The following is a 110269-nucleotide window of genomic DNA, read 5'->3' on the forward strand; positions in this document are numbered from 1 at the left end:
GGCGCCGGCTGGCAATGCGGTGGAGGCCGGCATCCGGCCCGAGCACTTCATCATCGGCGAGGCCGCCGATGCCATGGCGCTCAAGGTGGATGTCGTCGAGCCGACGGGCTCCGAAACCCATGTCTATGGCGCCATCGGCACGGATACGGTACGCGCCGTGTTCCGCGACAGGGTGCCGGTAAAGCCGGGCGACCTGCTGCCGGTCTCGGTCGATCCCGGCAACATCCATCTGTTCGACAAGGCGACGGGCCTGCCGCTATAAGGCCGAGAAGGCAACGGCATGAAGACGAAACAACAAACATGAAGACGCCGGCCGACATCATCACGCGGCTGCAACTGATGTCGCAGGACGGCACCAAGTCGGACCGCCGGTTGGCCGGCCTTGTGCTGTCCGATCTCGATTTCGCTTCCAAGGCGGCAATCTCGGAGATTGCCGCGCGCGTCGGCGTCAGCGAACCGACGGTGACGCGCTTTTGCCGCAATCTCGGCTGCGAGGGCCTGCGCGACTTCAAATTTTACCTGGCCCAGGCCATCGCCATTGGCGGCCAGTATCTGTCGCCCGAACCGCTGAGCCGCGACGCGCGTGAGCAACGCATCGCCTCGGCCATCACCGAAGCGGCGATCTCTGCCATCCAGCGCGCCAGCGAGAACCTCGACATGACGACGCTGGTCGCCGTCGCCCAGCGGCTTGCGACGTCGGGCAATGTGCTGTGCATCGGCTCTGGCGGCATCTCCTCGATGATGGCGACCGAGATGCAGAACCGGCTGTTCCGGCTCGGCCTGCCGGTGCTGGCGCAGATCGACGGCCAGCTGCAGCGCATGTATGCCGCCGTTGCCACGCCAGAAACCACGCTGGTCGCCTTTTCGGTGTCCGGCTATGCGCGCTCGGTCATCGAGGCGGTGCAGGTCGCCCAGCAATATGGCGCCACCACGGTCGCCATCACCGCGCCCGATTCGGCGCTGGCCAAGGCCGCCGACACGGTCATCCATTTGCAGCCGCTCGAGGACGGCAACATCTACAAGCCGACATCGTCGCGCTACGCGCTGCTGGCGATCGTCGACATGATCGTCACCTCGGTTGCCGAGACGCGCGGTCCGAAAGTGCTGGAGAATTTGCGCCGCATCAAGCAGAGCGTGAACACGCTCAAGGTCGACGACCCAAGGCTGCCACTAGGGGATTGAGAGGGCGAGCGCGCCGGGCGAAGACCCCCTCACCCGGATTGCCAACCGAATTGCAAAGGGCAATTCAGGACAATCCGACCCTTCCCCGAGGGGAGAGGAGGTAGCCAGCGCCGGCGCTTTCCTCGTCTCCCCCACGGGGAGAAGGTGGCCGCGAAGCGGCCGGATGAGGAGGCACCGCCTAGCAGAGCTAGGCTCAGCCGAGCGCCTCGACGCGCTGCGCCAGCGCCTCCGGATCACCCACGATGCGCACAGTCTTCAGCCGGCTCGTGCCGCCGGCAACCACCGAAACGGACGATGCCGGCACGCCCAGCGTCTTGGCGACCAGTCTCTCCAGCGCTTGATTGGCGGCGCCGTTTTCCGGCACGGCGCGGACCCGTGCCTTCAAATGGCTTCGCCCGTCCGCCGATGTTTCGACGCCTTCCAACCTGTCCAGGGAAGATTTTGGCGTCAGCCGCACGAACAGGTCGATGCCGTTCTCGCGGATGCGGAGCGGCGCGCTCATGCGATCACCGGGCTCAAAGCACCAGCGGCGCCACCGTGGTGAGGATGAACTGCCTGACGAAGAACAGGATCAAGAGCAGGATGATCGGCGAGATGTCGATGCCGCCAAGGTCCGGCATGAAGCGACGGATCGGCCGCAGCGCCGGCTCAGTCAGCCGGTAGAGCATGTTGCCGATGCTGCCGACGAACTGGTTGCGCGAATTGACGACATTGAAGGCGTAGAGCCAGGAAAAGATCGCCGAGGCGATGATGATCCACCAATAGAGGTCAAGCGCCATGACGATGGTTTGAATGAGGGCGAGCATGCCGGTCTCCAATTGTTGCCGACATGTAGCCATTGCGCACGAAGCCGGCAAGGGCCGGCAGCCCGCGCGCCAGGCAACGAGGATTTCGGCAATGCCGCCTTGACAGAAATCAGCCGCGCCCGATAAATGCGCCACTTGCTGGAACGGGGCTGTAGCTCAGCTGGGAGAGCGCATCGTTCGCAATGATGAGGTCAGGGGTTCGATCCCCCTCAGCTCCACCAGCAAAGTGATCGGTTCTCCTCTTTTCTGCCGCGCCGCCAGGGCGCATGGTCGTCCCATGCGGCGTTCAAAACCAATGTCACCCCAAAGAAAGCCACAGGCGACTTCGCGATGTCCCGGGCAAGGCAATTGTCAATTGGACTTATGGCGATGGCTGTTGCCGGATCGCCGCTATTTTTTTTGGAAGCCGCCCCATTAGAGTGGCGTTCTCAAATCAGTTTTTTCTGTGTGTTGTGACAAGGCGTTTCGGCGGGGGCGACCGAAGGCGCTATATGGATTCCTGAGTCGAAATGAAGAATTCGCCTGCGAAAGCAAAGACGTGTCCATTCGCGAGAACCTCGCTGCAAATCTCAGACGGCTCTGCAAGGACCATGCCTCCGTAAGCGCGGTATGCCGTGAGTTGGGTATCAACCGCACGCAGTTCGAGCGCTACCTGCAGGGGCAGACTGTTCCGAACAAGGCCACGGCCAAGCTGATCTGCGACTACTTCCGCATCGACGAAGCCGAGCTCTACCAGGACCCTGGTGCCCCCGAGCACAGGGCACCCGGTCTGCCGCCGATTTCCGAAAGCCTGTTCAACCAGATGATCCGCCCACCCGCCCCTTCGATCGCGGGCGGCACCTATTTCACCTACTTTTCGATCCCTGCCCGTCCCGACCTCTTGATGCGGTCGGTGACCTTCGTGCGTCGCGAGGCCGAGCTGGTCACATTCCGCAGGGTCACCGGGTGGTCGGAGCGCCGCGGCTCGACATGGGCGCGGGCGCGCGGCAACCATTATGGGGTGGCGATCTCGCGCCTGAACTGGATCTATTTCAGCGGCGTCAACCGACGCCAGACCGGCGAACCGTCGCTGATCTCCGTGCAGTGGGCTCCCATCTCCGAACCGGTGCTGACGGGCAAGGCCATGCTTCTGACCGAGGCCGGGCCGGCCTTCGTATCGGTCATCATGCGGCAGGATATTTCCGGTATCCGGCCGCGGCATGCGATCCGCATGGCGCATGTCGTCAGGCTCGACGATCCCGGCATCGATCAACTCGTCGCCAGCCTCGCTCGGGACGGGCTTGGCTAACCGATCGGTTACGCTAAATAAGAATAAGAATATCCCGAAAAAGCGTATGCTAGCGATTGCCTACTCCATATCTGAGAAAAATCGATATTTTAGACTTTATCGACAACAAAGATATTTTAGATCACATTGGCTTTACTACAATTTTAACAAACCATTAACTCTTTCGACCTTACCTTTCCTCATGCGGATCCCGCTGTGGGGGTCTTTCAACAGATCCCATTGGGGGGTCGGGAAAGGGACGAAAATGGCCAAGAAAGTGAACAATGCCCCGAAGCTGACGGTTGCCGCGGGCACGCAGACCGTCTTCTTCTCGCAGGGCATGCACTACAACAAGCGCTGAAGCTTTTCGGCGCCGATGGGCGGTTCGCCTGTCGGCGCCTCGCATTCACAAAACGGCTTTCAGCATCATGAAAATGCGCTCTTCAAAAACGCTTGTCTTCTATCCCGGGACCAACAAGGTCACGGCCTGCAATTTCCTGACCCGCAGCGTCTTCGAATGCAGCCCCGAGGTGATCGGTCTTCTCGCATCCTGGGACGAATGGGCCTCCGCGGCTGAGATCGCTCGCGCCCACGGATGGTTGAAATCCGACCTCGATGCAGTCGTCCCGCAATTGCTTGATTTTTCCGCCCTGGTCACCGCCGGCTCGCCGCTGGCCGAACAGGAAACAGAATTCTCCGGACAGTGGAACTGGGGCATCCCGACCGCGCTGATGCACTTCTGCGTCCAGGACTCGGAGTTCATGACCATTGAACAGGCCGAGGCCCGCCAGATCGAACGCGCCGGTCACGTCGCGCAGCCCGACCTCATGCTCAAGAACGCCGCCGGCGCCATTCGCCTGCCGAACGCACTTGACGACAACGAACTCCTGACCCTGATGGCGCGGCGCCGCACCAACCGCACCGCCGCCGCTCCCACCATCACCGCGCAGCAGCTCTCCGACTGCCTGTTCGCGGGCATGGGCATCACTGGCGAGACCAGCAACTGCGTCGGCGCCCTGCCGCTGGGCATGACCCCTTCGGGCGGCGCGCGCAACCCTTACGAGGCCTATGTGGTTGCGCTTGGCGTCGAGGGCCTTGAGCCCGGCGTCTATCACTATTCCGCAGCCGATCACGACCTCGGCAGGATCTCGGCCAACCATCTGCCGAAGATTTCCGAACTGGTCGGCGGGCAGGAATGGGCTGATGCCATGCCTTGCCTGATCCTGCTTTGCGCCAGGCTCGACCGCACCATGTGGAAATATGAGGATGCCAACGCCTATCGCGTCGTGCTGATCGAGGCCGGCCATATCGGCCAGAACATGATGTTGGCGGCGACCAGGCATGGTCTGTCGGCCTGCCCCACGGCAGCGCTCAGCCATTCGGCGATCAAGCGGCTTCTCGGCCTCGACCGCCTCACCGATGCACCCATCTATGCGTTGACCCTTTCGACCCCGGAACCAAGCCCGCATTCGGCGGGTCAATCTATTAATTAGCCGTCTTAGTATGTCCGTAGCAGCCAGTACGCGTCCCTGAGTTCCACCAGATGACAGGAGAAGCACGTGGCAAATCAGTCCCTACGCCAGTCAGAGATCGATAGCCTTCAATATATCGCGACGATGAGCAACGAGCTCGTGCAGATGGCCGAAGCAAGCCGTTTTCCCATGATCTCCTACCTGCTCGGCATGGCCTATGCCGAAGCCTTCGACGTGCTGCGCGGCGCGCGGCCGGCAAGGCATGCGCAGCTCAGCGGCAACCCGATGCATGCCAAGCCGAAGGACGCTCAGCCACGCAGAGCGTAGCGGATGCAACCCTGTGCGCGCCGGCGCCGTGATCCCTGCCTTGATCGCCCGCGGCCCGCAAATGGACGCCTATGCATAGAGATTCGAGGGGGATCCGCCAATGAACATGATCGTACCCATCAGGAGCGCCGACGCCAGGGAGAGTGTCTTCGGCCGGCTCCAGACCCTGATCGCCGGCCGGCCGGCATCGCCGGATGCCGCACGCGCCGAGGCCCGGCAGCTGATTTCCCTGGCGATGGCCGGCGCCTGGCAGGCCGACAGCCTGTGGGGCGCGGCGGACGCCTTCCACGCCCATTTCGACTTCATGATGCAGACCGTCGAGATCAACGGCGCCGATGACCCGAACCTCAGGATACTGCGCACGAAATGCCGTTTCTACCTGGAGCAGGTCGAAGCGCTGTGCCAGTCGATGAGCCATTGACTGCTATTCGTACAAAGATCGGGCAGCACCGGCATCTGGCCGGCCCTTGCTTAATCCCGCAAATTGAACACGAAGGGCGCCGTGCGGCTGACGCGCGCGCCGAGCTCCGGCGGAGGTGCCGGCACCGTTGCGCCTTGCAGCACGGCCAGCGCGGCGCGGTCGAGGTCAGGATCGCCTGAAGAACGGGCCACGCGCGCCGATTGCACTTGGCCGGATGCGTCCACCGTGAAGGTCACGTTCACATTGCCCTGCGCTCCCCTGGATTTCGCCGCACTGGGATAACGCTTGTGCCGGTTGATCCATGCCGCCAGCCGGGATTCCCACTTGGCCGGGCTGACACCCGAGAACCCCGCAGCCGATTTCGGCGCGGCCGTCCTGGCCGCCGGCCTTGTCTGCGCGCTTGCGGTGGCAACCGTCCTTGCCGGCTCGGCCTTTTCCTTCCTTGGCCGCGGCTTGGGCTGTTCGGCCGGTTTTTTCACCTTGGCCTGGACCGGTTTCTTTTCCCTGGGTTCCTCGACCAGCTTCGGCCGCGGCAGCGGAACGACGACCTCTGGCGTCACGGCCTCGACGATGTCGGGAATGACCTCGTCCGGCGGCGGCTGGTCGACCGGTTCGGCCTTGGCTGTCTCGGTCGGCCGGACCTCATCGGGCGGCGCCGTTTCCGGTTGCTCGGCGGCCGGCTCGGTCTGTTCGGGCACTTTCTCGGGCTCGCCTTCGGCGACCCTCTCGGCCTCCTCGACGGGTTCCGCCTCATCGGGCATCGCCGCATCCAGCATAGCGGCCTGTTCGGGCACGGCCGGCGTCACCACCATCGGTACCATTTCGATCACCGGGGCCGGCGGCCCGCCATCCGTCTCGACCGGACTGAAGCTCTGCACCGCATAGGCGACCGCGACATGGGCGCCGAGCACCAGCGCCGCCGCCCCTGTCCACAAGCCGAGATCTCGCCGGCCGAAGCGCGACAGGTAAGTCGTTGGCAGGGCGGCGGACTGCGTCATGGCGCGGCCGTTCCCGCCGCAGCAGGTGCCGGTGCATCGGCCGCGGGCGCCGTCTCCAGGCCGACCAGCGCGATCTTCAGATAGCCGGCGCCGCGCAGCAGGTTCATCGCCTCCATCAGGTCGCCATAGGCGACCGCCTTGTCGGCGCGCAGGAAGATGCGCGTCTGCTTGTCGCCCCTGGTCCTGCTGTCCAGCACAGCCGCGACGGCCGGGCGCGGCACGGTATCGTTGCCGATCGCCAGCGTAAGATCATCCTTCAAGGTCAGGAACAGCGGCGTTTCCGGCTGCGGCGCGGGTGTCGCCGTCGAGCCCGGCAGGTCGACATTGACGTCCACCGTCGCCAGCGGTGCGGCCACCATGAAGATGATCAGCAGCACCAGGATGACGTCGATGAAGGGCGTGACGTTGATCTCGTGGCTCTCCTCGAGGTCGTCGTCCATGCTTTGGCGGATTCGGCCTCCCATGGCGTCGCTACTCCGCCGCCAGCGCCGTTGCCGGCGCGACCGTGCGGAAATCCAGGTCGCGGCTGACCAGCCTCTCGACGCCCGCCGAGGCATCGGCGAGGATCTGCCGGTAGCCGGCTATCGAGCGGGCGAAGACATTGTAGATCACCACTGCTGGAATTGCCGCGACGAGGCCCATCGCCGTGGCCAGCAGCGCCTCGGCGATGCCCGGCGCGACCACTGCCAGATTGGTGGTCTGCGCCTGCGAAATGCCGATGAAGGCGTTCATGATGCCCCAGACCGTGCCGAACAGGCCGACGAAGGGCGCCGTGGAGCCGATCGTCGCCAGCACGCCTGTGCCGCGTGACATGCGCCGCGACGCCGCCGCCTCGATGCGCGACAGGCGCGAGGTGACCCGTTCCTTCAACCCGTCGCCGCCGACATGGTCGAGCGCGCCGGCCGAGAGTGCGGTCTCTTCTTCCGCTGCCTTGACCAGAAGCGCGCCGGGCCCGCCGCTGCGGCCGAGCGCGCGGCTCGCCTGCTTCAGCGTCGCGGCATCACCGATCGCGCGAACGGCGCGGCGGATACGCAACTTGCCGCCAAGAATCTCCAGCGATTTGGCCAGCCATATCGTCCAGGTGACGAGCGAGGCGAAGGCCAGTCCGATCATCACCGCCTTCACGATGATGTCGGCGGCTATGAACATGCCCCATGGCGACAGATCGTGCGGCAGGTTGAGCTCCATTGGCTTTCTCCAATGCGGCCGCCGATTTCCCATTTCTGGCCTCGGCTGTCCGATGTCAGGGTTGATTATGAAACATGAGTATACAAGTCAACATTGAAGATGACTGCAACAGTCAACACTTCGTTGGGACAGCCTGTGGCGTTCGCCGAAGGCAGGTCGATGCCCGCGACATCCTGCTTCTCCGCGTCACAACCGCGGCCTGAGTGGACGACTTGAACTTCGCCAGTCAGGATGGCTCTCACGACGGCAAGGAGACACTTTCGGATGATCAAGGCAACGCCCTTCGACTTCCCCTATGACGGCAGGCTGGTGGCCGAAAACACGGCACTGATCGTCATCGACCTGCAGCAGGATTTCCTGTCGACCACGGGCTATTTCGCCAGAAAGGGATATGACCCCTCACCGCTGCGGGCGATCCTGCCCACGGTGAACTGGCTGATCGCCGCTTCGCGCAAAGCCGGCGTCAGGGTCATCCATACCAGGCAGGGCTATCGCGCCGACATGGCCGACATGACGCCTTACGAGAAGTGGCGCCGCAAGCGCTCCGGCCTCGACGGCACCGATGTCCTGCTGCGCTCGGGCGCGGGGTTCCAGATCGTTCCGGAGATCGATGTCGCGCCGCAGGACATCATCGTCGACAAGACCTGCAACAGCGCCTTCACCTATACGGATTTCGAGCTTGTGCTGCGCGCGCAAGGCATCACGCACCTGATGTTTTCCGGATGCACGACCGATGTCTGCGTCCACACTACGCTGCGCGAGGCCTGCGACCGCAATTTTCAGTGCCTGACGATCTCGGACGCCTGCGCCAGTGGCGACCAGAAAGCTCACGAGGCGGCCCTGCACATGGTGACGGTCGAGGATGGCGTCTTCGGCGTCCTGGCCGATTCAGCCGCCGTCGTCGATGGCCTGTCGCGGCTTGGCGACAGGCGTTAGACCACAGTAGTCTACAGTCTTCAGCGGGCTACCCGCGTCTCCAGCCCGGCGTGAGGCGCATAGGCGCTCGGCTGGAAAGCATCATGTTCGCGGCGCGCCAGCGAGTTGCGCAGTAGGGAAATCGTTTCCCGGCCGGCCGTCGCGATCTCGCGCGACGTGTCGACGCCGACGATCATGAATTCATCGATCCCGAGCCCGGCATAGGCAAGCAGCGACAAGGCGACCTGGGCCGGCGGCCCGGACAGGTCGACCGCCTTGTGGCCAGTGGCGGAAGCGCCCTGGTGGATCCGCACCGGAAGCGCGAAGCGCAGCTTGCCGGCCCGGCCATGTTCGGCCGCGGCGCCACGCACCCGCTCCATCAACTGCCTGACATCATCGATCGAGCCCGGCGCCAGTTCGAAGACATCGGCATGCCGGCCGGCCACTTTCAGCGCCGTTCCCGATTGCCCACCCATGCGGATGGTCAGGTCGGCGCCGTGCGGGCCTTTGCGCGGCACGTAGCCACCCTTGATGCTGTAGAAGGCGCCTTCATGGTCGAAAGGCCGGTCGTTCGACCAGAGCCGCTTCAAAAGCACGAGATATTCATCGATACGCTGCCAGACGATGCTGTGTCCGACCGGCCGTGACTCGGCATCGTCATCGTTCAACGGCTCGCTGATCATGCGGAGCGCCAGCCGTCCCCCGCTTTTTCGATCGATCGATGCCAATTGGCGCGCCGCCACGGTCGGCTCGACGACGCCCGCCCAATGGGTCAGCACGACCTCGAGCGAAGCGGTGCGGTCGAGCACCTGAGCGGCAAGATCCATATTGGTCAGCAGCCCGGCCGAATCGTCGACGACGATCTTCTGAAAGCCGCCATCCTCGATCAGTCCGAGCTTGGTCGCCGTCTCGGCAAAATCATAGAAAAACGGAATGGCGGCGTCGGCGGTCTTGCCGGGGACATGGGTGAATTCGATCGGCATTGTCATCTCCTCCATCGCTGGAATCATGGATGCGCTGAAATTCGAATCACGGACGCGCGCAAACGCACCGGGATCCGGTTCATTCAACTCCGATTGCCTGAAAACAGTGGGGAAACTAACCCTGTCGATCTGGTACCTTAGGGAATGAGGCCCAGAACGACGGCCCCGGTGAACACAAACGCAAGGGCAAAGACAAGATAGGCGAAAGCTCCGGCATAGGCCGGGCGAAAGGTCTGGGCATTGGCCAGCCTCTGGCCGCTGCTGTCAGTCTGAGCGTTCTGGATATAGGACATATCGACCTCCGTCTCGCCGGTTAATCTATAAAACTTGTAGACTTTGTCGATTGCTATTTTTGAGCTCTAGGCAGAATAATTTTCTCATTTCAGGAGCTAAGTTGGTTGTGAGTTGCTGGGATCGCTTGCCGGGGCGATCGCTCGGCAGGGCATGAGCCTTGCTCCAGACGCACCCGAATGGACCTATGTCCTTGTTCCCCCTGCACCCAATTGGTCCATTGGCCGCCTTGTGCGGGCGCGGTAGCATCGCCCGATAAGCAAACGCGAACTGGATCGAACGGGGAGTAAAAAGCATGGGCGAAAGACTGGCCGGCAAGGTCGCCATCATCTCGGGCGGCGCGACGGGAATGGGCGGCGCGGCTTCTGAGTTGTTCGCGGCCGAAGGCGCCAAGGTGGCGATCATCGACCGCAATGGGGAGGCAGCCGCTGCCACGGCAGCGGCGATACGCGCGCGGGGCCGTGTCGCCGAGCATTTTGTCGCCGACGTGTCCGACGAGGCGCAGGTCCAGGCGGCGGTGAAGGGCGCGACCGAAAAACTCGGGCCTGTCACGGTGTTGTTCAATCACGCCGGCACCATCGTGATCAAACCGTTCCTGGAGACGACCGTGCAGGAATGGGACTGGCTGCATGCGGTCAACGTGCGCTCGATGTTCCTGATGACGCGTGCCGTGCTGCCCGGCATGATCGCGGCGGGCGGCGGCTCGATCGTCTGCACCTCGTCGATCTCGGCTGTGGCGGCAACACCGATGGAGGTGCTCTACGACACCACCAAGGGCGCCTGCCACATGTTCGCGCGCGCCATCGCGGTGGAGTTCCGTGACCGCAACATCCGCTGCAACGCCGTCTGCCCCGGCTTTATCAGGACGCCGCACGGCCTGCGCGAGGTCGCCGACCTCGGCAAGCTCGGCGTCGACGTTTCGGACGCGGCATTGGCGGCACAGCAGGGCCGCATCGGCGAGCCGGAAGAGGTGGCCAAGGCTGCCCTGTATTTGGCCAGCGACGAGTCGAGCTTCGTCAACGGCGCGCATCTGTTCGTGGACAATGGCTTTACGGCGATGTGAGGGCGTCCCAGGCCAGCTTGGCGCCCTTCCTCTCCCCCGTCGATCGGCGGAGAGGTGTCGAGCGCAGCTCGACGGAGTGGGGGTCGACCCTTGGCGCGGTGCAGGAAGATTCTTGCGCCTTAGTGCCCTTTCTATCGTTGGCGACGGCTGCCAGGTGGTTCCCCCACTCCGTCGCTGCTTCGCAGCGCCAACCAAACCGCTTGGCGCTGCGACGGACGCATAGGGGGAGAAGTGTTACCCATGTATCCGGTTTAAAGTGTTACCCATCTATCGGCTGGACAGCACCACTCGTCTACCGCTCTTCCTTGCGAAACGGCTTCAGCAACGCCGAGGGCGCCACCGCGTTGCGTGACATCACAGCCATCGCAACGATGGTGAAGATGAAGGGCAGCATCAGGAACGCCTCATAGGGGATATGTCCGAGCCCGCTCGCCTGCATGCGCAGCTGCAGCGCATCGACGAAGGCGAACAGCAGTGCGGCGCCTGCCGAGCGCCATGGGTCCCAGCGGCCGAACACGACCAGCGCGATCGCCACCCAGCCGCGCCCGGAGACGACGCCGAAGGTGAAGGCGTTGAATTGCGCCATCGACAGGAAGGCGCCGGCCAGTCCCATCAGGGCGCCGCCGAGGATGACGGCCTGGAAGCGGGTGGCAATGACGCTGACGCCGGCCGAATCGGCGGCGCGCGGATTCTCGCCGACCATGCGCACCGACAGACCCCAGGGCGTGCGGTAAAGCACGAAGGCAGCGAGCGGTATGGCGATGATTGCCATGTAGACCAGCGCGAACTGGTTGAACACAGCCGGCCCGAGCACCGGAATGTCCGATAGAACCGGGATCGGCAGCGTCTGAAAACCCTTGATGGCAGGCGGTACCGATTGCTGGCCGAAGATCAGCCGGTAGAGGAAATAGGCAAGGCCGGACGAGAACAAAGTCACGCCGATGCCGCAGACATGCTGGCTGAGGCCCAGCGCCACGGTGAACAGCGCATGCAGCGCGCCCATCAGCATCCCGGTCAGCACCGCCACCAGGACGCCGAGCCACAGGCTGCCGCTGAGGCTGGTGGCGGTGAAGCCGGTCATGGCGCAGAGCAGCATGATGCCTTCGATGCCGAGATTGAGCACGCCGGCGCGCTCGGAGAACATCTCGCCGAGCGTGGCGAAGGCCAGCGGCGTGGCGATGCGGATGATGGCGGCCAGGAAGCCGACCTGGAAGATCTGTTCGAACACCGCGCTCATGAGGCGGCTCCGACGCGGCGAATGCGATAGGCGGTGAACAGCAGCGCCACCAGCATGGCGAGCAAGGCGGTCCCCTGGATGACGTCGCTGAGGAAGGCCGGCACGCCGGTCGCGCGCGACATCGCCTCGGCGCCGGTCATCACGGCGGCGAGGAAGATCGCCGCCGGCACCACGCCCAGCGGATTGAGCCGCGCCAGCATGGCGACGACGATGCCTGAATAGCCGTAGCCAGGCGAGATGTCGCTCATCACCTGGAAATGCACGCCGCCGACTTCACCGACGCCGGCGAGCCCGGCCAGCGCGCCGGACATGAGCGCGGTCGAGAGCAGCACCCGCTCGACGTGGATACCGCCATAGCGGGCGGCTTCCGGGCTCTCGCCGGTGACCCTGATGCGGAAGCCAAGCGTCGTGCGCGCGATGAGGAACCAGATCAGCGGCGCGGCGATCAGCGCCACGATGACGCCCAGATGCAGCCGCGTGCCTTCGATCAGCACCGGGAAATTGGCCGAATCCTCGATTGGCGGCGAGATCGGATAGCCGCTGAAGCTGTCCTTCCATGGCCCTTCGATCAGCGCCATCAGCGCGTAGTAGATGACCGAGTTGAGCAGCAGCGAGCTGACGACATCGTCGACCTTGAATTTGACCCGCAGCGTCGCGGGCACCAGCGCGACCACTGCGCCGGCGGCGGCGCCGGCGATTGCCATCAGCAGCATGGCGAGCGGCCCCGGCATCGGGATCGCGCCGACAAAGCAGCTGGCGACCGCACCGGCCAGCAACTGGCCCTCGGCACCGATGTTCCAGAATTTGGCGCGGAAGGCGACGGCGACCGCCAGCCCGGTGAAGATCATCGGTGCCGCGCGCACCAGCGTTTCGGTGATTGCGTAGCTGTCGCCGAGCGAGGCGGTGAACATCACGCCGTAGGATTCCAGAACGCCGGCGCCGGCTAGTGCGATCAGGCCGCTGCACAGGACAAGCGTCGCCGCGATCGCCACCAACGGGAGCGCGAGATTGAACCAGGTCGGCGTCGAGGTGCGGACTTCCAGGCGAAACATCAGCTGTGACCCTCCGCCCCGGTCATCAGCAGGCCGAGCCGCGCGACCGTCGCATCAGCACTGTCGAGCGTGCCGACAATGCGGCCCTCATACATCACCGCGATGCGGTCGCAGAGCACCAGCAATTCTTCCAGATCCTCGCCGATGACGATGATGCCGCAGCCCTTGGCGCGCATGTCGAGGAACTTTTCGTGAATGAAGCGGGCCGCACCAATGTCGAGGCCGCGCGTCGGCTGCGAGACGATCAGGACTTTCGGGTCGAAGGCAAGCTCGCGCGCCAAAAGCGCCTTCTGCAGATTGCCGCCGGACAACGCGCCGGCGCGCGTCATCGGTCCGGGGCATCTGATATCGTAGGCCTTGATCTGTTCTTCGGCGAAGGCGCGGATCGCATCCGGCTTGAGCAGCCCCTTGCTGCTGAACGCGGCGGTGCCGATGCGTGGCAGCACCATCGAATCGGCAAGCGGCAAATTGGTGACCAGACCGGTCGTCATGCGGTCCTCCGGGATGCGGCCGAGCCCGAGCGCCTGCACCTCGCTCGGCGAAAACCGCGACACCGTCTGGCCGGCGATCGTCATGCGGCCGGCATCGGGTGCGCGCACGCCCGAAATCACCTCGGCGAGCGCCCGCTGGCCATTGCCCGACACGCCGGCAATGCCGAGGATTTCGCCGGCACGAACGGCAAGCGACACGTCGCGCAGCGCCGTGCCCGCATGCGTCGAGGTGGAAATGGCGTCGAGCGTCAGCACCGCTTCGCCCGGCGTCGAAGGCCCTCTGGCTGGCGGCACGATCTCGTGGCCGCACATCAGCTGCGCCATGGCGGCGGACGTCGTGTTGGCCGGATCGTCGACACGGCCGGCGACACGGCCATGCCGCAGCACCGTGCAGCGATGGGTGAGCGCCCGCACCTCGTTGAGCTTGTGCGAGATGAAGATGATGCCGAGGCCCTGCGCCGCCATCGAGCGCAGCGCCGAGAACAGCCCGTCCACCTCGCTCGGCGCCAGCACCGCCGTCGGCTCGTCGAGGATCAAGAGCCTGGCGCCGCGAAACAGCGCCTTGACGATCTCAAGCCGCTGCTGTTCGCCGACCGACAGGGCGGAAACCGGCAGGTCGGGATCCAGCGTCAGCCCATGCTGGCGGCCGATTTCGGCCAGCCGCGCCAGCCCGCCGGCGCGATCGATCCGCCCCGATTTGCCTGGAATGCCGATGAGCAGATTCTCCAGCACCGTCAGCCGCGGCGCCAGGTGAAAATGCTGGTGCACCATGCCGATGCCAGCTGCCAGCGCATCGGCCGAACTCGTGATCCGCACGGGGCGACCCTGGATGAGGATTTCCCCGGCATCCGGCGCATAGGCGCCGAACAGCACGTTCATCAGCGTCGTCTTGCCGGCGCCGTTCTCGCCCAGCAGGCCGAGGATTTCACCGGGCGCGACGCTGAGATCTACAGCCTCGTTCGCCTTGACGGCGCCGAAGCTCTTGGTGATGCCGCGCATTTCGATGAGTGGGGCGGGCGTCGGCAAGGCAGGATCCTGGTGGCGTTGGAGCGGCTCCTCACCCTCCCCCTTGTGGGGAGGGTCGGCTTACGATCGTAGCGAAGCGAAGATCGTGAGACGGGGTGGGGGTACGGCGCTGAAAACCCCCGCCCCGCTCCGCTTCGCGGATCGACCCTCCCCACAAGGGGGAGGGTAAGCAAGCCTCAATCCGAAACCGGCGTGTTCTCGTCGACATCCACCCGGAAATTGCCCTCGAGAATCTCCGCCTTCTTCTTCTCGACCAGATCCTTGACCTCGGCCGGCAGCGTCTTGTCGAACTTGTGGTAGGGGGCGAGGTAGGAACCGCCCTTGGCCATGCGTGAGAAATCGCCATAGTCCTGCGCGGTGTAGACGCCGGCCTTGACCAGCTTGATCGCCTGTTCGACCGTCGGGTACATATCCCACACCGGGCCGGTGATGACCGTGTCGGGGCCGAGGCTCGACTGGTCCGACATGTTGGAGATGGCGAGGATCTTCTTCTCCACCGCCGCCTCGATGACGCCGAAGCGCTCGGCATAGATGACGTCGACCCCGGCATCGATCTGCGCGACCGCGGCTTCCTTGGCCTTCGGCGGATCGAAGAAGGAGCCGATGAAGGCGACCTTCTTCTTGACGTTCGGGTTGACCTCCTTGGCGCCGGCAAAGAAGGCGTTGACCAGCCGGTTCACTTCCGGAATGCCCATCGCCGCGACGGCGCCCACCGTGCCCGACTTCGACATCTTGCCGGCGATCATTCCGGCGAGATAGGCGGGCTCATGGATCCAGTTGTCGAAGACGCCGAAATTGGGTTCGGCCGGACCAGCGCCAGAACCGAACAGCCAGGCGGTCTTCGGGAACTGCTTGGCGGTGCGGCGCGATTCACGCTCGGCGGCGAAGGCGTCGCCCAGCACCAGTTGGTAGCCGCCTTGCGCATATTCGCGCATGACGCGGCTGAAGTCGGCGGTCTGCACCTTTTCCGACCATTTGTATTCGATGCCGAGTTCCTTCTCCGCCTTCTGCAGGGCGACATGGATCTGGTTATCCCAGGGCTCCTCGATCGGCGTGGCGAAGATCGCCGCAACCTTCAGTTTCTTGTCCTTGGCGAAGGCCGCACCCGGCAGCATCGCAGCAGCCAGGCCAAGCGCACCCAGCTCCAGCACGTTGCGCCGCGAAATCCCTTCGCGTGTCGAGGAAAATTTGTTCTTCCGGTTTTCCATTGCAGTCCCCTCTGTTTGACAGCCGTGTCGAGCCGGCCGTTCTAAAAATCAGACGGGGAACTATGGAACGGGTCCGGACTTTTGTCCACATGGTCAAATTTGACGGCGCGCCGAATCCAGCCCCGATTCTCGCTGGCGAAGGGAAGGCGACGGTCAGGCCCGTTCGAGCGCGATGGCGATGCCCTGGCCGACGCCGATGCACATCGTCGCAAGCGCGTAGCGACCGCCGCGCTCACGCAGCTCCAGCGCCGCCGTGCCGGAGATGCGCGCACCCGACATCCCCAGCGGATGGCCGAGCGCGATGGCGCCGCCATTCGGGTTGATGTGCTCGGCATCCTCGGCAATGCCGAGCTGGCGCAGCACGGCGATGCCTTGCGAGGCAAAGGCTTCGTTGAGCTCGATGACATCGAACTGTTGCGGCGTCAGGCCGAGCCGCGCGCACAGTTTCTGCGTCGCCGGCGCCGGGCCGATACCCATGATGCGCGGCGCCACACCGGCGGCTGCACCACCGAGGATGCGGGCAATCGGCGTCAGGCCATATTTTTTCACCGCAGCCTCGGAAGCAACGATCAGCACCGCCGCCCCGTCATTGACGCCGGAGGCATTGCCGGCGGTCACCGTGCCGCCCTGGCGGAACGGCGTCGGCAGCTTGGCCAGCGCCTCGACCGTGGTGCCGGCGCGTGGATGTTCGTCTTTCGAGACCACCACCGGATCGCCCTTGCGCTGCGGGATCGTCACCGCTGTGATCTCCTTGGCCAGCCTGCCATTGGCCTGCGCGGCGACAGCCTTGTCCTGGCTGCGCACGGCAAAGGCGTCCTGGTCGGCGCGAGACACGGCAAAATCCTCGGCGACGTTCTCGCCGGTTTCCGGCATGGAATCGACGCCATATTGCTTCTTCATCAGCGGGTTGACGAAGCGCCAGCCGATCGTGGTGTCGTAAATCTCGGCATTGCGCGAAAACGCCGTGTCGGCCTTGGGCATGACGAAGGGCGCCCGGCTCATCGATTCGACGCCACCGGCAATCATCAATTCCGCCTCGCCGGCCTTGATGGCGCGCGCCGCGATGGTCAACGCATCCATGCCGGACCCGCACAGGCGATTGACGGTCGAACCCGGGATTTCCTTCGGCAGGCCAGCCAGGAGCAGCGCCATGCGCGCCACGTTGCGGTTGTCCTCGCCGGCCTGGTTGGCGCAGCCATAGACGACGTCGTCCACCGCCTGCCAGTCGATACCGGCATTGCGCTCGGCCAAAGCCTTCAGCGGAATGGCGCCGAGGTCGTCTGATCGGACCGAGGACAGCGACCCGCCGAAGCGGCCGATCGGCGTGCGGATGTAATCGCAGATATAGGCCTCGGCCATGTCATGCAGCTTTCTTGTTTCCCGTTCCCTCATGCGCCGCCTTGGTGCGGGCCTGCAGGTCGCGCAATGTGTTGAGTTCGAGTTCGCTTGGCGCCGGTGTTTCGTCAAGCGCCTCGGCGAACTTAACCACCCAGCCACAAGTCTCCTGCACCTGCTGGCGGGTGACGCCGGGATGCAGCGACACGACGGTGAATTCCTTGGTCACCGGATCCGGCTTCCAGATGGCGAGATCGGTGATCAACAGGGTCGGCCCGGCGGTGTCGATACCCAGCCGCTGGCGGTGATCGCCGCCCTCGCCATGGCCGAAGGAGGTGAAGAAGTCGATCTTCTCGACCATGCCGCGCCTGGTCTGCGCCATGGTGATGTAGATCTCCTTCGACGAGGTCGCGATCTCCGGTGCGCCACCGCCGCCGGGCAGCCTGGTCTTGGGATGGACATAGTCGCCGATGACCGTGGTGTTGATGTTGCCGAACTTGTCGAGCTGCGCCGCACCCAGGAAGCCGATCGAGATGCGGCCACCCTGCAGCCAGTAGCGGAACATTTCCGGCACCGCGACGGTGGTGACGGCGGTCTCGCACAATTCGCCGTCGCCGATCGACAGCGGCAGCACGTCAGGCGCGGTGCCGATCGTGCCGCTCTCGTAGATCAGCGTGATCTCGGGCGCATGCGTCAGCCGTGCCACATTGCAGGCGGCGGACGGCGCGCCGATGCCGACGAAGCAGACATCGTCATTCCGCAGCGCACGGCTGGCGGCGATCGTCATCATCTCGTTGGGGGTGAAGCCGAACTCGCTCATGCCGCTTTCCTCAGATGCTCGACACGTCCGGCAAAGTCACCGGCGTTCCTCTCGATGACGTTCACCTGCATCCACGCCCGGAATTTCTCGCGGTCGGCGGCAATCTCGTCCCATTCGAGATAGGCGGCATTGTCGCGCGCATAATAGCCATGGGCATAGGAAGGGTGCGATCCGCCGGGCACGACGGATATCGCCGCGATCGTCCAGCGCGGCAGCACGGTCAGATTGGGGTGCAGATCGTCGAAATTGTCGACCACTTCCTCCACCGTCACCACGGCGCGCCTGGCCGCTAGCACCGCTTCCTTCTGGATTCCGATGATGCCCTCGACCAGCACATTGCCTTTTTTGTCGGCCTTCTGCGCATGGATGAAGGTGACGTCGGGCCGGATCGAAGGCACGGCCGCCAGCACCTCGCCGGTGAACGGACAAGTGACCGACTTGATGTTCGGATTGACCGCGGCAAGGCCGGCGCCGCGATAGCCGCGGAACACCGCGCAGGGCAGGCCGGCCGCGCCCGCCTCATAGGCATTGGCCATGCCGGCATGGCTGTGCTCCTCGACCTCGATCGCCCGGGGAAAACCGTTCTCGATGGAATCGCGGGCACGCCGCAGCAGGCCGACGCCGGGATTGCCGACATAGGAAAAGACGATCTTCTTCGCCATGCCCATGCCGATCATCTGGTCGTAGATCAGGTCCGGCGTCATGCGGATCAGGGTCAGGTCGCGAAACCCCTGGCGGATCGCCTCATGCGCGGCGGCTGTCGGGATCAGATGGGTGAAGCCTTCGAAGGCGACGGAATCGCCATTGTTCAAATTCTCGGCCACGGCCTGTTTGAGCGGCAGGAACTTGACCATCGTCGACTCCCGGTCCAAAAAGTTCGTATTGTGAACATTTGTTTTGTATGCGAAACTTTCTACGCCGGGTGAGGTCGTGGAGTCAATCCTGGCGTCGATGCCCTTTGGCGGAGGTGAGATGGGCGAAGAAGCCGCTTCCCGTGATCATGTCGGCTCGCTCGAGCGCGGCCTTGCCGTCATGGAGATCCTCGCCCGCCACCCCTCAGGCATGACGCTGACGGAAATGGCCGAGCAAGCCGGGCTGACCCGGGCCGGCGCCCGCCGTTTCCTGCTGACGCTTGTCGCCACGGGCTATGCCACTCAGGACGGTCGTATGTTCTCGCTGTCGCCGCGGCTCCTGGCCGTTGCCCGCACATGGCTGGGCGGCGGCTCGCTGTGGAGCTTCGCGGCGCCGATCATGCGGACTGTTGCGGCACAACTGAACGAGGCTTGCTCTGCGGCGATCCTGTCGGGCCAGGATGTCGTCTATGTCGCCCGCATTCCCGGCCGGCGCATCCTCAGCGTGTCGCTCGATGTCGGCACCAGGCTGCCCGCCTATTGCACCTCGATGGGGCGCATGCTGCTCGCCGGCCTGGCGCCGGAGGAACTCGACGAATTTCTGCACCAGGCGACCATCGAGAGACGGACGCCGAAGACGATCACTGACATCGGGCTGCTGGCCGAGGCCATCGGCAAGGCGAGGGCCGACGGCTTTGCCATCGTCGACGAAGAGCTGGAGCTCGGCCTGCGCTCGATCGCCGTGCCGATCCGCGACCGCGCTGGCAACACGGTCGCGGCGATCAACGTCTCGACGCAGTCGGCGCGATTTTCGGTCGCGGAGATGGAGCGGGAAATCCTGCCGGCGCTGCTTGAGGCCAGGCAGCGCATCGAGGATTTCTTCGTCGTTTAGGTCGCTTCTCGCGACCTCAATGCTTGATGCGGTCCCGCATCGCATACCACAGCATGCCCAGCACATAGAGCGGGCCGCGCAGCGCCGTGCCACCGGGGAACGGCAGCGGGGTCAGCGTCGAGAACAGGTCGAGTCGCGAGGCATCCCCCGTGATCGCTTCGGCGAGCAGCCTGCCCGACAGCGTCGACAGGATGACGCCCTTGCCGGAATAGCCATGCGCGAAATAGACCTCGCCATAGTGCCCGACATGCGGCAGCCGCGATGTCGTCACCGACACCAGCCCGCCCCAGGCATGATCGATGCGGCAGCCCTTGAGCTGCGGGAAGGTAGCTTCCATATGCGGCCGCACGAAGCCGGCAATGTCGGCCGGCGGTGACGGCGTGTAGCGCTCGCCGCCGCCGAACAGCAGACGTCCGTCCGCCGACATGCGATAGTAATTGACGACGAAGCGCGTGTCGGAGACCGCGACATTGGCCGGGATGACATTGCGTTTGCCCTCCAGCGGCTCGGTGGCGACGATGTAATTGCCGACCGGCATGATGCGGCTGTTGACGCGCGGCTCCAATCCATGGAGCAGCGCGTCGCCCGCCAGCACGACATGTTTTGCGCGCACCGAACCCTTCGATGTCGAGACGCGGATCGAAGGCTCGCGCTCCAGCTTCACCGCCACTGAATTCTCGTGGATAACGACGCCGGCGGCCACGGCCGCGCGGGCAAGGCCAAGCGTGTAGTTCAGCGGATGCATGTGGCCGCCGAGCGGCTCGTACATCGCGCCGTGATAGGGCGTGTCGACCTTGGCGCGTGCTTCCGCCGCCGAGAGGATCTCGACATCGCGGAACTTCATCACGCTTTCGAGGCACTTGGCCTCTTCCTCCAAATCCTTGAGATCGGAGCCGTTGACTGCGCCGACCAAATGGCCGGTCAGTCTCAGGTCGCAATCGATGGCATGGCGCTCGATGATATCAAGCACCAGGCCGCGCGCCTCGAAGGCGAGGTCGAACAGCACCTTCGCCCGCTCCGGCCCGTACAGCTTGACCAGGCCCTTGGCGCCCTTGCGCAGGCCGGGGATCATCTGGCCGCCATTGCGCCCCGATGCGCCCCAGCCGATCTTGCCTCCTTCGAGCAGCACCACCTTCAGGCCGCGTTCGGCGGCGTGAAGGGCCGCCGACAGGCCGGTGCAGCCGCCGCCGACGACGACCAGATCGGCTACGACATCGCCGACAAGCGCCGGATGGTCCGGCGCCGGATTGGCGGTGGCGATATAGTAGGATTTGCCGATATCGAGACCGGAATTGAAGCCCGTTGAAGATGCCATGATCACACCTTCAGCAGCAGGTGATCGCGTTCCCAGCTCGTCACCACGCTCTGGAACAGGTCGAGCTCGACGCTCTTCACGCGCAGATAGGTCTGGGAGAAATCCTCGCCGAGCAGTTTGCGCACCGGCTCACAGGCGGTGAAGCGGTCGAGCGCCTCCTCCATGGTTTTCGGCAGCGTGCTCTTGATCTTGTAGGCATTGCCAGAAGCCTCGGCCGAGCGCGCCAGTTTCTGCTGGACGCCGAGATAGCCGGCGAGCAACGAGCCGGCGATCGCCAGATAGGGATTGGAATCGGCGCCCGGCAAGCGGTTCTCCACCCGCCGCGCCGAGCGGCCACCCGCCGGCACGCGCAGGCCGCAGGAGCGGTTGTCGTGCGACCATTCGATGTTAGCCGGCGCACTGTGGTTCGGCCGTATCCGCCGGAACGAATTCACGTTGGGCGCGAACAGCGGCATGATCTCCGGCACATATGTCTGCAGGCCGCCAATGAAATGGCCGAACATTTCGGTGTCGGCATCATCATCGCTGGCAAACAGCGCATTGCCCGCCTCATCGACAACGGACATGTGCAGGTGCATCGAGCTGCCCGCCTGGGCCGCGATCGGCTTGGCCATGAAGGTGGCATGCATGCCGCATTGCTGCGCGGCCTGGCGCGTCAGCCGCTTGAATAAAAGCACCTGGTCGGCCAGCGGCAGCGCGTCGCCATGCAGGAGATTGATCTCCAGCTGCGCCGTGCCCGATTCATGGATCAGCGTGTCAAGCGGCAGCCCGGCGGCCGCGGCGTAGTCGTAGACGCGCCGGATCACCGGCTCGAATTCCTCCAGTGCCACCATGTCGTAGGGATGCTGCACGCCCTCGGCGCGGCCATTGGCGCCGACCGGCGCGGTCAGTGGCCTGTCCGGATCGGGGTTGGGCGCGGTCAGATAGAATTCGACCTCCGGCGCCACCACCGCCCGCCAGCCGCGCTGGCGGTAGAGATCGAGCACGGCGCGCAGCACATGCCGCGGCGAGGCCATCCATGGCCGGCCATCCATGTGGAAGGCGTCGGCGAAGACATAGGCCTTCCCCGCCCCGGCGCCCGGCGCCAGGCAGAGCGTCGAAACGTCAGGCACCATGCGCATGTCCGGATCCGAATAGGCAAAGCCCTCGTCGATCGAGCCGGAATAGCGGCCGTCGATGCTGACCAGGAAGGCGCTGCTCGGCAGATAGAGCGCGCGGTCTTCCAGCGCCTTGAGGAATTTCGCCGTCGGCAGCGCCTTGCCGCGCAGCACGCCGTTCATGTCGGGCACCAGGCATTCGACCTCGTTGATGCCGTGCTGTGCCAGCCAGGCCTTGGGATCGTCGGTCGCGATATTCGTCTTCTTATCAAGCATGTCGTTCAAGTCCGTATCAGAGAGAGTATGGCTTGCGCGGCCACGTCCGTTCCGGGTTGCAGCGCCATCTGGGCTGCATTGTCCCTCAGGCGGGCGCGCATGGCGTCGTCGGCCAGCAGGCCGAGAATGGCTCTCTCCAATACTCCTTCGGTCCAGGCATCCCGGCCGATATGGTCGCCGGTGCCGGTCTCGCCGGCGCGGCGCGCATTATCATGTCCGTCCCAGCAATAAGGCATGATCAGCGACGGCACGCCGAAGCGCAGCGCCTCGCAAAAACTGTTGTTGCCGCCATGGTGGATGAACAGGTCCGACTTCGCCACCACCGAAGGCTGCGGAAACCAGGCGTCGAGATAGACATTGTCGGGCACCGCGCGATAGGCGTCGCGCAGGCCGCCGACATTGACGATGAAGCGCGCCGGCAGCCTGTCGAAGACAGCAAGCATGCGTTCGATCAGCCCGACATCCATGGCCCCTAAACTGCCGAAGCTGACATAGACCAGCGGCCCGCCATTGCGCGGAAACACCGGCACCTCGAACGGCCCTTCCGAGCGCACGCAGCCTTCGAGATAGACGAAGCGGGCGGGATCGAGCGGTTCGGCCCGCTCGCGCCGCACGATCGACGGCGTCAGCAGCAGGTTGAGGTCAGGCGAGCTTTCCAGGAACAGGCCCTTCGGCAATGGCGCCAGGCCGGCATCGACGCGAAAGCGGTTGAAGCGGTCATGCGCCGGCGCCGAGGCCGAGAGATAGCGCGCCTCGAACGCCGCGCGTTGCGGGTCGTCGGCAGCCATCCCGGAAAGGTAGGGCGGTACCTCGGCGTCCGGCAGCTCGGTCTCGGCGCAGGAGACGACGCGCACCCAGGGGCAGCCGGCGGCGGCGATCGCCGGGAACATGATGACATTGTCGAGCACCACCGCGTCCGGCTTCAGCCGCGCCAGCAATTGCCGCAGCGGCGCCTCGGCATTGACCGCCGTGTCGACGATCGCCTGCCAGGTCGGCGCGACATAGGTTTCGAGCTGGTCGATCGGGCTCAGCCGGAAATGCGGCAGGTGCCGGCGCACGAAGGCCTGCCAGTAGCTCTGGCGCTCGCTGTCGCTCAGCGGCTCGTCGGTCGGCAGCTGGTATTCCTGGAAACCATAGTCGGCAAAGACCCCGGAGAAACCGGCATGGCAGATGAAGACGGGCCGCGCGCCCTTCGCGCGCAACGCCTGCGCGATGCCGACGCAATTCAACGCGGCGCCGAAGCTTGCTTCGGGAAACAGCGCGATGGTCGGGCTGGCTTTGCGCGTCAATTAATCCTCTTCATTCCGGCCGGCTGATCATGCCGAACAGGGCGGGCGCCCCGCGGCTGGCCGCTTGCGGTCGCTGGTTGCGGGAGAGCCGCAAATGGATGCGAAGCAGATCGGCAGCCACCTCATACTGCCGGCTTTCGAGATGGTCGAGTATGTTCAGGTGTTCCAGCAAGGATTGCCGCAGCCGGAAGACATTGACCCCGGCATAGATGCCCGGCAGCCGGCGCAGGCGGAGATGATCGGCCAGCGCGTCGGCGATGAAGCGGTTGGCTGAGCCCTCGGCGATCATGCCGTGGAAATCCATATCCAGCCGCTGGAACTCGCGCGTGTCGAAGGCCGTGTCCGGCAGCGCCGACAAAGCGTCCATGCCCTGGCGCAACGCCGCCGCTCGCGCGCCGTCCAGCCGGAAGCCCGGCGTCAGGATCGCCGCCGGCTCCAGCAGCAGTCGGAACTCGTAGCTTTCGCCTTGCGCCTCGGGATCGTCGGGCGTGCGCCGGAAAAGCCAGGACTGGCCGGGCGCGCGGTCCAGCAGATTCTCTTCCGTCAGTTTATTAAGCGCTTTTAGTACCGTCTTTCGATCCGAGCTGTAGCGTCGCATCAACGCCGCGGCGGTCACCGTCTGGTCCAGCCTGCGCGCCGAGCGGTCGCGCAGGATCGCCTCGGCCAGCTCGTCTTCCTCCGCGCTGGGAAGCTCGGCTGATATGGCCGGCTGCGCGGCGAGGTCGACCGCCAGATGATAACCGGTATCCGCCTCCCAGCGCACGACGCCGCGTTCTGCCAGCAGGCTGAGTGCCGCCCGCACCGGCGTGCGCGAGACATTGCACAGCGAGGCGATCTGCTGTTCGGGCAGGCGCGCGCCGGGCTCGAAGCCGCGCTGGCGCGCCACATCGAGGATGCGCTGCGCCAGGTCGAGATGGTTGGTGCGAGGACGTCGGGCTGCGGTTTGCATGACTTGTCTCGGCGGACGGATATGACCGCATTGGTTTGGCCGATCGCCGGCAGAAGCGCAATCGGCCAGATTCCCCGGTCGGTTGGCAAATTATGGATTGACGTACTTTTTTCTGCAATAGTACTGTCAGGGCAATCGGCGACAAAAAAGACCGAGGGAACAGGATCGAAGGCAGCGGCATGGGTCGCGCCCGGTCCAGCACAGAATTCGACGATCAACCGGAATGGGAGTCTGCCATGATCGCTACCAGCCCGCGGCGCCGTGCGCTCAAGGTGTCTTCAATCGCTCTCGGCCTTGCCCTCGCGCTGTCGGCGCCGGCAATGGCCGCCGATCTCGTCATCTCCAACTGGGACGGCTACATGGCGCCCGACGCCATGGCGGCCTTCAAGACCGCGACCGGCGTATCCGGGGAAGTGGTGGTGCACGCCACCAATGAGGAGATCATGGGCAAGCTGATTGCCGCCGGTGGCAAGGGCTATGACGTCGTCTTCGTCTCTTCGCCCTTCGCCGAGGTGCTGAACAAGCTCGGCCTGACCGAGCCGATGGACCACGCCAAGATCCCCAATCTCGCCAACCTCTATCCGGAAGCGACCAAGCTGCCGCACGATGTCGGCAACTCGTTCTCCGTGCCCTATACCTGGGGCACGACCGGCCTCTGCTACCGCTCGGACCTGGTCAAGACGGCGCCGACGAGCTGGAGCGACCTGCTCGCGCCTTCAGACGCACTGAAGGGCAAGACCACCATGCTGGCGACCGACCGCTGGCTGCTGGCAGCCGGGCAGCTCGATAAGGGCTTCTCCGTCAACGAGACCGATCCGGCCAAGATGGCCGAGGTCAAGGACCTCTTGATCTCGGCCAAGAAGACCCTGCTCGCCTATGACGACACCACCTTCTATTCCAAGCTGGTTTCGGGCGAGGCGCTGATGGTGCAGGCCTGGGATGGCTGGTGCAATTACGGCATCGCCGAGAAGCCGGAGATCAAATACGTCATTCCGAAGGAAGGTTCGGACCTCTGGGTCGACACGATGGTGGTGATGAAGGCCTCCGAGCACAAGGACGACGCCTTCAAGTTCATCAACTTCATGCTCGACGCCAAGAACCACGCCTGGGCGGCGCAGAACATCGACTACAAGGTGCCGAACAAGCCGGCGATGGAAAGCCTGCCGGCCGATTTCCTGGCGAAATTCCCCAACATGGCGATGCCGGTGGCCGATCTCGTCAAGTTTGAGCAGCTGCGCGATGTCGGCGAAGCCCAGCGCGACTATTCCAAGATCGTCAGCGAGATCAAGGCCGCGCAGTAGGCGGCACGGATATCACGGCCGGCAGTGCTTCCGCTGCCGGCCTGAGCGGTACCTTAAATTGTCCCAGACCCGACTTCGCTCCTCCCTGCTGATGGCCCCGGCGCTGGTCTGGTTGACCGCGCTGATGGTGGTGCCGTGCGCGCTGATGCTGGCGCTCGCCTTCTTTCGACGCGGCATCTATGGCGGTATCGACTACACCTTCACGCTGGAGAATTTCGGGCTGGTCTTCGACCCGCTCTATGCCAGCATTTTCCTGAAGTCAGCGCGCATCGCCGGCACTGCCACGCTGATCGCGGTGGTGATCGGCTATGCCGCCGCCTACGCCATCTCCGCTGCCCCGCGCCGCTGGCAGCCTGTGTTCCTGTTCTTTGCCGTGCTGCCGTTCTGGTCGAACTATTTGATCCGCACCTATGCCTGGATCGTGCTGCTCAACCGCGAAGGCCTGATCACGCAGCTCCTGCGCTGGTCGGGCTATACCGGCGAACCGCCATCGATGCTCTACACCGAAGGCGCGGTCATCGCCGGCCTCGTCTACAATTATCTGCCCTTCGTCATCCTCGCCTGCTACGCGCCGCTGTCGCGGCTCAACCCGGAACTGGCCGAGGCCTCACGTGATCTCGGCGCCTCGGCCGCCACCACCTTCCGCCGTGTCATCCTGCCGCTGACCGTGCCCGGCATCGCCGCCGGCGCTGTCTTCGTCTTCGTGCTGTCGATCGGCAATTTCGTCACTCCGGCGCTGCTCGGCGGCGGCCGCTTCCAGATGATCGGCAATCTCGTCTACGACCAGTTCCTCACCGCCAATGACTGGCCCTTTGGCGCAGCCCTCGCCATGGCGCTGATCGCCATCATGCTGCTGGTGCTGATGGCGCAGGCGCTCGCGGCCGACCGCGCCTCGGGGCGTGCGGCGCAGGCCGTGGGAGGCACTGATGGCTGAGCGCTCCCCTGCGACGCGGCGCACGCTGTGGCTCGTGCTGAGCCTGGTCTTCGCCTTCCTCTACATCCCGATCGCCGTGCTGGTGGCGCTCTCCTTCAACGAAGGCGGGCTGCCCACGGCATGGTCTGGCTTCTCGCTGAAATGGTACGCCTCGCTGGCCAACAATTCAGCGATCCTGTCGGCCGCGCTCAACACGCTGATCGTGGCGCTGGTCTCCACCGCCATCGCCACCTTGCTCGGCACGCTGCTGGCGATCGGTGTCGAGATGCGCCGGCAATACGGCAAGGGGCTCGAAGCCTTGATCTTCGCGCCGATGATCATCCCCGACATCGTGCTGGCAATCGCGCTGCTGTCGTTCTTTTCGATGCTCAATTTGACCATGGGCCTGCACACCATCATCCTCGCCCATGTCGTGTTCAACCTGGCCTTCGTCTGCTCTGTGGTGCGCGCGCGGCTGAAGAGTTTCGACTGGTCGATCGTCGAGGCTTCCGCCGACCTTGGCGCCTCCGCAATCACCACCTTCCGGCGCGTGACCTTGCCGGTCATCGCGCCGGCCGTGATCGCCGGCGCGCTGCTTGCCTTCACGCTGTCGGTCGACGAGTTCATCATCGCCTTCTTCACCGCAGGCGCCGGCCGCGCTTCGACCACGCTGCCTATGCAGATCTACGCCATGATCCGCTTCGGCATCACGCCTGAGATCAACGCGCTGGCGACCATCTTCATGGCCGTGAGCATCACCGCGCTGACCCTGTCCCAGCGGCTGAACAAGGGAGTGATCGGCCAATGAGCGAACCGCGCACGCTGTTGGCCATCGATCATGTTTCGAAGAATTTCGGCCGGGTCACTGCCGTCGATGGCATCTCGCTTGATATCCGCGAGAACGAATTCTTCGCGCTGCTCGGCCCTTCCGGCTGCGGCAAGACCACGCTGTTGCGCATGCTGGCCGGTTTCGAGACGCCGAGCGACGGCCGCATTCTGCTCGACGGCAAGGACATCGCCCGAACCCCGCCCAACAAGCGGCCGGTCAACCTGATGTTCCAGTCCTACGCGCTATTCCCGCATATGAGCGTGCGCGCCAATGTCTCCTATGGGCTGGAGATGGAGCGCTTGCCGGTTAAGGATATCCGCACCCGCGTCGACGCCATCCTGGCGACCACCGAACTCGTCCCCTTCGCCGACCGCAAGCCGGAGCAATTGTCGGGCGGCCAGAAGCAGCGCGTCGCGCTCGCCCGCGCGCTGGTCAAACGGCCAAGGCTGCTGCTGCTCGACGAGCCGCTCGGCGCGCTCGACAAAAAGTTGCGCGGCGCCATGCAACTGGAATTGAAACGCCTGCAGCACGAGGTCGGCATCACTTTCGTCATCGTCACCCACGACCAGGAGGAATCGCTCGTCATGGCCGACCGCATGGCGGTGCTCAAGGATGGCAAACTATTGCAATGCGACACGCCGCACGCGGTCTACGAGCATCCCGCCGACCGCTTCGTCGCCGACTTCATCGGCGTGATGAATTTCATCCCGGGCAAGACCTCAGCCGATGGCGTGTTGGCCGCGAACGGCGCGCGTATTGCCGGCAAACTTCCGGCGGCGCTTTCGCCCGGCGCGCCAGCAGTGGCTTCGGTGCGGCCGGAACGTATCCGGCTGTTTCCCGAGGCTCAGACCGCCAACCGCACGACCGGCACGGTCGAGGCGCTGGCCTATCACGGCCTCGATCTGCAGCTGCATGTCCGCACGCCGCTGTCGCCAAAACCGTTCCTGGTGCGCGTCACCGCAGATGCAGCCGACCGCCGGCCGGTGTCGTCGGCCGACCGGGTCGAACTCGGCTGGGATGCCGCCGATGTCAGAATTTTCGCAGAATAGGAGAAGCTTGATGGCGCAGAAGACGATCGCCTTTTTCCCGGAAGCCGCCTACGGCCCGGCGCTCAATTCCGTCGGCATCGCCCAGGCCGTCGAGGCACGTGGCCACAAGGCGGTGTTCCTGTCCGATCCCGGCTTCGTCGAGGTTTACAGGGGCTACGGTTTCGAGGCGCATCCGGTGAACCTGTCCGAACCGATGCCGCCGGAGCAGATGGCCAAGTTCTGGGAGGATTTCATCAACGGCCACATTCCGAACTTCCGCAAATCGCCCTACGACCAGGTCGACAATTACGTCAAGGATTGCTGGACGGCGATCGTCGACAGCGCCAAATGGGCGCAGAAGGATCTGCCGGGCGTGCTGGCCGCCATCAAGCCCGACGTCATCTGCGTCGACAATGTCATCCTGTTTCCGGCCATAAAACAGTTCGGCAAGCCATGGGTACGCGTCATCTCCTGCTCGGAAAACGAGATCGAGGACGAGGACATCCCGCCGCATCTGTCGGGTTGCGGCGAGAACGACCATGTCGGACACCAGCGCTACCGCGACCATTTCAACACGGTGATCAAGCCGATCCATGACGACTTCAATGCCTTCCTGAAGGCAAACAAGGAGGCGGCCTATCCGGTCGGCCAGTTCTTCGAGGCCTCGCCCTATCTCAATTTGCTGCTTTACCCCGAAGCGGCAAAGTTCAAGCGCCGTCACCCGCTCGACCCCCGACAATTCCAGTATCTCGAAGGCTGCGTGCGGCAGGAGAAGCCCTATGCGGTGCCTAGCTTCGCGAAGAACAATGACGGGCCGCTGCTCTATGTCTCCTTCGGCAGCCTCGGCGCCGGCGATGTCGAGCTCTTGAAGCGCATAATCGCCACGCTGGGCAAGACCCGCTACCGCGCGCTGGTCAATGTCGGCGGCTACAAGGACCAGTACACCGACGTGCCCGGCAATGTCATCGTCGAGAGCTGGTTCCCGCAGCCTTCGGTGATCCCGCAGGTCGATGCCGTCATCCACCATGGCGGCAACAACTCGTTCACCGAGTGCCTCTATTTCGGCAAGCCGGCGATCATCATGCCCTATGTCTGGGACGGTCACGACAACGCCACCCGCGTCGAGGAAACCGGCCATGGTTTCGGCATGCCGCGCTACGACTGGAGCGATGCCGAGCTGGCCGCGAAGATCGAAGCCTGCCTGACCGATCCCCGGATGAAGGCGAAGCTGGCGAAGACATCGGCACAGATGCACGCGCAGAACGGGCCTGAGAAGGCTGCCGGCTTGCTGGAGGCGTTGCTGTGACCTCCTCCGCCCCACACCTCTATCAGGCCTCCACCCGCACCGATCTCGCCGACTGGGGCACCCAGCCTGACGTGCTGGACGGCGCCTCGCACTCCACCGGCAGGCTGGTGCACAAGGGACCCAACAACCAGCCGGAATCCGGCATCTGGGTCTGCACGCCGGGCCGCTGGCGGCTCTCGATCCCGCGCGATGAATTGTGCCATTTCGTCGCCGGCCGCGCGACCTACCGCTCGGATGTCGGCGAGGTGATAGAAGTCTCGGCCGGGACCGTGGTCATGTTCCCCGCCGGCTGGACGGGCGAGTGCACGGTGCATGAGACCATGCGCAACGTCTACATGCTGGCCTGAGAAGCATGATCCCGAAAAGTGGGAACCGGTTTTCGGACGAGATCATGCTTAAGCAAGAATCGGAGCAAGACATGTCGACACCGCACTGGCCGCAGGCCTCGAACGTGGAACTGGAGGATTGGGGCGCAGGCAGCAACACGCTTGCCGGCGCGCCGCGCGCCTCCGGCAAGATCCTGTCGCAGAACCCGGACGGATCGAGTGAATGCGGCCTGTGGTCGTGCACGCCGGGCACCCGCAAGGTCACCTTCGCCGCCGACGAGTTCTGTCATTTCCTGTCGGGTCACGGCAGCTATGTCCATGACAATGGCGAACAGATTCCGGTCGAGGCCGGCACGCTGGTGTTCTTTCCCGCCGGCTGGACCGGCATCTCCATCATCACGCAAACGCTGACCAAGGCCTTCATGTGCCGGTGAGCATCATTTCAAGGAATTCGATATGACGACGCCAATCATGCAATCGCCGCTCGCCATCACCGGCCTCGTCGACTGGGGTGTCATCCCGACGATGATCGAGGGCCAGTCCCACACCTCGGGCAAGCTGCTCCACAAAGGACCGGAAGGTCGTTCCGAATGCGGCCTGTGGGTCTGCACCCCCGGCAAATGGCACTGCCACGTCACCCGCGACGAGTTCTGCCACTTCCTCGAAGGCCGCTGCACCTATGTGCACGAATCGGGCGAAGTGATCGAAATCGAGCCGGACACGGCGGCCTTCTTCCCGCAGGACTGGAAGGGCGTCTGCACTGTCCATGAGACCATCAAGAAGGTCTACATGATCCGCTGAGCCTTCCCGATAATTCTACCCTGCCGGACACCTGACGCGGCTTTCTGCGCTTCCGGTGCTCACGGACCCAAATGTCCGCTGCGCTCCGGGTCTCGAAAGCCACGCCATCTGCCTCGGCAGGGCGAATTCTCAAAAAAGGCTCCATACGTGGAGGAGGACAACATGCATTTCTCCCCTGACCGGCCGACCTTCTTCGTCAATCCGGATTACCGGCAGATGGCCGATACGAGCAAACCGGTGATCGATCCGGCAACGCTGGAGACGGTCGGCGCCATCGCGTCCGCCAGCGATGGCGAGATCGATGCGGCGCTCGCTGCCGCGACGAAGGCGCAGGCCGCCTGGAAAAGGCTCGATGCCAAGAGCCGGGCAAAACATTTGCATGCCGTCGCCAATGCCATCGAGGCCGCCGATTTCACCCGTTGCGCCGAGCTGATGGTGCGCGAGATGGGCAAGCCCTATCCCGAAGCCATCGGCGAGATCGCCAATTGCGCACCGATCTTCCGCTATTATGCCGAGATGGCGCGCGACGACGCCGGCAAGGTCGCCGGCACGACGCAGGCCGGTTCGTTCCAGTACGCGCGCTACGAGCCCTATGGCGTCTCGGTCCACATCATGCCCTACAACTTCCCGATCCTGCTGATGTGCTGGACCGTCGCGGCATCGCTTGCCGCCGGCAATGCCTGCATCATCAAGCCGGCCGAGGCGACGACGCTGTCGACGCTGGACTACATGGCCGTGTTCCGCTCGCTGCCGGAAGGCCTGGTCTCCTGCCTGCCCGGCGGCGCGGCCACGGCGCAAGCACTGATCACGTCCGACCGCACCCATGCCGTCGCCTTCACCGGCTCGGTCGCCGCAGGCAAGGCGGTCGCGGTCGCCTGCGCCGAACGCATGAAGCCTTGCGTCATCGAGGCCGGCGGCAGCGATCCGCTGATCATCAGCAAACACGCGCCACTGGAGGTCGCCGCGGCCGGCAGTGTCACCGCCGCCTTCCATCTCACCGGCCAGGTCTGCACTTCGGCCGAGCGCTTCTTCGTCGTCGATGCCGTGCATGACCGCTTCGTCGAGTTGTTTGCCGAAAGGACACGCGCGCTGCGCATCGGCAACGGCATGGACAAGACCGAGATCGGTCCGCTGGTCAGCGAAGCGGCCCGTGCCAAGGTCATGCGTCTTGTCGATGACGCCATTGCCCATGGCGCCAAGGCCGTCACCGGCGGGCGCATCCCGCCGTCGCACAACACCGGTTGGTTCTACGAGCCGACGATCCTGACCGGCGTCACCCCTGATATGGCGATCGTGCGCGAAGAGTGTTTTGGGCCGGTCGCCGCCATCTGCCGGGTGAAGGATTTCGACGAGGCGATACGGCTTGCCAATGACAGCCTGTTCGGGCTCGGCGCCTCCGTCTTCACCACCGACCTCGCCGAAGCGCATGAAGCGGCCGAACGGCTCGAGGCCGGCATGGTCTGGGTCAACAACCCGCTGATCGACAATGACGCCCTGCCCTTCGGCGGCTGGAAGGCGTCAGGCCTCGGCCGTGAACTCGGCCGCCAGGGGCTCGACGCCTTCCGTCGCTCGAAAATGGTCATCATCGACCACAGACCGGCGATCCAGGACTGGTGGTATCCCTATCCCGACAGCTGGTTCCGCGAGACCGGCGGCCGCAAGCACGTGTGAGGAATGGCGCGCGGCGACGCCGCGCGGCTTGACAAGGTTTACGCCTCGACGCCCTCCCAGGAGCCGGTCTCGGCCATCCGCTTCAGCAGCGGGGCAGGCTTGAACACATCCTTGCCGGTCCGCTGATGCCAGTGGTCGAGCCGCTGGACGATCTTTGCCGCCCCTTCGAGACCGGCCCAGAACATCGGGCCGCCCTTGCCGATGGGAAAACCGTAGCCGTTGACCCAGACGACATCGATGTCTGAGGCACGGGCCGCGATCTTCTCCTCGAGGATCTTCGCGCCCTCATTGACCAGGGGATAGAGCGTGCGCTCGATGATTTCGTCCGCGCTGATCGCACGCGGCGCGATGCCACGCTCGGCGGCCTTGTCACGGATTAGCGCCTCAACCTCGGGATCGGGAATGCCCGCCCGGGCGCCGGCCTCGTAGAGATAGAAACCCCGGCCGGTCTTCTGGCCGAAGCGCCCCTGTTCGCACAGCGTGTCGGCGATGACGGCCGTCAGGCCACGCGCCTTGCGGTTGCGCCAGCCAATGTCGAGGCCGGCGAGATCGCCCATCTGGAACGGCCCCATCGGCCAGCCGAAATCGGTGAACGCCTTGTCGATCTGGCTGGGTGTCGCACCCTCCAGAAGCAGCGCCTCCGATTCCGAACCGCGCGCGGCCAGCATGCGGTTGCCGACGAAGCCGTGGCAGACGCCGACAACGACCGCCACCTTGCCGATCCGCCGCGCCAGGTCGATCACCGTCGCCAGCGCATCCGGCGCGGTCTTGTCGGCCCGCACGATCTCCAGCAGCTTCATGACATTGGCCGGCGAGAAGAAATGCAGGCCGAGCACATCCTGCGGCCGCGAGATCGAGCCGGCGATTTCATTGATGTCGAGATAGGAGGTGTTGGTGGCGAGGATGGCGCCCGGCTTGGCGACAGCATCCAGCTTGCCGAAAACCTCCTTCTTCACCGCCATGTCCTCGAACACCGCCTCGATGATCAAGTCGCATTCGGCGAGATCGGCATAGTCGGTCGAGCCCTTGAACTGGGCGAGCCGCTGATGCTTGGCGTCTTCGGCCAGGGAACCGCGCGAAACGGAAACGGCATAGTTCTTCTCGATCGTGCCCAGCCCGCGCTGCAGCGCTTCCGCGCTGGTTTCCAGCAAGGTGACCGAGAACCCGCCATTGGCGAAGGCCATGGCGATGCCGCCGCCCATCGTGCCGGCGCCAATGACGCCGACGCGGGCGATCCTACGCTTGTACGTGTCCTTGGCAGGAAGCTTTGCCGCCTCACGTTCGGCGAAGAACAGATGCCGCTGCGCCCGCGACTGGTCACTGGCGACCAGTTTTACGAACAGCGCCCGCTCCGCCGCCAGCGCCTCGTCGAAGGGTAGTGTGACGGCGTTGCGCACGGCTTGCGCGCAGGCGACGGGCGCTTCCAGCCCGCGCGCTTTCCTGGCGAGGTCCGCCGCCTCGGCGTCGAAAGCCGCAAGGTCGGTTTCCCCAAGCCGCTCATCGCGATCGCGCACCGGCGTGAACGGACCGCCCTTGCGGGCGATTTCCCCTGCGAAGTTCACGGCATGCGTGGTCAGATCTCCCTCGAAAACGGCATCGACCAGACCGGCTTCATGCGCTTCGTCCGCGCCGATCGGAGTCCCGGAAACGATCATCTTCAGCGCCTTCACCGCGCCGACCAGGCGCGGCAGCCGCACCGTGCCGCCGCCGCCCGGCAAGAGACCGAGCTTCACTTCGGGCAGGCCGAGTTTGGCGCCGGCATCGGCAACGCGGAAATGGCAGCCGAGTGCCAGTTCCAGCCCACCGCCGAGCGCGGTGCCGTGGATGGCGGCGACCGTCGGTTTGGCGATGGTTTCCAGCATCGCTACGATGGCGCGCAGATCGGGCTGCTGCACCGGTTTGCCGAATTCGGTGATGTCGGCGCCGGCAACGAAGGTCCGTCCTGCGCAGGCAATCACGATTGCCGTGACCGAAGCGTCATCGCGCAAGTCGACAAGCGCCTGCATCAGCGGCGCGCGGACATGGAAACTCAGTGCGTTGACCGGCGAGTTGTCGATGGTGACGATGGCGACGCCATTGTCATTCACGGCGCTGACAGAATTGGACAAGCAGAGCCCTCCCGGGACCGACTGAGATCGCGGAAGGGTTTACTAGGCCGCGCCCCGAATGGGAACCCGCTGTCGGGCTGGCCCAACAGTTGGCGGCGCGACGGGCTGCTCCGGGAGGTCGCGCTCGATGCTCGCCGGACGCTTGGGAACGGCGATCACCGCACCGCCTTCTCCCCGCCCGCCGCCGTAATCACCCCGACGATGATCAGCCCCGTCAGCAGCAGCCGCACGCCGGCGCTGACGCCGAACGTGTTGAGCATGGTGAGCAGCAGCACCAAAAACAGCGCCGCTCCCCACACGCCGGGCACATTGGCCTTGCCGCCGGCGACCGACGTGCCGCCGATGACGACGACGGCGATCGAGGCGAGCAGATATTCATTGCCGATGTCGACATTGGCGCCCCTGAAATAGCCGGCGAGCAGGGCGCCATCGATGCCGCCGAGCGCGCCAGACAGCGTGTAGGTGAGGAAGCGGATGCGCCCGACATTGACGCCGGCGAGCCAGGCGGCGCGGATGTTCTGGCCGATCGCCAGCACCGAGCGACCATAGATCATGCGCTGCAGGGCGATCGCCGCGCCGATGGTGAACAGCACGGTCAGCACCGCCAGCACGGGAATACCCAGCACCTGCCAGTTGGTGAAATCGGCAAAGCCCGGCGGCGGCTTGATCTGCAGCCCGCGCCCATAGCTGATGTCGATCGACTGGATGATGAAGCTCGCCGACAAAGTGGCGATGATCGGCGGAATGCGCAGCGCCCAGATCAGCAGATAGTTGACCGCGCCTATCGCGGCACCCGTGGCGAGCGCCGCCAGAAGGCCGACCACGATCATGGAATCGCTGCCGGCCATCACCTTCATGGCGACCGCGCTGGCGAGGCCGATATTGGCCGGCAGCGACAGGTCGACATTGCCGGGGCCGAGCGTGATGACGAACATCTGGCCGACGCCGACGATGACGGTGAACACGGCGAGCGACAACGCCGCCGTGACCATGCCGCCGGCGCCATAGCCGCCGGTGAAGGCGATAGTCGCCAGCCACACGACAAGCGCGCCGAGGAACGACCATACCCAGGGTTTGCCGGCCAGCGATCTAACCAATGACATCGCTCACCTCTCCCTGCGGCTGATCAGCACCCGCGCCGCCAGCACGATGATCAGGATGGCGCCGTTGGCGGCGACCTGCCAGTCCGGCGGGATGTGCATGAAGGTGAGCAGCGGCGACGCCGCCAGCGCCAGCGTCAGCGCGCCGATCACCGCGCCGATCGGCGACACCCGGCCACCGACGAATTCGCCGCCGCCGAGGATGACGCCAGCGATCGAAAGCAGCGTGTAGCCATTGCCGATATTGGCGTCGGCCGAGGTGGTGATGCCGATCAGCGCCATGCCGGACAGCACGCCGAACAGGCCGGCCAGCGCAAACAGCACGATCTTGGTTCTGAGCAGCGACCAACCGGCACGCTTGAGCGCGGCCGGATTGCCGCCGGAGCCGCGCAGGATCACGCCATAGGAGGTGCGCATCAGGCCGAAATGGACGACGAGGCCGATCAGCAGTGCCGCGATGATCGGGAAGGGAATGAGAGGCGGCTTGAACGACATGATCGCCAGCAGCCAGTCCGGCGCCTTGCCGCCGGGCTTGGGCAGGACGAGGATGGCCAGCCCCTGCCAGACGAAACTCATGCCGAGCGTCACCACGATCGACGGCAGATTGCGCAGATGGATCAGGGCGCCGAGCAGCGCATAGACGCCGATCGAGCCGAGCAGGATGGCGACGCCGATGAGCGGCGCGTCCTTCAGCCAGGTCGCGGTGACGCAGCCGACGAACCCGACGAAGGTGCCGATCGACAGGTCGAGCTCGTTACCTGAAATGACGAACATCTGCGCGATCGTCGCCAGCGCGATCGGGATCGCCAGGTTCAGCATCAGGCTGAAGCCGAAATAGCTGATGGCGCGCGGGTTGAGCCAGGCTATGGCGGCGAGCACCAATGCCAGCGACAGCGCCGGCAGCAGCCCGCGCAGCAGGCGGGCGCGCGCCAGCGCGCCGCGCTCGGCGGAACTCCTGGCGGCGGTGTCGAGGCTGGCGGCGGTCATCTCAGGCCGCGTCGCCGAAGGAGGACTGGATGATCTTCTCTTCGGTCAATTCGTTGCGACCCAGATTGGCGACGATGCGGCCGTTCTTGAAGACATAGACGTGGTCGCAATTGTCGAGTTCCTCGGTTTCCGTGGTGTACCAGAGGAAGGTGCGGCCGCGGCCAGCCTCCTCGCGCACCAGGTCGTAGACTTCCAGCTTGGTGCCGATATCGACGCCGCGCATCGGATCGTCCATCAGCACGATCTGGGCATCGGAGCCGAGTGCGCGGGCAAACAGCGCCTTCTGCTGGTTGCCGCCCGACAGCGAGAAGATGTTGTTGTTCATGTCTGGCGTGCGGATGCCGATCTTCTTCTGCCAGAACTCGGCAAGTTCGGCCTCGCGCCGCGGCGAGATTAGCAGCCCGTTGCGCAAGCGCGCCAGCGAGCGGATCCCGATGTTCTCGGCAATCGACCATTGCGGGAAGATGCCGTCCGACTGGCGGTCGCCGGCGACCAGCGCCACCGGCGCGGTCACTTCTATGCCGGTCCTGGCGCGGGAAGCAGCAGCGAAAATCGCCAGCAACAGGTCGGTCTGGCCATGTCCCGCCAGCCCGGCAAGGCCGATGATCTCGCCGGCACGGGCGACAAGGTCGGCGCCATCCTTCTGCGCGGCGGGACGCGCCCGCACCCGCAACGGGCCGGCAGCCGGCTTGGCGGCGGCAATTTCAGCGGCGATCTTCTGGCGCGTCTCGGCCCCACCCATCGCCGTCACCAGCCGGTCGCGATCGAAGGCATCCGCCGCGTCAGCGACCACCACCTTGCCGTCGCGCATCACCACGATGCGGTCGGCATTCCTGAGCACCTCGCCCAGCACATGCGAGATCAGGATGCAGCTCTTGCCGCCGGCGATGAAACGGCGCACGAAGGCCAGCAACTGGCCGGCCGTATGCGCGTCCAGCGACGAGGTCGGCTCGTCCAGGATCACGAGGTCGAGCCGGTCCTGGGTCACCGTGAAGGCGCGCGCCACCTCGACCATCTGGCGCCGGCCGATTGAGAGATCCCCGACGATGTCCGAGGCCGAAATGCCATGATCCGGAAAGATCTCGTCAAGCTTGGCGGTGATCAGCGCGGCCGCCTTGCGCCGCCAGCCGAGGCCCGAGAGCGAGGCGTGGTTGATGCGCGTGTTCTCGGCGACGCTGAGATTGGGGCACAGCGACAGTTCCTGGAACACGCAGCGTATGCCGAGCTTTTGCGCCCGCGACACCGAGTAGTTGTCCTCGATGCCGCCATGCACGCCGATCTTGCCGCTGTCGGGCGCCAGCGTGCCCGCCACCATGTGCATCAGCGTCGATTTGCCGGCGCCATTGTGGCCGACCAGGCCGACGCATTCGCCGGGCCGGACATGGAAGTCGACGCCGCCCAGTGCGCGAACGGCGCCGAAATGTTTTTCGGCGCCGTTCAGTCTGATGATGTCAGCGTTCCCTTCAGGCATGCTCAACAATATCCGCGCGATGGTACGAAGGGCAACGCAAGCGCGACATTCACTTGATGTTGGCCTTGATCGCCGCGAGGGCGTCTTCCTGCGTGTATTCGTGGGTGGCGACGCCGCCTTCCTTGATCTTCGGCAGGGCTGCCTCGAAGTCGTCCTGGGTGAAGGCCAGATACGGCACCAGCAGATCGTGCGGAATGTCCTTGCGGCCATCGAGAACCTGTTGCGCCACCCAGAAGGCGAGCGACGACACGCCGGGCGCGATCGAAGCCGACCAGGTCTTGTAGCCGTCCTTGTCCTTCTGCTCCTTCCACCACTTCAGCTCGTCCTGCCGGTTGCCCATGATGATGGTCGGGCGCGGCTTGCCGGCGGCGGCGAAAGCCTGTGCGGCGCCATAGCCGTCACCGCCCTGGTCGACGATGCCGACGACATCAGGCAGCGAGGGCAGGATGGTCGCAACGGCCTTTTGCGCCGTCGTCTGGTCCCAGTCGCCGGTCACCGAGCCGACGATCTTGAACTCGGGATGGGCGGCGACGCCTTCGAGGATGCCGGCATGGATGGCATCGTCGATCGAGGTGCCGGCCAGGCCACGGATTTCCAAAAGGTTCCCGCCCTTGGGCTGGAACTTGGCCATCTGCTCGACTTCCTGCTTGCCCATATCCTTGAAGTCGACGACGACGCGGTAGGCGCAAGGCTCCGTGACGGTGCCGTCGAAGGAGACGACCGTGATACCGGCATCGCAGGCCTGCTTGATGGCGCCATTGAGCGCGTCCGGTGAGGCGGCGTTGATGACGATGGCGTCATAGCCCTGCAGGATCAGGTTCTGCACCTGGGCCGCCTGCGTCGGCACTTCCTTGTCGGCGGTGGTGAAGATGTCGGCCGCGCCGACGATCTTGTCGGCGACCGCCTTCTTGGTGACGATGCCGTAGCTGTCGAGCATCGCCTGCCGCCACGAATTGCCGGCGTAATTGTTCGAGAATGCGATCTTCTTGCCGCTGGTATCGGCAAGTGCCGTGCCTGATGCGAGCATCGCGGCAAGAGCGCTCAGAGCTAACAGTTTCTTCATGTTCATACTCCTCCCAAGAGTTGCTGGTCGTGCGGATTTTAGGTGGAAAATCGAGCCTGCGTTCCTGTTTTTTATCGATTGTCAGACAAATGCAACTGGCACAGCGGCCTGTCAACTGCAATCCGCAAAGCCTGACGATCAACTTGCGGTGCGCCGATTGAAATGGCGTCGGTGGATGGGTAAGCCATGCGCACAGGAGGCCAACAGAGATGGCAGTGACGCCGATCGTTCCCCCGGGCGCACCGGGCATTCCGGCGCGCTGGACATCGAGCGCCAAGAGCGGCGTCGGGACGTCGCTTTCGCCGGCCGGCCACATCTGGTTCACCATCAGCCACGGCATCCTCGAAGTCTACTATCCACGGCTCGACAGCGCCTGCACGCGCGATCTCGGCCTGATCGTCACCGGTCCCGGCGGCTATTTCTCCGAAGAGAAGCGCGATGCCGCGCATGAAATCGAGCCCTTCGAGGCCGGCGTGCCCGCCTACCGGCTGGTCAACACGGCCGGCGACGGCGCCTACCGCATCGAGAAGCGCATCCTCTGCGACCCTGCGCGGCCCGTGCTGCTGCAGGAAATCACCTTCACGGCGCTTAAAGGTGCGCCCGACGATTACCGCGTCTACGCGCTTCTGGCGCCGCATCTGGTCAATGCCGGCATGGGCAACACCGCCTGGGTCGGCGACCACAAGGGAAAGCCCGTGCTGTTCGCCTCGGGCCGCGGCTCTTGCCTGGCGCTGGCCTCGTCGCTGCCCTGGCGGGACTGTTCAGCCGGCTATGTCGGCTTCTCCGACGGCTGGCAGCAGCTCAATCATACCGGCATCCTTGATCAGGCTTGCCAACGGGCGGAAGACGGTAATGTCGCACTGACCGGCGAGATCGGCTTTACATCAACAACGACAAAAGCCGTGCTGGCGCTGGGTTTCGGCGCGACACCGGACGAGGCCGCCGAAAATGCCTTCGCCAGTCTGGAACAGGGCTTTGAGCCCGCAGCCAAGACCTACCTCCAGAATTGGCGCGAATGGCAGGCGCGGCTGCTGCCCCTGGACCGGCACGCGGCATCCGGCATCAACACCTATCGCACCTCGACCGCGGTTCTGGCGACGCACCGCTCCATCGCCATGCCGGGCGCGGCGGTCGCAAGCCTGTCCATTCCCTGGGGCTTCAACAAGGGCGACGACGACCTTGGCGGCTACCATCTGGTCTGGCCGCGCGATCTGGTCGAGACTGCGGGCGGCTTCCTCGCCGCCGGCGACGCCGCCTCGGCGCTGCAGATCCTTGAGTATCTGCGCTCCATCCAGCAGCCGGACGGCCATTGGCCGCAAAATGCCTGGCTCGACGGGTCGGCCTATTGGCCCGGCATCCAGATGGACGAGTGCGCCTTTCCGCTGCTTCTGGCCGACGCCTTGCACCGCGCCGGCCATCTGCCGCGCGCCAGGCTTGCCACCTTACTGCCGATGATCGAACGCGCCGCGACCTATGTCGTGCGCAATGGACCCGTCACCGGCGAAGACCGCTGGGAAGAGGATGCCGGCTACAGCCCGTTCACGCTTGCCGTCGAGATCGCCGCCCTGCTTGCTGCGGCCGACCTGCTCGACGCCTGCGGCAAGAAGGACGAAGCAACCTATCTGCGCGAGACATCAGATGGCTGGAACGACCAGCTTGAGCGCTGGACCTATGCCACCGACACGGCGATCTGCAGGGCAGCCGGCGTCGAAGGTTATTATGTCCGTATCGCGCCACCCGACAGCGCCGAGGCCGGCTCGCCCAAGGACGGCTATGTCCCGATCAAGAACCGGCCGCCCGGCGACACCGACCGCCCGGCGCAGGAAATCGTCAGCCCCGACGCGCTGGCGCTGGTGCGCTTTGGCCTGAGGTCGGCCGACGACCCGCGCATCGTCGACACAGTCAAGGTCATCGACGCGCAGTTGCGCTGCGCGCTGCCGCAGGGCCCGATCTGGTATCGATACAATGGCGACGGCTATGGCGAACACCAGGACGGCACGCCTTTCGACGGTACCGGCCAGGGCCGGCCCTGGCCGCTTCTGGCCGGCGAGCGCGCCCATTATGAGCTGGCGGCGGGGCGCAAGGATGAGGCGGCCAACCTGCTCAAGGCGCTGGAGGATTCGGCCGAGCCGGGCGGCCTGCTGCCGGAGCAGGTCTGGGATGGCGCCGACCTGCCCGAGCGCCAATTGCTGCATGGCCGCCCCTCGGGCAGCGCCATGCCCCTGGTCTGGGCGCACTCCGAGCATATCAAGCTGCTGCGCTCGCTGCGCGACGGCGCCGTCTTCGACATGCCGCCGCAAGGCGTGAAGCGCTACATCGAGGCCAAGACCGTATCGCCATTCAGGACCTGGCGCTTCAACAACAAGATCCGCGCGCTGCCCGAAGGCAAGACGCTGCGCATCGAATTGCTGGCCGCGGCCACGGTGCATTGGAGCACCGACAATTGGGCAACCGCCCATGACAGCCAGACGGTGGAAAATGCCTTCGGCATCCATCTTGCCGATTTGCCCACGACCAGCCTCCCCGAGGGAAGCGCGCTGATCTTCACTTTTTTCTGGCCCGGAACCGGCGATTGGGAGAATGTCGACTTCTCCGTCACATCAGGCGAGCGGGATAGCGGCTAACATCCTTCCTCGATATATCAAGACAATCTCTAGGAAACAGGACGAAACCATGCAGATCGGAATGATGGGACTGGGCCGGATGGGCGCCAACATGGTGCGGCGCCTGATGCGAGACGGCCATGAATGCGTCGTCTACGACATCAACCCGGCAAGCGTCGCGGCTCTGGTCAGCGACGGCGCGCTCGGCGCGGCCTCCCTGACGGAATTCGTCGGCAAGCTCGCCAAGCCGCGCTGTGTCTGGCTGATGCTGCCGGCGGCGATCACCGGCAAGATTATCGATCAGGTCTCGGCCCTGATGGAACCCGGCGACATCGTCATCGACGGCGGCAATTCCTACTATCACGACGCCGTCAACCAGGCGGCCAAACTGGCCGCCAAGGGCATCCATCTTGTCGATGTTGGCACCAGCGGCGGTGTCTGGGGCCTGGAGCGCGGCTACTGCCTGATGATCGGCGGTCCCGACGTAGCGGTGCAGCACCTCGATTCGATCTTCGCCACGCTAGCGCCCGGCGCCGATGCCGGCGCGCCGGCTCCCGACAAGGCCGCCGGAACCGCGCCCTTCGGCTACCTGCATTGCGGGCCGAGCGGCGCCGGCCATTTCGTCAAGATGGTGCACAACGGCATCGAGTATGGCGTCATGGCCGCCTATGCCGAAGGCATGAACATCTTGAAGTCGGCCAATGCCGGCAAGCGGCAACGCACGGCCGACGCCGAGACCAGCCCGCTGGAAAACCCGCAATATTATCAGTTCGACATCGACCTCCCGCAGGTGGCCGAGGTCTGGCGGCATGGCAGCGTCATCGGCTCCTGGCTGCTCGATCTCACCGCCGGCGCGCTGAAGAGCGATCCGGGCCTGGCCCAGTTCGGCGGCCGCGTCTCGGATTCCGGCGAAGGACGCTGGACGCTGAAGGCGGCGATCGACACCGGCGTGCCGGCGCCGGTGCTGTCCTCGGCGCTGTTCGACCGCTTCTCCTCGCAAGGCGAATCCGAATTCGCCGACAAGCTGTTGTCCGCCATGCGCTATGCCTTCGGCGGCCATGTCGAAAAGCCGAAGGCCGGCAAGTGACGCCACAGCGGGAGACGCACGCATGAGCCAGGAACGGTCCGACACGCTGGTGCTCTTCGGCGCCACCGGCGACCTCGCCCACAAGAAGATATTTCCGGCGCTTTACCAGATGGTCGCCAAGGGCACGCTCACCGAACCGGTGATCGGCGTCGCCTTCGACGCCTGGGACATCAAGCAGTTGCAGGCCCGCGCCCGCGACGGCATCGTCAACGCGCTGGGCAAGATCGACGAGAAGGTGTTCGCCAAATTCGCTTCGTTGCTGCGCTATGTCAGCGGCGACTACCGCGATCCGGCCACCTTCGAGAAACTGAAGACCGCGCTTGGCACCGCCCAGCGGCCGCTGCACTACATGGCGGTGCCGCCGACCATGTTCGAGACTGTCGTTCAAGGGTTGGAGCAGTCGGGAACCGCGCGTGGCGCACGGCTGATGGTGGAAAAGCCGTTCGGCCATGATCTGCAGTCGGCGCGCTGGCTGAACCGGGTGCTGCATCTGGTGTTCGACGAACAGTCGATCTTCCGCATCGACCACTATCTCGGCAAGGAAGCGATCCAGAACCTGCTTTATTTCCGCTTCGCCAATTCCTTCCTCGAGCCGATCTGGAACCGCAATTTCGTCGAGAGCGTGCAGATCACCATGGCCGAGGATTTCGGAGTCGAGGGGCGCGGCCGCTTCTATGACGATGTCGGCTGCATAAGGGATGTCATCGAGAACCATCTGCTCAACATCCTCCTGCTGCTGGCCATGGAGCCGCCGGTCGGCCGCTCCGCCGACGACCTGATCGACGAGAAGGTCCAGGTGCTCCGGGCGATCCGGACGCTGACGAAAGACGATGTCGTGCGCGGCCAGTTCACCGGCTATCTCGCCGAGCCCGGCGTGGCGCCGAATTCGCCGGTCGAAACCTTCGCTGCGGTGCGGTTCTTCGTCGACACATGGCGCTGGCAGGACGTGCCGTTCTTCATTCGCGCCGGCAAGAACATGCCGGTGCATGTTACGGAAGTGGTGGTGCGGCTGAAGCGCCCGCCGCTCGACGTCTTCGACCCGATCAAGCCCGCCGACCAGAATTACGTGCGCTTCCGCATCGACCCGCAGGTGGTGATCGCCATAGGCGCGCAGCGCAAGGCGCCCGGCGACGACATGGTCGGCGAGCAGGTGGAACTGACGGCGCTCGACGACAGCAAGGCCGACATGCCGCCTTACGAGCGCCTGATCGGCGACGCCATGAACGGCAATGGCCAGCTCTTCACCCGCCAGGACGCGGCCGAGCTCGCCTGGCGCATCGTCGGGCCGGTGCTTGGCGACACCACGCCGCCGCATCTCTACGAGCCGAAAACATGGGGACCGGCGCACGCCATGGCCGGCTTCGGGCCGCCCAATGGCTGGATCGACCCGGTGGCATGAGTGGAGGGGACGCGATGGCCAAGGCGGTGAAGCAACCGGCACCCGACGCCGAGCAGATCGTTCTGGCGATCGACATTGGCGGCTCGCACGTCAAGATCCTGACCAGCGCCGGCGGCGCCGAGCGCCGGGACGATTCCGGCCCGGACCTGACGCCGCAGCAGATGATCGACAAGGTGAAGAAACTCGCCGAGGGCCTGTCCTACGACGTCATCTCGATGGGCTATCCCGGCCCGGTGCGTCACAACAAGCCGGTGCTCGACCCCAAGAATCTCGGCAAGGGCTGGGCCGGCTTCGATTTCGCCGCGCAATTCGGCAAGCCGGTCAAGGTGGTCAATGATGCGCTGATGCAGGCCATCGGCAGCTATGAAGGCGGGCGCATGCTGTTCCTCGGGCTGGGAACCGGCCTCGGCGCGGCGATGGTCTTCGACAATGTCGGCCAGCCGATGGAACTCGCCCATCTTCCCTACAGAAAAGGCCGCAGTTTCGAGGACTATGTCGGCGAGCGCGGCCTGGAAAAGCGCGGCAAGAAGAAGTGGCGCAAATACGTCTTCGACGTCGTCACCCGGCTGCGCGCCGCCCTGCAACCAGACTATGTCGTCATTGGCGGCGGCAATGTCGACAAGCTCGACGCGTTACCAGCCGAGGCCAGGCGCGGTGACAACACACGCGCCTTCGAAGGCGGATTTCGTCTGTGGCGAGACAAGGCCCTGATTGTCTGATATTATTACAGTTTAGTATAGTTGTTCAAAATAACGTGTGGCGCCGCGCTTAATCATTGCGTTGTGCAGATTTGCCGACTAGGAATTTCGCGCGCTGCCCCCGCGCGGTCCACTGGATACGCCAGAGACGCTTCAGCATCCTTTTTTGATTTTGTGCCTCGTCCTTTCGAAAACGAACCCCATTTTCAAGGCCGTGCACCATAGACGGAGGAAACATTGACCGACGATAGCAACGACGCTCGCATCGACCTTCTCGAGCTGACCGCCCACATCGTATCCGCTTACGTTGAGAAGAACCGCCTGCCCGCCTCCGGCCTGGCCGACCTCATCGCCAGCGTCGCCACCTCGATCGGCGGGCTCGGCAAGCCGGCCGTGCCGGTGGCCGCACCGCTGGTTCCCGCGGTCAACCCGAAGAAGTCGGTAACGCCGGATTTCATCATCTGCCTCGAGGACGGCAAGAAGTTCAAATCGCTGAAGCGCCATCTCGGCGTGCATTTCGGCCTGACCCCGGACGCCTATCGCGCCAAATGGGGCCTGCCGTCGGATTATCCGATGGTTGCTCCGAACTATGCGGCCTCGCGCTCGCAACTGGCGAAGTCCATCGGCCTCGGCCGCAAGGCCGTCGAAGTGGCGCCTGTCAAGGCCAAAGGCCGCAAGGCCAAGGTTTCGGCCTGAGCAGAGATCATCGAGCCAATGGCCTCGTCAGATGGTATGCCTCGGAAAAATATTCCCGCGGAGCCAGTCTGACAGGCCATGCAGTTCGAAAATGAGACCGACGAATTTTTTGCCCTCGGGCTTGAGAGATACGGTTCGCCGTACAAGGTCCTGCGCAATCGGGAACTTGGCCAGATATACGATAGGCTTTTGGCGAAATACGGAAACGTATTTGACCTCAAGCCGGTGACATGCAGGCCGGTGGACGGCATCGAGGTAGAAGCTTACAGGACAAAAGGGCATCCGTTCTTCCTTCTATTCTACGCGACGATGAAGGAACAGATCGGCGGGCCTCTGTATGTAGTAACGGAGCTACACGGCCAGGTTTCCTATCCAGACGCCATATTTGAACTTGAAGGCTCCATCCGCCTTTCATTGACGCACGCCGAAAAGGGCGGCGTGGACCATATATGCTTCAAGGCGGATCTCGAATTCCTGCTGGTTCGAGATCAGAATAATATCGTCGCCGGTTACGGAAAAGCTGCCGCCTGGGTAAGAGCTTTTCGAATGTTTTATCCCGAATTTGTCGTTTGACGGTCAAAGCGTTGACAACAGGCCTTCGCTGCTGAGATGGAGCTTAGGCTAACGTCTCCGGGGGAAGCCATGAACTACACCAGGATGGTGATCGAGAAAGAGGCGCCGGAAGAGTACGGTTACGACCGCATCCGCTACAATCTCTCCGAAAGTTCGATCGCCGACCAGAAGCTCTCCGACATCGGCCTGTCGCTGCCTGACCTCACGCTGTTCTATGGCGAGCATCGCGGCGACAAGGAATTGCGCGTGCTGATTGCGGCGCAGGACGCCGGCGTCTCGCCTGACGACGTCCTGGTCACCGCCGGTGCCGCCGGCGCGCTGTTCATCATCTCGACATCGCTGTTGTCGGCGAGCGACCATCTCGTCGTCATCAGGCCGAACTACGCCACCAACATCGAAACCCCGCGCGCGATCGGCTGCGCCATCAGCTTCGTCGACCTCGCCTTCGAGGACGGCTTTGCCATCGACGTCCAGGCCATCAAGGCGGCGATGCGGCCGAACACGAAACTGATCAGCGTTACTTGCCCGCACAACCCGACCGGCACGATGATGTCGCGCCCCGATCTCGACGCGCTGGTGGTGCTCGCGGAAAGCCGCAACTGCCTTCTGCTGGTCGACGAGACCTATCGCGACCTTTCCTATGGCAAACGCCTGCCGTCGGCGGCCTCGCTGAGCCCACGGGCGATCAGCGTCTCGTCGCTGTCCAAGGCCTTCGGCATTCCCGGCATCCGCATCGGCTGGCTGATCACCAGGGATGCGGACCTTCAGGAGACGTTCCTTGCCGCCAAGGAGCAGATCGGCATCTGCGGCAGCGTCATCGACGAAGGCATTGCGCGCGGCATGCTGCAGCGCCGGGACGCCTTCCTGGCGGCGCTGCTGCCCGAAATGGCCAAACGCCGCGACATCGTCCAGGCCTGGATCGACCGCGAGCCGCTGGTCGACTGGGTGCGGCCCGAAGGCGGTGTCGTCGGCTTCCCGCGCCTCAATGTCGAACCCGGCTTCGACCTCGACCGCTTCTATGTGAACCTGCTGGAGAACCATGGCACCTATGTCGGGCCCGGCCACTGGTTCGAGATGGAAAAACGCTTCTTCCGCGTCGGCTTCGGCTGGCCGACGGAAGCGGAGTTGCAAGGTGGGCTCGACGCCATTTCGGCAGCACTTCGGCAGTAACTTCCTTGTGCGATGGACTCAACAGGCTGAAATCCCTTGATCCAGTGCTGATTTTGGCACACATCCCGCATCGAACTTTGCTAGACGTTCCATCGGTCGGAACAGCGCCCATCCTTGGGAAGTGCCCCGCCGGCCGATGCCATCGCAACGGGGCCTTTATTCATGACATCCCTACAAACTTCACCTGAGCAGCGTTACGCTGCCTTCCGGCACAAAGCCTTCCTCAGCTACTGGACGGCGCGCTTTCTCACCACTTTCGCGACCATGGTCGTCTCCGTCGCTGTCGGCTGGCAGATGTACGACCTGACCCGCGATCCGTTCGACCTTGGCATTGTCGGCATCGTCCAGTTCCTGCCATCACTGCTCTTGGTGCTGGTCACAGGCGCTGTCGCCGACCGCTTCGGCCGCCGCCTGATCATGGCGCTGGCGGTGGTGGTGGAGGCGATCTGCGCCCTGGCGCTGCTCGCGCTGACGCTGCGCAGCATCAGCGGACCGCTGCCGATCTTCTGCGTGCTGGCCATGTTCGGCGTGGCGCGCGCCTTCTTCGGTCCGGCATCGGCCTCGCTGTTCGCCAATCTGGTGCCGCCTGAGGATTTCGCCAACGCCATCGCCTGGAACTCGTCTGCCTGGCAGACCGCGACCATCGTCGGCCCGGTCGCCGGCGGCCTGCTCTATGGCGTGTCGCCGGAGGTGGCCTATGGCACCGCCGCCGTGCTGATGCTCGCGTCCGGTCTGCTGATCTTCACCATCCCGAAGCCTGCGCAACGCACCGAGACCGAGAAGCCGACGCTGCAGAACCTGTTTGGCGGGTTCAGCTACATCTGGAGCGAGAAGATCGTGCTCGGCGCCATCTCGCTCGATCTGTTCGCCGTGCTTCTGTCCGGCGCCTCGGCGCTGCTGCCGGTCTATGCACGCGACATCCTGCAGCTTGGCCCCTGGGGCCTTGGCCTGCTGCGCTCGGCGCCAAGCATCGGGGCCATCTGCGTCGCAGTCTGGCTGGCCGGCCATCCAATGCGCAACCATGCCGGCATGATCATGCTGGCCGCCGCCGCGTCGTTCGGCGCCTTCACCGTGCTGTTCGGCCTGTCGACCATCACCTGGCTGTCTATCGCGGCACTCGTCTTCCTCGGCGCCACCGACATGTTCAGCGTGTATATCAGGGAGACGCTGATCCAGTTGTGGACGCCGGACGAGGTGCGCGGCCGCGTCAACGCCGTCAACCAGGTCTTCGTCGGCGCCTCCAACGAGGTCGGTGAATTCCGCGCCGGCACGATGGCCGCGCTGATCGGCACTGTCCCGGCTGTGGTGATCGGCGGCGTCGGCGCCATAGCGGTCGCGGGGCTATGGATGGTGCTGTTCCCGCAATTGCGCAAGGTTCGCCATCTCAACGGGCGAAACTGACGCTCGCCGATGGTCAGCAAGATACATCACCCCGCACAGGAGCTCCCATGATCACCTGTTACCTGAAATATGTCATCGACCCTTACAAGCTTGCCGAGTTTGAAGAATATGGCCGTCGCTGGATCGGTCTGGTCAATCGCCTCGGCGGAAACCATCATGGCTATTTCCTTCCGAGCGAAGGGGCGAACAATATCGCCTATGCCATGTTCAGCTTTCCGAGCCTTGCCGACTATGAGGACTATCGCAAGCGGATGGCGGCCGACCCGGAATGCCAGGATGTGTTTGAAGCGGAAAAGCGCAATCGCAGCATTCTCAGCTATGAGCGCAGCTTCATGCGGCCGGTGCTCGAACCCTAGAGCAATTCCAGGAAAAGTGTGAGCGGTTTTCCCGGGAAAAGCGCGCAGCTTTCCCTAGGGCATTGCGTCAAAACAAAGAGTTAGAGCGGTCCTCCGTCTCCATGAAACGGTGAAACGCTCTAGAGCAATTTCGCGAGAGAGCTATCGCACCGCCGGCCGCCCGAACACCATCCGCAAAAACTCGTCCAGCCAGCGCTTCAGATGCATGTCCCAGATCAGCCGGCCGCCGAGATGATCGCGGCCGGGCTGAGCGCCGGGCAATTCGAAGCGATGAGCGCCGCGCACGACCCAGCGCTGCATCATCACCCGGGTCAGTTCTCCATGGAACTGGATGCCCCAGGCATTGTCACCGTAGCGGAAGGCCTGGTTGGGATAGGTATCGGCCGTCGCCAGCAGCGTCGCGTCCCTGGGCAGGGAAAAGCCCTCGCGGTGGAACTGGTAGACCATGTCGGGCCAGTGCATCAGTTTCTTGCCGGCTTCGGTCGCCTTGAGCGGATACCAGCCGATCTCGACCAGCCCTTCGCCATGCCCCTCGACCTTGCCGCCAAGGTGGTTGACCAGCATCTGCGCGCCGAGGCAGATGCCCAGGCACGGCCGGTTTTCACGGAGCGGGATTTCCAGCCAATTGGTCTCGCGGCGGACGAACTCGTCCTCGTCATTGGCGCTCATCGGCCCGCCGAACACCACCGTGCCGGCGTGGCCATCCAGGGTTTCCGGCAAGGCGTCGCCCAGCGGCGGCCGACGGATGTCGAGCTCGAAACCCTCTTCGATGAGCATGTGGCCGACGCGTCCGGGGCTCGAATTCTCCTGATGCAGCACAATCAGGATTTTTGGCTTCGAGCTGGTTGCGCGCTGCATCGTCAGGCGAGATCCCGTCTATTCGTCGCTGGATGTTCCACGGGCTCCCGGCGCATGCGCCGCCGCCTTGCGGCGCGCCTCGATCCGGTCGTGGCGCTCGACGCCGATCAGTTCGGCGACCCGCCACACCGTATTGTCCTCTAGCTCATGCAGCTCGCCATCGGCATAGACGATCTCCCACATCAGGCCGATGAAGGCCTTGCGCCCGTCCGCGTCGAGATGGCGCTTGAGCACGCTAGTGAAGGCATAGAGGTCGATCGCCTCATTGTCGGCCCGCTCACCGGCGGCGACGAGCGCTTCGAGCTCGGCGCCGCTGATCGAATAGCTCTCGGAGAGCACCGCCTTGAACCGCTCCCACTCGACATCCTGGCGCACGCCGTCGGCGTTCATCACATGGTAGAGCAGCGCCGAGGCGGCGACGCGCGGATCGTCCGTGCTGGTTTGCGCGCCGGGCCCGGCCGGCAAATCCCTGAGAAACGACAGAACGCGTTCGAACATCAATCTATTCCCAAACGGCCCAAGGGCCAAGTCAATCACCCGAAGGCCAAAATCAAAACAGCCGGAAACGGCGCGGCGATTTTTCCGCTTCCTCGTCCGGATCGACGCCCGGATCGTCGGGCAGCCGCGTCAGTTCTTCCGCCGGCTCGACGGCCTCGGCATCGGCCGGCACCGCCGCGAACGCAGCCGCCGTCACCGGCGTGACCTGGTCTTCGCTTCTATCGGTTCCCTTGCCCGTTGTCTCGCTGCCCGCCGCGACAGGCTCGATCGCGTCGATCGGCTTCTCGCTGGCCGGTTTCGCCAGCGCCTCTATCACCGGCACCGTGGTCCCCTCGTCGCGGCTGTCGATCAACTGGCCAAGCCGCTCCATCGGCGCGCGCCATTCGAAGGCGTCGAGCCGTCCGGTGACCGGCGATACCGGCGCCCAGCGTTCCGACACGACGCCATCGGCGACCCAGGCCGGATCGCGCGGCGCCCGCACCGCCTTGGAGAGCAGCTGCCGCACCTTGCCCTGGTCGCCGGTCTCAGCCTCCTCGATGTCGGCCAAAAGCAGATAGGCGCCCTCGCGGCGGTCCATCCGGATCGCTGCCTCGGCCTCGCTGCGGGCGGTCGAGAAATCCTGCGCATCGAGCGCGGCCCGCGCCACGGTCATCGACGATTCGGCGTGGTTCTTCTTCATCTCCTGCAGCTTCTTCGCCCGGTTGAGCCGGTCGAGCACGGCGTCACCCGGACGGGCGTGGGTGTAGAGCTCCGCGATCTCCGGATGCGGTTCCGCCCTCCAGGCGGTCTCCAGGATCTTCGAGCCCTTGCGCACATCGTTCTGCTTGAACAGCGCCGCGGCGGCGGCAACGGCGGCGGGGGCGAAATCCGGCTGCAGCTTGTTGGCCTCTAGCGCCGCGGTTCTTGCCGCATTGGGATCGCTGTCGGCAAGCGACTGCGCCTTGGCGGTCAACAGCACGGCGCGGCGGCGGTTGGCGGCGTCACGCTCGATCTGCCGTGTCGATTTCTGCGCGTCGACCAGCTTCAGGGCGCCGTCCCAGTCGCCGCGCGCGGTCAATTCCTCCAGCGTCGATTCGGCCGCCCAGGCCAGCTGCGGCGCAACGGCGGCGGCTCGGCCGGCATAGTGCCGGGCGGCATTGCGGTCGCCCAGCCGTTCGGCTTCGAGATAAAGCCCGCGCAGGCCGAGCAGCCGCATTTCGGGATCGTCGAGCATGCTCTCGAATTTCTGGCGCGCCCCTTCATGGTCGCCTTCGAGCAGCGACGCCTGCGCCTCGAGCAGATGGATCAGCGGTTCCTGGTCGGAACGGATCAGCTTGGCCGCTTCCTTGGTCTTCTTGCGGGCCAGCGCGCCGTCGCCGGCGCCGGCGGCGATCATGCCGGTCGACAGCGCCTGGTAGCCGCGGTCGCGGCGGCGCACGCGGAAATAGCGCGATATGGTGTAGGGACTGTTCCACAGCGACCTGATCAGCCACCACAGGATCATCACCGCGGCGACCACGGCGACGATGGCCACCGCCGCCACCATCAGGCTGACCTGGTACTGATAGCCGTTGAAGGTGACGACCATGTCGCCGGGCCGGTCGGCCAGCCAGGCAAAGCCGAGCCCGAGCGCGAAGACGACGATGAGGAAGGCGAGCAGGCGGATCATCGTGTTGCCCTCATGCCTTCATCGCGCCGGAGATCAGCGCGTCGACCTGGGTTTCGACCTCGATGCGCGCCTTCAGTTTGCCGGCAAAGTCGGCACCGGCGGCCTTCACGGCCTCGGGCAGCGAATTGTATTCGCTGAGCGCCTTGGCATAGTCGCCCTGGCGGACCGCCACTTCCATGCGCGCCACGGTTTCCGGCGCGCCAGGCCCCTCGACGGCACCGATCGGCCGGACCTTGACCAGCGATTGGGCGCTCGACATCAGGTTCTGCAGGAAGCCGGCATTCTGGTCGGCCGGCGTGGCGGCGGCGACCATGGCATTGGCGGCGGCATCCATTTGCGAGGCGATCTCGGTGCGGGTGGGCACGCCCTTTTCGGCATAGGGCCGCAAGGTCGCGAGCTCAGGCGCGTTGGGCGAAATCGCGGCCAGCGTATCGAGTTCAGCCGAGAACGGCGCACCGCGTTCGAGCGCCGACTTCAAAGCCGACGCGGCAATGGCGAGCGCGATCTTCGGCTGTCCTGCCGCCGCCTCGACCTTGCCGGAAAGCTGCGACACCGACTGTTCCAGCGCGGCGAGCCGGCTGTCCTGGGCCTTGGCCGCCTCGCCTGTCGATTTCACCAGCGCATCGAGACCGGCCAGCTTTTCGTTGAGCGGGCCAAGATCGACCGGTGCGGCGCTGCCGGCCTTGCCAAGGGCAGCGACCGCGGTTTCGATCTGCTTGACCTTGTCGCCGAGGGCCGCAAGCCCGGCATTGTCGCCGGCGCCGCCCTTTTCGACCGCCGATTTCAGCGCCGCGATATCGGCCTTTACCTGCTCCAGCCCCGAGGAAAGCCCGACCACCTTGGCCGCTGCATCGTTGTTGCCGCCGGTTTCCTTCAGGCCGGCGATTTCGCTCTTCAGCGAAGCGATCTCGCCATTGACGCCGTCGAGCGAGACGCCGGCGCCGGAACCCGGCGCGCCGAGCAGGCCGGCAAATTGCAGGCCGCCGGCGCCGGCGAGCGCAATGACGCCCCCGATAATGCCGGCGGCGATGCCGTTGAGACCGCCACGCTTTGCTGCGGCAGGCGTCGGCGCCATCTTTTCGTCCCGCGTCTGGGTTTTTGCCTTGCTGCCATCGCTGCGCTTGGCCGACGCATCCTCGAAATTGTAGTCGGAGGCGGCACTGCGATCAGCTGGCGCATCGGAACCGGGATAGGGCATCTCCGGCTCAACGGCCTTGGCCTCAGCGGACGGCTCGGTCCCGGCCTGCCCCACGCCATCGGCATGCTCCCAGGGTTCGAGATCGGTCTGGTCGGCATGCACCGGCTCTTCCGGAGCCTCCGGCTGCGAGGCATCAGCGGCTTCCTCAGCCTTCGCCTCGTCGGTCTGGGCCGCTGCCTTGGCGGCATCCTCGTCGACGATGCGGGAAACGGCACCGGGCTCGAGATCGATGGTCACCGGCTCGCGGCGGCTTTTCGAGTGTCGCATCTTCGGCGTCTTGACCATGCCTGGGCTCCGCAAAATTCGCTTCGTCTCAACGCCTGCCGGCGCGTGATGGTTCAGAAAGGGTCTAGCACATCACCAAGCGGTGAAAAGGGGCGGTGTGATGACGCGGCTCAGGGCAGCACCCGCAAAAGCGCCAGCAGCGCCTCCCCGTCGGGTCGCGCGGCGATGCGGATTGCTTTGCCGGCGCCGCCGCCGAAGGCGGCGGCTATGCGCGCGGAAAGCGCGAAAACCTGTGTCTTTTCAAAGGCCTCTTGCAGGGCAGGCCGTTTGGTCAAGGCCTGCATCGCGGCGGCCGCCTTGGCCGAGTAGAGCAGCACCGCATCGACCGGCTGGCCGGACAGCAGCGCAAGGATAGTCCCGTCGGAATACGGCACCGGGAGCGTGTCATACGTCTCCACGGCGCGGACCCGGACGCCAGCCGCTTCCATCCGCTGTTCGAACATCGCAAACCGCACGCGTCCGCAGAGATAGGTGATTGCCTTGCCGGGCAACGCCGCCGCGATGGCGTCGGCCAGCGCCTCGGCATCGCCCGGGCCTTCAATGACGGAAGTGAACCCCCTCATGCGCGCCGCTTCGGCGGTCCTGGCGCCCACGGCATGGCAAGGCAGGGCAGCAAGCGCCGCGATGACCTCGTTCGAAGCATGGCGCACGGCGTTGGCGCTGGTAACGGCAACCGCGACGGCATCGCCGGTGACGAACCCCGCATCGGCAGGCAAAGCCACCGTTTCGGTCAAAGGCAGAACGACCGGTTGAAAGCCCGTCTCCTGAAGCCGCAGCGCTGTGCGAGAGGCGCCCGGTTCCGGCCTGGTCACCAGGACGCGAAGCATCGTCAGACCCAGCCGTCGAAGAATTTTTCCCCGGCCTTGGCCCGCACCGTCCGTGCGGCCTCATCGCCGATGCGGGCGGCATCCTGTGCTGGTCCCTGCAATTCGACCGTATGCGACTGCGTCCCGTCGGGTGAGATGATCAGGCCGGCGAAAGAGAGATTTCCGGTCTCGATAGTCGCATGGCCGGCGATCGGCGTGCGGCAGGAGCCGTCGAGCGCCGCCAGGAAGGCGCGCTCGCAGGCCAGCGCCTGCCCCGTCGGCACATCGTGGATGGCGACCAGCATCTTTTCGACGGCGCGATCACCGATGCGCGTCTCGATGCCGATCGCCCCCTGGCCGGGTGCGGGCGGAAAAATGTCGAGCGGCATCAAGTCGGTGGCGACATGCTCCAGACCCAGCCGCTTCAGCCCGGCATAGGCGAGGATGGTGCCGGCGGCGACCCCTTCGTCGAGCTTGCGCAGCCGCGTCTGCACATTGCCGCGGAACATCACCACGTCGAGATCCGGCCGCATGCGGCGGATCAGTGCCTGCCGCCTGAGCGACGACGAGCCGACCTTGGCCCCGCGCAGCAGGTCGGCGATGGTCTTTGCCGCCTTGCCGACAAAGGCGTCGCGCGCGTCCTCGCGCGGCAGGAAGGCGGAAAGCTCCAGGCCATCGGGCAATTGCGTCGGCATGTCCTTGGACGAATGCACGGCGATGTCGATCGCACCGGCGAGCAGCGCTTCCTCGATTTCCTTGGTGAACAGGCCCTTGCCGCCGGCCTCCGACAGCGGCCGGTCCTGGATGCGGTCGCCGCTGGTCGAGATGACGACGACCTCGAAGGCTTCCGCCGGCAGGCCATGCGCGGCCATCAGCCGCGCCTGCGTTTCATGCGCCTGGGCCAGCGCCAGCGGGCTGCCCCGTGTTCCGATTTTCAAGGTTGTTTGCATGGCGCGCCGTCCGTGATAACCCCCGGCCGGAGCATTTGCGACCAAGTGGAGCCACTTGGCGTCGCAGAAATGCGGCTAAGATAACCGAGGCCTTTCCGGGCCTTCTCCTAATGGGGAAAGGCTCGATAAACAATCTCTGGAGACAGCGACGAATTGATCCGCGTTCTGGGCATTGAGACGAGTTGCGACGAGACCGCCGCCAGCGTCGTGGCGCTGGAGGGCGATGCCGCGCCGAAAATCCTGTCCAACATCGTGCTTTCTCAGATCGAGGAACATGCCGCCTTCGGCGGTGTCGTGCCCGAGATCGCCGCCCGCGCCCATGTCGAGGCGCTGGACGGCATCGTCGAGGCGGCGCTGGCGGATTCGGGCACAACCCTTGCCGATATCGATGCGATCGCCGCCACCGCTGGCCCCGGCCTGGTCGGCGGGCTGATCGTCGGGCTGATGACGGCCAAGGCGATCGCCGCCGCGGCAGGCAAGCCGCTGATCGCCGTCAACCACCTTGAAGGCCATGCCTTGACGGCGCGGCTGACCGACGGGCTCGAATTTCCCTATTTGCTGCTGCTGGTCTCCGGCGGCCACACGCAGATCCTGGCGGTGCGCGGCGTCGGCGACTATCAGCGCTGGGCCACCACCATCGACGACGCGCTCGGCGAAGCCTTCGACAAGACCGCCAAGATGCTCGGCCTGCCCTATCCCGGCGGACCGAATGTCGAGAAGGCAGCACAGACGGGCAATGCCTCACGCTTTACCTTCCCTCGCCCGATGAAAGGCTCGGCGCAGCCCGACTTCTCCTTCTCCGGTTTGAAGACCGCCGTGCGCCAGGCGGCGACCGCGATCGAGCCGCTGGGCGACCAGGACGTCGCCGACATCTGCGCCTCGTTCCAGGCGGCGGTCGCCGATGCGCTGGCCGACCGCGTTTCGCGCGCGCTGGCGCGATTCAGCCAGACATTTCCCGGCACGAAAAACCCGGCTTTGGTCGTTGCCGGCGGCGTCGCCGCCAACCATACCATCAAGGCAACGCTGGAACGGCTCTGCGCCGAGGCCGGTTTCATCTTCGTCGCGCCGCCGCTCAAACTGTGCACCGACAATGCCGCGATGATCGCCTGGGCCGGCATCGAACGGCTGCGGGAAGGCATGGCGCAGGAGAACGGCTTCGATTTCGTGCCGCGCTCGCGCTGGCCGCTGGACAGCATCTCGGCGCCGATGGTCGGTTCCGGCCGGCGCGGAGCCAAGGCATGACAGGTGAAGCGGTGAGCGGCCAAGACGTCAGCAATCCCGGCAAAAGCAGCTGGCGTGTCACCGTGCTGGGCGGCGGCGCCTGGGGCACGGCGCTGGCGCTGGCCATGCTGCGCGCCGGCCATAAGGTGCGGCTGTTCGCGCGCGATCCGCAAACCGTGGCCGCGATCGGCCAAGGCCAGAATCCGCGCTATCTGCCCGGCATCGCCATTGCGCCCGGCATCGAGGCGACATCGGACATTGCGGCAGCGCTCTCCGGCGCCGATTGCGTGCTGGCGGTGACGCCGGCGCAATCGCTGCGGGCGACGCTGGCTGTGGCGAAGGACAATATGCCGGACGGCATCCCGCTTGTCCTCTGCGCCAAGGGCATCGAGCGCGACACCGGCGCCTTGCTGTCGGCAATTGTCGAGGAAATCCTGCCGCGAAATCCGGTTGCCGCACTGTCGGGCCCGAGCTTCGCCACCGATGTCGCCCGCGGCCTGCCGACGGCGGTCGTTGTCGCCGCCCGTGACGAGGCGCTAGCAGCTGACCTTGCCGCTCGCTTTTCCGCGCAAAACCTGCGTTGCTATTCAAGCGACGACCTGATCGGCGTCGAGATCGGCGGCGCCTTGAAGAATGTCTTTGCCATCGCCGCGGGCGCCGTCACCGGCGCCGGACTTGGCGCCAGTGCCCAGGCCGCCATGGTGACGCGCGGCTTCGTCGAACTGCGCCGCATCGGTGCCGCCTTCGGCGCCAGGCCCGAGACTCTGATGGGGCTTTCCGGCCTTGGCGACCTGCTGCTGACCTGCTCGTCCGCCCAATCGCGCAACTTCGCCTACGGGCTGACGCTCGGGCAAGGAAAGGCGCTTGCTGGCCTGCCGCTGGCCGAGGGCGTGCCGACGGCGGCGATCGCCGCCCGCATCGCCGTCGAGCGCGGCATCGACGCGCCGATCATCGCCGCCGTGGCGGCCATACTGGACGGCGCCATCACCATCAGCCAGGCCGTGACCGCCTTGATGACCCGGCCGCTGAAGACCGAAACCAACGATTGATCCCCCAACTTCAACCCCCCAACTTCAATCCCAACGACCAGGAGAAAGACCATGCTGTTTGCTTTTGTTTGCAAGGACAAGCCGGGAAGCCTGCAGGTGCGCCTCGACACGCGGCCCGAGCATGTCGCCTTTCTCGAAGGGCTGAATGCGGACAAGAAACTGGCCTTCGCCGGTCCGTTCCTCGATGCCGATGGCAAGCCCAATGGCAGTCTCGTGGTCGTTGAGGCGCCGGATCTGGCCGCGGCGCAGGCCTTGTCGGCCGCCGACCCCTATGCCAAGGCGGGCCTGTTCGAAAGCGTCGAAATTCGCCAGTGGAACTGGACGTTCAACAAGCCGGCGGCTAGTTAATTCCGGTTGCCCGCACCTGGATCGCACGGAGGAGAAACATGAACTACTGGCTGTTCAAATCCGAACCCTCGGTTTTCTCCTTCGAGGCGTTGAAGGCCAAGGGCAAGGCCGGCACGCAATGGGACGGCGTGCGCAACTACGCCGCCCGCAACAACATGAAGGCCATGCAGATCGGCGATCTCGGCTTCTTCTACCATTCCAATGAGGGGCTCAACATCGTCGGCATCGCCGAAGTCTGCGCGCTGGCCCACCCCGACACCACTTCGGATGATCCGCGCTGGGAATGCGTCGACATCCGCGCGGTTCGCGATGTGCCGACCCCGCCGACGCTGGAACAGGTAAAAGCCAATCCGAAGCTTGCCGACATGGCGCTGGTGCGGCTCGGCCGGCTTTCCGTGCAGCCGGTGACTCCGGCCGAATGGAAGGAAGTCTGCCGCATGGGCGGCCTGACGCCTGCTCCGTGACGGCGCTGACCCCGCACGGCGCGAAGCAATTCATCCTCGACAACACGGCACTGATGGCGCCGCCGCATGTGCCCGAGATTCGGCTGCGCCTCGCCGATGAAGCGCACGATCTTTGGCAGCGGACCGAGGACGAGCTGGTTGAGATCGGCCTGCCGCCGCCCTTCTGGGCCTTTGCCTGGGCCGGCGGCCAGGGCCTCGCCCGCTATGTCCTGGACAATCCCGACACGGTGCGGGGCAAGCGCGTGCTCGACTTCGCCTCGGGCTCCGGCCTTGTCGCCATCGCCGCCGCCAAGGCCGGCGCTGCTGAAGTAATCGCCACCGACATCGACCCGTTCTGCGCCACCGCGATCCGCCTCAACAGCGAGGCCAACGGCGTCGGGATCGACTTCCTCGGCACGGATTGCATCGGCACCGATGCGGGCTGGGACGTGGTGCTTGCCGGTGACGTTTTCTACGACAAATCCTTCGCCGACCGCCTGATGCCATGGTTTGCGACGCTCAAGGCGCGCGGTGCCGAGATCTTCGTCGGCGATCCCGGCCGGTCGTATCTGCCGAAATCGGGGCTGGAGCCGCTTGCGGTCTATGAGGTGGACGTCACGCGAGCGCTGGAGGATTCCCTGGTCAAGCGCACCACCGTCTGGCGCTTTGCTTGACGCCATCGCCGAAGCGCCTGATACAAAGTCTGGAGCAATTCCAGGAAAAGTGTGTAGCGGTTTTCCGTTCGGAATTGCGTCGCAACAAAAAAGACAGAGCATGTCGCATGGCCTGCATCTGGAGGGGGAAGCTCATGGATTTTTCAGCAGTGAACTGGCTGGCGGTCATTGCCGCCGCCGTCTTGGCCTGGTTGTTCGGCGCCGCCTGGTACATGGCGTTGAGCAAGCCGTGGCTGAGGGCCGCCAAGCTCGATCCGGCGACGATGAAGAAATCGCCGCTGCCTTTCGTCATCAGCTTCATCGCCGAACTGGTCATGGCCTACATCATGGCGCTGGTGGTCGGTGCGATGACCGGCGGTGAACCGACATTGCTCGCCGGGCTTGTCTTCGGTTTCGTGCTCTGGCTGGGGTTCATCGCCACGACGCTGTCGGTCAACCATCGCTACGAGAATTTCGGCTGGGACCTGACCCTTATAGACGGCGGCCATTGGCTGGGTGTCTTGCTGATCATCGGCGCGGTGATCGGCTGGTTCGGCGCCGCGGCAAGCTAAGGCGGCGCGTTGATCTTCGGCCCGGCAGAAGCCTACACCTTGTCCGTGCCGTGCGTCTTTGCCGCTTCCTCCAGCAGCCACTCACGAAACGCCGTGATGCGGGCGTCGTCCTTCGCGGTTTCCGGATAGACCAGGAAATAGGCGAACTCCGGCGCGACCTTGATGCCGAGTTCGAAGGGGCGCACGAGGCGCCCTTGCGACAAATCGTTGGCCACCATCGCGAAGTCGGCCAGAGCCACGGCATTGCCGTCGAGGGCCGCCTGCGTGGCATCCGTCGAGGAGCCGAAGACGAGGGTGCGGCTGTCGTCGAAATCGTCGACACCGGCCGCCTGCATCCACATGCTCCAATTCGGCCAGGTGACGCCTTGCCGCGACCAGTCGATATGCGCGAGCGTGTGCCGGAAGAGATCGCGCGGTTCGTTGAGCGGCGGCCCTGAAGCCAGCAGCGCCGGGCTGCACACCGGGATGATGATGTTGTCGAACAGCCGGTGCGCGCAAAGGCCGGCATATCTGCCGGTGCCGAACCGGATGCCGATATCGACGTCGTCGCGCTCGAAATCCCGGACATCGTAGGTAATGTCGAAACGCAACTCGATGCCTGGCCGCTGACGACGGAAATCGTCGATGCGCCGCATCAGCCATTTCGTCGCGAACTGCGCGTCGAGCGTCACTTTCAGGAGCGCCGTGCCGCGCGTCATCTTGCGGGCGCGCGACACCGCCCGGTTGAGCAGGTCGAGCGCTTCGATCGACGCCTCGTGAAGCACGTTTCCCGCTTCCGTCAGCCGCATGGTGCGGCTGGTGCGCGTGAACAGCACCAGGTCGAGCTGATCTTCGATCTCCTTGACCTGGTGGCTGACCGCGGCCGGCGTCAGCCCAAGCTCGTCGGCGGCGCGGGTGAAATTGAGGTGACGCGCCGCCGCCTCGAAGGTCCTCAGCGCGCGCGTTCCGGGCAGGAGGCGGGGCATCTGATCTCCAAATAAAACTTGATGATCTGAAAAGAACTACTCGTTTCCCGTTTGTTTTTCAATCCGGCATGATCTCGACATCGAGATACCTTCAAACCGGATTTGAAATCCGGAGAAACCGGATAAAGCCATGACCGACATTGCTCTGAAGTCCCATACCGCCCTCAAATCCCACACCGGCATCGCATTCTGGCTGCGCGCCGCGATCGACTGGCTGCGCCAGGCGCGGGTCGCCATCCGGCTTCCGCACGAATCCGTCGAGGGCCTTTCCGACAGCCAGCTGCGTGACATCGGCGCCGAGCGCCGGGATGTCGCGCAGGCGATGGACCGGGAACTCCGCGAAATCGGACTGCTGGGCACGGGTTGGCAGAAGCGATAGAAGTAAGGGAATTGGCAGTAGGGAATAGGCTTAGAAAGAGATGCCCTACTGCCTACTGCCCTATCTCACCACCCTCACCACCGTCCGATCCGACAGCAGCGGCAGCAGCCGGGCCATCGTGCGCGCGGTCACCGCCACGCAACCTTGCGTCGGCGTGAAATCCGGTCGCGCCAGGTGGAAGAAGATGGCGCTGCCGCGCCCGCGGCGGCGCGGTGCGATGTTCCAGTCGAGCACCAGGCAGGCATCGTACAGCCGGTCGTCGCGGCGCATGCGCTCATGGCTGGCACCATAAGGAATCTTGACCGGCCTGTTGTAATTGCGGTCGTCTGATACTTCGCACCAGCCGAGATCGGGCCCGATCGGCGTCATCGCCAGGCGCGTCCGGCGGCTACCGGCAAACTGATCTCCCCGGAAATAACCCGACAGGATCCGCATCGAGCCGAGCGGCGTGGCGCCATCGCCCTCGCGCTTGGCGGCCGAGATGCCGCCGCGCCCCAGCGCGCAGGCAAACACCGTTTTTCCCGCCTGCAGCAGGCCCTGGCTGGGGTGGCCGGGCCTCGCCCGCACGGTCAGCACGCGCAGCCGTTTCGGCAAAATTGCGCCGGCTGCATTGCGATCGCATTTTTTCTTGTATGATCGTGCCACGGAACAAATCACTGTGATCGGCTATTGTGTCGGCCAGCTTCCGCATAAATACGCAGCGGTCAACTGAATTTCATTTTCAAAACAACGGATTGATCCATGACTTCACGCACCATCCTAATCGTCGACGACGACGACGACCTGCGCGGCACGCTGGTCGAGCAACTCGCCCTCTACGAGGAATTCGACGTGCTGCAGGAAGCGACTGCGGCAAAAGGCGTCACCGCGGCACGCGGCGGCCTCATCGACCTGCTCATCATGGATGTCGGCCTGCCCGACATGGACGGCCGCGAGGCCGTCAAGATCCTGCGCAAAGGCGGCTACAAGGCGCCCATCATCATGCTGACCGGCCACGACACCGATTCGGACACGATTCTGGGTCTCGAGGCCGGCGCCAACGACTATGTGACCAAGCCGTTCCGCTTCGCGGTTCTGCTGGCGCGCATCCGTGCCCAGCTGCGGCAGCACGAGCAGAGCGAGGACGCCACCTTCTCGGTCGGCCCCTACACCTTCAAGCCCAGCCAGAAGCTGCTCATCGACCCGCGTGGCGGCAAGGTGCGACTGACGGAGAAGGAAGCCTCGATCATCAAATATCTCTACCGTGCCGACCAGAAGGTGGTGACCCGCGACGTGCTGCTCGAGGAAGTCTGGGGCTACAATTCCGGCGTCACCACGCACACGCTGGAAACCCATGTCTACCGGCTGCGCCAGAAGATCGAGCGCGATCCTTCCAATGCGGAAATTCTTGTGACAGAAAGCGGTGGCTACAAGCTGGTTCCTTAAACATTTCACTATCCAATGAGCAATTCCAGGAAAAGTGTGGGCGGTTTTCCGTCCGGAATTGCGAAAACTAGATGGATGGAGCGGTCTGGGCGGGACCGCTTTCGGGTGCGATCCTGTGGAGGGGATTAAGGATCGACTCGTGAAGGAGGGATTGGACTGACCGTTCGGGGACGCAGCTAGAGATGGCGTTGGATGACGACATCCGCATCCTGTCCGCCGTGAGGCTCTTCGAGGGTTTCACGCAGGAACAGCTGCGCCTGCTCGCCTTCGGCGCCGAGACCACCCTGCTGCAGGCCAACCACAAGCTTTACCGCGAGGACGACGAGGCCGATTCGGCCTATGTGGTGGTCAGCGGACGCATCGTGCTCTATCGCGAGCAGAGTGGCGAACGCATCCCGATCGGCACCGTCGGCCCCGGCACCATGCTGAGCGAACTGGCATTGATCGCCGACACCAACCGGCTGACCAGCGCGTCGGCCGAAATCGACTCGGAAGTGATCCGGCTCAGCCGCAAGATGTTCCGCCGCATCCTGGAGGAATATCCGGAAGTGGCGGTGAAGCTGCACCAGCGCATCTCCGAGGAATTCCAGGACATGATCCGCCGCATCGAGGAACTGGCGCCTCGGTTTTCGGGTAAGTGAGAGCGATTGTCGGTCGCAGGCAGGAACTACATTAGCCGCAGCCGCCCTCCACCCTTCGTCATCCTAACGCGAAGCAAGAGCGAAGCACCGTCACGCAGACCCCTTGGGCTGCGGAGCAGCTCCAGGGGTCTGCGCTCCGCTTCGCGTCGCTCCGCTATAGCATGACGAATTGGCGGGCGCTTCGGCACACCTAATCCAGATCGAACCGTGCGATGACGGGAACATGGTCCGACGGCCGCTCCCAGCCGCGCGCCGCCCGCAGGATTTCGTAGCCGGCGAAATCCTGCACCAGATTGGGCGACGACCAGACATGGTCGAGCCGCCGGCCGCGATTGGACAGCTCCCAATCCTGTGCGCGATAACTCCACCAAGTGTAGAGCTTCTGGTCCAATGGCACGTTGTGCCGCATCAGGTCGACCCAATTGCCGGCGAGCCGCATCGCCTCGAAGTTTTCGGTCTCGACCGGCGTGTGGCTGACCACGTTGAGCAATTGCTTGTGCGACCAGACGTCGTGCTCGAGCGGCGCGATGTTGAGGTCGCCGACCAGCACCGAGGCAGACACCTCTGTGTGCTCGGCGCGGATGGCGTTCATCTCGGCGACAAAGTCGAGCTTGTGCTTGAATTTCTTGTTGATTTCGGGATCGGGCTCGTCGCCACCCGCCGGAACGTAGAAATTGTGCAGCAGGATCGTCTTGCCGCCGGCGCGCACCGTCACCGACAGATGCCGGCTGTCCTCGATGTCGCAGAAGCGGCGCTTTTCGACCACCTCGATCGGCCGCCGCGCCACCGTGGCGACGCCGTGATAGCCCTTCTGGCCATGAAAGGCGATGTACTGGTAGCCAAGCCTGCGGAATGCCTTTTCGGGAAACAGCTCATCGGGCACTTTCGTTTCCTGCAAGCAGAGCACATCGGGGGCGTATTCATCGAGCAGCCGCTCGACGATCGGCATACGCAGGCGCACGGAGTTGATGTTCCAGGTGGCGATGGAAAAGGGCATTTGGCAATCCGGACAGCGTGCAGCCAGCCAGGATCGATAGGTCCTGACGGAGAAGACGCCTTTTGAGGGGTCGGTCCGGAAACTGCCAGCCGCAGGCAGCAAAGACAAGCCGGGCGCCAGTTATTGATCTCGGCGCTGCCCCCTTCATTGCCCTGCCGGGCATTTCTCCCCGTAAACGGGGAGAAAGAAGCTGGTTTCAGCGCCGCCCCCGCAAACTTGCCGTAGCGACGGGAGCTATCTTGTCTTGGTGTTCAGCTCGCGGTTCGCCGTATAGTCGATGGCAAAGGTGTCGGGCGCGAAGCTGACGCCTTCCTTGGTGTTGAAGATCATCACCGTCGTGTCCTTGCCCTGCGCGTCGGTGATCGTCCACTGGCGCAGATCATAGGTTTTCGGATCGAACATCATGGTGATGCGCGCGTTGCCGAACACCGCCTTGTCGGAAAGCTGGATGGTGGTGAGGTCGTCTTCTTCCTTGACGCTTTTGACGCGGTCGCCGGAGAGGTCGATCCGGTCATCGAGCAGCAGCTTCAGCGGCGTCTTCGACAACGGATAAAGGTCCGACGTGTTCATTTTCTTGTTGAGGATGACCACCGACTTGCCGTCGGAGATCACCTTGAAATTCGACGCCCCGTCATAGTTGAAGCGGATCTTGCCCGGCCGCTCGAGGAAGAATTTGCCACCGGTCTGCTCGCCCTTAGGGCCGAACTGCACGAATTCGCCGCTCATCGATTTGACCGAGGAAAAATGGTCGGCGATCTTCTGCGCGGCGGCGGGCACCGCCGCCTGCGCCGAGGCCAGAAGCTCGAACCCGGGCACCACGTTGAAGGCGGCCGCACCGGCAGCGACAAGGCCGAGGCCGAGGAGCTGGCGGCGGGTCGGGGCAAAATCGCTGAGCTTGGAAAGATCGTTTTTCATGTCGGTCACTCTCGTGGTGATTCCTGTATCTGTCGCTGTCCTGAACCCCCAGTTGGGCTGAAGTTTGGCGGGGCGAACGCTGCTTAATTGCTTGAACGCGCCAGAGGGTTCAAAGTTGCCGTGAACGCCCCGCCATCAGAACTTGTCGTCCTCGGTCGGCACCAGGATTTCGCGTTTTCCCGCATGGTTTGCCGGGCCGACAATGCCTTCCTTCTCCATCTTCTCGATGATCGAGGCGGCGCGGTTGTAGCCGATGCCGAGCCGGCGCTGGATGTAACTGGTCGACGCCTTGCCGTCGCGCAGCACCACCGCCACCGCCTGGTCGTAGGGATCGTCGGAATCCTCGAAATTGCCGCCGCCACCGCCACCGGAGCCAGCGCCCTTGCCGGACGGTTCGTCGTCGTCCTCGTCGTCGTCCTCGGTGATGGCGTCGAGATATTCGGGCACGCCCTGCAGTTTCAGGTGCCCGACGATCTTTTCGACCTCGTCGTCGGAGACGAAGGGGCCGTGCACGCGCTGGATGCGGCCGCCGCCGGCCATGTAGAGCATGTCGCCCATGCCGAGCAGCTGCTCAGCGCCCTGCTCGCCCAGAATGGTGCGGCTGTCGATCTTCGACGTCACCTGGAAGGAGATGCGGGTCGGGAAATTGGCCTTGATGGTGCCGGTGATGACGTCGACCGACGGACGCTGCGTCGCCATGATGACATGGATGCCGGCGGCGCGCGCCATCTGCGCCAGGCGCTGCACCGCGCCTTCGATGTCCTTGCCGGCGACCATCATCAGGTCGGCCATTTCGTCGATGATGACGACGATATAGGGCATCGGCTCGAGATCGAGGTCCTCCGTCTCGTAGATCGCCTCGCCGGTCTGGCGGTCGAAACCGGTCTGCACGGTGCGCGAGATTTTTTCGCCCTTTTTCTCGGCCAGCTGAACGCGGGCGTTGAAACCGTCGATGTTGCGCACGCCGACCTTGGACATCTTGCGGTAGCGGTCCTCCATCTCGCGCACAGTCCATTTCAGCGCCACCACCGCCTTCTTCGGATCGGTGACAACAGGCGTGAGCAGGTGCGGGATGCCGTCATAGACGGAGAGTTCCAGCATCTTCGGATCGATCATGATCAGCCGGCATTCCTGCGGCGTCAGCCGGTAGAGCAGCGACAGGATCATGGTGTTGATGGCGACCGACTTGCCGGAGCCAGTGGTGCCGGCGACCAGCACGTGCGGCATCTTGGCGATGTCGACGATGACGGCCTCGCCATTGATGGTCTTGCCCAGCGCCAGCGCCAGTTTTGCCTTGGTCGTCTCGAAATCGCGGCTGGCCATGATCTCGCGCAGATACACCGTCTCGCGCTTGGCGTTCGGCAGCTCGATACCGATGGCGTTGCGGCCGGGCACCACGGCGACGCGGCAGGCGATCGCGCTCATCGAGCGGGCGATGTCGTCGGAGAGGCCGATGACGCGCGACGATTTGATGCCGGGCGCGGGTTCCAGCTCATAGAGGGTGACGACGGGACCCGGGCGCACGGCGATGATCTCGCCCTTGACGCCGAAATCCTCCAGCACGCCTTCAAGCAGGCGCGCATTCTGTTCCAGCGCGTCCTTGGAGAGACTTGGGTCGCGCGCGACATTCTTCGGTTCGGACAGGAAATGCAGCGACGGCATTTCGAATTTGTCCGAGCCGATCAGCGAGGTCTGCGCCTCGCGCTGGACGCGCGCGCCAGGCGCCGGGCGCGGCGCCGGCGCCTCGACGCGGGTGGCGGCATCCGAACGGAACTGCTGTACCTTGGCGGCGGGGGCCGCACGGCGCTGGGCGACGGGCTCGTCGTCGAAATCCATGTCCTCGTCGTCACGGTCGAAGATATCGTCATCGTCCGGATCCACGGAAACGCTGCGGTCATTGACCATGGCGGCGAAGAATTCCGGCTCGACGCGGGCGCGGCCACCCGGGCTCATCCGTTGCTCGGCGAATTCGGCCGATTCCACGCGCTCGGCAGCGCGCCGCCAGGCGCTGGCGCGCGGCTCCATCTCCGGCTCGTATTCGTCGCGTTCCTGCCTGCGGCGCACCGCGCGGCGATGCATCCACGCGCGCAGCGACAGCCACCAATGAGTGATGGCGCCGAGCGCTAATATGCCCTCGTCGCCCTCATCCTCTTCATTGTCGAACAGAAGATCGTCCTCGCGCGGGTCCGCTGCCGCCGGCTCTTCCATCACGGCGAAGCCGTTCTTGCGCCCGATCAACGCCGAGCCAAAGGCGAACAGCCAGAGCGTCGGCCCGGCCAGCAGCACGGCGAGCACGCTGGCGATCAGCCCGGTCGGATAGCCGCCGATCAGGACGCCGGGAATCTTGAGCACCATGTCGCCGAACACGCCGCCGAGGCCGGTGGGCAGCGGCCAGGTCTTGGGCGGAACGATGCAGCCGGCGATCGCGGCGGCGAGCAGGGCGAAGCCGAACCAGAACAGCCCGCGCTTGGGCAGCCTGTCGACACCGCGCGCCGAAAACAGCAGGTACCCCCAGATGACAGCCGGAACCAGCGCGGCGACCGCAGCAAGGCCGAAGAACTGCATGGCGAGATCGGAGAAAACCGCGCCGGCATAGCCCATGGCGTTGGTGACGGTGTTGTTGGTGGCGTGCGAGAAGCTTGGATCGGCAACGTTCCAGGTGGCGAGGCTGGCAACCCCGAAGGCTACAGCCAGAAACATGCCGGCGCCGACCAGCCGGCCGACCTGGCGCCGCGCGAAAGCCTGGATGCCGTGCCCCGTATCGGTCATCGCGAGCGGTGCTGAAGCCCCTGAACGCATGCTCTTCCCCGTCAGTGATTGCCTGGCCCGAGCACATGACGCACTCCGGCAGATTCGAACGCCAGACTATCGGTGGGAAGGTTAAGGGGGCATTAACTATAAGCGGTTGAGATCATGTCACTTCAGGTTGAAGTGGAAGCGGGCAGGATGTGCAACGTCGCCGTGCGACCGCCAGGGGTGGGTAGAGGCATGCGGTCTACCTTCCTTCGCGTGGCGGCTCTCGCTTGGGCGGCGCTTAGTCTCCTGCTCGCCGTGCACTGGTTTGCCGAGCTCGGGATGGTGGGCTTTCCGGATGGTTACGTGACACCCTTTGCCAGGGCGACCGGCCCACTCCTGCACCTGCTCGCCTCCGCCTGCCTGATACAGGGCCTGTATTTTCTGTGCAGGGCTCTCCTCGGCAAGGGATTTGGGGTGCCAGATCTTGGCCTGCAAATTCTGATTGCGGCCATACTGACGGTGGCGCCGACGTTGATTGTCTGGAATTGCCCCCATTCCCAGACCTGCAGCAGTGCCTATGAGGCGCTGACAAACACCATGATGGACGATGGGATCGGCGGATAGACTCCGCCAGCGGACGGCATCGGGACCGCCTGCGGTCTCCGCCAAAGCGCACTGGCAAACGAAGCGATGGCGGGCACCCGCCATCGTTCGGCTATAAAACGGTCGGGCCCTCCGGACCCGACCTCGTGCAATCATTTGTGACCGGCATACATCATCAGGTTGGCGCAGAATTCGGCGTGAGGCTTGCTCATCGCCGCGTCCTGGCACTCCTTCATCATCTTGTCCTGCTTGTCCTTAGCCGTCGAGGCCCAGGCTGCCTTGAAGTCCGCCTCCGGCTTCATGGTTTTCATGCTGGAATCGGTGAAGAACGGCGCCATGTTGGCCGGTTCATCCAGAGCACCGGCAAATGCCATGCCACCAACCATCGAAAGAGCGAGCGCTCCAAGGCAGATATTCTTGAGGTTCATGAGAAAGTTCCTCCCTGTTTTTGCACGAGCGTCAGAACGACGATCGCCCCCACAGTTCGGAACCAAAGCGGTCGATGTTTCTTCCCAAGGGTCCATCACGCGAACGTGATTGCGCGAACCAGGGGTATAGACAGAACATTTTACCAAAAAAGAGGCCCGGAAACAATCCGGGCCTCAAGGCGTGAGCTCCTTGCGGGAGCGTCACGACGGGATCTCTGGAGCAGTCCCTGGGAGAGCCGGATTGCGATTCTCCCGGGAATTGCGTGAGGGACAATGGGGCCGGCGGGAGGAGGATCCGCCGGCCCCGTTGGCGAGGCTGGCCTTACGGCACCACTTCGCCATGCTGGGAGATGTCGAGGCCTTCGACCTCTTCCTGGGTCGTCGGACGCAGGCCGACCAGCGCCTTGACGATGTAGAGGATCACGAAGGTGGCGATCGCCGTCCACAGGATGGTGAAGACGATGCCGTAGAGCTGGGTGACCACAGAGCCGCCCTTGCCGAGCGCGTTGATCGCCGGATCGGCCAGCGCGCCGGTGAGCAGCGCACCGATGATGCCGCCGACGCCGTGCACGCCGAAGGCATCGAGCGAGTCGTCATAGCCGAACATGTGCTTCACCTTGACCGCCGAGATGTAGCAGAGCACGCCGGCAACGATGCCGATGATGAAAGCGCCGGTCGGGTTGACGAAGCCGGAAGCCGGCGTCACCGCGACGAGGCCGGCGACGGCACCCGAGATGATGCCGAGCACCGAGGGCTTCTTGGCGACGATCCATTCAGCGAACATCCAGGCGAGCGCGGCGGCAGCGGTGGCGACCTGCGTGTTCATCATCGCAGCGCCGGCAAGACCGTCCGCCGCCAGTTCCGAACCGGCGTTGAAGCCGAACCAGCCGACCCACAGCAGCGAAGCGCCGATCACCGAATAGACCAGGTTGTGCGGCGCCATGTTGGTGGTGCCGTAGCCTTCGCGCTTGCCAAGAACCAGCGCGCAGACCAGGCCCGCGACACCGGCGTTGATGTGGACGACCGTACCGCCGGCGAAGTCGAGCACGCCAGCCGTGCCGAGGAAGCCGCCACCCCAGACCCAATGTGCGATCGGGCAATAGACCACGATCAACCACAGCGCCATGAACAGCAGCAGCGCCGAGAACTTCATGCGCTCGGCGAAGGCGCCGGCGATGAGGGCAGGTGTGATGATGGCGAAGGTCATCTGGAACATCGAGAAGACGAATTCAGGAATGTTCGAGACCCCCGGCAGCCAGAGCGTCGAGACCGTGATGCCGTGATGGAAGAATTTCGAGAAGCCGCCGAGATAGGCATTCATGCCGCCGCCGTCGGAGAAGGCCAGCGAATAGCCGAACATGAACCACAGCACCGTCACCAGGCAGGTGATGGCGAAGCTCTGCATGATGGTGGCGAGCACGTTCTTCTTGCGCACCATGCCGCCGTAGAACAGCGCCAGGCCCGGAATGGTCATCATCAGCACCAGGGCCGTCGAGGTCAGCATCCAGGCGGTGTTGCCGGTGTCGAGCACCGGGGTGGGAGCGGCAGCCGGGGCGGCTGCGGCAGCGGCCGGAGCGGCTTCCTGCGCAAAGGCGGCGACGCTGCCCAATGCTGCCAGAGCAAGCGAGCCCAGCAGGGCCGCCCGTCCCGTTGTCTTCAAGGTGGAAGAAATATTCATTGAACTCTCCATTGGAATACGTGTTCGCCGCTCAGAGCGCGTCGGTGTCTGTTTCGCCGGTGCGGATGCGCACCGCCTGATCGATGCCGAAAACGAAGATCTTGCCGTCGCCGATCTGGCCGGTCTTGGCCGCGGCGGTGATGGCTTCGACGGCCTTGTCGACCGTATCGGCACTGACAGCGACCTCGATCTTGATCTTCGGCAGGAAACTGACCGCGTATTCCGCTCCGCGATAGATTTCCGTATGTCCCTTCTGACGCCCGTAGCCTTTGACTTCGGTGACGGTCAGGCCCTGGATGCCGACGGCGGTAAGCGCTTCGCGTACCTCGTCCAGCTTGAACGGCTTGATGATTGCCATCACGATTTTCATAAGGTTTCACCCTTTGCTGTTGCGGTCCCCCGCGTTTGCACGACTTCACCGATCCCAAAGAGCCGGAGAGTGCCCACAAGGATTCAAGCTCCGTGCCAAGTGCCGAAGCAGCCTGTTAACCTGTTGTAAACAAAGGGAATGAGGGGATTGGAGGCAGCGAGTGCCAATGCCTGCGGCACGCCATGTGCTCAAAAATTATGCAATTTTTCGATTTTGCCTAATTTGCCGGCTTTGAGCACGATCCCGAAAAGCCGAGCCGGGTTTTCCCGGACAAACGGTTTTCGTTTGTCAGTGATCCTGCTCAAACAAGACTCGCAATGCTCAACGCTTGAGCCGGATCAACCCTTCCTGGGCCATCGAGGCGATCAGCGTGCCGTCGCGCGCATAGAGCGTGCCTCGACTGAAGCCGCGCGATCCCGAGCTCGATGGGCTGTCCTGCGCATAGAGCAGCCAGCCGTCGAGCGAGTGCGGCCGGTGGAACCACATCGAATGGTCGAGACTCGCCGCCTGGATGTCGGGATCGAACAGGCCACGTCCATGCGCGAAGGTCGAGGTGTCCAGCAGCGTCATGTCGGAGAGATAGGCGAGCAGCACCGATTGCAGCGCGCGGTCATCGGGAACCGGGCCGGCAAGGCGGATCCAGACATTCTGCCGGGGCGGCAGCTTGTCGCGGCTTTCATAGTGCTGGAGATTGACCGGCCTGAGCTCCAGCGGCCGTTCGCGTGCCCAGAAGCGGCGCACCGCCTCCGGCACACGTTCGGCTCTTTCGAGCAGCTGGCGCTGCGTCGGCAGCCCTTCCGGCGGCGGCACGTCGTCAGGCAGTGCGAATTGGTGTTCCAGCCCCTTTTCGTCGACCTGGAACGAGGCTTCCAGCGAAAAGATCGCCTGTCCGTGCTGGATCGCCAGCACGCGCCGGGTGGTGAAGGAGCCGCCGTCGCGGATGCGGTCGACCTCGTAGACGATCGGCACCCTGATGTCGCCCGGCCGCATGAAATAGCCGTGCAGCGAATGCACGAAGCGGTCCGGTTCCACCGTCCGCTGCGCCGCCACAAGCGCCTGGGCGATGGTCTGGCCGCCGAAGACGCGCTGCCACTCCACCTGGGGGCTGCGACCACGATACAGATTGTGTTCCAGCCTCTCGAGGTCGAGAATGCTCAGAAGCTCGTCGATCGCCGCCGTCATGTTTTGTGACCTCGCCGCAAAATTGCTATGGCGGTTTCCGACAGGAAGAACGAGCCGTCAAGGGCGCAGGTCCGGGCCGGCGCGCAAGGAGCCAAGACAATGGAACGCAAGGCGGACGCCAAGACCATATCCGGGCTCGATGTTCTCGTCGCCGGCGCCGGCTATGTCGGCCTGGCCACCGCCGTCTCGCTGAAACAGGCGCGACCCCATCTGGCCGTGGCGCTGGTCGACGCCGCGCCCGCCGGCGCCTGGCAACGCGACGGCCGCGCCTCGGCCATTGCCGCTGCCGCTTGCCGCATGCTCGACCAGCTCGGTGTCTGGGCCGAGATCGCGCCACAGGCGCAGGCGATCACCGAGATGATCATCACCGATTCGCGCAGCGCCGATCCAGTGCGCCCGGTCTTCCTGACCTTTGGCGGCGAAGTCGCGCCGGGCGAGCCCTTCGCCCATATGGTCGCCAACAAGTCGCTCAACGGCGCCTTGCGCGCCAGAGCTGAAAAACTCGGCATCGACATCATCGAAGGCGTCGCCGTGCAGAGTTTCGAGACCAATGGCGCCGGCATCACGGTTCATCTGGCCGATGGGGCGGCGCTGACGGCACGGCTGCTGGTCGCCGCCGACGGCGTCAATTCGAAGCTGCGCGACATGGCCGGCATCAAGACGGTGAAGTGGGACTATGGCCAGTCCGGCATCGTCTGCACCGTGGCGCATGAACGCCCGCACAATGGCCGCGCCGAAGAGCACTTTTTGCCGGCCGGCCCCTTCGCCACGCTGCCGCTGAAACCCGAGGAGGACGGCACAAACCGCTCGTCGATCGTCTGGGTCGAACGCGCGGAAGATGCCAAAGCGCTGGTGGAAGGCGACGACCTAGTCTTCGAGCATGAACTCGAACAGCGTTTCGGCCTGAAGCTCGGCGAAATCCGCGTCGCCGACAAGCCGCGCGCCTGGCCGCTCGGCCTCACCATCGCGCGCGCCTTCGTGGCGCCGCGCGTGGCGCTTGCCGGCGACGCCGCCCACGGCATCCATCCGATCGCCGGCCAGGGCCTCAATCTCGGCTTCAAGGATGTGGCAGCACTCGCCGAAGTGATCGTCGAGGCCGACCGGCTCGGCCAGGACATCGGCGCGCTCGACGTGCTCGAACGCTACCAGCAATGGCGCCGCTTCGACACGGTACAGATGGGCATCACGACGGATGTGCTGAACCGGCTGTTTTCCAACGACATCACCCCGCTGCGCACCGTCCGCGACATCGGCCTCGGCCTCGTCGAACGCATGCCGCGCCTGAAGGAGTTTTTCATCCGCCAGGCGTCGGGGTTATCCGCCGGCACGCCGAGGCTGCTGAAAGGCGAGGCGATCTGAGCGCCTCACTGGCGCACCCAACGAAGCGATGGTCGTTTCCGCCAATCGCCAGGTGTGCGATCAGTTGACCTCGAAGCCCAGCTTCTGCCGCAGCCGCAGCATGCGCTGGTCGGCTATCTCCAGTTTCTTCTCGCCGCCCTGGGCCGCGCGATTGACCATCTGCAGCAGATCGTTGCGCTCGGCGACGTCGAGACGTTCGCGCAGGAACGGCGCCAGCTTGTCGATGACGATCGTGGTGTCATCGATCTGCGCCGCCGCCCATTTGGCGTAGATCACCGCCTCGTCGGTCTTCTTCTTGTCGGCGATCTCGGAGATCACCGCGCGGATGACGGCCTCGCGCTGCGGCAGCACGGGGCCGTTCTCGGAAACGATCGCGGTGATCAGCGTCGCGGCGGCCACCACCGGATCGTCGATCGCCGTCAGCGGCGATAGGGCCGCCTGCTTGCGCAGCTTCTTGCGCCTGATGTTGCCTTGCACGCGCCCGACGACATCGGCGACCTCGCGCGCGGCGTCGTTCATGGCCTTCATCCGATACCACCAGAACGCCGCCGCTCCCAGCACGCCAAGGACAGCAATCAGGAAAGGCATGTGGTAGTCCCCCAGTAATCCCGCGCGACGATAGGAGAACTGTCGCGCTGCTTCAACACGCGCGGGTTGCCTGCGGCGAAGAAAATTCAATTTGCGGCTGGTGAAGCTTAGGCGATTAAACAAGCCGGTTGCAGGCCGAGCCGCCAAGCCAGGCGCCGCCTATGACCCCGGTATGTCGTAGATCGCCCGGACCTCGACCGTGCCGAGTTCGGCCAGCGGAATACCGGCGGCGATGTCCAGCGCTTCGTCGAGGTTGTCGGCCTCGACCATGACGAAGCCGAGCAGCTGCTCCTTGGTTTCGGCGAAGGGGCCGTCGGTGACGAGGCGCTTGCCCTTGCGCCGTCGCACCGACTTCGACGTTCTCACCGATTGCAGCGCCTGCGCGATGATCAGCTTGCCCTCCTGGTCCAGGGACCTGTCATAAGCCAGTGAATCGGCGTCGAGCTTGGCCCCGCGCTCTACGGTCAATGCGTAGAGGTCCTTTTCCTCACCATAGACCAGGCAGACATATTTCATTGCGAGCTCCCCTGCTGAGACCAACCATAAGATGCGATGACGAGCGTGTCAGCCTTGCCCTCGACCGCCGCATGGTCGAGAAGGCATGCCGCGACCCCGATGATGGCGACCGCCGCCAGCAGCCGTCCGAAGACGGGCGCCGGCGGATCCAGCCAGAAGTCTTCCTGTCGCTCAGGCCCTTGGCCCGGGCTCTTCCAAAGTGCGAAAAACAGATTGTCCATGTGAACCTCCATCAGGCCACAAATCCCATGGCCGCCCACAGGACGGACGGGCTGGATGGAAGTCGACATTTTTGCGCGACTATTTTTTCCGGCCTGCCCGGATTTTTTTTGCGAAGGCAATGAGCCGTCATCGTGCCGTGGTCCAAACAGCGCAGTGGTCTTCGCGCCCACCCGCGCTATAGTTGACCGGACGCCGGGCTTCACCCGGGCCAAGTTCACGACAACCCCAAGTTCACGACAACCAAGGAGGACTTCATGGACCGCACCGCAACCGCCGTCTGGAAAGGCAATCTGAAAGAGGGCAAAGGCACGCTCGACAGCCAGAGCGGGACGCTCAAGGGCACGCCCTATTCGTTCAAGGCGCGCTTCGAGGATGAAAGCGGCAAATCCGGCACCAACCCGGAAGAGCTGATCGCGGCGGCACATGCCGGCTGCTACGCCATGCAGCTTTCGCACTTCCTGGCCGAGAACGGCACGCCCGCCGCCGAACTCGACGCCAAGGCGGTGGTGACGCTGGTTCCAGGCACCGGCATTACCGGCAGCGCGATCACGCTGGTCGGCAAGGTGCCCGGCATCGATGCGGCGAAATTCAAGGAACTGGCCGAGAAGGCCAAGGCCGAATGCCCGGTCTCCAAGGCGCTCGGCGCCATCAAGGTGTCGCTCGACGCAAGGCTCGGCTGAGCAGGGCGGCCTGAAGCGACAAACGCCGGCCTGAGAGCCGGCGTTTTCATTCGAGCAACTCCAGGCCGCCTCAGCCGCCCAGCGCGTCGAGCCTGGCGCGAAGGGCAGCGACTTCCTGCTCCAGCGCTTCCAACCTCGCTTCCAGGTCGGAGTGAGGCATGGCCGGCGCACTGCGCTGCGCCGATAAAGCCGCGACGTCCACCGGGCCGGCGAGAAGATGCACGTAGCGATCCTCGCGCTGGCCTGGCCCGCGCGGGATTTCCTGGACCAGCGGCGGCCGCCGGCCGATCAGCATGTCGAGTTCACCCCGCAGATCTTCGATCGACGAAAACCGCGCCATGCGCTCGGCTCGAGCCAACAGTTCATGCGCCGTCTGCGGCCCGCGCAGCAGGAGCAGGCCGATCAAGGCGGTCTGCGGCGTGGTCAGCGAGAAGCGCTGCGCCATCTGATGCTCGTAGCGCTCGACGCGCGAGCCGAACATCTGCCGCACCAGCCCCTTCTGCTCGAGCAGCTTCAGCGCCCGGTGCACCTCCGTCTGCTCCAGCGCCATGACCGGGTCACGCGCCGTCTTCTGGTTGGCCGCGGCAAGGGCTGCGTTGAGCGTCAGCGGATAGACATCCGGCGTCAGCTCCTTCTTCTCGATCAGGCAGCCAAGCACGCGCGCTTCGATGGGGGAGAGGATGGGAAGGTCTTCGCTCATGGATTCTATACCCAAAGCCTCCGATACCATGACCGTTCGCAAAACGTCTCCCATTTTCGATCGACGAATGCGCTACGAAGCGTCACACTTTTCAGTCCGGCGCGCTTCGGCACTAGAGCAATTCCAGGAAAAGTGTGAGCGGTTTTCCCGGGAAAGCGCGTAGCGCTTTCCCTTGGGAATTGCGTCAAAACAAAGAGTTAGAGCGCATCAGCCCCGGCCGCCGCGGCCTTTCGCTCAGGTTTCGGCCGCCAGAAGGATCTGACGAGGACATCCTCGGCATAGATCGCGCCATCGAACTGGTCCTGCCCGAGTTCCTGGGTCAGCGTCGGCCGATCCCCAAGCAGCGAGACGCCGAAGGCAGCCTGGCCATTGGGGGGCGGCACGCCCAGCGCGTCGAGAATGGTGGGAAATATGTCGATCGTGCCCGAAAGTCCGGCATAGGTTTTGGCCGGAATGCCATCCCCCGACAGGGAGAAAAAGTTGCGTCGTTCATGCTTGTTCAGGCGGTCCGCCACCGCGCTTGGTGCACTGAGATGGTCGCTTTGCAGCGCCAGAACGGTGTTCGCCATCAGACCTTCGGCCTCGGCTTTGTGAATGAAGTCGGCAATGAGCATGTTGGTGCATTTCACGGCATGGAGGATATTGGGCGTTTGCGGGGAAAGGCCCGTCTTGCCGATACATTTGTCGGTCAGGTAGCCATCCATGGCATGCCCGCCACTGACGGCGATCGTCAGGGAGAACGGTTTGCCGTCGCGCTGCGCATGCCGCAAAATGTCGAAGCTTAGATCCAGGACTTCGGCGTCGTCGGCGCCAAAACTGTTGCCGCGCCCGGCGACGGCGGCCACCACTTCAGGCCCCCCGAAAAGCGATGAATAGCCATGGGTGGAATAGAATGTCCCCTGACCGGTGAAGCTGAGTGGCCAACCGGTAACAAAGTTCTGCCGATAGCCCCGCGCCTTCAGGACATCGCCCAGGCAGGTCAGGCCAGGCAGGAATTGCGAATGCTCCTCCAGATACTGGCGCGATGTGAAGAACGTGATCAGCAGCGGCGTTCCACAATTCGCGGCGACCATCCCTGAGATGGAATTGTTGGTGTAGGCAAGCTGCACCATGTTGCTCGCCGACACGCCACGCCTGTCGAATTCCAGCAGCGGAGCCATCACGTCGCCAAACTCCACCTCGTTCATGTAGGTGCGCTCGGCGCTCTCGATGAAAATATGAACAAGGTTTTTTGGCGCGGCCGTCACGGACGCTGGCGCAACCTGCGACTCCGCCAAGGCGGCAATATCGACGAACCGTTTGGACAGGAAATCGTGCAGCGGATTGGAATGAATCGCCGCCGCGATCGGACGCGTCAGCATCGGGTTTGCCGCCAGGAAGACCGCCATCAGGGCGACATCCAATCCTCTGGTCAGCGTGCCGCGTGCCTTCAATGCGCCGAGACCGAAAAGAACGATTAGAATAACCAGCATCGTGCTTCCGGTATTCCACAAATACTCGAAAACGACACCAGGCGTAAGCATCCCGGCGCCGGCATGCATGAACATCGCACCCCAGTCAAAATAGCCGAAGACACTTTCCAGATAGACATAGACAAGGAACAGAAGGCAGGGGAAGAGCGAGAAATAGAGCCTGAACCACCTGTTTCCTTGCCGATCCGCCTTCCTGTCCCGGAAGCCGTCAAGCCAGAGAAGCGCGATCAAAACCCCCAGGCCGAGAGCCGCAATCAGCCCCTTGTCCTGAAAATAGATCAGCGACACGAGCCAAGTGAGCGACCCGACTGTTGTGGCGCTGATCAATGGCCCAGATACTGAATACCCATTCACGATGAAGCCGCGCACCGCTTTACACTCGAACCGCGATCTCGAAAGTGAATATCGATGACGGATTAAAACTACACTAAGGCAATACAAGTAATCGTGCGCATCCTGGAATCAATTACTTGAGCTGTCGCTAATATTAGCCACCAAGACTCCCTCAGCGCCCCAGACTAGCAAGTGACATTTTTGAAACAAGACCGGGCGCGGCCACCCGTCTGGCCGGCTGGACGACAGCGCAGCCAGCAAGAACTGCCGGGCCATCTGAGCTGACAGCGTTCGACACAAGAGCCGGGACATCGGCCACACCAGCCCCTTCTGCTCAAACAGCTTGGGCGGCCGGTTGCTTATTTTTTCAATCAGGCAAGCGCGTGCGCGGACTTCGGTGTGGGAGAAGGTCTTCGCTCACGAACGCTGTTCCGCCTCCTGGCGATAAAACGCGGTTGCAAGGGCATGTCTGCGCGCCTGGTGAGCATCATCCCGCACCGGGGCGGCAAGGTTCATTGCGTGATGACCATAGCGCGCTTCGAGATAGCGCGCGATCGCGGTCGGGATAAGACCGGATCCCATCTCCCGCGTCCGGCCTTTCCGCTCGATCAGGCTGCGGATTTCCTCAGCTGCCGGCGCCGGCACATCCGTCTGGTCCAGGCATTCGCCAAGGTTCATCGGCGGCAAGCAGGCAAAGCCACGCTGATCCATCCAGTCGAGAGCCACCGGCGGGCGGATCAGATAAAACAACTTCTTCAGCTTCAACTCGCCTGAAAAACTGCCGATCTTGGCGACATGTGAGCGCGCCAGCCCAAGATAGTGGTGCGATACCTTCACTGGATCGACGATCTCGGCCAGCAGCTCCAGAAGGCGCGCGCGAAATCCCGCGACTTCCTCGTAGACGATAGGTGACTTTGCCCACTCGACAATGACCGCATTGCCACTGAGCGCCAGCAGCAAGGCCTTGCGCAGATCCCAACCGCCGGCATCGATCTCGCCTTCGATCGGAAACTCGATGACGTCGCGCGGCTGTTGCAGGACGAGGTGATCCGACACGGGCCTGATATAGACAAAGCGGCAGTCATAGTCGCTGTCGGGCGACGGAAACCCCCAGGCGCGACTGCCGCTTTCGATGGCGAACAGGATTTTTACACCCTGCCCTCGCACCAGATCGAGTCGCGCCCGGATGGCCGTGACGGCATCCGGGGAGAAGTCAGCGGGTAACGTCAGCTTCAGACCCGTCGCTCCACCATCATCTTCTTGATCTCGGCGATCGCCTTGGCCGGGTTCAGGCCCTTGGGGCAGGTCTGCGCGCAGTTCATGATGGTGTGGCAGCGATAGAGCCGGAACGGGTCTTCGAGATTGTCGAGCCGCTCGCCCTTGGCCTCGTCGCGGCTGTCGATCAGCCAGCGATAGGCCTGCAAGAGGGTTGCCGGACCGAGATAGCGGTCGCCGTTCCACCAATAGCTCGGGCACGAGGTCGAACAGCAGGCGCACAATATGCACTCGTAGAGCCCGTCGAGCTTCTCGCGGTCCTCATGGCTCTGCAACCATTCCTTGGCCGGCTGCGGCGACACCGTCTTCAGCCACGGCTCGATCGAAGCATGCTGGGCGTAGAAATTGGTGAGGTCGGGCACCAGGTCCTTGACCACCTGCATATGCGGCAGCGGGTAGACTTTGACCGCACCGGAAATGTCGTCGCAGCCCTTGGTGCAGGCCAGCGTGTTGGAGCCGTCGATGTTCATGGCACAGGAGCCGCAAATCCCTTCGCGGCAGGAGCGGCGCAAGGTCAGCGTCGGGTCGATCTTGTTCTTGATCCACAGCAGCGCGTCGAGCACCATCGGCCCGCAATCGTCCATGTCGACGAAATAGGTGTCGATGCGCGGGTTCTCGTCATCGTCCGGCGACCAGCGGTAGATGCGGTATTCCCGCAGATTTGTGGCGCCTTCCGGCTTCGGCCAGGTCTTGCCCTGCTGGATCTTCGAATTCTTGGGGAGCGTGAGTTCGACCATTACCTCAGGTCCTTTCGGATGACGAGCTTCAGCCCGGACCAGACTTCATTCACGGCGGCGACCTTGACGTCGACAAGGTCGCGCTTGAGCGCTTCGGTGCGCACGACACCCTCGGTGACGTCGGTCGGCACTTTCGAGGCCTTCTTCGGCCACGACACCCAGACCATGCCGTCGCGCTTGATCGCCGCCTCGACATCGCCAAGGCGATCCTCGATCTCGGTGCGCTGCCGGGTGAAGGCGTGCACCGCGTCGTATCTTTGATGGCTGCCCGAAATGTCAGACCATTCGGTCAGCCGGTCGACCTTTGCGAAATCGACGGCGCCGGCCAGTTCGTCGAGCTCCGGCGGCAGCGCGATGAAAGCGGCAGTCATGCCGTCCCTCAGGCCGAGCTTGGCCGGAAGGGGCTTGCCGGAATATCCCGTGGCCGCCGGCGCCATCGTCAGTACACCCTGGCCTTGGGCGCGATCTTGGCGAGGCTGATGCCGCCGTCCTTCTCGGCCAGCAGCGGCTCGGTGTGCACCGGCCGGTAGCTGAGCGTCACCTTGCCGTCTTCGCTCACCCTGGCCAGCGTGTGCTTGCGCCAGGCGGCGTCGTCGCGCGCGGAAAAGTCTTCACGGGCATGCGCGCCGCGGCTCTCCTTGCGTGCCTCGGCGCTATAGACGGTGGTGATGGCGTTGGCCATCAGGTTTTCCAGCTCCAGCGTCTCGACCAGGTCGGAGTTCCAGATCATCGAGCGGTCGAACACCTTGATGTCCTTGAGCTCGCCCCAGATCTGCGAAATGCGCTTGCAGCCGTTCTCCAGCGATTCCTGCGTGCGGAACACGGCGGCGTCTTCCTGCATCGCCTTCTGCATCTTCTCGCGCAGCACGGCCGTCGGCGTCGAGCCATTGGCGTGGCGCAGCCCGTCGAAGCGATCCATGATCTTCTCGACCGAGGCTTCGTTGGGTGACGGGATCGCCGATTTGCGGTCGATGACCTGGCCGGCGCGGATTGCCGCGGCGCGGCCGAACACGACGAGATCGATCAGCGAGTTCGAGCCCAGCCGGTTGGCGCCATGCACCGAGGCGCAGCCGGCCTCGCCGACCGCCATCAGCCCGGGTGACACCTTGTCGGGGCTGCGCGTCGTCGGGTTCAGCACCTCGCCCCAGTAGTTGGTCGGCACGCCGCCCATATTGTAGTGCACCGTCGGCAGCACCGGGATCGGCTCCTTGGTGAGGTCGACGCCGGCGAAGATCTTGGCCGATTCCGAAATGCCGGGCAGCCGCTCGTGCAGCACGGCCGGATCGAGATGGTCGAGATGCAGGAAGATATGGTCCTTCTTCTTGCCGACGCCGCGACCCTCGCGGATCTCCAGCGTCATGCAGCGCGAGACGACGTCGCGCGAGGCAAGGTCCTTGGCCGACGGCGCATAGCGCTCCATGAAGCGCTCGCCCTCGGAATTGACGAGATAGCCGCCCTCGCCGCGCGCGCCTTCGGTGATCAGGCAGCCGGCGCCGTAGATGCCGGTCGGATGGAACTGCACGAATTCCATGTCCTGCAGCGGGAAACCGGCCCGCGACGCCATGCCGCCGCCGTCGCCGGTGCAGGTGTGCGCCGAGGTGGCCGAGAAATAGGCGCGGCCATAGCCGCCGGTCGCCAGCACCACCATCTTGGCCGAGAAACGGTGGATGGTGCCGTCGTCGAGGTTCCAGGCGACGACGCCGGTGCAGGTGCCATCCGGCTCCATGATCAGGTCGAGGGCGAAATACTCGATGAAGAACTGTGCGTTGTTCTTCAGCGACTGGCCGTAGAGCGTGTGCAGGATCGCGTGGCCGGTGCGGTCGGCGGCGGCACAGGTGCGCTGCACCGGCGGGCCTTCGCCGTAATTCATCATGTGGCCGCCGAACGGCCGCTGGTAGATCTTGCCCTCTTCGGTGCGCGAGAACGGCACGCCATAGTGCTCGAGCTCGTAGACCGCGGCCGGCGCTTCGCGCACCAGATATTCCATGGCGTCGACATCGCCGAGCCAGTCCGACCCCTTGACGGTGTCGTACATGTGCCACTGCCAGGAATCGGGACCCATATTGGACAGCGAAGCGGCAATGCCGCCTTGCGCGGCCACCGTGTGCGAGCGCGTCGGGAACACTTTGGTGATGCAGGCGGTGCGCAGGCCCTGTTCGGCCATGCCGAGCGTGGCACGCAGGCCCGCACCCCCGGCGCCGACCACCACCACATCGAATTTGTGGTCGACAAAATTATAGCCTGCCATTTTGGCTGATTTCGCGTCCTTGGCCAACTCAGCCTCCGAATGCCAGCTTGAGCAGGGCGAAGATCGAGGCGACGCCGACCGCTACAGTGAAAAATGTGTTGAGCGCGATCGTCGCCAGCTTCAGGCCTTCGCTGGTGATGTAATCCTCGATGATCACCTGCATGCCGAGCCGCATATGGATGAGCCCGGAGATCAGCACCAGGGCCAGCATCAGCCCCACGAACGGATTGGCGAGCGCCGCGCGCACTTCCGCATAGCCGGCGCCGTTGAGCGCGATCAGGAACCCGACGAAGAACAGCGTCAGCGGGATGTTGGCGATGGCGGTCAGGCGCTGGCGCCAGAAATGGCCGGTGCCCTCGCGGGCGGAGCCGAGTCCGCGGACTTTCGCCAGCGGCGTGCGCATGTCGGTACTGTTCTTGCCGCTCATGATCAGGCTCCTCGCGCCATGTAGCCGGCGATCCAGATCAGCAAGGTGAGCAGGACCGAGCCGACAAGCGTCGCCCAGGCAATCTTCGAGGCCGTGTGCTTTTCGAGGCCGGCGCCGGTATCCCAGACCAGATGGCGCACGCCGCCCAGCATGTGGTGCATCAGCGCCCAGGTGTAGCCGAACAGGATCAGCCGGCCGAGCCAGGTGCCGAAGGCCCAGTTGACCCAGTCGAAGGTCGCCTGAGAGCTCGCCGCCGCCATCAGCCAGATCGCGACCAGCAGTGTGCCGAAATAAAGCGCCCCGCCGGTGATGCGATGGATGATCGACATCGTCATCGTGATCGGCGGCCGGTAGATCGTCAGGTGCGGCGAAAGCGGCCGTTCACGTCTGGCGAATTCGCGGGTGGCTGGTGATTTGCTCATGGCTCCCCCAGGTTCGGCGTCTTCGTGCATGTCGCCCAAAAGTGACCTCGGTTTTGGGAGGGCGGCATGCACAAACCAAGAATCCAAAGCGCGTCGCATGAATCCGTTTCGGCGCGACGCGCTTTAGCCGCAGGTGAAAATGCGGCATCGCCGCTTCCGGTTGCGACTTCGGACAGCCGGTTTCTAATGCTCTTTTTGCACCGCGTCAAAGCCAGAAAACCGTTTCGAAAACGTAATTTAGTCTGACTAAAAGGCAGCTCGGGGCTTCAATCGATTAGGGGTGGATTACCCAAAGCCGGCTCGATATCGCTGCAGTGCAGCATACGCTACTTCTTGGCCATGCGGCCTAGCGCTTGCAGGTCTGCGGCGTCGAGCCCCTCTTCATCACCAGCGCCTCACGCCCGTCGATCACGATTGCGTTATGCGTGGCGGCTTCCTGGTAACGGCTGGACTGGTTGGCGGGCGACGCGGCAAACTCTTCGGTCGCACCATTCGGCTCGATCACACGCAACGACGAGCCAAGATTCTGAATGGTGATGGCGCTGCCATTGCCGCATCCATAGGTCGCCGTACCTACCATGGATCGCGGCGCGGTGAGATCGGTGGTGATCTTGGTTGGCGGTGCTGGAGGCGCGGATGCCGATGGCGCCGCGGATGCGACGGACTGCTGAGCCGGCGCAGGCGAGACGATATTGGCCGCCTTCGGCGCGCCATCCTGCGGCACACAGGCCGCAAGGATAGCAAGCAACGGGAAAACGGACACCCAAACCGTCCGGCGTAGCGCCATATGCTGTCCTCCCCCCGCGGCAGACTAGCCACGATGCTGCGCCAAGATCAAGGTTGCCCCGAGATCACCCTCGGATCCATTCGATGCCGGCCGCGATGGTGCCGCCAAGCATGGCCGAATGATGGCTATCGGGTTTTCCCTCCAGTCGGAAATTAACCATGTTTGACAAGACATCGCCGCGCAACGCGCCGGCCTCTTAACAAAGGTTAAGAAAAGGTTAATTTCTGATTCGAGGAGCCATGCATGTCGCCCAAAAGTGCGTCAGCGGTTTTGGGGCAACGACATGCATCCAAACAAGTAATCAAAAAGCGCGTCTCGACGCGCTTTGGCCTCTAACCATCGGGAAGACGCCATGCGTTCGAACTCAAGCAGATCACGCCTCTCGGCGCTCATGGTGGCGGTTTCGCTCGCCGGGCTGGCGACGCCCACGCTGGCCAATGGACGCCACCAGGATCGCGTCTATGCCGATTCCTTCGGCAATCTCGTCATCGACAGCGCCGCCGGCTACAAGCGGATCATCGTGGGCGAAGGCAAGCTGGCCAAGAAGCTGGCTGACTACACCAGCGCCGGCCAGCCCAAAGTGATCTACCAGAACGAATCCGACGAGATTTCAGGCTACAGCGATTGCTACCGGCCACCGGTCTTCGTCAAAGGCCGCAGCTACATGTACGGGCTTTCCGACGGCGAGATGCCCGAACTCAGCCCCTGTCGCTAGGACAGCTCACCGTTTCACGGAAACGGCGAAGGAGGCATCAGGATGACGATTCGACCGACGTCATCCTGACCGGGAATTGATGACGATCGCGCTGGACGACCACTCGCCTCCCGGCCCGGCCGAGACACGGACGCAGTCGCGCCCGGCATTCTTTGCCAAATAGAGCGCCTCGTCGGCGCGGCGCATGAGATCGGCGATGGTTTCACCGGTATGAAGTTCGGCAACCCCGAAACTCGCCGTGCAGCGATTGTCCGCCGGCAGCCCGCCAATGGGCAGCGCGCCGAACGCGCTGCGCGTGCCTTCGGCGAACAGCCGGGCGGCGGCGAGATTGGTTCCCGGCAGGATGATGGCGAATTCCTCGCCGCCGATGCGGCCCGCGACATGGTGCCCGGCGGCGGCTTCGCGCAGGAAACCGGCAAAGGTCTCGATCACCCGGTCGCCGGAGGCATGGCCGAAATTGTCGTTGATGCTCTTGAAATGATCGAGATCGGCGATGACCAGCGCGACCGGCACGCCTTGCCGCATGGCGCCAAGCACGGCCTGCTCGGCCTGGCGCGTGAAGGCGCCGCGATTGAGCAGTCTGGAAAGCGTATCGGTCTCCGATCTCGACGTCACTTCGGCCAACACATCGCGGACCAGGATGGCCAGCGTCAGCAGCGCCATGGCCAGGGCAAAGACGGTGCCGAGCGATTGCGACACCAGCGCGTAGCTGCTTTGCAGATAGGCCTGCGGATTGGCGCCCCAGCCGCCGAGCGCATGCGCGATGAACGGCTTTGAAGCGAACTGCACAGCGCTGGCGGCGAGCACCGCCATCAGGATGCGATCGAGCCGGCCACGCCTTTGCCTGGACGACCAGACGATGGCCAATCCGACCAGTTGCATGACGGCATAGGGGAGCTGGTAGGCCATCATGCGGGCCAGCGACTGGCGCGGCAGGTCCTGGACGAAATAGACGACGATGGTGGCGGCGACCAGGAACAACAGCATCGACGACCATGGCGGCGCCACGCCGTATTTGCGGGCCAGTCCGACGTTGAAGGCTATTGTTGCGCCAAGGAAGACCGCGAAGGCGGTAACCACCGGCAGCAGGGCATCGCTGAAGGCGGGAATGCTGAATTCGATCGCCGAATAGACCATGCCCAGGACATAGCCGGAAGCAAACCAGCGCGCCGGGGCGCGGCCGACATCATGAAACGCGACCGCCATGAAGGATGCCGCCAGCAGGCCGGCAACCGACAGGTTGATCAACAGGATGAAGTTCGCGCCGCTCATCTCTTTCGCACCCCGCGCCTTAGCTAAACACCGACGGGCGAAAAAGACGTTAACGTGGGCTGGGACGCACGGCTTCAGCCGGCCCTGGACGGCTCCGGCACGACCAGCGTTTCGGGCCGTTCATAGGACAGGCGCACGCTGTCGCGGCCGTTTTTCTTGGCCTTGTAGAGCGCCTCGTCGGCACGCCGCATCAGCGGCTCCAGCGCTTCCTCGCCGCTGCGGGCCGCCACGCCGAAACTGGCGGTGACCTTGGTGCCGGCGGGAAGCCCGTCGACGCCGCCGGCCGAGTAGAGCGTGCGCACCGCCTCGGCGAACAGCCGCGCGGCGGCGAGATCGGTCAACGGCAGGAGCACGGCGAACTCCTCGCCGCCGATGCGTCCGGCAGCGCCGCGCGCGCCGGCGGCCGACCGGAGCTTGGCGGCGAAATCGGCAATCACCCGATCACCGGCGGCATGCCCGTGCACATCGTTGAGCGCCTTGAAATGATCGAGGTCGGCCAGCACCAGCGCGACCGGGAACCTGGCCATTGCGCAGTGTCGCAGAAGCTGGGCCGCGCGCTCCTCGAAGCCGCGCCGGTTGAGCAGGCCCGAGAGCGGATCGGTATGCGTCTCGGCCTTCAGCGCCTTCATCACGTCGAGGGCCGCGGCGGTGAACAGGCAAAGCGCGATCAGCAGCGACAGCAGCGCATGCGACAGCAGCGCCGTCGTCCAGTAGGAGGAGCTGTAGAACCCGTCATAGCTGGTGAACGGCCCGTGCGCGATGACGACGACAAGGGTGCGCACGAAGAAGTTGAGGCCCGACAGCAGCGACAGCACGAACAGGATTTTCTCGCTCGGGCCGTTGTTGCGCACCGGTCGCAATTCGGCGCCGATCAGAAGGCTGAGACCCCCGAAGGCGAAATTCATCGCCAGGATACGCCAGGTGAGATCCGGCGCCACGAACAGGAACCAGCAGAACGAGGCCAGTCCACCACCGGCCAGCACGCCGATCCCGACATAGGGCACCTTGCGGCCATAGCGGGCGACGATGGCGCCCGACAGGCAGCAGCCGGCAATGGCGAAGCAGATGTTGGACACCAGCTTGGTCAGCACCATGCCGATGGGCAAGGTGAAATACTGGAACAGAAAGCCCGGTGCCGAAGCACAGTAGCTGAGCGCCAGCACGGCCAGATAGGGGCGGTGGCGCTGATAGGCCCATAGCACGAAGAAGGCCGCGCCGAGGGCCAGCGCGATCGTCGGATTGAGCAGCGCTATCAACAGGCCGGTGTCCAAAGGACGGTGACTTCCCCTCGCTTGACGTCAGGGAAGAGCTTAGAGCGCAAGCCCAAACAAGCGGTTAAGCGCGGCCGAATATGCGGACCGCGTGAATGAAAAAGACCCCGGAACCGCAATGCGGTCCGGGGTCCGGCAGTCATCGGAACGTGTGGACCGGAGGTTACTTCCAATCACGGATGTCGACGAAGTGGCCGGCGATCGCCGCCGCCGCCGCCATGGCCGGCGACACCAGATGGGTGCGGCCCTTGAAGCCTTGCCTTCCCTCGAAATTGCGGTTCGAGGTCGAGGCACAGCGTTCATGCGGCTTCAGCCTGTCGTCGTTCATGGCCAGGCACATCGAGCAGCCCGGCTCGCGCCAGTCGAACCCGGCGGCGAGGAAGATCTTGTCCAGACCCTCGGCTTCCGCCTGTTCCTTGACCAGGCCGGAGCCCGGCACGATCATGGCGTTGACGCGCGGATTGACGGTCTTGCCCTCGATCACCTTGGCGGCGGCGCGCAGATCCTCGATGCGGCCATTGGTGCAGGAGCCGATGAAGACGCGGTCGAGCGCGATATCGGTGATCTTGGTGCCCGGCGTCAGGCCCATATAGTCGAGCGCGCGGATCTTTGAGGTGCGTTTGTTCTCGTCCGTGATCTCTTCCGGATTGGGAACGACGCCCTGCACCGAAACCACATCCTCGGGCGAGGAGCCCCAGGACACGATCGGCGGCAGCTTGGCCGCGTCGAGCACGATCACCTTGTCGAAATGCGCGCCTTCGTCGGACTGCAGCGTCTTCCAGTAGGCGAGCGCGGCATCCCAGGCCGCGCCCTTCGGCGCGCGCGGCTTGTCCTTGACATAGGCGAAGGTGGTCTCGTCGGCGGCGATCAGGCCGGCGCGCGCACCGCCCTCGATCGACATGTTGCAGATCGTCATGCGGCCTTCCATCGACAGCGAGCGGATCGCCTCGCCGGCATATTCGATGACATAGCCGGTGCCGCCGGCGGTGCCAATCTCGCCAATGATGGCCAGGATGATGTCCTTGGCGGTGACGCCTTCCGGCAGCTGGCCGTCGACACGCACCAGCATGTTCTTGGCCTTGCGCTGGATCAGCGTCTGCGTCGCCAGCACATGCTCGACTTCCGAGGTGCCGATGCCGTGCGCCAGCGCGCCGAACGCGCCATGCGTCGACGTGTGGCTGTCGCCGCAGACGATGGTCATGCCGGGCAAGGTAAAGCCCTGCTCCGGGCCGATGATGTGGACGATGCCCTGGCGGATATCGTTCTCGGAATAATATTCGACGCCGAAGTCCTTGGCGTTCTTGGCCAGCGCCTCGACCTGGATGCGGCTTTCCTCGTTCTTGATGCCGAACTTGCGCTCGGGCGAGGTCGAGACATTGTGATCGACCACGGCCAGCGTCTTTTCCGGATGGCGGACCTTACGGCCGCTCAGGCGCAGGCCTTCGAAGGCCTGCGGGCTGGTCACTTCATGGACGAGGTGGCGGTCGATGTAGAGCAGGCAGGTGCCATCGTCCTGGCGGTCGACGACGTGGTCGTCGAAAATCTTGTCGTAGAGGGTGCGCGGTGCGCTCATGTGCGTAAATCCGTCGATATGAGAATGGGAAGAGTGTAACGCCGCAAGCCCTAGGCCCGGCGAAAGCGGCCTAGCTAAGTCGGCTGGTCAAAGCGCCGCAGACGCGCGCGGAGAAGCGCGACGGCAGGCGTTTTCTGTCCTGCAGCACGAACCCCTTGTAGGCCGGATCGCCAAAAAGCTCTTCCATGGCGTGGCTCATACCAATGTTTTGGCTTTTCGGCAATTGCGGCGTGGCGGTGCGCAGCTTCCCTTCTCCCCTCGCGGGAGAAGGTGGATCGGCGCGCAGCGCCGAGACGGTTGAGGGGTGGGTGACGGAGTGCCGTCGGCGCCAAGCTGGAGCACCCCTTGTGTGTTTGGAATCATGCATAGTTAGGGGCGCCACGGACCAGGTGTTTGCCTGATCCGTGGCGGCGGTCGAGAGCCCGTCACCCCTCAGGTGCCGAAACCGTGGATGAGCTGGGGCCCGACCGCCTTCTTTGTGAACCCGAACAGTTGCAAGGGGCAAGCCCCCGCACACAAGGAAGGGACCGAGGAGATGGTTGTGCAAACGGTTCAGGACATCGGCATCGACGTTGCAAAGCGATGGCTCGACGTGGCCGTGTTTCAAACGCAGGAACAAGCGCATTTTGACAACGACAAGGACGGATGGGCCAAGCTGGTCAGATGGTTGCGGGGCCGTCCCGTGCGCGCCATCGGCATGGAGCCGAGCGGCGGCTATGAGCGCGGCGTGGCCAAGGCGCTGCGCAGCGTGGATCTGCCGGCCAGGAACGTCAATCCGCACAAGCTGCGCCACTATGCTCGTGCCCTTGGTCGGCTGGCCAAGAACGATCGCATCGATGCCCTGCTGATTGCGCGCTACACCGCCGAACTGCCGACCCGGCCGGTGCGTTGCGACCCCATCGCGGAGCAACTGGCCGATCTGGTTGTCGCCCGCAGGCAGCTTAGCGACGATAAGGTCAGCCTGGCCAATCAACTCGAGCAGCTACGCGAGCCGATGGTGAAGCGCATCTTCACCCAGCGGCTGCGTCGTATCGAATTCGATATCGCACTGCTCGCAAAGCGTATGGCCGAGCTCGTCGCAAGCCAGCCGGCCCTCGCGGCCAAGGATCGCCTGATCCAGTCCTTCCACGGCGCCGGTCCGGTCCTCAGCCATACCATACTGGCGCTGGCGCCGGAGATCGGGCAGGCCTCGCGACGCGAGATTGCAGCGCTTGCCGGTCTGGCACCCTACGACTTCGATACCGGCACCTTCAAAGGTCGTCGTATCATCTGGGGCGGCCGTCATGCCCTGCGAAGGGTGGTCTACATGGCTGCCCTGACCGCCAGCCGATCAAATCCCGTCCTCAAGGCTTTCCACCAGCGTCTCGTTGCCAAGGGCAAGGAACCCAAAGTCGCTCTCGTCGCCGTCGCCCGAAAGATCATGACCATCCTCAGCGCCATGCTCCGGCACAAAACCCACACAAAGCTTGAAAACACAGTTGCTCATCCGACCTCGCTTCGCGAGGCCACCTTCTCCCACAGGGGGAGAAGGGAAGAACGCACCATTCACATCACCTCGAACACAAACGTCTTCACCAGCGCCTCCGGTTCGGCGATGGCATAGCAGCGGAACCACGGGCTTCGCTCGGCCACCCGCCATTTCTTCGTCTGCGTGAGTTCATCGAACACCGCCTGGAAACCACCGTTTTCGAACACCTGGTCGCGCACGGTGAAGATGGCGTGGCCGCCCTTTTTGGTGATGCGCACCAGTTCGTGCAGGCTCGACGCCGGCGCATGGCTGATGGTGAACACGCCGGTGGAGAAGAAGGCGCGGAAATGACCGTCGGGCCAGGGCAGCTTCCCACCCAGCATCGCCTTTTTCAGCTCGCTATAGACATTGCGGCTGCCGGCGATCTTCAGCATGTCGTCCGACAAGTCGAGCCCGGCAATATCGCCATAGCCCAGCGCCTTCAGCGACGGGCCCGACAGGCCGGTGCCGCAGCCGGCGTCGAGCAGCGGCCCTTCGCCAGCCGGAACATAGCGCGCCACCCAGGCGGTGATCAGGAACGGCAGGAGATAACCGAGCGAGGCGGTCTCGCTGTCATAGGTCGCGGCCCAGGCGGCATAGGCCTGCGCCAGCGTTTCCGGCGTGTCCGCGCCATAGACGGAATCCAGCGCTGCATTGGCCTTGTCGACGATCATGAGACCTCCCTCGATGTCGACAGGATCGTAACCCTGTCTGCGTCCCAAGACTATTCCTCGTGCTGGCGGCGCAGGCGCCGCTCCAGTGCCCTGAGCGCCAGCGACAGGCCGACGGTGAGGATGAGATAGATATAGGCAACGATCGAATAGGTCTCGAAGAAGCGGAACGAGCCGGCGGCGTAGATCTTGCCCATCTGGGTGATGTCGGCGACGCCGAGCACCGAGACCAGCGAGGAATCCTTGACCAGAGCGACGAAATCATTGCCGAGCGGCGGCAATATGGTGCGGATCGCCTGCGGAAAGACGATTAGCCGGAAGCGTTGCGTGCGGCTCAGCCCAAGCGCCTTGGCCGCCTCGATCTGGCCCTTCTCGACCGCCTGGATGCCGGCGCGAAAGACCTCCGAGATGAAGGCCGAGTAGCCGATGGTCAGCGCCATGATGGCGCGCCACAACAGCGACACGTCGCGTACCAGGAGCTCGCCGAGATAGCCGGCACTTTGCAGCGGCGCGGTCAGCGCGTTCCAGGCCGCGACGAAGGCCGGCGCACCGGCAAAGGCGATCCAGAACAACAGCACCAGGATCGGCACGCCGCGGATGATCTCGACATAGAAGCGCGCGATCTGGCGAAGCCAGGGCGAGCCCGACAAGCCCATCAGCGCGACCCCGAGACCGATGATCGACGCCATGGCGAAGGCGACGACGGTGACGAAGACGGTTATGCCGATGCCCTTGGCGACCGTGGCGAAGACCTGGGCATAGAGGTCGCTGGCCGCGATGAAGAGGGCCGCCGCCAGTGCAAGCACGGCGGCAGCGGCAAGCCACCAGGGGAATTCGGCTTTGGCGGCGGAATGGCCCTGCATCAGAAGGATTGCGCCAAACGCAAACTCAGCGCGAGTTCCTGTGCATTACCCCGCACGCGCGACAACAGGACCTACTGCCCCATCTTGTAGTCAAGAAACCACTTCTTGTTCAGCGCATCGAGCGTCCCGTCCGCCTTGAGCGCGGCGATCGCGGCGTTGACCGGCTTCACCAGGTCCGATCCCTTCGGGAAGATGAAGCCAAAATCCTCGGTGCCGAGCGGGCCGCCGATCAGCTTGAGCTTGCCCCCGGAAGCATCGACATAGCCCTTGCCGGCGGTGCCGTCGGTCAGCACGACATCGACGTCGCCCGACTTCAGGGCCTGCACCGTGGCGCCGAAAGTCTCGAACAGTTTGATGCGCGGGTTCTGCTCATTGCCGTCGAGCACGCTGTAGACCGCGGTGTAGAAGGGCGTGGTGCCGGGCTGCGCGCCGATCAGCCCGTCCTTGAAGGCGCCGAAGGTCTTGGCGTCGGTGAAGCGGCTTTCGTCGCCGCGCACCAGCATGAACTGCTCCGAGCGCATATAGGGGTCGGAGAAATCGACCTTCTCCTTGCGGTCGTCCTTGATGGTGATGCCGGTCATGCCGATGTTGTACTGCTTGTCGGAAACCGCCTGGATCATCGCGTCCCAGGAGGTGTTCTGATACTCGACCTTGAAATTGAGCCGTTTGGCGATTTCGTTCATCGCATCATATTCCCAGCCGATCTGCTTCCCCGTCTTGGGATCGATGAACTGCAGCGGCGGATAGGCGTTTTCAGTCACCACCACCACTTGTCTGCCGCCGAGATCGGGCAGCGCCTGCGCGAAGGCGGCAACGGGCGCCAGCACGAGGGCCAGCAGGCCGGCCAGCAGCAGTTTCGACTTGGTCATGACATACTCCCGGAAAATTGAAGGCGCCCGGATGGGCTTACAGGAAATCCGGCGCCGACTTTAGCTTTCCGCATGCGCCATGCAAGACGGTCCACTGCGTCAGCGCGCGCGAAAAGGGATTCGGATGCCCTGAATTCAGGGATTTCGGGATGATCTGGCTATCTCGAACCAGAAACCAGCGCCTCCGCATCGGCCGAGGCGTCTTCCGCCACAGCGTTGCGCAAGTCGGCAACGAGATGGGTGAGCGTCGCGTGCAGCGCTTTCGCTTCACCAGGCTGGAGCGGTACGCTGCAGGCGAGCGCCGCGGACACATCCTGCGCTCGCGCACTCAGAGCCTGGCCCCTGGCCGTCGGCTCGACCAGCACGCGGCGCTCATCGGCGGCATCGCGACGGCGGGTGACAAGCCCGCTCGCCTCCATCCGCTTGAGCAGCGGCGTCAACGTCGCGGAATCGAGGCCCAGCGCCTCGCCAAGCGCGCCCACCGTGCTCGGCGCGTGCTCCCATAGCGCCAACATGACCAGATATTGCGGATAGGTCAGGCCGAGCGGATCGAGCAACGGCCGGTAGATCTTGGTCATCAGCCCGCTGGCCGAATAGAGCGCGAAGCAGAGCTGCTGATCGAGCCGCGGTACGCTGATCGTCCCGGCGGTCTCCGCCGGGACGTCGCTGGTGTTCTTTGTGGTCTTTCCCGTCATGCCGCCTTTACCGAAAGCGCCACGTCGACATTGCCCCGGATGGCGTTGGAATACGGGCAGATCTTGTGCGCTTCCGATACAAGCGCTTCCGCGGCTGCCTGATCAAGGCCTTTCGTCTCCGCCGCGAGGGCAACGCCGAGCTTGAAGCCCTCGCCATTGGGAAGCAGGCTGACGGTGGATGTTACCCCGGCATCCGTGAGCGGCAGCTTCTGTTTGCGCGCGACGAAGCGGATGGCGCTTTCGAAGCAAGCGGCGTAGCCGATGGCGAAAAGCTGTTCGGGATTGGTGGCGCCGCCCGGCCCGCCGAGCTCCTTGGGCATCGCCAAATCGACCTTGAGCAGGCCGTCGCTGGTCTCGCCATGGCCGGCGCGGCCGCCGGTGACGTGAGCCTGTGTGGTGTAGAGTGCCATTTCAAATCTCCAATTATCTTGTGCACGATTATTTAGTATACAATATAATATGCCGTCAACGGCCGAATGCTGTTTCGTGGGCCGGAAGCGTTCACAGTCTGGTGAAACGAAAAAAGGCGGCCGAAGCCGCCTTTTTTATGGGAATTCCGAAAGCCTTACTCGGCCGGGGTCGCCTCGGCGGCCTTGGCTGCCTCAGCCTCGGCGGCGGCCTTCTTCTCGGCGGCTTCCTTGGCGGCCGTCTCGGCGGCCAGCGCCTGGGCGGCCGCGACCTTCTCGGCCTCGATGCGGGCCTTCTCGGCGTTCAGCGCGTCGCGCTCCTCATCGTTGAGCTTGCGGGCGCGCACGCCGGTGTTTTCCGAAATACGGGCCGACTTGCCGCGACGGTCGCGCAGGTAATAGAGCTTGGCGCGACGCACCTTGCCGCGGCGCACGATCTCGACGCCCTCGACCATCGGCGAGAAGACCGGGAACACGCGCTCGACGCCTTCGCCATAGGAGATCTTGCGGACGGTGAAATTTTCCTGGAAGCCGGAACCGGCGCGGGCGATGACGACGCCTTCATAGGCCTGGACGCGGGTGCGGGTGCCTTCGGTCACGCGGACCTGGACGCGCACGGTGTCGCCGGGCTGGAATTCGGGGAGCTTGCGCTTGGCTTCGATCTTGGCGGCCTGCTCGGCCTCGAGCTGACGGATGATATCCATCTCAATAATCCACTTCTTGTTCTTCCGACAGTCAGAGCGTCCGACACTCGCCTTGCAGTTCCATTGACCGCTCGGCTATGTCCTTTGCCTCCGAGACATTCGTCTGCAAGACATCGGACAGGGGCGACTACACCGTCATTGTTGACGGGTCCGGCAGATTCTTCTTCCGGTTCGGCGGCGACATACAGCTATTTCAGCGCTTTGTCACGCCCGCGCACGAGTCTTTTTTGCCGGCATGGCATCATCGTAATCGCTTCGTGCCGGGTTGCGCCGCTCTCTGGGGCTTTCTAAGCCTGATGTAACAGAGTTTTCCGCGGCGGCATCCCATGTCTGTCTTCGACGCCATCCTGCTCTTCCTGGCGGGCTTCCTGTCCGGTGCCGCCAATGCTGTCGCCGGCGGCGGCACCTTCATCACCTTCGGCGCCATGACACTGGTCGGCGTGCCGCCGATCGTCGCCAACGCCACCTCCTCGGTCACGCAATTCCCGGGCTATATCACCTCGACGCTCGCCTACTGGACCGATATCCGCCACTTCTGGCGCGGTGCCCTGCTGCTTTGCGGCATATCGGCGATTGGCGCACTGGCCGGCGCGCTGATCCTTCTGGCGCTGTCCAACCCGTCCTTCCGCATCCTGGTGCCGTGGCTGCTTTTGGGCGCAACCGCTCTGTTTGCAGCCGGGCCGTGGCTGAAGCCAGCGCCAAAACCCGGTCATGAGGCGGCGGTCGGCTCGCTCGCCGGTTTGCTGGCACAGTTCGTGACCGCCATTTATGGCGGCTTCTTCGGCGCCGGCATGGGCGTGATGATGCTGGCGACGCTCGGCCTGACGCAGGCCGGCGACTACCACCGGCTGAACGCGCTGAAGAACATGCTGGCCGTGGTCGTCGCCGCGGTGGCGATCATCGTCTTCGTCTCGGGTGGCGTCGTCGCCTGGCCGCAGGCGATCGTCATGATTCCCGGCGGTGCGCTCGGCGGCTATGCCGGCGTCTGGATCGCCAAGCGCGTGCCGCAGAACGTGGTGCGCGGCTTCGTCGTCGCCGTCGGCCTGTTTCTGGCGTTTTACTATTTTGCCAAGGGGTGAGCGCCGAGAAGATCCGGCCGCCTCTCCCTGGTCAGCTGCTCCGCCTGCTCCCGCCGCCAGGCGGCGATCTTCTTGTGATTGCCCGAGGTCAGCACTTGCGGAATCTCCCGGCCCTCGAACTCCTGCGGCCTTGTGTAGTGCGGATGTTCAAGCAGGCCGTTCTCGAAACTCTCTTCCTCGCCGGATACCGCATTGCCCATCACGCCGGGCAGCAGCCGCACCACCGCGTCGAGCAGCACGAGCGCCGCCGGCTCGCCGCCGGAGAGGATGAAATCGCCGATCGACACCTCCTCTAATCCCCGCACCTCGATCAGCCGCTGGTCGACGCCCTCGAAGCGGCCGCACAGGATGACGGCACCCGGCCCGGCAGCAAGTTCCCGCACCCGCGCCTGGGTCAGCGGTTTGCCGCGTGGGCTCATCAAAAGGCGCGGACGCGTATCGCCCGGCGGCGAGGCATGGTCGATTGCCCTGGCCAGCACATCGGCACGCATCACCATGCCGGCGCCGCCGCCGGCCGGCGTGTCGTCGACGGTGCGGTGCTTGTCGGTGGCGAAATCGCGGATCTGGATCGCTTCCAGCGACCAGGTGCCGGCCTCGAGCGCGCGGCCCGCCAGCGACAGGCCGAGCGCGCCCGGAAACATCTCGGGGTAGAGCGTCAGCACCGAGGCTTTGAATGTCACCGGTTGCCCCCGGCGTCGCGCGGTCCGCGCGGCCTGCCCTTCGGGTCGAAGTCTTCCTCGCGCGGCGCATCGCCGTCCTCGTCCTCGACCAGCCCGGCCGCCACCGGGTCGACGCGGACAAAGCCCTCGGCGACCGACACATCAGGCACGGCGGCCTGCGTGAACGGGATCAGCACGCCCTTGCGGCCGGCGAGCGTGACGTCGAGAATATCGCCGCCGCCGAAATTATGCACCGCGACCACCTTGCCGAGCGCAGTGCCGGTATCGTCGCGAACTTCCAGTCCGACCAGGTCGGCATGGTAGAATTCATCCTCCTCGCCATCGTCCGGCAGCATCGAGCGGTCGACGAACAATTCCGTACCGGCGAGCGCTTCGGCGGCATTGCGGTCGCTGATGCCCTTGAAACGCACCACGACGACGGTGTTGGCCGGCCTTATGTCTGTGATCTGGAAGGCGCGGCCATCCCTGGCATAGAGCGGCCCATAATCGGCCAGCGCCATCGGCTCGCCGGTGAAGGTCTTCACCCTGAGTTCGCCCTTGATGCCATGGGCGGCGCCGATCACGGCCATCTGGACAGGGTTTTGCGGCTTGCTCATCGCGAATATCCTTTGGCCTGCTCTAACCCCACGCGGCCATCATTTCAATGACGGGCTCTTCACCGCTTCCTAACCCGGATACAAGAAAATGCCGCCATGCAGGAATTCCTCATCCCGGCGAAACCCGATCTCCAGGCGGCGCGTGAAAGCTGGCTGAAGATGCTCGCGCGTGAACGTCGCCTATCACCCGAGACAGTGGAAGCCTATGAGCGCGACACGCGCCAGTTCCTGCATTTCCTCACCGGCCATTGCGGCGGCTCGCCCGGCATTTCCGACATCGCCAATCTGCGCCCGGCCGATCTGCGCGGCTTCCTCGCCGCCCGCCGCAACGCCGGCGCCGGCGCCCGCACGCTGGGCCGAGGTCTCGCCGGCATCCGTTCGCTGCTGCGGTTCCTCGAACGCCGTGGCCTGGTCAACGCCGCTGGCGCCGCCGCGTTGCGCGCGCCGCGCCAGCCCAAATCGCTGCCAAAACCGCTGACGGCGAGCGACGCCAAACAGGTCGTGTCGGTGGAAGGCCAGCTGGCCGAAGAGCCCTGGATCGCCGCCCGCAACGCCGCCGTGCTGACGCTGCTCTACGGCTCGGGCCTGCGCATTTCCGAAGCGCTCGGCCTCGCCGGCGCCGATCTGGCCTCGGAGACCGACACCGTGCTTCGCGTCACCGGCAAGGGCGGCAAGACGCGGCTGGTGCCGGTGCTGCCGGTGGCGCTGCGGGCAATCGCCGAATATCGCCGGCTCTGCCCCTATCATCTCGATCCGAAAGGCCTGTTGTTTCGCGGCGCGCGCGGCGGCCCGCTCAACCCGGCCATCATCCAGCGCGACATGGCCAAACTGCGCTCGGCGCTCAACCTGCCCGACACCGCGACCCCGCATGCGCTGCGCCACTCCTTCGCCACCCATTTGCTTGGCCGCGGCGGTGATCTGCGCACCATCCAGGAACTGCTCGGCCACGCCAGCCTGTCGACGACGCAAATCTACACCGGCGTCGACACCGCAAGGCTGCTGGAAATCTACGAATCGGCCCATCCGAGGGCATAAACCCTTCAATTTCGCGGTACCAGTTAACCGTTTTGCCGCTTTTCAGTCCTAGGAATGGGATCATGAAACGCGTCATTGCCATCGCCGACCGTGCAGCTTCCATCTCGCTGAAGCTGCTTGTTGCGCTCAACGTGCTGTTTTTCCTGTCCTTCCTTGCCGTCCTGCTGTTCGCGGCCGGAAGGGCACATGCGGAAGTCCCGACCTGCAGCGGCGCCGACATGCTGTTGGCCCTGCAGAAGAGCAGCCCTGCCACCTACAGCAAGATCGAGGCGGAAGCCGCCGCCACGCTGAATGGCAAGGGCCTGCTGTGGAAGCTGGAGAAATCGGGCGAACAGCCATCCTACCTGTTCGGCACCATGCACATGACGGACCCGCGCGTCACCACGCTGCCGCCCGAGGCACAAAAGGCCTTTGACGCCGCCGGCACCCTCATCATCGAAACCACCGACGTGCTCGACAAGCAGAAGATGATGACGGCGATGCTGAAGGAGCCGGACCTGATGATGTTCACCGACTCCACGACGCTGTCGTCCTTGCTGAAGCCGGACGAAGCCGCGGCGATGAATGCAGCGCTCGACGCGCGCGGCATCCCGCCGGCAACCGTCGCCAAGATGAAGCCGTGGATGCTGTCGGCGATGATGGCGCTTCCGGCCTGCGAACTCGCCCGCCAGTCCGGCGGGGCACCGGTGCTCGACGTCAAGCTGGCAGAGAGCGCCAAGGCGGCCGGCAAGCCGGTGGAAGGGTTGGAAACGGCCGAGAGCCAGCTGCGCGCCATGGCCTCGCTGCCGCTTGCCTTCCACATGAAGGGCCTGGTCGACACGCTGAAGCTCGGCGACAAGGTCAACGACATCAACGAGACCATGATCGTGCTCTACCAGCGCGGCGACACCGGCATGTTCTGGCCGCTGTTCCGCGCAGCCATGCCGGACGAGCAGAACGACGCCTCGGGCTATGCCGCCTTCGAGGAAACCATGATCACCAGCCGCAACAAGGTGATGGTCGATCACGCCGGGCCGATCCTGGCCAGGGGCAATGCCTTCATGGCGGTCGGCGCGCTGCACCTCCCCGGTCCCGAGGGACTGGTCGAGGATTTCCGCAAGGCCGGCTACACCGTCACCGCCGTGGGGCTTTAACCCCTACTTGATCAAGACCTGAGCCAGCACCGCCGGAACGATGATCCGGTGAAACGGCTTGACGATGGCGAGATAGGTCCGCCCAAACAGATTGTGCGTCTTCACGATCGTCGACGCAGCCACCTCCTGCCGACCCGCGCCGAGGTCGTTCACCTCCACCAGGATGCGGAAATCGAGATGCCGGTCGTCCAGGCCAAGGACGACCTTGCCATGTGCCTGGCTGATGAGCGGAAATATGCCGATCCTGCTTTCCGGCGGCGCGTCGGGGTCTGCCCCCGTTTTCAGCCCAAATGGCCTGACGGCAAGGTTGCGCAGCGCCGTGAGCCGGCCGACCCATTTCGGTGTCCGCCCCAGGACGCGTTCGGCCGCGCCGAATGCGGTCAGGGCAAGACCATCGGTTGTCAGCACGTATCGGTCGGCGAACTGAGCGCCGGCAAGAATGCCTTCGGGATCGGGAAAAGTCTGTGCAGTGGGCGTCATATCGGCAAATCCCTCGCAACCAACGATAGCATCGGTTGGTTTGGGGCACTGCGTGGCGAAACGTCGCCAGCCCGGAGAGGGACTGGTCGAGGATTTCCGCAAAGCCGGCTATACTGTCATCGCCGTCAATTGAGTCGGATGGCAGTGGGGGGCCCTAAACGCCGCGTTTTCGGCGTTTTCCTTCCCTAGCGTGAAACCCATTCAACGGTTGCACGTTGACGGCTGTTGATTGATAATTTTCATCCACGGAGGACACTTTTATGGCGAATCCATCAAACGACAGGCCAAGCAGCGGTGGCGGCGGCAGCCCCTGGCTGATTGCTCTGGTCGTCGTTATCCTGGCGATTGTCGCGTATTACGTTTTCGGCAGACGCGGCGAGCATCCGGCACCCGCCGAACCGCCAGCGGCCAGCACACCGGCTCCGGCGCCCGCTCCGGCAGAACCGATGAAGCCCGCCGAACCGGCCAAGCCAGCTGAACCAGCACCGGCTCCAGCCCCGGCTCCGGCACCGGCACCTGCGCCCGCACCGGCCCCTGCTCCAGCCAACTGATCGGCTCGACATCAAATACGAACGGCCCGCTGAAAGGCGGGCCGTTTTGCTTTGGATGATGGCGCTACGGGTTCGTCATCTTCGGGCTTGCCCGAGGATGACCAAGCGCTGGTGCTTTAGATGTGGATCGGCTTGAAGAAGGTGGCCAGCGCCGCTTCCTTCACCGCTTCCGACATCGTCGGATGCGCGTGGCAGGTGCGGGCGAGGTCTTCCGACGAGCCGCCAAATTCCATCAGCACCGCCGCCTCGTGGATCATCTCGCCGGCGCCGAAGCCGACAATGTGCACGCCGAGCACGCGGTCGCTGGCCTTGTCGGCGAGGATTTTCACGAAACCGTCCGTGTGCAGCATGGCGCGCGCACGGCCATTGGCGCTGAACGGGAATTTGCCGACCTTGTAATCGATGCCGGCCTTCTTCAGCTCTTCCTCGGTCTTGCCGACCGAGGCGATTTCCGGGCTGGTGTAGACGACGCTCGGGATGACCTCATAGTTCACATGGCCGGCCTGGCCGGCGATGGTTTCGGCCACCGCCACGCCCTCGTCCTCGGCCTTGTGCGCCAGCATCGGCCCGGCGATGACATCGCCGATGGCGTAGATGCCGGGGACGTTGGTCTTGAGATGCCCGTCGGTCTTGACGCGGCCGCGCTCGTCGACCTCGACGCCTGCTTCCTTCAACCCGAGACTGTCGGCATAGGCACGGCGCCCGGTGGCGATCAGCACGACATCGGCCGCGATGGTTTCGGCGGCGCCGCCCTTCACCGGCTCGAAGGTGACGGTTGCACCTTTCTTGGCCTTGGCGACGCCGGTGACCTTGGCGCCGAGCTTGAACTCGAAACCCTGCTTCGACAGCATCCTCTGGAACTGCTTGGAGACCTCGCCGTCCATGCCGCCGAGGATCGTGTCGAGGAACTCGACCACGGTGACCTTGGCGCCGAGCCGCGCCCAGACCGAGCCGAGCTCGAGCCCGATGACGCCGCCACCGACCACCACCAGGTGGCCCGGAACCTTGTCCAGCGACAGCGCGCCGGTCGACGACACGATGATTTTCTCGTCGAAGTCGACCTTGACGCCGGGAATGCCGGCGACATCGGAACCGGTGGCGATGACGATGTTCTTCGTCTCGATCTCCTCGACCTTGCCGTCCTCGCCCGTCACCGACACCTTGCCGGCCGCCACCACCTTGCCGGTGCCGCGGAAGCTGTCGATCTTGTTCTTCTTGAACAGGAAGGCGACGCCGTTGACGTTGGACGCCACCGTCGCATCCTTGTGCGCCATCATCTTCGTCAGATTGAGCTTCGGCGCCGGGATCTCGACGCCCAGCGTGTCGAAGGAATGGCCGGCCTCGGCGAACATTTCGGAGGCATGGAGCAGCGCCTTGGACGGGATGCAGCCGATGTTGAGGCAGGTGCCGCCGAAGGTCGCGTTCTTTTCGACCACCGCGACCTTCAGGTCGAGCTGTGCCGCCTTGATGGCGCAGACATAGCCGCCGGGTCCCGATCCGATGATAACGACGTCATAAGCCATGATAGTGTCCTTCTGTTTTGAGCATGATGCCGAAAAGTGTGACGCGGTTTTCGGATAACATCATGCTCGAACTGCATGAGCGCTCAGCGGCCGCCGCTGACATTCAGGATCGCGCCCGTCGTATAGGACGCTGCGTCGGATAGAAGATAGAGAACCGCAGCCGCGACTTCATCGGCGGTGCCGGCCCTTTTCATCGGCAGCGTGTCCTGGATCAGCGCCACCCTATCGGGCTGTCCGCCGGAAGCATGGATGTCGGTGTCGATGATGCCCGGCCGCACCGCGTTGACGCGGATGCCTTCCAGCGCCACCTCGCGGGCCAGCCCGACGGTGAACGTGTCGATGGCGCCCTTGGAGGCGGCATAGTCGACATAATTGTCCGGCGCGCCCAGCACCGCCGCGGCCGAGGAGATGTTGACGATCGCTCCACCCTTGCCGCCATGGCGGGTCGACATGCGCTTGACCGCCTCACGGGCGCACAGAATGGAACCGACGACGTTGATGCGCATCATGCGTTCGAGCCGTGCCGCGCTCATCTCGTCGACGCGCGCCTTGGCATCGACAATGCCGGCATTGTTGACGAAGGCGTCAAGCCGGCCATAGCTGCGGTCGACGGCCTCGAAGATGGCGATGATGTCGGCCTCGCCGCCGACATCGCCCTTGACCGCGAAAGCGTCGCCGCCGGCAGCCTTGATCTCGGCAACCAGGGCGTCGGCGGCAGCCCTATTCGAGGCGTAGTTGACCGCGACGCGATAGCCGGCCTTCGCCCCGAGCCGGCAGACCGCGGCGCCGATGCCGCGGCTGCCGCCGGTGACCAGCAGGACCTTCTGCGCCTCGCTCATTCCTGGCATCCCTTCAGCGTGAACACATCCCACGGCACTTTCGAAAATCCGCCACCGCCATAGGCCGGGGACTGACGAAGCGCCGGACCGAGATCCGGCAGGATCAGCGTCTTCGGCGCCTCGACGCCTTCCGCCGGCAAAAGCCCGATGCCACCCTTGTCGTCCGACGTGTAGATGACGCCGTGCCAAGGAGCGCAGGCGGCGAGCTCGGCACCAGTGGTGTCGCCCTCCGGGCATTTGTACATCAGCGCGCCGTTCGGCCGTGCCACGCCCTCGTTCCACATGACGATGCCGTTCAGCACCACATTGTTGTCGAGGATCATGCGGAACGTGTTGGTGACGGTGGCCGAGGTGCCGGTCGGGGTAAAATCGATCTCGCTGCCGCTCTGGCTATCGCCATAGACGGCGAGCTCGATCGGGCAGGCGGCGAACGCGTTCGCCGGGATCATCGCCGCACCGACCGCTATCGATGCAGTCGACAGGCTTTCCGACAAGAACGAACGGATCGTCACGCTTATCCGCCTTGAACAGCTTGATCGAGAATGAGGATCGTCGAGAGAAAATAGTCTATCTCGAACGCAACGTTATTATCCTTGTCGACCGGAATGGTGTTCACCTCGTATTTGAGGGTCAAGATACGAGAACCATCCGCCAACTCGATATAGATGTCGCGCTCCCGGCCACCGCCGATTGTCCACCTGAATTCGCTCTCGTTCAGGAACTGCAGGGCCTTCGGCAAAGTATGTATGTCTATTGGCTTTCGGCCTCCAAAAATTGCTGGGTGCCGCCCCACATCGACATCCAGATGGCCGTGCCAAGTCGACATCATTCCACCCGGTTGCAATCTTCCGAAGACAGGTTCGATGCTAATCGACCGCAAGCGAAAATCGGGGCTGAAGAAGAACTCGCAATTGGTGCCATAGATACACCAGGCCGACTCGGGATCTCCGTGGCGATAATGATTGTCGGCTCGCAAATCCTCCGTATCTATAAGGCTGCGAACCGTTTCACGGTTGCTCTTGCCGAGTTCGATCGGACCCGCGCGGCCTGTCGCGACAAGCTCGAACAGGTCGATTGGCTCGACAGACTCGGCCATCGCAGCAGGCCTAGAGATCGAGCACCAGCCGTTCCGGATCCTCCAGGCTTTCCTTGACGCGCACCAGGAAGGTCACGGCTTCCTTGCCGTCGACGATGCGGTGATCGTAGCTGAGCGCCAGATACATCATCGGCCGGATCACGATCTGGCCGCCAACCACGACAGGCCGGTCCTGGATCTTGTGCATGCCCAGAATGCCCGACTGCGGCGCGTTGAGGATCGGCGTCGACATCAGCGAACCGTAGACGCCGCCATTGGAAATCGTGAACGTGCCGCCCTGCATGTCGGCGACCGACAGCTTGCCGTCGCGCGCGGCGATGCCGAGCCGGCCGATCTCCTTCTCGATCTCGGCGATCGACATCTGGTCGGCATCGCGCACGACCGGCACGACCAGGCCCTTCTCGGTGCCGACGGCGACGCCGACATGGGCAAAGTTCTTGTAGATGATGTCGGTGCCATCGATCTCGGCATTAACCGCCGGGATTTCCTTCAACGCATGGGTGACGGCCTTGGTGAAGAAGCCCATGAAGCCGAGCTTCACGCCATGCTTCTTCTCGAACACGTCCTTGTACTTGGTCCGCAGCGCCATCACCGCCGACATGTCGACCTCGTTGAAGGTCGTCAGCATGGCGGCGGTCGACTGCGCTTCCTTCAGCCGGCGCGCGATGGTCTGGCGCAATTTGGTCATGCGCACGCGTTCTTCCCGCGAAGCATCGTCGCCGGAGGATGGCGCACGCACCGCGATCGGTGCCGGCGCAGCCCTCGGCGTCTCGGCCGGCTGCGACGGCGCGCCCTTGGCGATGGCGTCGAGCACGTCGCCCTTCAGCACCTGGCCGCGCTTGCCCGAGCCGGAAAGCTGGTCAACCGACAGATTGTTCTCGGCGATCAGTTTTGCCGCAGCCGGCGCCGGCGGCATGCTGCGCGGCTCGACCGCGCCGGCATCGCCGGCGATCTTGGCGGTCTCGGCCGCGGCCTGCTTGCTGGTCGACGCCGCATCAGGCGACGAGGCCTGCGACACCGCCTGCGGCTTGGTCGCCGGCGCAGAGCCACCAGCCGAGATCGAGCCCAACAAAGCGCCGACACCGACCGTCTCGCCTTCCTTGGCGACGATTTCGCCCAGCGTGCCGGCGGCGGCGGCCGGAACTTCCACCGTCACCTTGTCGGTTTCGAGCTCGACCAGCGGCTCGTCGACGGCAATGGCATCGCCGACCTTCTTGAACCATTTGCCGATGGTCGCCTCGGTGACGGATTCGCCGAGAGTGGGAACGCGGATTTCGGTAGCCATTGTGCCTGTCCGTTCTTGTCGGTTCTGTTCTATTCGCCTGCTTTATTCGCCGAGCGCGTCTTCGAGCAAGGCGGCGAGTTGGGCAAGGTGCTTGGACATCAATCCGGTCGCCGGCGACGCGGCCGCCGGCCGGCCGGTGTAGCGCACCCGCTGATGCTTGGCGTCGATATGCGCCAGTACCCATTCCAGATATGGGTCGATGAACGACCAGGCGCCCATGTTCTTGGGCTCCTCCTGGCACCACACCATCTCGGCGTTGCGGAAGCGTGACAGTTCGGTGATCAGCGCCTTGGCCGGGAACGGATAGAGCTGTTCGACGCGCAGCAGGTAGATGTCGTTGATGCCGCGCTTCTCGCGCTCCTCGTAGAGGTCGTAATAGACCTTGCCCGAGCACAGCACGACGCGGCGGATCTTCGAGTCCTTGGTGAGCTTGATCGGCTGGTTCGGCAACAGCTGCGCGTCGTCCCACAACAGCCGGTGGAACGAGCTTTCGCCCGAGATTTCCGGCAGCGTCGACACCGCCCGCTTGTGGCGCAGCAGCGACTTCGGCGTCATCAGGATCAGCGGCTTGCGGAAGTCGCGCTTCAGCTGCCGGCGCAGGATGTGGAAATAGTTGGCCGGCGTTGTGCAGTTGGCCACTTGCATATTGTCTTCGGCGCACAGCTGCAGGAAGCGCTCCAGCCGGGCCGAGGAATGTTCCGGACCCTGGCCTTCATAGCCATGCGGCAACAGGCAGACGAGGCCCGACATTCTGAGCCACTTGCGCTCGCCCGACGAGATGAACTGGTCGAACACCACCTGGGCGCCATTGGCGAAGTCGCCGAACTGCGCTTCCCACAAGGTCAGCGCCTTCGGCTCGGCCAGGCTGTAGCCATATTCGAAGCCCAGCACCGCCTCTTCCGACAGCATGGAGTTGATGACTTCGTAGCCGGCCTGTGCCGCCGACAGATTGTTGAGCGGGATGTAGCGAGTCTCGTCGCGCTGGTCGTAGAGCACTGAATGGCGCTGCGAGAAGGTGCCGCGTTCGGAATCCTGCCCCGACAGGCGGATCGGATTGCCGTCGAGCAGGATGGCGCCGAAAGCCAGGGCCTCGGCCGTCGACCAGTCGATACCTTCGCCGGATTCGATCGCCTCGCGGCGGTTTTCGAGGAAGCGGATGATGGTCTTGTGCGCCTCGAAACCCTTCGGCACCTCGGTCAGCTTCTTGCCGATTTCCTTCAGCGTCTTGACCGGCACGGCGGTCTTGCCGCGCCTTTGTTCGTCCTGGTTGTCGGCCGTGCGCAGGCCCGACCAGGCGCCATCCAGCCAGTCGGCCTTGTTGGGCTTGTAGTGCTGGCCGACTTCCCATTCGGATTCCAGATGCGCGCGCCAGTCGGCCTTCATCTGGTCGAGTTCGGCCTGGGTGATGTGGCCCTCGGCGATCAGCCGGTCGGCATAGATCTGCACCGTCGTCTTATGGGTGCGGATGTTGCGATACATGATCGGCTGGGTGAAGGCCGGTTCGTCGCCCTCATTGTGGCCGAAGCGGCGGTAGCAGAACATGTCCACGACCACCGGCTTGTGGAACTTCATGCGGAACTCGATCGCCACCTTGGTGGCGTGCACCACGGCTTCCGGGTCGTCGCCATTGACGTGGAAGATCGGCGCCTCGATCATCTTGGCGACATCGGACGGATAGGGCGACGAGCGCGAGAAGCGCGGATTGGTGGTGAAGCCGATCTGGTTGTTGATGATGAAGTGCAGCGTGCCGGCGACGCGGTGGCCGCGCAGGCCCGACAGGCCGAGGATTTCGGCGATCACGCCCTGGCCGGCGAAGGCAGCATCACCATGCAGGAGCAGCGGCAGCACCTTGGCGCGTTCCTCCAGCGGCACGATCTCCTCGCGGCCGCGGCCGAACAGATAGTCCTGCTTGGCGCGCGCCTTGCCCATCACCACAGGATCGACGATTTCCAGGTGCGACGGGTTGGCGGTCAGCGACAAATGCACCTTGTTGCCGTCGAACTCGCGGTCCGACGAGGCGCCGAGATGGTACTTGACGTCGCCCGAGCCTTCGACCTCGTCGGGAGCGGCCGAGCCGCCCTTGAACTCATGGAAGATGGCGCGGTGCGGCTTTGCCATCACCTGGGAGAGCACGTTGAGCCGGCCGCGATGCGCCATGCCCAGCACGATCTCCTTCATGCCGAGCTGGCCGCCGCGCTTGACGATCTGCTCCAGCGCCGGGATCAGCGCCTCGCCGCCATCGAGGCCGAAGCGCTTGGTGCCCTTGTACTTGACGTCGATGAACTGCTCGAAGCCTTCGGCCTCGACCAGCTTCTGCAGGATCGCCTTCTTGCCGGTGTTGGTGAAGGAGATCTCCTTGTCGGCGCCCTCGATGCGCGCCTGGATCCAGGCCTTCTCCTCGGGATCGGAGATGTGCATGAACTCGACGCCGAGCGTCGAGCAATAGGTGCGGGTGAGGATCTCCAGCATCTGCCGGATGGTGCCGAATTCGAGCCCGAGCACATTGTCGAGGAAGATCGGCCGGTCGTAATCGGCTGCGGTGAAGCCGTAATTCTCCGGCGACAGCTCGTTGTAGTCCTCGAGCGGCTTGGCGATGCCGAGCGGATCGAGATTGGCGTGCAGATGGCCGCGCATGCGATAGGCGCGGATCATCATGATGGCGCGCACCGAATCGCGCGTCGCCTGATGCACGTCGGCATCGGACAAGACGACGCCATTGGTGACCGCCTTGTCCTTGACCTTCTTTTCCAGGTGCTTCTCGACGATGCCCCAATTGCCGTCGAGCGCCGACACCAATTCGCCATTGGCCTGCAGCGGCCAGGACGGCTTGGCCCAGGAGGCGCCCTTGGCGTTCCTGCGCACGTCGCCGGCATCGTCCTTCAGCCCGGCGAAGAACTCCTGCCACTCGGGATTGACCGAGGCGGGATCGTCCTCATAGGCGGCATAGAGCGCGTCGATGTAATCGGCGTTGCCGCCATAGAGGAATGAGGTGAGCGAGAATTGGTCGTTGGTTTGATCTTGTCGTGCCATTTTATCTAGCGGAGCGTTGCTCCGTTCTCCCTATCCCTAGTGCGCTGCCACACGGCTAAGCCGCCACATGCCAAAAGGGTTTGCATACAGATTGTGGTCTCCGTCAGGCTGCTGCGCTTCCACACTCAAACTATATCGTGGTGCGCCTGCTTCCAGTCCAAACGTCTGACCGGCCAAAAGCTCGGGGCTTTCGTGGAGTTGATACATGTTGAAGCCGCGAAGCAGCTTGACGGCAGACTGAAACTCGTCGCCTGAAACGATAGAATCCCAAAGCCCCAGATTGCGCATGCCACAGCTGTAGGTCGTCGTACCGTCCGTGACGGAATCCAGAACCATCAGCCCGTAGATCTCGACGAAATCACCGTTTGTCCGTTCAAGCCATTGATCCGCCGAGAAGGCCTTGCCTGCCGTTTCAACCTTCACGCCAAGACCGCCGGCCTTGATCAGATGAGCTGCCGCCTTTGCGATGGAGATCGATGTTTCCTTCGTTTGTGAGGAGGTCGAGAGCAGGTAGACGACGCTCTTATGCGAGTCGATTTTGTCGATGACATCCTTGCCGAGCTCATTGACGAGGCCGGCGCCAGCAAAGGCCCTCATCATGTCCTCGTCACGGTCGCAGAAATCAAACTCGAACGCAGCTTTGCTCGGGCCATGCATCATGATCATCCCCGCAGCCACATAGTCGGCTGAAGGCAGCGAGGCCTCTGCAACAGCGCGCACAAAGGCCGACCTGCCTTCCCAAAGGCCTGGTATGCATAGAATGATGCGCTTCTCGTCTTCCATGTCCTGCTCATCGGCATTCGAAAGCTCGACTGCTCGCGTTCTTATCCCTTGATCGCCTCGACCAGCGTCGTTCCCAGCCGCGCCGGTGACGGCGAGACCTTGATGCCGGCCGATTCCATCGCCGCGATCTTGTCCTCGGCGCCGCCTTTGCCGCCGGAGATGACCGCGCCGGCATGGCCCATCGTGCGGCCGGCCGGCGCCGTGCGCCCGGCGATGAAGCCGGCCATCGGCTTCTTGCGGCCACGCTTGGCTTCGTCCTTGAGGAACTGCGCGGCGTCTTCCTCGGCCGAACCGCCGATCTCGCCGATCATGATGATCGACTTGGTCTCATCGTCGGCCAGGAACATCTCGAGCACGTCGATGAACTCGGTGCCCTTGACCGGGTCGCCACCGATGCCGACGGCGGTGGTCTGGCCGAGGCCGACATTGGTGGTTTGGAACACGGCCTCATAGGTAAGTGTTCCCGAGCGCGAAACAACGCCGACCGAGCCCTTGCGGAAGATGTTTCCAGGCATGATGCCGATCTTGCATTCGTCGGGGGTGAGAACGCCCGGGCAGTTCGGGCCGATCAGCCGCGAGGTCGAGCGGTCGAGCCGCGCCTTGACCTTGACCATGTCCATCACCGGAATGCCTTCGGTGATGCAGATGATCAGCGGGATCTCGGCCTCGATCGCTTCCAGGATCGCTTCGGCGGCACCTGCCGGCGGCACGTAAACGACGGAGGCGTTGGCCCCGGTCTTTGCCTTACCTTCGGCGACGGTGGCGAAGATCGGCAGGCTCTCGCCCTTCGAGCCGGTCCACGTCTCGCCGCCCTTCTTGGGATGGATGCCACCCACCATCTTGGTGCCGTGATAGGCCAGCGCCTGTTCGGTGTGGAACGTACCGGTCTTGCCGGTCAGGCCCTGCACCAGCACCTTGGTGTTCTTGTCGACGAGAATGGACATCGGAGCCCTTTTCTAAAAACTGTTGATCGAGGAAGGCGAGACGCGCCGGTAGACGCCACTCACCATGTCTTGCCAGCCATCGCTGCCGGCGGGTTTGAAATGCAGTCGCATGCGATAGGTGTCGGCATCGTCGAAAATATACGTCACCCGCGCCGTGCCACGCGGCGACGACCGCTCCAGATTGAGCTCGCTGCCATTCCACGTGCCCGTGGCCGGCGAGGCCGGCACAAAGCCCATCGAATCGAACTGGTGCATGGTGACGAGGCTGTTCTGCTGGTCGAAGCCGAACACATTGTGCGAACCGAAGGAAATCGTGCCGTCGCGGCGCTGGCGATAGCGCTGAACCACGAACAGGCCGCCGAACTGTGCCTCTGCCAGCACTTCCGACGTCGCCGTGCCGGCATCGGTCCATTGCG

At 64.2% G+C, this 110269-nt stretch carries 115 protein-coding genes, 1 tRNA gene and 1 pseudogene (2 of these 117 running past the window's edge); 46 read left to right on the forward strand and 71 right to left on the reverse strand.

Features of this window, described 5'->3' with window-relative positions; translation table 11 throughout:
- On the forward strand, window positions 1-262 hold the final stretch of the coding sequence (locus MAFF_RS17245; RefSeq protein ID WP_010912216.1) for an ABC transporter ATP-binding protein. Its footprint begins 806 nt before the window's first position; only the last 262 of its 1068 coding nucleotides appear in the window; its start codon lies off the left edge, out of view; it ends in the stop codon at window positions 260-262.
- 38 nt (window positions 263-300) lie between these two features.
- Entirely contained in the window at window positions 301-1182 is an 882-nt protein-coding gene (locus MAFF_RS17250; protein WP_010912217.1) for a MurR/RpiR family transcriptional regulator, read from the forward strand.
- Window positions 1183-1375: 193 nt separating this feature from the next.
- Here MAFF_RS17250 and MAFF_RS17255 read toward each other — a convergent pair whose 3' ends face one another.
- Entirely contained in the window at window positions 1376-1684 is a 309-nt protein-coding gene (locus tag MAFF_RS17255; RefSeq protein ID WP_010912218.1) for a DUF167 domain-containing protein, read from the reverse strand.
- 13 nt (window positions 1685-1697) lie between these two features.
- Entirely contained in the window at window positions 1698-1988 is a 291-nt protein-coding gene (locus MAFF_RS17260; RefSeq protein WP_027047523.1) for a YggT family protein, read from the reverse strand.
- Between the two features lie 145 nt (window positions 1989-2133).
- Here MAFF_RS17260 and MAFF_RS17265 point away from each other — a divergent pair.
- The 5 genes from MAFF_RS17265 (at window position 2134) to MAFF_RS17285 (ending at window position 5475) form a co-directional block, all read left to right on the forward strand.
- Window positions 2134-2209 (forward strand) — tRNA-Ala (locus tag MAFF_RS17265).
- A 317-nt stretch (window positions 2210-2526) separates the two neighbouring features.
- A complete protein-coding gene (locus MAFF_RS17270; RefSeq protein ID WP_010912220.1) occupies window positions 2527-3276 on the forward strand; it encodes a helix-turn-helix domain-containing protein in 750 nt (249 codons plus the stop codon).
- 413 nt (window positions 3277-3689) lie between these two features.
- Window positions 3690-4748: a SagB/ThcOx family dehydrogenase gene (locus MAFF_RS17275; protein WP_244420804.1), complete on the forward strand. Its 1059-nt coding sequence runs from the start codon at window positions 3690-3692 to the stop codon at window positions 4746-4748.
- A 66-nt stretch (window positions 4749-4814) separates the two neighbouring features.
- Window positions 4815-5054, forward strand: a complete 240-nt coding sequence (locus MAFF_RS17280) for a hypothetical protein (protein WP_010912222.1) — start codon at window positions 4815-4817, stop codon at window positions 5052-5054.
- 100 nt (window positions 5055-5154) lie between these two features.
- Window positions 5155-5475 (forward strand): hypothetical protein, encoded by a 321-nt coding sequence (locus MAFF_RS17285; protein WP_044548423.1) that lies wholly within the window; start codon window positions 5155-5157, stop codon window positions 5473-5475.
- Window positions 5476-5525: 50 nt separating this feature from the next.
- On the opposite strand, the gene MAFF_RS17290 is transcribed toward MAFF_RS17285, so the two are convergent.
- The 3 genes from MAFF_RS17290 to exbB are packed head-to-tail and all read right to left on the reverse strand — an operon-like array spanning window position 5526 to window position 7694.
- The gene (locus MAFF_RS17290) at window positions 5526-6473 is read right to left on the reverse strand and encodes an energy transducer TonB family protein (RefSeq protein WP_044548425.1); all 948 of its coding nucleotides are present in this window, start codon (window positions 6471-6473) and stop codon (window positions 5526-5528) included.
- On the reverse strand, window positions 6470-6937 hold the full coding sequence (exbD, locus tag MAFF_RS17295; RefSeq protein ID WP_010912225.1) for a TonB system transport protein ExbD: 468 nt from the start codon (window positions 6935-6937) through the stop codon (window positions 6470-6472). Before exbD ends, MAFF_RS17290 begins: the two co-directional genes overlap by 4 nt.
- A gap of 7 nt (window positions 6938-6944) precedes the next feature.
- Complete coding sequence (gene exbB / locus MAFF_RS17300) at window positions 6945-7694, reverse strand: tonB-system energizer ExbB (protein ID WP_010912226.1); 750 nt, start codon at window positions 7692-7694, stop codon at window positions 6945-6947.
- Between the two features lie 231 nt (window positions 7695-7925).
- Here exbB and MAFF_RS17305 point away from each other — a divergent pair, with 231 nt between their 5' ends.
- Window positions 7926-8597 carry a cysteine hydrolase family protein gene (locus tag MAFF_RS17305; protein WP_010912227.1) on the forward strand — a complete coding sequence of 224 codons (672 nt, stop codon included), beginning with the start codon at window positions 7926-7928 and terminating at the stop codon, window positions 8595-8597.
- A 20-nt stretch (window positions 8598-8617) separates the two neighbouring features.
- Here MAFF_RS17305 and MAFF_RS17310 read toward each other — a convergent pair whose 3' ends face one another.
- Window positions 8618-9559 carry an LLM class flavin-dependent oxidoreductase gene (locus tag MAFF_RS17310; RefSeq protein WP_044551014.1) on the reverse strand — a complete coding sequence of 314 codons (942 nt, stop codon included), beginning with the start codon at window positions 9557-9559 and terminating at the stop codon, window positions 8618-8620.
- A gap of 137 nt (window positions 9560-9696) precedes the next feature.
- Window positions 9697-9852, reverse strand: coding sequence for a hypothetical protein (locus MAFF_RS40045; protein ID WP_010912229.1), 156 nt, complete (start codon window positions 9850-9852; stop codon window positions 9697-9699).
- A 293-nt stretch (window positions 9853-10145) separates the two neighbouring features.
- Between MAFF_RS40045 and MAFF_RS17315 the strand changes: the two genes are divergently transcribed.
- Window positions 10146-10913 carry an SDR family NAD(P)-dependent oxidoreductase gene (locus tag MAFF_RS17315; RefSeq protein ID WP_010912230.1) on the forward strand — a complete coding sequence of 256 codons (768 nt, stop codon included), beginning with the start codon at window positions 10146-10148 and terminating at the stop codon, window positions 10911-10913.
- A gap of 292 nt (window positions 10914-11205) precedes the next feature.
- Here the strand turns inward: MAFF_RS17315 and MAFF_RS17320 are convergent, their stop codons facing one another.
- The 7 genes from MAFF_RS17320 to MAFF_RS17350 all read right to left on the reverse strand — a co-directional run bounded on the left by MAFF_RS17320 (window position 11206) and on the right by MAFF_RS17350 (window position 18936).
- Entirely contained in the window at window positions 11206-12150 is a 945-nt protein-coding gene (locus MAFF_RS17320; protein ID WP_010912231.1) for an ABC transporter permease, read from the reverse strand.
- The gene (locus MAFF_RS17325; protein ID WP_010912232.1) at window positions 12147-13202 is read right to left on the reverse strand and encodes an ABC transporter permease; all 1056 of its coding nucleotides are present in this window, start codon (window positions 13200-13202) and stop codon (window positions 12147-12149) included. Before MAFF_RS17325 ends, MAFF_RS17320 begins: the two co-directional genes overlap by 4 nt.
- Window positions 13202-14692: an ABC transporter ATP-binding protein gene (locus MAFF_RS17330; protein ID WP_010912233.1), complete on the reverse strand. Its 1491-nt coding sequence runs from the start codon at window positions 14690-14692 to the stop codon at window positions 13202-13204. Before MAFF_RS17330 ends, MAFF_RS17325 begins: the two co-directional genes overlap by 1 nt.
- A gap of 203 nt (window positions 14693-14895) precedes the next feature.
- Entirely contained in the window at window positions 14896-15927 is a 1032-nt protein-coding gene (locus MAFF_RS17335) for a BMP family protein (RefSeq protein WP_010912234.1), read from the reverse strand.
- A gap of 153 nt (window positions 15928-16080) precedes the next feature.
- The gene (gene pcaF / locus MAFF_RS17340) at window positions 16081-17286 is read right to left on the reverse strand and encodes a 3-oxoadipyl-CoA thiolase (protein ID WP_010912235.1); all 1206 of its coding nucleotides are present in this window, start codon (window positions 17284-17286) and stop codon (window positions 16081-16083) included.
- 1 nt (window position 17287) lies between these two features.
- Complete coding sequence (locus MAFF_RS17345) at window positions 17288-18082, reverse strand: CoA-transferase subunit beta (protein WP_010912236.1); 795 nt, start codon at window positions 18080-18082, stop codon at window positions 17288-17290.
- Complete coding sequence (locus tag MAFF_RS17350) at window positions 18079-18936, reverse strand: CoA transferase subunit A (RefSeq protein WP_010912237.1); 858 nt, start codon at window positions 18934-18936, stop codon at window positions 18079-18081. Before MAFF_RS17350 ends, MAFF_RS17345 begins: the two co-directional genes overlap by 4 nt.
- Window positions 18937-19054: 118 nt before the next feature.
- On the opposite strand from MAFF_RS17350, the gene MAFF_RS17355 reads away from it, so the two are divergent.
- On the forward strand, window positions 19055-19825 hold the full coding sequence (locus MAFF_RS17355) for an IclR family transcriptional regulator (protein ID WP_010912238.1): 771 nt from the start codon (window positions 19055-19057) through the stop codon (window positions 19823-19825).
- A gap of 16 nt (window positions 19826-19841) precedes the next feature.
- On the opposite strand, the gene MAFF_RS17360 is transcribed toward MAFF_RS17355, so the two are convergent.
- Genes MAFF_RS17360 through MAFF_RS17375 form a run of 4 tightly spaced genes read right to left on the reverse strand, consistent with a single transcriptional unit; the run spans window position 19842 to window position 24751 of the window.
- Window positions 19842-21140 (reverse strand): NAD(P)/FAD-dependent oxidoreductase, encoded by a 1299-nt coding sequence (locus MAFF_RS17360; RefSeq protein ID WP_010912239.1) that lies wholly within the window; start codon window positions 21138-21140, stop codon window positions 19842-19844.
- A gap of 2 nt (window positions 21141-21142) precedes the next feature.
- Entirely contained in the window at window positions 21143-22513 is a 1371-nt protein-coding gene (locus tag MAFF_RS17365) for a glutamine synthetase family protein (RefSeq protein WP_010912240.1), read from the reverse strand.
- 5 nt (window positions 22514-22518) lie between these two features.
- The gene (locus MAFF_RS17370) at window positions 22519-23802 is read right to left on the reverse strand and encodes a glycosyltransferase (protein WP_010912241.1); all 1284 of its coding nucleotides are present in this window, start codon (window positions 23800-23802) and stop codon (window positions 22519-22521) included.
- Window positions 23803-23812: 10 nt separating this feature from the next.
- Complete coding sequence (locus MAFF_RS17375) at window positions 23813-24751, reverse strand: GntR family transcriptional regulator (protein ID WP_010912243.1); 939 nt, start codon at window positions 24749-24751, stop codon at window positions 23813-23815.
- A gap of 236 nt (window positions 24752-24987) precedes the next feature.
- On the opposite strand from MAFF_RS17375, the gene MAFF_RS17380 reads away from it, so the two are divergent.
- The 9 genes from MAFF_RS17380 to MAFF_RS17420 all read left to right on the forward strand — a co-directional run bounded on the left by MAFF_RS17380 (window position 24988) and on the right by MAFF_RS17420 (window position 32926).
- Complete coding sequence (locus MAFF_RS17380) at window positions 24988-26052, forward strand: polyamine ABC transporter substrate-binding protein (protein ID WP_010912244.1); 1065 nt, start codon at window positions 24988-24990, stop codon at window positions 26050-26052.
- Window positions 26053-26143: 91 nt separating this feature from the next.
- A complete protein-coding gene (locus MAFF_RS17385) occupies window positions 26144-26986 on the forward strand; it encodes an ABC transporter permease (RefSeq protein ID WP_044548430.1) in 843 nt (280 codons plus the stop codon).
- Entirely contained in the window at window positions 26979-27773 is a 795-nt protein-coding gene (locus tag MAFF_RS17390; RefSeq protein WP_010912246.1) for an ABC transporter permease, read from the forward strand. The genes MAFF_RS17385 and MAFF_RS17390 overlap by 8 nt, the downstream gene beginning before the upstream one ends.
- Window positions 27770-28843 carry an ABC transporter ATP-binding protein gene (locus MAFF_RS17395; RefSeq protein WP_010912247.1) on the forward strand — a complete coding sequence of 358 codons (1074 nt, stop codon included), beginning with the start codon at window positions 27770-27772 and terminating at the stop codon, window positions 28841-28843. The genes MAFF_RS17390 and MAFF_RS17395 overlap by 4 nt, the downstream gene beginning before the upstream one ends.
- 10 nt (window positions 28844-28853) lie before the next feature.
- Window positions 28854-30128 (forward strand): glycosyltransferase, encoded by a 1275-nt coding sequence (locus tag MAFF_RS17400; protein WP_044548431.1) that lies wholly within the window; start codon window positions 28854-28856, stop codon window positions 30126-30128.
- Entirely contained in the window at window positions 30125-30475 is a 351-nt protein-coding gene (locus MAFF_RS17405) for a cupin domain-containing protein (protein WP_010912249.1), read from the forward strand. Before MAFF_RS17400 ends, MAFF_RS17405 begins: the two co-directional genes overlap by 4 nt.
- Window positions 30476-30546: 71 nt before the next feature.
- Complete coding sequence (locus tag MAFF_RS17410) at window positions 30547-30888, forward strand: cupin domain-containing protein (RefSeq protein WP_010912250.1); 342 nt, start codon at window positions 30547-30549, stop codon at window positions 30886-30888.
- 22 nt (window positions 30889-30910) lie between these two features.
- On the forward strand, window positions 30911-31255 hold the full coding sequence (locus MAFF_RS17415) for a cupin domain-containing protein (protein WP_010912251.1): 345 nt from the start codon (window positions 30911-30913) through the stop codon (window positions 31253-31255).
- A gap of 162 nt (window positions 31256-31417) precedes the next feature.
- Window positions 31418-32926, forward strand: a complete 1509-nt coding sequence (locus tag MAFF_RS17420; protein ID WP_044551016.1) for an aldehyde dehydrogenase family protein — start codon at window positions 31418-31420, stop codon at window positions 32924-32926.
- A gap of 38 nt (window positions 32927-32964) precedes the next feature.
- Here the strand turns inward: MAFF_RS17420 and MAFF_RS17425 are convergent, their stop codons facing one another.
- From MAFF_RS17425 to MAFF_RS17445, 5 genes are all read right to left on the reverse strand, one after another.
- The gene (locus MAFF_RS17425) at window positions 32965-35034 is read right to left on the reverse strand and encodes a 3-hydroxyacyl-CoA dehydrogenase NAD-binding domain-containing protein (RefSeq protein WP_010912253.1); all 2070 of its coding nucleotides are present in this window, start codon (window positions 35032-35034) and stop codon (window positions 32965-32967) included.
- A gap of 155 nt (window positions 35035-35189) precedes the next feature.
- Window positions 35190-36137 carry an ABC transporter permease gene (locus MAFF_RS17430; protein ID WP_010912254.1) on the reverse strand — a complete coding sequence of 316 codons (948 nt, stop codon included), beginning with the start codon at window positions 36135-36137 and terminating at the stop codon, window positions 35190-35192.
- A gap of 3 nt (window positions 36138-36140) precedes the next feature.
- Window positions 36141-37121 carry an ABC transporter permease gene (locus MAFF_RS17435; RefSeq protein ID WP_010912255.1) on the reverse strand — a complete coding sequence of 327 codons (981 nt, stop codon included), beginning with the start codon at window positions 37119-37121 and terminating at the stop codon, window positions 36141-36143.
- A gap of 1 nt (window position 37122) precedes the next feature.
- The gene (locus tag MAFF_RS17440) at window positions 37123-38592 is read right to left on the reverse strand and encodes an ATP-binding cassette domain-containing protein (RefSeq protein ID WP_010912256.1); all 1470 of its coding nucleotides are present in this window, start codon (window positions 38590-38592) and stop codon (window positions 37123-37125) included.
- A 49-nt stretch (window positions 38593-38641) separates the two neighbouring features.
- Entirely contained in the window at window positions 38642-39655 is a 1014-nt protein-coding gene (locus tag MAFF_RS17445) for an ABC transporter substrate-binding protein (RefSeq protein ID WP_027047529.1), read from the reverse strand.
- A 209-nt stretch (window positions 39656-39864) separates the two neighbouring features.
- Between MAFF_RS17445 and MAFF_RS17450 the strand changes: the two genes are divergently transcribed.
- From MAFF_RS17450 to MAFF_RS17490, 9 genes are all read left to right on the forward strand, one after another.
- Window positions 39865-42279, forward strand: a complete 2415-nt coding sequence (locus tag MAFF_RS17450; RefSeq protein ID WP_010912258.1) for a glucan 1,4-alpha-glucosidase — start codon at window positions 39865-39867, stop codon at window positions 42277-42279.
- 49 nt (window positions 42280-42328) lie between these two features.
- The gene (gene gnd, locus MAFF_RS17455) at window positions 42329-43345 is read left to right on the forward strand and encodes a phosphogluconate dehydrogenase (NAD(+)-dependent, decarboxylating) (RefSeq protein ID WP_010912259.1); all 1017 of its coding nucleotides are present in this window, start codon (window positions 42329-42331) and stop codon (window positions 43343-43345) included.
- 22 nt (window positions 43346-43367) lie between these two features.
- A complete protein-coding gene (gene zwf, locus MAFF_RS17460) occupies window positions 43368-44744 on the forward strand; it encodes a glucose-6-phosphate dehydrogenase (RefSeq protein WP_044548433.1) in 1377 nt (458 codons plus the stop codon).
- Between the two features lie 14 nt (window positions 44745-44758).
- Complete coding sequence (locus tag MAFF_RS17465; RefSeq protein ID WP_044548436.1) at window positions 44759-45463, forward strand: ROK family protein; 705 nt, start codon at window positions 44759-44761, stop codon at window positions 45461-45463.
- Between the two features lie 216 nt (window positions 45464-45679).
- Window positions 45680-46138, forward strand: coding sequence for a MucR family transcriptional regulator (locus MAFF_RS17470; RefSeq protein ID WP_010912262.1), 459 nt, complete (start codon window positions 45680-45682; stop codon window positions 46136-46138).
- Between the two features lie 78 nt (window positions 46139-46216).
- Window positions 46217-46711, forward strand: coding sequence for a hypothetical protein (locus tag MAFF_RS17475; protein WP_044548438.1), 495 nt, complete (start codon window positions 46217-46219; stop codon window positions 46709-46711).
- A gap of 69 nt (window positions 46712-46780) precedes the next feature.
- The gene (locus MAFF_RS17480) at window positions 46781-47881 is read left to right on the forward strand and encodes an aminotransferase class I/II-fold pyridoxal phosphate-dependent enzyme (protein WP_044548439.1); all 1101 of its coding nucleotides are present in this window, start codon (window positions 46781-46783) and stop codon (window positions 47879-47881) included.
- A gap of 162 nt (window positions 47882-48043) precedes the next feature.
- On the forward strand, window positions 48044-49282 hold the full coding sequence (locus MAFF_RS17485; RefSeq protein ID WP_010912266.1) for an MFS transporter: 1239 nt from the start codon (window positions 48044-48046) through the stop codon (window positions 49280-49282).
- 47 nt (window positions 49283-49329) lie between these two features.
- Window positions 49330-49638 (forward strand): NIPSNAP family protein, encoded by a 309-nt coding sequence (locus MAFF_RS17490; RefSeq protein ID WP_010912267.1) that lies wholly within the window; start codon window positions 49330-49332, stop codon window positions 49636-49638.
- A gap of 141 nt (window positions 49639-49779) precedes the next feature.
- Here the strand turns inward: MAFF_RS17490 and MAFF_RS17495 are convergent, their stop codons facing one another.
- The 6 genes from MAFF_RS17495 to hemC form a co-directional block, all read right to left on the reverse strand.
- Window positions 49780-50496 (reverse strand): glutamine amidotransferase, encoded by a 717-nt coding sequence (locus MAFF_RS17495; RefSeq protein WP_044548441.1) that lies wholly within the window; start codon window positions 50494-50496, stop codon window positions 49780-49782.
- A gap of 18 nt (window positions 50497-50514) precedes the next feature.
- Window positions 50515-50994: a TerB family tellurite resistance protein gene (locus tag MAFF_RS17500; protein ID WP_032932212.1), complete on the reverse strand. Its 480-nt coding sequence runs from the start codon at window positions 50992-50994 to the stop codon at window positions 50515-50517.
- A gap of 52 nt (window positions 50995-51046) precedes the next feature.
- Window positions 51047-52642 carry a heme biosynthesis protein HemY gene (locus MAFF_RS17505; protein WP_010912270.1) on the reverse strand — a complete coding sequence of 532 codons (1596 nt, stop codon included), beginning with the start codon at window positions 52640-52642 and terminating at the stop codon, window positions 51047-51049.
- Between the two features lie 10 nt (window positions 52643-52652).
- The gene (locus tag MAFF_RS17510; protein ID WP_044548444.1) at window positions 52653-54125 is read right to left on the reverse strand and encodes a COG4223 family protein; all 1473 of its coding nucleotides are present in this window, start codon (window positions 54123-54125) and stop codon (window positions 52653-52655) included.
- A gap of 110 nt (window positions 54126-54235) precedes the next feature.
- The gene (locus MAFF_RS17515; protein WP_010912272.1) at window positions 54236-54952 is read right to left on the reverse strand and encodes a uroporphyrinogen-III synthase; all 717 of its coding nucleotides are present in this window, start codon (window positions 54950-54952) and stop codon (window positions 54236-54238) included.
- A 2-nt stretch (window positions 54953-54954) separates the two neighbouring features.
- Window positions 54955-55881 carry a hydroxymethylbilane synthase gene (gene hemC / locus MAFF_RS17520; protein ID WP_010912273.1) on the reverse strand — a complete coding sequence of 309 codons (927 nt, stop codon included), beginning with the start codon at window positions 55879-55881 and terminating at the stop codon, window positions 54955-54957.
- Window positions 55882-56034: 153 nt separating this feature from the next.
- On the opposite strand from hemC, the gene tsaD reads away from it, so the two are divergent.
- The 6 genes from tsaD to MAFF_RS17550 all read left to right on the forward strand — a co-directional run bounded on the left by tsaD (window position 56035) and on the right by MAFF_RS17550 (window position 60167).
- Window positions 56035-57123, forward strand: coding sequence for a tRNA (adenosine(37)-N6)-threonylcarbamoyltransferase complex transferase subunit TsaD (tsaD, locus tag MAFF_RS17525; RefSeq protein ID WP_010912274.1), 1089 nt, complete (start codon window positions 56035-56037; stop codon window positions 57121-57123).
- A complete protein-coding gene (locus MAFF_RS17530) occupies window positions 57120-58151 on the forward strand; it encodes an NAD(P)H-dependent glycerol-3-phosphate dehydrogenase (RefSeq protein ID WP_010912275.1) in 1032 nt (343 codons plus the stop codon). The genes tsaD and MAFF_RS17530 overlap by 4 nt, the downstream gene beginning before the upstream one ends.
- Before the next feature lie 51 nt (window positions 58152-58202).
- Window positions 58203-58499, forward strand: coding sequence for a YciI-like protein (locus MAFF_RS17535; RefSeq protein WP_010912276.1), 297 nt, complete (start codon window positions 58203-58205; stop codon window positions 58497-58499).
- 38 nt (window positions 58500-58537) lie between these two features.
- Window positions 58538-58963, forward strand: coding sequence for an EVE domain-containing protein (locus MAFF_RS17540; protein ID WP_010912277.1), 426 nt, complete (start codon window positions 58538-58540; stop codon window positions 58961-58963).
- Window positions 58918-59616, forward strand: coding sequence for a class I SAM-dependent methyltransferase (locus MAFF_RS17545; protein ID WP_425280333.1), 699 nt, complete (start codon window positions 58918-58920; stop codon window positions 59614-59616). The genes MAFF_RS17540 and MAFF_RS17545 overlap by 46 nt, the downstream gene beginning before the upstream one ends.
- 134 nt (window positions 59617-59750) lie before the next feature.
- Complete coding sequence (locus MAFF_RS17550; RefSeq protein WP_044551019.1) at window positions 59751-60167, forward strand: DUF1761 domain-containing protein; 417 nt, start codon at window positions 59751-59753, stop codon at window positions 60165-60167.
- Between the two features lie 32 nt (window positions 60168-60199).
- Here MAFF_RS17550 and gcvA read toward each other — a convergent pair whose 3' ends face one another.
- Window positions 60200-61132 (reverse strand): transcriptional regulator GcvA, encoded by a 933-nt coding sequence (gene gcvA / locus MAFF_RS17555; protein WP_010912280.1) that lies wholly within the window; start codon window positions 61130-61132, stop codon window positions 60200-60202.
- Between the two features lie 130 nt (window positions 61133-61262).
- Between gcvA and MAFF_RS17560 the strand changes: the two genes are divergently transcribed.
- Complete coding sequence (locus MAFF_RS17560) at window positions 61263-61511, forward strand: hypothetical protein (protein ID WP_010912282.1); 249 nt, start codon at window positions 61263-61265, stop codon at window positions 61509-61511.
- A 60-nt stretch (window positions 61512-61571) separates the two neighbouring features.
- Here the strand turns inward: MAFF_RS17560 and MAFF_RS17565 are convergent, their stop codons facing one another.
- On the reverse strand, window positions 61572-62108 hold the full coding sequence (locus MAFF_RS17565) for a L,D-transpeptidase family protein (RefSeq protein ID WP_193364017.1): 537 nt from the start codon (window positions 62106-62108) through the stop codon (window positions 61572-61574).
- A 144-nt stretch (window positions 62109-62252) separates the two neighbouring features.
- On the opposite strand from MAFF_RS17565, the gene MAFF_RS17570 reads away from it, so the two are divergent.
- Together MAFF_RS17570 and MAFF_RS17575 are read left to right on the forward strand one after the other, a co-directional pair.
- Window positions 62253-62936: a response regulator transcription factor gene (locus tag MAFF_RS17570; RefSeq protein WP_010912284.1), complete on the forward strand. Its 684-nt coding sequence runs from the start codon at window positions 62253-62255 to the stop codon at window positions 62934-62936.
- 182 nt (window positions 62937-63118) lie between these two features.
- Entirely contained in the window at window positions 63119-63577 is a 459-nt protein-coding gene (locus MAFF_RS17575) for a Crp/Fnr family transcriptional regulator (RefSeq protein WP_010912285.1), read from the forward strand.
- A gap of 190 nt (window positions 63578-63767) precedes the next feature.
- On the opposite strand, the gene MAFF_RS17580 is transcribed toward MAFF_RS17575, so the two are convergent.
- The 3 genes from MAFF_RS17580 to MAFF_RS17590 all read right to left on the reverse strand — a co-directional run bounded on the left by MAFF_RS17580 (window position 63768) and on the right by MAFF_RS17590 (window position 68288).
- Window positions 63768-64574, reverse strand: coding sequence for an exodeoxyribonuclease III (locus MAFF_RS17580; protein ID WP_010912286.1), 807 nt, complete (start codon window positions 64572-64574; stop codon window positions 63768-63770).
- A 234-nt stretch (window positions 64575-64808) separates the two neighbouring features.
- Complete coding sequence (locus tag MAFF_RS17585; RefSeq protein WP_032932222.1) at window positions 64809-65489, reverse strand: outer-membrane lipoprotein carrier protein LolA; 681 nt, start codon at window positions 65487-65489, stop codon at window positions 64809-64811.
- 135 nt (window positions 65490-65624) lie between these two features.
- Complete coding sequence (locus MAFF_RS17590; protein WP_010912288.1) at window positions 65625-68288, reverse strand: DNA translocase FtsK; 2664 nt, start codon at window positions 68286-68288, stop codon at window positions 65625-65627.
- 189 nt (window positions 68289-68477) lie between these two features.
- Between MAFF_RS17590 and MAFF_RS17595 the strand changes: the two genes are divergently transcribed.
- On the forward strand, window positions 68478-68849 hold the full coding sequence (locus MAFF_RS17595; protein WP_044551023.1) for a hypothetical protein: 372 nt from the start codon (window positions 68478-68480) through the stop codon (window positions 68847-68849).
- A 131-nt stretch (window positions 68850-68980) separates the two neighbouring features.
- On the opposite strand, the gene MAFF_RS17600 is transcribed toward MAFF_RS17595, so the two are convergent.
- From MAFF_RS17600 to tesB, 4 genes are all read right to left on the reverse strand, one after another.
- Window positions 68981-69256 (reverse strand): hypothetical protein, encoded by a 276-nt coding sequence (locus tag MAFF_RS17600; RefSeq protein WP_032932224.1) that lies wholly within the window; start codon window positions 69254-69256, stop codon window positions 68981-68983.
- Window positions 69257-69578: 322 nt separating this feature from the next.
- Window positions 69579-70934 carry an ammonium transporter gene (locus MAFF_RS17605; RefSeq protein WP_010912290.1) on the reverse strand — a complete coding sequence of 452 codons (1356 nt, stop codon included), beginning with the start codon at window positions 70932-70934 and terminating at the stop codon, window positions 69579-69581.
- Window positions 70935-70965: 31 nt separating this feature from the next.
- Entirely contained in the window at window positions 70966-71304 is a 339-nt protein-coding gene (locus tag MAFF_RS17610; RefSeq protein WP_010912291.1) for a P-II family nitrogen regulator, read from the reverse strand.
- 321 nt (window positions 71305-71625) lie between these two features.
- The gene (gene tesB, locus MAFF_RS17615; RefSeq protein WP_010912292.1) at window positions 71626-72486 is read right to left on the reverse strand and encodes an acyl-CoA thioesterase II; all 861 of its coding nucleotides are present in this window, start codon (window positions 72484-72486) and stop codon (window positions 71626-71628) included.
- Window positions 72487-72585: 99 nt separating this feature from the next.
- Here tesB and MAFF_RS17620 point away from each other — a divergent pair, with 99 nt between their 5' ends.
- Window positions 72586-73845 carry a ubiquinone biosynthesis hydroxylase gene (locus MAFF_RS17620; protein WP_010912293.1) on the forward strand — a complete coding sequence of 420 codons (1260 nt, stop codon included), beginning with the start codon at window positions 72586-72588 and terminating at the stop codon, window positions 73843-73845.
- Window positions 73846-73905: 60 nt separating this feature from the next.
- Here MAFF_RS17620 and MAFF_RS17625 read toward each other — a convergent pair whose 3' ends face one another.
- The 3 genes from MAFF_RS17625 to MAFF_RS17635 form a co-directional block, all read right to left on the reverse strand.
- Complete coding sequence (locus tag MAFF_RS17625; RefSeq protein ID WP_010912294.1) at window positions 73906-74433, reverse strand: hypothetical protein; 528 nt, start codon at window positions 74431-74433, stop codon at window positions 73906-73908.
- 159 nt (window positions 74434-74592) lie between these two features.
- Window positions 74593-74949: a YciI family protein gene (locus MAFF_RS17630; RefSeq protein WP_010912295.1), complete on the reverse strand. Its 357-nt coding sequence runs from the start codon at window positions 74947-74949 to the stop codon at window positions 74593-74595.
- On the reverse strand, window positions 74946-75170 hold the full coding sequence (locus MAFF_RS17635) for a hypothetical protein (protein ID WP_044548450.1): 225 nt from the start codon (window positions 75168-75170) through the stop codon (window positions 74946-74948). The genes MAFF_RS17630 and MAFF_RS17635 overlap by 4 nt, the downstream gene beginning before the upstream one ends.
- Before the next feature lie 255 nt (window positions 75171-75425).
- Here MAFF_RS17635 and MAFF_RS17640 point away from each other — a divergent pair, with 255 nt between their 5' ends.
- Window positions 75426-75851: an OsmC family protein gene (locus MAFF_RS17640; RefSeq protein ID WP_010912297.1), complete on the forward strand. Its 426-nt coding sequence runs from the start codon at window positions 75426-75428 to the stop codon at window positions 75849-75851.
- 70 nt (window positions 75852-75921) lie between these two features.
- On the opposite strand, the gene MAFF_RS17645 is transcribed toward MAFF_RS17640, so the two are convergent.
- The 9 genes from MAFF_RS17645 to MAFF_RS17685 form a co-directional block, all read right to left on the reverse strand.
- A complete protein-coding gene (locus tag MAFF_RS17645) occupies window positions 75922-76551 on the reverse strand; it encodes a YceH family protein (RefSeq protein ID WP_010912298.1) in 630 nt (209 codons plus the stop codon).
- A 197-nt stretch (window positions 76552-76748) separates the two neighbouring features.
- Entirely contained in the window at window positions 76749-78464 is a 1716-nt protein-coding gene (locus MAFF_RS17650; protein WP_244420805.1) for a sulfatase-like hydrolase/transferase, read from the reverse strand.
- 309 nt (window positions 78465-78773) lie between these two features.
- On the reverse strand, window positions 78774-79523 hold the full coding sequence (locus MAFF_RS17655; protein ID WP_010912300.1) for a nucleotidyltransferase domain-containing protein: 750 nt from the start codon (window positions 79521-79523) through the stop codon (window positions 78774-78776).
- A gap of 65 nt (window positions 79524-79588) precedes the next feature.
- On the reverse strand, window positions 79589-80368 hold the full coding sequence (locus MAFF_RS17660; RefSeq protein WP_010912301.1) for a succinate dehydrogenase iron-sulfur subunit: 780 nt from the start codon (window positions 80366-80368) through the stop codon (window positions 79589-79591).
- A complete protein-coding gene (locus MAFF_RS17665) occupies window positions 80368-80805 on the reverse strand; it encodes a DUF3052 family protein (RefSeq protein WP_010912302.1) in 438 nt (145 codons plus the stop codon). Before MAFF_RS17665 ends, MAFF_RS17660 begins: the two co-directional genes overlap by 1 nt.
- A 2-nt stretch (window positions 80806-80807) precedes the next feature.
- The gene (gene sdhA / locus MAFF_RS17670; RefSeq protein WP_010912303.1) at window positions 80808-82616 is read right to left on the reverse strand and encodes a succinate dehydrogenase flavoprotein subunit; all 1809 of its coding nucleotides are present in this window, start codon (window positions 82614-82616) and stop codon (window positions 80808-80810) included.
- A gap of 28 nt (window positions 82617-82644) precedes the next feature.
- Window positions 82645-83043: a succinate dehydrogenase, hydrophobic membrane anchor protein gene (sdhD, locus tag MAFF_RS17675; RefSeq protein WP_010912304.1), complete on the reverse strand. Its 399-nt coding sequence runs from the start codon at window positions 83041-83043 to the stop codon at window positions 82645-82647.
- 2 nt (window positions 83044-83045) lie between these two features.
- The gene (sdhC, locus tag MAFF_RS17680; protein WP_010912305.1) at window positions 83046-83465 is read right to left on the reverse strand and encodes a succinate dehydrogenase, cytochrome b556 subunit; all 420 of its coding nucleotides are present in this window, start codon (window positions 83463-83465) and stop codon (window positions 83046-83048) included.
- 346 nt (window positions 83466-83811) lie between these two features.
- Window positions 83812-84252, reverse strand: coding sequence for a hypothetical protein (locus MAFF_RS17685; protein ID WP_010912306.1), 441 nt, complete (start codon window positions 84250-84252; stop codon window positions 83812-83814).
- Window positions 84253-84604: 352 nt separating this feature from the next.
- Between MAFF_RS17685 and MAFF_RS17690 the strand changes: the two genes are divergently transcribed.
- The gene (locus MAFF_RS17690) at window positions 84605-84967 is read left to right on the forward strand and encodes a hypothetical protein (protein WP_010912307.1); all 363 of its coding nucleotides are present in this window, start codon (window positions 84605-84607) and stop codon (window positions 84965-84967) included.
- Window positions 84968-85027: 60 nt separating this feature from the next.
- Here the strand turns inward: MAFF_RS17690 and MAFF_RS17695 are convergent, their stop codons facing one another.
- The 3 genes from MAFF_RS17695 to leuC all read right to left on the reverse strand — a co-directional run bounded on the left by MAFF_RS17695 (window position 85028) and on the right by leuC (window position 89083).
- Entirely contained in the window at window positions 85028-86239 is a 1212-nt protein-coding gene (locus MAFF_RS17695) for a GGDEF domain-containing protein (protein WP_010912308.1), read from the reverse strand.
- A 74-nt stretch (window positions 86240-86313) separates the two neighbouring features.
- Window positions 86314-87510: a GGDEF domain-containing protein gene (locus MAFF_RS17700; protein ID WP_010912309.1), complete on the reverse strand. Its 1197-nt coding sequence runs from the start codon at window positions 87508-87510 to the stop codon at window positions 86314-86316.
- Window positions 87511-87673: 163 nt separating this feature from the next.
- Window positions 87674-89083 (reverse strand): 3-isopropylmalate dehydratase large subunit, encoded by a 1410-nt coding sequence (gene leuC / locus MAFF_RS17705; protein ID WP_010912310.1) that lies wholly within the window; start codon window positions 89081-89083, stop codon window positions 87674-87676.
- Window positions 89084-89624: 541 nt separating this feature from the next.
- Here leuC and MAFF_RS17710 point away from each other — a divergent pair.
- Window positions 89625-90686, forward strand: a complete 1062-nt coding sequence (locus MAFF_RS17710) for an IS110 family transposase (protein WP_193364009.1) — start codon at window positions 89625-89627, stop codon at window positions 90684-90686.
- On the opposite strand, the gene MAFF_RS17715 is transcribed toward MAFF_RS17710, so the two are convergent.
- From MAFF_RS17715 to rplS, 6 genes are all read right to left on the reverse strand, one after another.
- Window positions 90629-91264, reverse strand: coding sequence for a class I SAM-dependent DNA methyltransferase (locus MAFF_RS17715; RefSeq protein WP_010912313.1), 636 nt, complete (start codon window positions 91262-91264; stop codon window positions 90629-90631). The genes MAFF_RS17710 and MAFF_RS17715 overlap by 58 nt on opposite strands.
- A 50-nt stretch (window positions 91265-91314) precedes the next feature.
- On the reverse strand, window positions 91315-92124 hold the full coding sequence (locus MAFF_RS17720; protein ID WP_010912314.1) for an amino acid ABC transporter permease: 810 nt from the start codon (window positions 92122-92124) through the stop codon (window positions 91315-91317).
- Between the two features lie 71 nt (window positions 92125-92195).
- The gene (locus MAFF_RS17725; protein WP_010912315.1) at window positions 92196-92993 is read right to left on the reverse strand and encodes a basic amino acid ABC transporter substrate-binding protein; all 798 of its coding nucleotides are present in this window, start codon (window positions 92991-92993) and stop codon (window positions 92196-92198) included.
- 158 nt (window positions 92994-93151) lie between these two features.
- Complete coding sequence (locus tag MAFF_RS17730) at window positions 93152-93688, reverse strand: MarR family winged helix-turn-helix transcriptional regulator (protein WP_010912316.1); 537 nt, start codon at window positions 93686-93688, stop codon at window positions 93152-93154.
- On the reverse strand, window positions 93685-94098 hold the full coding sequence (locus MAFF_RS17735; protein ID WP_010912317.1) for an organic hydroperoxide resistance protein: 414 nt from the start codon (window positions 94096-94098) through the stop codon (window positions 93685-93687). Before MAFF_RS17735 ends, MAFF_RS17730 begins: the two co-directional genes overlap by 4 nt.
- Window positions 94099-94253: 155 nt before the next feature.
- Window positions 94254-94799, reverse strand: a complete 546-nt coding sequence (rplS, locus tag MAFF_RS17740; protein WP_010912318.1) for a 50S ribosomal protein L19 — start codon at window positions 94797-94799, stop codon at window positions 94254-94256.
- 326 nt (window positions 94800-95125) lie between these two features.
- On the opposite strand from rplS, the gene MAFF_RS17750 reads away from it, so the two are divergent.
- Window positions 95126-95878: a sulfite exporter TauE/SafE family protein gene (locus MAFF_RS17750; protein WP_010912320.1), complete on the forward strand. Its 753-nt coding sequence runs from the start codon at window positions 95126-95128 to the stop codon at window positions 95876-95878.
- Here the strand turns inward: MAFF_RS17750 and trmD are convergent.
- Both trmD and rimM read right to left on the reverse strand, forming a co-directional pair.
- The gene (gene trmD, locus MAFF_RS17755) at window positions 95860-96558 is read right to left on the reverse strand and encodes a tRNA (guanosine(37)-N1)-methyltransferase TrmD (RefSeq protein ID WP_010912321.1); all 699 of its coding nucleotides are present in this window, start codon (window positions 96556-96558) and stop codon (window positions 95860-95862) included. The genes MAFF_RS17750 and trmD overlap by 19 nt on opposite strands.
- Window positions 96555-97154 (reverse strand): ribosome maturation factor RimM, encoded by a 600-nt coding sequence (rimM, locus tag MAFF_RS17760; RefSeq protein ID WP_010912322.1) that lies wholly within the window; start codon window positions 97152-97154, stop codon window positions 96555-96557. The genes trmD and rimM overlap by 4 nt, the downstream gene beginning before the upstream one ends.
- 96 nt (window positions 97155-97250) lie before the next feature.
- Here rimM and MAFF_RS17765 point away from each other — a divergent pair, with 96 nt between their 5' ends.
- Both MAFF_RS17765 and MAFF_RS17770 read left to right on the forward strand, forming a co-directional pair.
- A complete protein-coding gene (locus MAFF_RS17765; RefSeq protein WP_010912323.1) occupies window positions 97251-98189 on the forward strand; it encodes a tyrosine recombinase XerC in 939 nt (312 codons plus the stop codon).
- A gap of 62 nt (window positions 98190-98251) precedes the next feature.
- Window positions 98252-99322: a TraB/GumN family protein gene (locus MAFF_RS17770; RefSeq protein ID WP_010912324.1), complete on the forward strand. Its 1071-nt coding sequence runs from the start codon at window positions 98252-98254 to the stop codon at window positions 99320-99322.
- Window positions 99323-99325: 3 nt separating this feature from the next.
- Here the strand turns inward: MAFF_RS17770 and MAFF_RS17775 are convergent, their stop codons facing one another.
- The gene (locus MAFF_RS17775) at window positions 99326-99802 is read right to left on the reverse strand and encodes a DUF2867 domain-containing protein (RefSeq protein ID WP_010912325.1); all 477 of its coding nucleotides are present in this window, start codon (window positions 99800-99802) and stop codon (window positions 99326-99328) included.
- Between the two features lie 260 nt (window positions 99803-100062).
- On the opposite strand from MAFF_RS17775, the gene MAFF_RS40315 reads away from it, so the two are divergent.
- The gene (locus MAFF_RS40315) at window positions 100063-100353 is read left to right on the forward strand and encodes a hypothetical protein (protein ID WP_193364010.1); all 291 of its coding nucleotides are present in this window, start codon (window positions 100063-100065) and stop codon (window positions 100351-100353) included.
- A gap of 116 nt (window positions 100354-100469) precedes the next feature.
- Here the strand turns inward: MAFF_RS40315 and lpdA are convergent.
- The 9 genes and pseudogenes from lpdA to MAFF_RS17820 form a co-directional block, all read right to left on the reverse strand.
- Window positions 100470-101885: pseudogene (gene lpdA / locus MAFF_RS17780) on the reverse strand (dihydrolipoyl dehydrogenase); the annotation flags it as partial.
- Between the two features lie 74 nt (window positions 101886-101959).
- A complete protein-coding gene (locus MAFF_RS17785) occupies window positions 101960-102715 on the reverse strand; it encodes an SDR family oxidoreductase (protein WP_010912328.1) in 756 nt (251 codons plus the stop codon).
- Complete coding sequence (locus MAFF_RS17790; RefSeq protein ID WP_167316206.1) at window positions 102712-103164, reverse strand: hypothetical protein; 453 nt, start codon at window positions 103162-103164, stop codon at window positions 102712-102714. Before MAFF_RS17790 ends, MAFF_RS17785 begins: the two co-directional genes overlap by 4 nt.
- A 65-nt stretch (window positions 103165-103229) precedes the next feature.
- Window positions 103230-103811 (reverse strand): hypothetical protein, encoded by a 582-nt coding sequence (locus MAFF_RS17795; protein ID WP_010912330.1) that lies wholly within the window; start codon window positions 103809-103811, stop codon window positions 103230-103232.
- 10 nt (window positions 103812-103821) lie between these two features.
- Window positions 103822-105096, reverse strand: coding sequence for a 2-oxoglutarate dehydrogenase complex dihydrolipoyllysine-residue succinyltransferase (odhB, locus tag MAFF_RS17800; protein ID WP_010912331.1), 1275 nt, complete (start codon window positions 105094-105096; stop codon window positions 103822-103824).
- Between the two features lie 42 nt (window positions 105097-105138).
- Window positions 105139-108126 (reverse strand): 2-oxoglutarate dehydrogenase E1 component, encoded by a 2988-nt coding sequence (locus MAFF_RS17805; RefSeq protein ID WP_010912332.1) that lies wholly within the window; start codon window positions 108124-108126, stop codon window positions 105139-105141.
- 36 nt (window positions 108127-108162) lie between these two features.
- The gene (locus tag MAFF_RS17810) at window positions 108163-108909 is read right to left on the reverse strand and encodes a hypothetical protein (protein ID WP_010912333.1); all 747 of its coding nucleotides are present in this window, start codon (window positions 108907-108909) and stop codon (window positions 108163-108165) included.
- 41 nt (window positions 108910-108950) lie between these two features.
- Window positions 108951-109853 (reverse strand): succinate--CoA ligase subunit alpha, encoded by a 903-nt coding sequence (gene sucD, locus MAFF_RS17815; protein WP_010912334.1) that lies wholly within the window; start codon window positions 109851-109853, stop codon window positions 108951-108953.
- A 12-nt stretch (window positions 109854-109865) separates the two neighbouring features.
- Window positions 109866-110269: the 3' portion of a DUF1579 family protein gene (locus MAFF_RS17820; RefSeq protein ID WP_010912335.1), read on the reverse strand. It continues 94 nt past the right edge of the window; the window shows 404 of its 498 coding nt (coding positions 95-498); its start codon lies beyond the right edge, outside the window; it ends in the stop codon at window positions 109866-109868.

The sequence above is a fragment of the Mesorhizobium japonicum MAFF 303099 genome, assembly GCF_000009625.1.
In the GTDB taxonomy this organism is placed as follows: Bacteria; Pseudomonadota; Alphaproteobacteria; order Rhizobiales; family Rhizobiaceae; genus Mesorhizobium; species Mesorhizobium japonicum.

What these genes read in the sequence shown, in the direction of transcription:
- MAFF_RS17250 (WP_010912217.1), top strand. Translation starts at nt 301, where the DNA reads ATGAAGACGCCGGCCGACATCATCACGCGGCTGCAACTGATGTCGCAG.
- MAFF_RS17255 (WP_010912218.1), bottom strand. Translation starts at nt 1,684, where the DNA reads ATGAGCGCGCCGCTCCGCATCCGCGAGAACGGCATCGACCTGTTCGTG.
- MAFF_RS17260 (WP_027047523.1), bottom strand. Translation starts at nt 1,988, where the DNA reads ATGCTCGCCCTCATTCAAACCATCGTCATGGCGCTTGACCTCTATTGG.
- MAFF_RS17275 (WP_244420804.1), top strand. Translation starts at nt 3,690, where the DNA reads ATGCGCTCTTCAAAAACGCTTGTCTTCTATCCCGGGACCAACAAGGTC.
- MAFF_RS17285 (WP_044548423.1), top strand. Translation starts at nt 5,155, where the DNA reads ATGAACATGATCGTACCCATCAGGAGCGCCGACGCCAGGGAGAGTGTC.
- MAFF_RS17290 (WP_044548425.1), bottom strand. Translation starts at nt 6,473, where the DNA reads ATGACGCAGTCCGCCGCCCTGCCAACGACTTACCTGTCGCGCTTCGGC.
- exbD (WP_010912225.1), bottom strand. Translation starts at nt 6,937, where the DNA reads ATGGGAGGCCGAATCCGCCAAAGCATGGACGACGACCTCGAGGAGAGC.
- exbB (WP_010912226.1), bottom strand. Translation starts at nt 7,694, where the DNA reads ATGGGAAATCGGCGGCCGCATTGGAGAAAGCCAATGGAGCTCAACCTG.
- MAFF_RS17305 (WP_010912227.1), top strand. Translation starts at nt 7,926, where the DNA reads ATGATCAAGGCAACGCCCTTCGACTTCCCCTATGACGGCAGGCTGGTG.
- MAFF_RS17310 (WP_044551014.1), bottom strand. Translation starts at nt 9,559, where the DNA reads ATGCCGATCGAATTCACCCATGTCCCCGGCAAGACCGCCGACGCCGCC.
- MAFF_RS40045 (WP_010912229.1), bottom strand. Translation starts at nt 9,852, where the DNA reads ATGTCCTATATCCAGAACGCTCAGACTGACAGCAGCGGCCAGAGGCTG.
- MAFF_RS17315 (WP_010912230.1), top strand. Translation starts at nt 10,146, where the DNA reads ATGGGCGAAAGACTGGCCGGCAAGGTCGCCATCATCTCGGGCGGCGCG.
- MAFF_RS17320 (WP_010912231.1), bottom strand. Translation starts at nt 12,150, where the DNA reads ATGAGCGCGGTGTTCGAACAGATCTTCCAGGTCGGCTTCCTGGCCGCC.
- MAFF_RS17325 (WP_010912232.1), bottom strand. Translation starts at nt 13,202, where the DNA reads ATGTTTCGCCTGGAAGTCCGCACCTCGACGCCGACCTGGTTCAATCTC.
- MAFF_RS17330 (WP_010912233.1), bottom strand. Translation starts at nt 14,692, where the DNA reads ATGCGCGGCATCACCAAGAGCTTCGGCGCCGTCAAGGCGAACGAGGCT.
- MAFF_RS17335 (WP_010912234.1), bottom strand. Translation starts at nt 15,927, where the DNA reads ATGGAAAACCGGAAGAACAAATTTTCCTCGACACGCGAAGGGATTTCG.
- pcaF (WP_010912235.1), bottom strand. Translation starts at nt 17,286, where the DNA reads ATGGCCGAGGCCTATATCTGCGATTACATCCGCACGCCGATCGGCCGC.
- MAFF_RS17345 (WP_010912236.1), bottom strand. Translation starts at nt 18,082, where the DNA reads ATGAGCGAGTTCGGCTTCACCCCCAACGAGATGATGACGATCGCCGCC.
- MAFF_RS17350 (WP_010912237.1), bottom strand. Translation starts at nt 18,936, where the DNA reads ATGGTCAAGTTCCTGCCGCTCAAACAGGCCGTGGCCGAGAATTTGAAC.
- MAFF_RS17355 (WP_010912238.1), top strand. Translation starts at nt 19,055, where the DNA reads ATGGGCGAAGAAGCCGCTTCCCGTGATCATGTCGGCTCGCTCGAGCGC.
- MAFF_RS17360 (WP_010912239.1), bottom strand. Translation starts at nt 21,140, where the DNA reads ATGGCATCTTCAACGGGCTTCAATTCCGGTCTCGATATCGGCAAATCC.
- MAFF_RS17365 (WP_010912240.1), bottom strand. Translation starts at nt 22,513, where the DNA reads ATGCTTGATAAGAAGACGAATATCGCGACCGACGATCCCAAGGCCTGG.
- MAFF_RS17375 (WP_010912243.1), bottom strand. Translation starts at nt 24,751, where the DNA reads ATGCAAACCGCAGCCCGACGTCCTCGCACCAACCATCTCGACCTGGCG.
- MAFF_RS17380 (WP_010912244.1), top strand. Translation starts at nt 24,988, where the DNA reads ATGATCGCTACCAGCCCGCGGCGCCGTGCGCTCAAGGTGTCTTCAATC.
- MAFF_RS17385 (WP_044548430.1), top strand. Translation starts at nt 26,144, where the DNA reads ATGGCCCCGGCGCTGGTCTGGTTGACCGCGCTGATGGTGGTGCCGTGC.
- MAFF_RS17390 (WP_010912246.1), top strand. Translation starts at nt 26,979, where the DNA reads ATGGCTGAGCGCTCCCCTGCGACGCGGCGCACGCTGTGGCTCGTGCTG.
- MAFF_RS17395 (WP_010912247.1), top strand. Translation starts at nt 27,770, where the DNA reads ATGAGCGAACCGCGCACGCTGTTGGCCATCGATCATGTTTCGAAGAAT.
- MAFF_RS17400 (WP_044548431.1), top strand. Translation starts at nt 28,854, where the DNA reads ATGGCGCAGAAGACGATCGCCTTTTTCCCGGAAGCCGCCTACGGCCCG.
- MAFF_RS17410 (WP_010912250.1), top strand. Translation starts at nt 30,547, where the DNA reads ATGTCGACACCGCACTGGCCGCAGGCCTCGAACGTGGAACTGGAGGAT.
- MAFF_RS17415 (WP_010912251.1), top strand. Translation starts at nt 30,911, where the DNA reads ATGACGACGCCAATCATGCAATCGCCGCTCGCCATCACCGGCCTCGTC.
- MAFF_RS17420 (WP_044551016.1), top strand. Translation starts at nt 31,418, where the DNA reads ATGCATTTCTCCCCTGACCGGCCGACCTTCTTCGTCAATCCGGATTAC.
- MAFF_RS17430 (WP_010912254.1), bottom strand. Translation starts at nt 36,137, where the DNA reads ATGTCATTGGTTAGATCGCTGGCCGGCAAACCCTGGGTATGGTCGTTC.
- MAFF_RS17435 (WP_010912255.1), bottom strand. Translation starts at nt 37,121, where the DNA reads ATGACCGCCGCCAGCCTCGACACCGCCGCCAGGAGTTCCGCCGAGCGC.
- MAFF_RS17440 (WP_010912256.1), bottom strand. Translation starts at nt 38,592, where the DNA reads ATGCCTGAAGGGAACGCTGACATCATCAGACTGAACGGCGCCGAAAAA.
- MAFF_RS17445 (WP_027047529.1), bottom strand. Translation starts at nt 39,655, where the DNA reads ATGAAGAAACTGTTAGCTCTGAGCGCTCTTGCCGCGATGCTCGCATCA.
- MAFF_RS17450 (WP_010912258.1), top strand. Translation starts at nt 39,865, where the DNA reads ATGGCAGTGACGCCGATCGTTCCCCCGGGCGCACCGGGCATTCCGGCG.
- gnd (WP_010912259.1), top strand. Translation starts at nt 42,329, where the DNA reads ATGCAGATCGGAATGATGGGACTGGGCCGGATGGGCGCCAACATGGTG.
- zwf (WP_044548433.1), top strand. Translation starts at nt 43,368, where the DNA reads ATGAGCCAGGAACGGTCCGACACGCTGGTGCTCTTCGGCGCCACCGGC.
- MAFF_RS17465 (WP_044548436.1), top strand. Translation starts at nt 44,759, where the DNA reads ATGGCCAAGGCGGTGAAGCAACCGGCACCCGACGCCGAGCAGATCGTT.
- MAFF_RS17475 (WP_044548438.1), top strand. Translation starts at nt 46,217, where the DNA reads ATGCAGTTCGAAAATGAGACCGACGAATTTTTTGCCCTCGGGCTTGAG.
- MAFF_RS17480 (WP_044548439.1), top strand. Translation starts at nt 46,781, where the DNA reads ATGAACTACACCAGGATGGTGATCGAGAAAGAGGCGCCGGAAGAGTAC.
- MAFF_RS17485 (WP_010912266.1), top strand. Translation starts at nt 48,044, where the DNA reads ATGACATCCCTACAAACTTCACCTGAGCAGCGTTACGCTGCCTTCCGG.
- MAFF_RS17490 (WP_010912267.1), top strand. Translation starts at nt 49,330, where the DNA reads ATGATCACCTGTTACCTGAAATATGTCATCGACCCTTACAAGCTTGCC.
- MAFF_RS17495 (WP_044548441.1), bottom strand. Translation starts at nt 50,496, where the DNA reads ATGCAGCGCGCAACCAGCTCGAAGCCAAAAATCCTGATTGTGCTGCAT.
- MAFF_RS17500 (WP_032932212.1), bottom strand. Translation starts at nt 50,994, where the DNA reads ATGTTCGAACGCGTTCTGTCGTTTCTCAGGGATTTGCCGGCCGGGCCC.
- MAFF_RS17505 (WP_010912270.1), bottom strand. Translation starts at nt 52,642, where the DNA reads ATGATCCGCCTGCTCGCCTTCCTCATCGTCGTCTTCGCGCTCGGGCTC.
- MAFF_RS17510 (WP_044548444.1), bottom strand. Translation starts at nt 54,125, where the DNA reads ATGGTCAAGACGCCGAAGATGCGACACTCGAAAAGCCGCCGCGAGCCG.
- MAFF_RS17515 (WP_010912272.1), bottom strand. Translation starts at nt 54,952, where the DNA reads ATGCTTCGCGTCCTGGTGACCAGGCCGGAACCGGGCGCCTCTCGCACA.
- hemC (WP_010912273.1), bottom strand. Translation starts at nt 55,881, where the DNA reads ATGCAAACAACCTTGAAAATCGGAACACGGGGCAGCCCGCTGGCGCTG.
- MAFF_RS17530 (WP_010912275.1), top strand. Translation starts at nt 57,120, where the DNA reads ATGACAGGTGAAGCGGTGAGCGGCCAAGACGTCAGCAATCCCGGCAAA.
- MAFF_RS17535 (WP_010912276.1), top strand. Translation starts at nt 58,203, where the DNA reads ATGCTGTTTGCTTTTGTTTGCAAGGACAAGCCGGGAAGCCTGCAGGTG.
- MAFF_RS17540 (WP_010912277.1), top strand. Translation starts at nt 58,538, where the DNA reads ATGAACTACTGGCTGTTCAAATCCGAACCCTCGGTTTTCTCCTTCGAG.
- MAFF_RS17545 (WP_425280333.1), top strand. Translation starts at nt 58,918, where the DNA reads ATGGAAGGAAGTCTGCCGCATGGGCGGCCTGACGCCTGCTCCGTGACG.
- MAFF_RS17550 (WP_044551019.1), top strand. Translation starts at nt 59,751, where the DNA reads ATGGATTTTTCAGCAGTGAACTGGCTGGCGGTCATTGCCGCCGCCGTC.
- gcvA (WP_010912280.1), bottom strand. Translation starts at nt 61,132, where the DNA reads ATGCCCCGCCTCCTGCCCGGAACGCGCGCGCTGAGGACCTTCGAGGCG.
- MAFF_RS17560 (WP_010912282.1), top strand. Translation starts at nt 61,263, where the DNA reads ATGACCGACATTGCTCTGAAGTCCCATACCGCCCTCAAATCCCACACC.
- MAFF_RS17570 (WP_010912284.1), top strand. Translation starts at nt 62,253, where the DNA reads ATGACTTCACGCACCATCCTAATCGTCGACGACGACGACGACCTGCGC.
- MAFF_RS17575 (WP_010912285.1), top strand. Translation starts at nt 63,119, where the DNA reads ATGGCGTTGGATGACGACATCCGCATCCTGTCCGCCGTGAGGCTCTTC.
- MAFF_RS17580 (WP_010912286.1), bottom strand. Translation starts at nt 64,574, where the DNA reads ATGCCCTTTTCCATCGCCACCTGGAACATCAACTCCGTGCGCCTGCGT.
- MAFF_RS17585 (WP_032932222.1), bottom strand. Translation starts at nt 65,489, where the DNA reads ATGAAAAACGATCTTTCCAAGCTCAGCGATTTTGCCCCGACCCGCCGC.
- MAFF_RS17590 (WP_010912288.1), bottom strand. Translation starts at nt 68,288, where the DNA reads ATGCGTTCAGGGGCTTCAGCACCGCTCGCGATGACCGATACGGGGCAC.
- MAFF_RS17595 (WP_044551023.1), top strand. Translation starts at nt 68,478, where the DNA reads ATGCGGTCTACCTTCCTTCGCGTGGCGGCTCTCGCTTGGGCGGCGCTT.
- MAFF_RS17600 (WP_032932224.1), bottom strand. Translation starts at nt 69,256, where the DNA reads ATGAACCTCAAGAATATCTGCCTTGGAGCGCTCGCTCTTTCGATGGTT.
- MAFF_RS17605 (WP_010912290.1), bottom strand. Translation starts at nt 70,934, where the DNA reads ATGAATATTTCTTCCACCTTGAAGACAACGGGACGGGCGGCCCTGCTG.
- MAFF_RS17610 (WP_010912291.1), bottom strand. Translation starts at nt 71,304, where the DNA reads ATGAAAATCGTGATGGCAATCATCAAGCCGTTCAAGCTGGACGAGGTA.
- tesB (WP_010912292.1), bottom strand. Translation starts at nt 72,486, where the DNA reads ATGACGGCGGCGATCGACGAGCTTCTGAGCATTCTCGACCTCGAGAGG.
- MAFF_RS17620 (WP_010912293.1), top strand. Translation starts at nt 72,586, where the DNA reads ATGGAACGCAAGGCGGACGCCAAGACCATATCCGGGCTCGATGTTCTC.
- MAFF_RS17625 (WP_010912294.1), bottom strand. Translation starts at nt 74,433, where the DNA reads ATGCCTTTCCTGATTGCTGTCCTTGGCGTGCTGGGAGCGGCGGCGTTC.
- MAFF_RS17630 (WP_010912295.1), bottom strand. Translation starts at nt 74,949, where the DNA reads ATGAAATATGTCTGCCTGGTCTATGGTGAGGAAAAGGACCTCTACGCA.
- MAFF_RS17635 (WP_044548450.1), bottom strand. Translation starts at nt 75,170, where the DNA reads ATGGACAATCTGTTTTTCGCACTTTGGAAGAGCCCGGGCCAAGGGCCT.
- MAFF_RS17640 (WP_010912297.1), top strand. Translation starts at nt 75,426, where the DNA reads ATGGACCGCACCGCAACCGCCGTCTGGAAAGGCAATCTGAAAGAGGGC.
- MAFF_RS17645 (WP_010912298.1), bottom strand. Translation starts at nt 76,551, where the DNA reads ATGAGCGAAGACCTTCCCATCCTCTCCCCCATCGAAGCGCGCGTGCTT.
- MAFF_RS17660 (WP_010912301.1), bottom strand. Translation starts at nt 80,368, where the DNA reads ATGGTCGAACTCACGCTCCCCAAGAATTCGAAGATCCAGCAGGGCAAG.
- MAFF_RS17665 (WP_010912302.1), bottom strand. Translation starts at nt 80,805, where the DNA reads ATGGCGCCGGCGGCCACGGGATATTCCGGCAAGCCCCTTCCGGCCAAG.
- sdhA (WP_010912303.1), bottom strand. Translation starts at nt 82,616, where the DNA reads ATGGCAGGCTATAATTTTGTCGACCACAAATTCGATGTGGTGGTGGTC.
- sdhD (WP_010912304.1), bottom strand. Translation starts at nt 83,043, where the DNA reads ATGAGCGGCAAGAACAGTACCGACATGCGCACGCCGCTGGCGAAAGTC.
- sdhC (WP_010912305.1), bottom strand. Translation starts at nt 83,465, where the DNA reads ATGAGCAAATCACCAGCCACCCGCGAATTCGCCAGACGTGAACGGCCG.
- MAFF_RS17685 (WP_010912306.1), bottom strand. Translation starts at nt 84,252, where the DNA reads ATGGCGCTACGCCGGACGGTTTGGGTGTCCGTTTTCCCGTTGCTTGCT.
- MAFF_RS17690 (WP_010912307.1), top strand. Translation starts at nt 84,605, where the DNA reads ATGCGTTCGAACTCAAGCAGATCACGCCTCTCGGCGCTCATGGTGGCG.
- MAFF_RS17695 (WP_010912308.1), bottom strand. Translation starts at nt 86,239, where the DNA reads ATGAGCGGCGCGAACTTCATCCTGTTGATCAACCTGTCGGTTGCCGGC.
- leuC (WP_010912310.1), bottom strand. Translation starts at nt 89,083, where the DNA reads ATGAGCGCACCGCGCACCCTCTACGACAAGATTTTCGACGACCACGTC.
- MAFF_RS17715 (WP_010912313.1), bottom strand. Translation starts at nt 91,264, where the DNA reads ATGATCGTCGACAAGGCCAATGCAGCGCTGGATTCCGTCTATGGCGCG.
- MAFF_RS17720 (WP_010912314.1), bottom strand. Translation starts at nt 92,124, where the DNA reads ATGCAGGGCCATTCCGCCGCCAAAGCCGAATTCCCCTGGTGGCTTGCC.
- MAFF_RS17725 (WP_010912315.1), bottom strand. Translation starts at nt 92,993, where the DNA reads ATGACCAAGTCGAAACTGCTGCTGGCCGGCCTGCTGGCCCTCGTGCTG.
- MAFF_RS17730 (WP_010912316.1), bottom strand. Translation starts at nt 93,688, where the DNA reads ATGACGGGAAAGACCACAAAGAACACCAGCGACGTCCCGGCGGAGACC.
- MAFF_RS17735 (WP_010912317.1), bottom strand. Translation starts at nt 94,098, where the DNA reads ATGGCACTCTACACCACACAGGCTCACGTCACCGGCGGCCGCGCCGGC.
- rplS (WP_010912318.1), bottom strand. Translation starts at nt 94,799, where the DNA reads ATGGATATCATCCGTCAGCTCGAGGCCGAGCAGGCCGCCAAGATCGAA.
- MAFF_RS17750 (WP_010912320.1), top strand. Translation starts at nt 95,126, where the DNA reads ATGTCTGTCTTCGACGCCATCCTGCTCTTCCTGGCGGGCTTCCTGTCC.
- rimM (WP_010912322.1), bottom strand. Translation starts at nt 97,154, where the DNA reads ATGAGCAAGCCGCAAAACCCTGTCCAGATGGCCGTGATCGGCGCCGCC.
- MAFF_RS17765 (WP_010912323.1), top strand. Translation starts at nt 97,251, where the DNA reads ATGCAGGAATTCCTCATCCCGGCGAAACCCGATCTCCAGGCGGCGCGT.
- MAFF_RS17770 (WP_010912324.1), top strand. Translation starts at nt 98,252, where the DNA reads ATGAAACGCGTCATTGCCATCGCCGACCGTGCAGCTTCCATCTCGCTG.
- MAFF_RS17775 (WP_010912325.1), bottom strand. Translation starts at nt 99,802, where the DNA reads ATGACGCCCACTGCACAGACTTTTCCCGATCCCGAAGGCATTCTTGCC.
- MAFF_RS40315 (WP_193364010.1), top strand. Translation starts at nt 100,063, where the DNA reads ATGGCGAATCCATCAAACGACAGGCCAAGCAGCGGTGGCGGCGGCAGC.
- MAFF_RS17785 (WP_010912328.1), bottom strand. Translation starts at nt 102,715, where the DNA reads ATGAGCGAGGCGCAGAAGGTCCTGCTGGTCACCGGCGGCAGCCGCGGC.
- MAFF_RS17790 (WP_167316206.1), bottom strand. Translation starts at nt 103,164, where the DNA reads ATGATCCCGGCGAACGCGTTCGCCGCCTGCCCGATCGAGCTCGCCGTC.
- MAFF_RS17795 (WP_010912330.1), bottom strand. Translation starts at nt 103,811, where the DNA reads ATGGCCGAGTCTGTCGAGCCAATCGACCTGTTCGAGCTTGTCGCGACA.
- odhB (WP_010912331.1), bottom strand. Translation starts at nt 105,096, where the DNA reads ATGGCTACCGAAATCCGCGTTCCCACTCTCGGCGAATCCGTCACCGAG.
- MAFF_RS17805 (WP_010912332.1), bottom strand. Translation starts at nt 108,126, where the DNA reads ATGGCACGACAAGATCAAACCAACGACCAATTCTCGCTCACCTCATTC.
- MAFF_RS17810 (WP_010912333.1), bottom strand. Translation starts at nt 108,909, where the DNA reads ATGGAAGACGAGAAGCGCATCATTCTATGCATACCAGGCCTTTGGGAA.
- sucD (WP_010912334.1), bottom strand. Translation starts at nt 109,853, where the DNA reads ATGTCCATTCTCGTCGACAAGAACACCAAGGTGCTGGTGCAGGGCCTG.